The organism is Yoonia sp. R2331 (genome assembly GCF_041103235.1).
Taxonomy (GTDB): domain Bacteria; phylum Pseudomonadota; class Alphaproteobacteria; order Rhodobacterales; family Rhodobacteraceae; genus CANMYO01.
In genome coordinates this window covers 1,726,382-1,837,245 of the sequence record NZ_JBGCUN010000001.1, presented here as the reverse complement: position 1 = coordinate 1,837,245, position 110,864 = coordinate 1,726,382, and the positions used below count along the sequence as shown (strand labels likewise).

The following is a 110,864-nucleotide window of genomic DNA, read 5'->3' as shown; positions in this document are numbered from 1 at the left end:
GAGGTCAGCGCGGTTTCCATCGCCGTAATCCAGTCGCGCGACGTGTCGGTCAGCGCAGGCGCGCCCGCGCGTTGCCCACGTGGGTTCAGCCGCGCCAGCAGGGCAGGCAGACGTTCAGCCACGTCCGCCCGGGTCATGCCACTGGATAGCTCTGGCGCATAGAAGGCGCGGAGCACGAGCATGTCAAAGCCGGTCAGGACGGTGTGAATGTTGTCATCATTGAACACGCTGTCGGGCAGGCGATAGAGATCGTTCAGCGGCCCCAATGCCTGCGCGAGTTCTTCGTGCAGACAGTCGCGGATTTCCTGCGGGGCGGCATCGGATGGCACAAAAATCACCGCGCGTTCGCGGCGCGTCAGCGTTGTCCAATCCACCTGACTGGTGTGGCGAGCCAACAGGAATTCATCCCAGCTGGTGATGCGTGGCACGACAAAACAGGCGGCGCGCGGAACGGCGCGTTGTAGCTGGGCCTGCGGGATCGCCTCGACCGTGATGGCCGCTTGGGGTGCGTTTGTGAGTGTAATGTCGATGCCCGCCTCATTGCGCAAGCGGGTCAGCAAGGCATCGAGATCCGTGGTCATGCTGTCGGACGGGGTGCCAGCCATGCGCACAGTGATCGGCCCCTCGAACCGGGACATCACGGGGATTGTGCGCCCGCTCTCCATCCGAAAGCTCAGGTCAAGGAAATCCTGCGCCATTTCGGCGTTGGAGCGCGTGGCGGGAGTGACTGTTTCGGTCACGAAAGCCTTCATCGGGGGAAGGGAGTTGACCAGCGCCACCGCGCGCGATGGCGGTGCATCCGGGATCGGGGCGCAAGACGTCAAAACGCCAAGCGCAAAGGCAGCCAATCGGTTCATGTGTTTGCCCCCGGGTTGGGGCAGGTCGGGTCTGAAACGGTCCGCACGCCAGCAGTGTCCGCCAGGATGGCGGGGCTGAACTGGCATAGGTCGACCGGCATATTTGCCTTGGTCACTCTGCTCTCCTCAATATCGTCAGCCCCGTCTGCCTTGGAACTGCGGCCCCTTCTTGACGCGATTTGGGCAATGCCAAGATCACGCCTGTGGGCCACCCGATTAACTATGGCAGGCCGGGGTTAAGCGACTGATAATTTGAGAAGAGTCCGGGAAAATCGTCTGGCGTTGCGCGAAAGACTCATTTCCCTTGTGGTGCCAGCAAAATGGCCCACAAAATCTTGCGTGTTTCGCGTGACGTAAGGGGACCTAGCGCGCGCCGCGGGCCATGAAGGCGAGCCGTTCGAACAGATGCACATCCTGTTCGTTCTTCAACAGCGCACCATGTAATCTTGGCAAGGCGTTGGCCCCATCCCGCCGCAGATCCTCCGCCGTAAGGTCCTCTGCCAGCAGCAATTTCAGCCAATCCAACACTTCTGAGGTGGAAGGCTTTTTCTTGAGACCTTGAGTCTCGCGCACTTCGTAGAATTGGGTCAGGGCGGCGGTCAGCAACGCATCCTTGATGCCGGGGTGGTGCACGGCGACGATCTTGCGCAGCGTCTCGACCTCGGGGAAGCGAATGTAGTGGAAAAAGCAGCGGCGCAAAAAGGCGTCGGGCAGCTCTTTTTCGTTGTTCGACGTAATAATGACAATTGGACGCACTTTTGCGGCCACCGTCTCTCCTGTCTCGTAGACGTGAAATTCCATCTTATCGAGCTCTTGCAGCAGATCGTTGGGAAACTCGATATCCGCCTTGTCGATCTCATCAATCAACAGCACGACCTTGCCGTCAGCGGCAAAGGCCTGCCACAGCTTGCCGCGCTTGATGTAATTGGCGACATCGTGGACCTTTTCATCGCCCAATTGGCTGTCGCGCAAACGACTAACGGCGTCATATTCATACAGGCCCTGCTGGGCTTTGGTGGTCGACTTGATATGCCATTCGATCATCGGCAGACCCAGTGCGGCGCTGACCTGTCGGGCCAGTTCGGTTTTGCCGGTGCCGGGTTCGCCCTTGACGAGCAACGGACGTTCGAGTGTCACCGCGGCATTCACCGCCATGGTCAGTTCGTCAGTTGCCACATAGGCGTCTGTGCCTTCAAATTTCATGTCTTTTCCCACCTGTTCGCCGCGCAACTTAGCAGCTTCGTCCAACCCTTCAACACATCGTTTTCAAGACGTTTTGGGGGTGACATGCGGCACGCATGGGGCTAAACGAAGCCAAGTTTTGAGGGGAACCGTTGTATGTCAGGACCAGCAGAAGAAATGACAGGCAACACATTGAGAGGGGAAGCAATGAAAGCCGAGGTTTTCTTGCCTGACGATTACCGTCCCGCTGAGGACGAACCATTTATGAACGACCGCCAAACTGAATATTTCCGCCGCAAGTTGCTGGATTGGAAATCAGAGATTATGGATGATAGCCGCGATACCGTGGCGTCCATGAAAGACCAGACGCGCAACATTCCCGATGTGGCAGACCGCGCATCCGAGGAAACCGACCGCGCGTTGGAATTGCGCACCCGCGACCGTGAGCGCAAGCTTGTTGCCAAGATTGATGCGGCCCTGCGCCGGATTGACGAAGGTGAATATGGCTATTGCAGCATCACCGGCGAGCCGATTTCATTGAAGCGTCTGGATGCGCGTCCGATCGCCACAATGAGCCTTGAGGCGCAAGAGCGTCACGAGCGGGGCGAGAAGGTCCATCGCAAAGACTAAGCCTGTGACCCAGGCCCACACGGTGGCCGGCGGCGGGATCGCCGGTCTGGCCGCTGCGGCCGCGTTGGCCCAGAAAAGGGCGAGCGTTACAGTGCACGAACGCGCGCCGGTCTTACGGACCCAAGGTGCGGGTTTGCAGATTTCCCCCAACGGTGGCCGGGTATTGGAGGCGCTGGGTTTGGGGCAGGCACTGGCCGAAAAATCCATAAAATCTCAGGCAGTTGTGCCGCGTGACGGTTTGACAGGTCGTGTTGTCGCACGGTTCGCATTGCCGCAAAGCGTGCCAGGGTTCCGGATGCTGCACCGGGGTGATTTGCTGGCAATGCTGGCCAAGGCTTGTGTTGATGCAGGTGTTGAGGTTGTGACTGGCAGCACGCTAACTCCTGACACGGCACCGGCCAATGGGCGACTGCTGGCGGCAGATGGGCTGCATTCGGCGTTTCGTCCCGTTTTGAACGGGTTGGGCACGCCATTCTTTACCCGTCAGGTCGCGTGGCGCGCCATTGTCGACGGCGACGCGGCACCAGAGGCAACCATTTGGATGCTGCCGGGGCGGCATGTGGTCAGCTATCCTTTGCCGGGTGGCAAGATCAATATTGTCGCGGTGCAAGAACGCGATGCTTGGGCGGAAGAAGGGTGGTCTCATGCAGATGATCCGGCCCATGTAAGGTCTGCGTTCAGTGATGCAGCTTCGCCGTTGAAAGCGTTGTTATCGCAAATAAAAGAGGTCAATCTGTGGGGACTCTTCAGGCACGAGGTGGCGGAGACCTGGGCCGAAGACGAAATTTATCTGTTAGGTGACGCAGCTCATCCAACATTGCCGTTTCTGGCGCAGGGAGCGAACCTTGCACTTGAGGATGCCTGGGTTCTGGCGCGGTGTTTGACGGAAGGTGGCGACTACCAAAAGCTGCGTCAGGCGCGGGTGAAACGGGCGATTGCGGCGGCCAATGCGAATGCGGTGAATTATCACTTGCGCGGAGTGCGGCGGGCGGCATCGCATGGCGTGTTGCGTGGGATCAGTGCCGTGGCACCAAACGCATTTCTATCAAGGTTATCATGGCTTTACGACCATGACGTCACCCGCTAGGCCAGTTTGACCCCGCCTCAGATGTAGCGCGTTCCAGCACCTCCATCGTTTCGAAATCGACGCGGTAGACGTCCTCTTCTATCCGGAAATAGACCCATCCGTCGCGGGCATCGGGCAGGCCGTACCAACGGGCGTTAAGCAGCATGGAATACTTGCCGCGTTCAAGGATTTCGCCGATCTCAACCGGGGGTGGGCCAAGCTCTTTTGTGGTCTTGGGAACGCTGATGATCTTGGCTGTCGCACAGCCCGCGCCGGTGTTGGCGGTCAGGCACTGAGCTTGCAAAATGGAAGGCAGGAAAGCCAATAATATGAATGTGATACGCAACATTCCTCAAGCCGCCAGATCGACCCAGACAGGCACATGATCAGAGGGTTTTTCGCGGCCTCTGACAGCGCTTTCGATCCAGCAGCTTTGCAGCAGGTCGGCGCATTGTGGGGTCAGCAGAAAATGGTCGATGCGGATGCCGTCGTTACGGTCCCAAGCACCGGCCTGATAGTCCCAGAAGGAGTAATGGCCGTCGCCATGGGTGGTGGCGCGAAAAGCCTCTGTGAATCCAAGGTGTTGGATGCGGCGGAAGGCCTCGCGGCTGGGCAAGCGGTGCAGCGCGTCGTTGACCCAAGCCTCTGGCCGTTTGGCGTCTTCGGGTTGCGGGATGATGTTGTAATCACCGGCCATGAGTGCCGGAACCTCATCTGCCATAAGTGTCTGAGCGCGTTTATAAAGTCGCTCCATCCAGTCCATTTTGTAGGCGTATTTGCCGCCCGCAACAGGGCTGCCATCTTGGTTGATTTCGACCGGATTACCGTTGGGCAGATAAAGCCCGCAGATACGTACCGGGGTGTCGCCCATGACGGTTGCTTCGATCCAGCGGGCCTGTTCGTCGGTGTCATCGCCGGGCAAGCCACGGGTCACATCCTCGAGCGGGATTTTGGATAGGATTGCAACACCGTTGAAGCCTTTTTGTCCATGAGTTTCAACGATATAGCCCATATCCTCGAAGTGTTCGCGAGGGAAATTTTCATCGACCGACTTGATCTCTTGCAAAAGCGCGACGTCGGGTTGGCTTTCGTTCAGCCAGTCGGTCAATGCACTGATGCGCGCCTTGATGCCGTTGATGTTAAATGTCGCGATTTTCATGATTTGCCTCACTGCCTGTGGCAATTTTGAACCATGCAGAACCCATACACAACCCGTACACGACCCATGCACAACCTGTATGCACATCGTCCGGACGCCGATCACCCACTACACATCTAAACAGCAAAAAGGGCCGCACCATGTGGTGCGACCCTTTGATCCGTTAACCGACTGGCGTTAGCTGTCGTCGCTTACATCCAGTGTGATCCAAGCATCCGCTTCCATCGGTGTCGTGATGGGGCCCGCATAGAGCACGGCGGCAATATCGGTTGTGTTCGCTGCCGGATCCAGCGGCACGACCAGATCGTCATTTGCGCCTTCCGACACTTCAACGGTGCCCAGCACCTCGCCAAATTCGCCACCGGCGTAGTCATAGATGACCACAAAACCGTCGGCATCTGACGTCACCAGGTTCAGTTCGATGGTGTTGTTGTCTTCGACCAATGTCTGAAAACCAAAGTTGTTTGCGTAGGCGGCGGTTGTGCCCAGTGCAAGCGTTGCGGCAAGGGCGGTTGTTTTCATAAGGGTGTTCATAAGAGCATCCTTTCTGGTTTGCTATGAGCGACGAAGTATGCCGTCGCTTTCTGCTATGGTGTCACAACAGTGGGGGCGCAAATTCGTTTCATGATGCAGGGAAAAAATTTTCGAAAACTCTACAACACATTGAAAATAAACGGATAAAAGTAGTTTTTCGTCGAAATTGTGCCCCTCTGAGTTGGCAACATTCTGTCAGTCACAATCTGTCATGCGCGGCGTTCTGTCGCCTTGTCGCAGACTTGTTTCGTCACATGGAAAACGAGGTGCCGCAGCCGCATGAAGAAGATGCATTGGGATTGTTAATCACAAACCGCGCGCCGATGAGTTCTTCGGTAAAGTCAATTTCGGCATCGGTCAGGAACGGCAGCGAGACAGAGTCGATCACCACCTTTTCGCCGGCGCCTTCAAGGACCAGATCATCGTCTTTCACCTCATCAAGGTCGATCTCATACTGAAAGCCGGAGCAGCCGCCGCCTTCAACCGCGATGCGGAGCGCCTTGCCTTGGTCAGAGGCGCCGATTTCGGCAAGCCGTTCAAAGGCGCGGGTGGTGACTTTGGGGGGAAGGGTCAGCATGAAGGAACCTATCGGTCTGGTGTTGCTTCAGATATAGAGGCGGCAGGCAAAGACGACAAGGCAGGGCAGGGACATGGCAGCCCCATATGCGACCGATCCGGCGAATGCGCGGGGGCGGCTTTATGCAGAGGAAGAGAGCAACTTTCGCTCTCCGTTTCAGCGCGACCGCGACCGGATCATTCATGCAAGCGCGTTTCGCAGGCTGAAACATAAGACGCAGGTGTTTATTGAACATGAGGGCGATTATTTCCGCACCCGGCTGACCCATTCGATTGAGGTGGCACAGGTGGCACGGACGGTGGCGGCGGCACTTGATCTGAACGTGGAGTTGACGGAGGCCGTGGCACTGGCGCACGATCTGGGCCACACGCCCTTTGGCCATACCGGAGAGGAAGCGCTGGACCGGCTGATGCAGCCCTTTGGCGGGTTTGACCATAATGCGCAGGCCTTGCGGATCGTGACCGATCTGGAGCGGCATTATGCAGAGTGGGACGGGCTGAACCTGACATGGGAGACGCTGGAAGGCATTGCCAAGCATAACGGTCCTGTCATAGGTGACATTCCCTGGGCACTGGCCGCGTACAATACGCGCCATGATCTGGAGCTGCACACCCATGCCAGCGCAGAGGCGCAGGTTGCTGCACTTGCCGATGACATTGCCTATAACAATCACGATTTGCATGATGGGTTGCGGGCAGAGCTGTTCAGCACCGATGAGCTTGCAGAATTGCCAGTGCTCAAGGACTGCTTTGCGCGGGTGGATAAGCTGTATCCGGGATTGAATTATTATCGCCGCAGGCACGAAGCCTTGCGCCGGTTCTTTGGTGTGTTGGTCGAGGATGTGATTGTGGTCAGCCGCCGCAATCTGGCAGAGGCCAACCCGGCATCCGTCGCGGATGTGCGCCATGCGGGGCGGATGATGGTGCAATTCACACCTGCGCTGTGGGAGGACCTCAAGGTGATCCGCCGGTTCCTGTTTGAACGCATGTACCGCGCGCCTGCGGTTGTCGAGATGCGGGTGGCGGTGACCAAGATGATTGACGAGCTGTTCCCGTTCTTTCTGTCGAACCCGTCAGAGCTGCCCAAGCAGTGGCGCAAGGATGTGCAAGAGGTAGCGGATATGGAAGGGTTGGCGCGGATCGTGGCAGATTACATTGCGGGTATGACCGACCGCTTTGCTATTCAGGAACACAAGCGTTTGATTGGTGGCACACCGGTGCCAGCGGGGGTGACAGATGGCGACTGAACAGCTTGCAGATGGGGCCATGGCCCCGGTGGTGGCCTTTGCACTGGTCGGGGCCCTCGGTGTCGGCAGCCAGTGGCTGGCGTGGCGGCTGCGGATGCCTGCGATTGTGCTGATGCTGGCGGCGGGCATTCTGGTGGGGCCGGTGTTTGGTGTCTTTGACCCCGCCCGCGACATTGGGCCGTTGATGGGGCCGATGATCAGTATCGCGGTGGCGATTATTCTGTTTGAGGGCGGGCTGACGCTGAATTTTCACCAGTTGCGGGATGCAGCGGTCGGGGTCAAACGGCTGGTCTTTGTGGGCGCGCCCTTGGGCTGGATCACGAGCGCGCTGGCGCTTCACTACGGGGCCGGGCTGTCGTGGCAGACCTCGGCCGTCTTTGGCGGGATCATGATTGTGACCGGCCCGACGGTGATCGCACCTTTGTTGCGCACGGCCCGCCTTTCACGCAGGCCAGCGGCCTTGTTGCAATGGGAGGCCATTGTGAATGACCCCATTGGCGCGTTGGCGGCGGTGCTGGCGTTCGAGGTGGTTGTGGTGCTGAACACAGCCACAGCGGTGGGCGCTGCGGTCAGTGATCTGGTGATCGGGATCGGTATTGCCACCGTTCTGGGGGCAGCGGGCGGATACGGGCTGTCGGCGGCGTTCAAGCGCGGGTTGGTGCCGGAATACATGAAGGTGCCGGTGCTGTTCGCCCTGCTGTTGGCGGTCTTTGGCGTCTCGGACGCGGTGCTGCATGAAAGTGGATTGCTGGCGGTGACGATCATGGGGATCGTGATCGCCAATGCCGACCTGCCGTCTTACGTGGAACTGCGGCGGTTCAAGGAACATGCCACGGTCTTGCTGGTGTCGGGTGTGTTCATCCTGCTGGCGGCGGGGTTGGATTTTGCGGCGTTGCAAGCGTTGGATTGGCGCGCGGCGGTGTTTGTGGCCGCCGTGGTGTTGGTGGCGCGGCCTTTGACGGTCTTTGTGTCATTGGCCGGGTCGGGGCTGCCGTGGCGGGAACAGGCGCTGGTCGCTTTTACCGGGCCGCGCGGCGTGGTGCTGGTTGCGGTGGCGGGGCTCTTTGGTGAGCGGCTGTTGTCGCTGGGGCTGGAGGACGCGGCGTTGATCGCGCCACTGGCCTTTGTGCTGGTGGCATTCACCGTGGTGCTGCACGGGTTCACGCTGGCACCCTTTGCGCGGGCCTTGGGGCTGACCGGGGCGGATACGCCCGGAGTCATCATTATCGGCGGGTCAGAGTGGTCAACAGCGCTGGCTGAAGCATTGACGCGGGCCGAGGTGCCAGTGCTGATGACGGACCCCAACTTTGGACATCTGAGGGGCGCGCGGGCGGCAGGCATTCCGACCTATAGCGGTGACATTCTGTCAGAAGGGGCGGAGCAGCGGTTGGAGCTGGTCAGCTATGCCACCTTGGTCGCCGCGACCGATAACGATGCCTACAACACACTGGTGGCGACCGATCTGGCGCCAGAGTTCGGGCGCGACAACGTGTTTCAGATCGCACGGGCGACGTCCGACAACGCGCGGCATCAGCTGCCCAGCACGCTGGGTGGCAAGGGGATGGGGCTGGACGCCACCTTTGCCGAGATGGAGAGGATGTTCCGCGCAGGCTGGACCTTTCGGACCACGCGGCTGACGGAGGAATTCACGCTGGAAGACTGGCGCGCGGAACGGCCTGATGCGCGGCTGGTTGCGCGGATTTCGGCCAAGGGAGAGATCAAGCTGATCGCTCGTGATGAGGATGTGAAGCCTGCGCCGGATGTGCGGGTGCTGGCGTTCCGTCCGCCCGAGGGTTCTGGTGATGCCCAGCAGCCGCCAGCGGAGTAAGCGGGGGTAGACGTCCCGTGGCGGGACAGCGATCTTTCGTCGAACGATAGCCGTTGTTCCTTGTGCATTTAGGGCGTGGATATCCGAACTCGATCAACCGGTTGCGTCGGGCAATACTGTCTCGAACCTCATGTCTTTCTGACTCTCAACCGGTGGCCGGGTCCTGGTCGGTGGGTAGGACGGACGGAAAGGGTTGCCGTCCGCACTTTGCCTGCGCGACAACAGGACATATACAAGTGGTATGCAATCGCGCCTCGAAGCATTAGACCCGGAACTTGCCAAACAGCTCGACTTTGTGAGTTTTGATGAAGCAAAGAACAGAGTGATGTTGATACTTTCGGACGGACTGGCATCGTTGCCGAAAAAGGTAGTTCGGTACCTTCCAAAGGATTTTGGAGTTCATTCTTACACAGACTTCCAAGATCACGTTGACGCTCTTGATGATCGTTATCTGTCTGCGGAAGTAGCCGGAAATCACGAGGACGCAAGTGCGTATTTTATGGCGGCTCGATTCATGTCTGCAGTGATCTCGTGGCAAGCAGCCAGCAATCATTTTGATCTTTGCGAAGCGGCCTATTAGGCGCACTTCTCCAAAAGCTGATCTTCAACCCAAGTTGTCGAAAGGGCGCTGAGGCAGGACGCCCCCAACGTCACCTGGCGCGCAACAGAACAGCACAGCGCTCCACCGCCCGGCGCAAGTCCGGGCACTGCCCGACCTCCCCCAGGAGGGCAGTTTTGCAACCTTTCAAGCAGAATGACGTCAGACCTATGGTGATGCCCCGCGCCACGGGACCGTTGCGGATGCCCTCCAGGTCGGGCAGTGCCCGGACTTGGCCTGATGTCTTCGAAATGGCGCAAAGCCGTCCTTTGTCGCTTCACGCAGCGGCAGAGGTGTGCCGCTGGGCAGCAGGGCCGCAAGAGCGGTGCGGATCGCTCGCACCAAACGTTAGGGCAGCAGGCCCGCGGGGTCGACGGATTGCAGGCCGCGGCGGGTTTCGAAGTGCAGGAAGCTGGGATCGCCTGCGCGCACTTTGCCGATGGTCTGGCCACGGCTGACGCTATCGCCCTTGGCGACGGTCAGACCGTCGATGTTAGTGTAGACCGTCAGTAGGTTATCGGCGTGTTGGATCACAACAATCGCCATGCCATTGGTGTTGGTGGTCGTCGCCGCGACATTGCCACTGTCGGCGGCTTTGACCGGGGTTCCGGCGGCTGCGCCGATGTCGATGCCTTCGTTGCGGCCCGGGGCGTATTCACGGATGACCGGGCCCTCGATCGGGCGCAAGAGGCGGGCGTTGGTATTGCTGGCCGCAGGCGCGGGCGTGGTCGCCGCCCCGGTGTCCGGGGTCGGCGGTGCGGGCAGCGCCTCTGCCGCGGCGGCAGGTGTTTCGGCAGGCAGCGGGGCAGAGGCGCTTGGCGGCGTCGGCGTTGGGGTGCCGGCACCGGGGTCGGTGACAGGGGCGGGGGCCGCAACTGGTCGGCGGCTGCCGGCTTGCGGGATCAGCAGGAAGGCACCTTCGCGGACAGTCAGATCAGAGCCGAGGCTGTTCCATTCGGCGATGTTGGACACCGGAACGCCATAGAGCCGCGAGATCGAAAACACGGTTTCGCCACGCTGCACCTTGTGGCGGATCGGTTCCGCACCGTTGGTGGCTGGGGCCGGGGCCGAAACCGGGGTTGGCGCGACGGCAGCAGGCTGGTCGCCCACACGGTCCAGCGCCGTTGTTGCAATGGCCGCCACATCCAGCGGCTGACCGGGGGTGGCAGGTGCCGCACCGGTTGCGGGCGAAGGTTCGGCCACGCGGCTGGGCAGGGCCATCAATTCGCCCGCGCGCAGACCGGTGTCAGGGGCGATGCCGTTAAAGCGCGCCAGCTCTCCTGCGTTCAGGCCCAAACGCTGCGCGACAGAGGCCACGGTATCGCCCGTGCGCGCCACGGCGACCTGATAGTTCGGATAAGAGATCACGCCACGATCATCAGGGGCAGGGCGGTCGGGCAGATTTTCAACCGCCGCAGAGGTGTCAAAGCCATTGCCGATGTCGCGCAGGTCAAAATCGGGCAGGCCGCCTTCGCAAGCCGCCAAAAGGGCAATGGCACCCGTGGTCATCATGAACCGATAGGGGTGACGTGTCATGTCTGCTCTCCTGTGGTGCCGCGCCCCTTGTTGTCCGGGGTCGTCGGCGTTCTAATCCTGTCCCAGCCCTTCGAGCAAGGGCACAAAGCGCACCTGGCGCAGCTCGTCATAGTCAAAACCTGTTTCGTTCCGGGTGACCCGGATCAGCGATTGCACCGCGTCTGACTGACCCACGGGCAAGACCATGATACCGCCCACACGCAGTTGCGCCAAGAGGGGGCTGGGGGGGTCTTCTGCCGCCGCCGTCAGCAGAATGCGGTCAAAGGGCGCCTGATCGGGCAAGCCATGGCTGCCGTCTGCGGCAAAGGCGGTGATATTGGTGATGTCCTGGTTGTCAAAGACGCTTTGCGCCTCGGCCACCAGCCGTTTGTGGCGGTCGACCGTATAGACCCGGCGCGCGAGCTGCGAAAGGATCGCCGCCTGATAGCCCGAGCCTGTCCCCACTTCGAGCACCTTGTGACGCGGTTGCACATCCAGCGCCTGCGTCATGATGCCCACGACTGATGGCTGGCTGATGGTCTGGCCGCAGTTGATCGGCAGCGGCATGTCTTCATAGGCGCGGTCGGCAAAGAGCCCTTTGACAAAGGCAGCACGGTCGACCTTTTCCATTGCGGTCAGCACGCGGGCGTCGGTGACACCCTTGGAGCGGAGCGCGTAGAGGAATTGCATTTTGGTCTGGGCGTCGGTCATGCAAAGAGGTCCTGCATGGCCGCAAGGCTGGCATGGTCGGTGAGGTCCGCGCGCATTGGCGTGACAGAGGTATAGCCGTCGAGGTTGGCATGCACATCGGTGCCGGGGGCGGTTGCAACGTGTTGCGGGCCGCCCTTGATCCACAGGTACGTGCGGCCATTGGGGGCGGTGCTGGGTTCCATCCCGAACGCCGCACCGGGACGCAGGCCCTGGGCCACCATCCGTGCGCCTTTGACGTCTGCGGCAGGGATCGGGGGAAAGTTGACGTTATAGAACATCTGGTAGCTGTCGCCGCCCCATTCCGCACGGTCCAGCAGGGTTTGCACCAGATCAGCGCCATGCTGCGCGGCAGCCTCGAACGGGTCTTCAAGACTGGCATTGTCGGGACCGAAGAATTGCGAAAGGGCAATGGCGGGGACGCCTTGCAGGGCGGCTTCCATCGCGGCACCGATGGTGCCTGAATAAAGCGTGTTGTCAGCGGCGTTGTTGCCACGGTTGACGCCCGAGAGGATCAGGTCAGGGCGCGCGTGGGGCATGACGTGATAGAGGGCGGCCAGCACGCAATCTGCGGGTGAGCCTTCGGCGGCAAAGCGGCGGGGGCCGAGTTCAGAGATCATCATCGGCTTGGTGTAGCTGATGCAGTGGCCGACACCTGATTGTTCAAAGGCGGGGGCCACGGTCCAGACCTCGCCATCGGTCCCGGCGAGTGTGCTGGCGATGGTGTGCAGCGTGGCAAGACCCGGAGCGTTGATGCCGTCGTCATTGGTGATGAGAATGCGCATGTGTGCCCTCGGGGTGTGGTTGTGACCGGTTTAGGCGGCATGGCGGGCGAAGGGAAGCGGCGGCGTGGCGGAAGCCTGGCCCTGTGGCGTTGCTGCGTCAGGACGGGGGTGCCGCTGTTGCCCTGCGGGCAAGGCGCCCCACCCGCCGTCCCGGTTCTTCGGGGACGTGCGTGCGCGGGGGTGGTTCATGTCGGAGCCTCCGGCGGGGATATTTTTGGCCAGAAGAATTGAGACCCGCGCGCAGGATCGACCCGTGCGGGTATGCGGTTTTGCAAATCAAAATTGCTGCAGTCACCCGGTGGCAGTTGAGATGTGGTCGATCAGAGTGCAGCACCCGGATGCAGGATCGCGGGCATGAGGCGGGCTGCCTCGGACGCAGGGCTTGCAAGTGCTGCGCGGTCTTCACCTGGATAGAACCGCGCGCGGGTGGCGGTGGCCGTGGGGTTGGGGGTCAGGATGCTGACCTGCGGGCCGATCTTTGCGGTTTCCGCCTGCCAGCTGCGGGCAAGGGCGATGCCCGCACCTTTGGTGGCGCCGTAAGCGCCGAAAAACTGCGCCCCGGCGCGGGGATCGTCGAGGAAGACCGCATGGCCCGCAACACCCAGAAGCGGGGCGACGTAGGCAATCAGGCGTTGTGTGGCAGTCACGTTGACGGCGAGCGATTTGTCCAGGTCCTTGGGGCCGATGTGATCGGCTGGTGCAAGGGGTGCGGCGTGGATCGCGGCATGGACCCAAAGGTCGAGGCTGCCCCAGCGGTCAAAGATGCCGCGGCAGAGCTGCTGCATGGCCGCATCCACGGTGATGTCCATGGGGGCCAGTGTGGCCGCCCCGCCCGCAGACTGAATCTGGTCGTCCAGTTCCTCGAGCGCGCCGGTGGTCTTGGCCACGGCAATGACATGGTGGGTCGGGGCCAGAGCGGCGGCGATGGCGGCACCCAGGCCACGAGAGGCACCGGTGATGAGGGCTGTTTTGGTCATGTGCCCGCTTTAGGACGTGGTGCGCGAATTGGCAATTGCCTTAGCCCGGGATCTGCAGGGTGTGGGTTGTCCCCCGCGCGTCGGCGAGCACGATCTGGCTGTCATCAAGGGCGGTGACGGTGAGGCCAAAGGCGCTGTCGCCGGTGGTGACACGCTCAATCTCGCCTTGGCCGTTGCGCAAGAGAGCCGCACCGCCGGTACTGTCAGAGATCAGCCCGATTAGGGCCACGCCATCTAGGGGCAAGGCATCGGGGATGGCAGCGGCTGCAGCCACGTTTGCAGGGGTTTGGTCGGCGGAGGCCATGAACGCTCTTTCACTTTTGCGCACCAGCTAACGATGTGATGCGCCGGCGATATGGGCGTTGTGGAAGGGGGCTGCAAGGGGGGCGCGCTGCAATGCGGCATTGCACCACGGACATCGGTCAATTTCAGCCGAATAGCAGTGTGCCATCCTCTTTCAAAAGCAGGCCGGTGGGCTGGTTTTCTAACAGCGGCAGCACCGCCTCCGCGGGGCGGCACAGGACGACACCGCGCGGGGTGCACACGATGGGGCGGTTGACGAGGATCGGATCGGCGATCATCGCATCAAGGATCGTGTCGTCGTCTGAATCTGGCAGCCCGCGTGCCTCTGCATCGGTCTTTTGGGTGCGCAGGGTGGTCTGTGGTGTCAGACCAGCGGCGGCAAAGAGCGCCTGCAATTGTGGGCGGGTCCAGCCTGTTTCGAGGTATGCGATGACAATCGGGTCAGTTCCGGTGGCGCGGATCGCGGCCAACACGTTACGCGAGGTGCCGCAGTTGGGGTTGTGATGAATGACGGTTGTCATGGCGCGACGCTGCCTTCTGACGTGGGTTTGCGCGGAACGTATCGCGAGGTTCGGATTGAGAGCAACCGATCATTAATGGAGTTGGGGTAAGGCTTTGGCATGTCACCACCCATGCGCCAACCCGCCCAGTATCAGCCGCGCCAGCCCATGTCTGGCGTCGGTCCCCAGTTTGAAGATTCGGGCCTTTTTGCCGGACAAATGGTGCGGGTGAACCTGCATCTGACGCCTGATGTGCGGCTGAATACGCGACAGGATGTGGTCGCAACGGGGCTGACCGGCAATGGAATCACGTTTGACGTTCTGTTTGCGGGGCGGCGCAAGGCTGCGGCGCAACCGCTTATGGCGGCTCTGGCAGCAATGCGGAAAACAGCGGCGGGCGGTAGCGGCGCACGACTGGCCATTCAGATTGATGGCGTCTGGCGCACCACCTTTGCCACTGATCCATCAGGCTGGGATCAACGCAGGCGGCAATTGGTGGCGGCGATGTGGGTTGTCACGCTGAACGGACGCAAGCAGCAGTTCGGTGAACGTCCCCGGCGGTAGTATTTTTGCGCGTGGGAAGAGCGGCGCTTGCGTCGATGTCGCCCGTGGGCGGGGGCGCCACCCCTGGTGACAATACCCGTAGCCCTGCGATTTAGATCAGGGTGCCCAACGTTTCGGCAAAACCCCGGCACGAGTAAGGTGGTCAAAAGAATTCGCCCCAAAGGCTTGTCGCCACCTCTGTTGGTCGTGCTAAAGTTGACCATAGGTCAGGTCTGGCCTGCGACCAATCCTCGGGAGGGTAATTTGAGCATCAGGGACTTTGTGAACAAATCTATGCCGGAGCCGATCCGGCATAACGCGGCCGTGGGCGATATCCGGCCCTTGTGGGACAGGCCGCGCAAGTTGCGGCTGAAGAACCAAGGCACTGTCGCCTCTGACGGAACCGCGTTGCAGAACACGCTGCTGTATTACATCGCGGGGCTGACAACCTTTTGCGGGTTGCGCCATGTCCCTGTGATCACGGGCTACATGAGCGGCTGCTATCTGTTTCGGTATCGCCGCAATGGCGATATGCGGGTCGCGCATGTGGGTACGCATGATGCCAATGCCGAATTGAGCACGCGGGCCAAGGATGCTTGGAAAGCCTATGCGGCACAGCCGCATATCACGGAAATCTATGGCTTTGATCCGATCCGCGATGTGTCCGACAACCTGATGCGCACAACGATCGGGCAGGGGCCGGACCCCAAGATTTTTGGTGCATGGGATCCAAATGGCATCGCCTATATCGGGATGTCAGTGGATGACCCGGCGATCCCCGGCAACAGGCTTGTCACTGGGGTTGAACCGGCCCCGATGCGCAGTTGGGCAATGATCGCGCACGACACCAAGATGCAGTAGCGGATGGGTTTGGATCAGTTCGCGGCAGGGTCCGCGACGTCGACTTGGAAGGTCAGGGGACTGGCGGATGTATCCGCCGGTCGCACAATGAGGGTATTGCGGCCCGGTGCCACCGCCACTGATGCGCGGCCCTGACCGACAAAGGACCCAACGATGGTGCCATCGCGCAGCACATCGACCGTTGCGGGCGCATCAAAGATGCGGCGGCGCAGACCCTTGGGATCGGGTTGCAGGAACCATTCCACCACCAAGGGGCCGGGGGTGGCGGTGGTGGTCTGATCTGTCAACAACGGTGCGGACAGATTGGTGTTGTAGTCGGGGTAGGCCAGAAAGTAGGTCTGCCATGTCAGCAGGCCAATCGCGGCAAGGATCAGCGGGGCCAAAATCAGCGTCACCCAGGGACGTTTGTCAAATTGTGGCTGACCGCCCGAGGTTTGTGAGCCGCTGATGATCGCCGGGACTGGTTTGCCGAAGCCAAGGGCGTCGGCCATCGGTTCAAGGCGGCGGTTCAACTCTGCCGCAGGGATCGACGACCGGATTTCAACCGTGACCGGCGCGGGTTTGTGCGAGACGTAGAGCCCGAAGCCCAGCCCGTTCAGGCTGCCGTTTGAGACATAGGCCGGGCCGCGGACCGACATGCCGATATTCAGGATCATGTTGGTGCGGGCGTCAAAGCGGCGCAAGAGGTCCAGAAAATCGGGCAGCGTCGTCGCACCTTGCAGGCGTTCGACATGCGCCACGTCGCGATGCTCGTAAGAGATAAAGCCATCGTCGAGCGACATGATCTCGGGCGGGCCCCAATTGGCGAGCGTGTTTTCGATACCCTTTGCAAGGTTCGCGGTGGACCAATTGCCGGGGCGATAGACGACGCCTGTGCTGCGATACCGCCACGGGTCGCCTGACATCGGCACACAATCCCAAGTCTTGAGAAATGCAGCCTCGACCGTTTGGGAATCATCGCCGTCGCGCAGCGGGACGTCGATATCAAGGATCCCGTCCATGCGCCGAAAGCTCACCTCGGTGTGCACGTTGCCGTCAAAACCAAACAGCCGGATTTCTTTTGAATTGGCCCAATTCTGCCGCAGAAGATCGGCCCAATCGCTGGCCTTTCGGGTGCGAATGGATTCGCGGGCCTCGCCCAAGACCACGATATTCACGTCCCATCCGTCTTTGACGTGGTATTCCTGAGCAGTGCTATGCGCGATGTCGATGAAAGTGTCGACATTGAGCGGTGATTTCGGGACGCAAAGGAATGTAACACTGGATTCAGACATAATGCATGACCGGATTGCTAAATGTCGCAATCATCACCGCATTTCTATGGGTCAATCAAGTCTGGATCGTGCGCGCCGCTATTCCGCGGCCTGTTTCGCCTGAAAGCCCTGTTCGATCATGTCAGAGGGTGACACCGGGTATTCGCCCGAAAAGCAGGCGTCGCAATAGGCGGGGGCGGAGGCGTCGCGACCCTTGGCCTCGCCCACGGCGCGGTAGAGGCCGTCGAGGGTAATGAACCGCAGGCTGTCGACGCCCAGATGGTCGCGCATTTCCTCTTCGGTCATGGTAGCGGCCAGCAGTTTTTCGCGTTCGGGCGTGTCGACGCCATAAAAGCAGGGCCAGGCGGTGGGGGGGCTTGCGATGCGGAAATGCACCTCTGCGGCACCGGCATCAAGGATCATTTCCTTGATTTTGCGGCTGGTGGTGCCGCGCACGACGCTGTCGTCCACAAGGATCACGCGCTTGCCCTTGATCAGGGCGCGATTGACGTTGAGTTTCAGGCGCACACCCATGTTGCGGATCTGTTCGGTGGGCTCAATGAAGGTCCGGCCCATGTAGTTGTTGCGGATGATGCCCATCGCATAAGGGATGCCGCTTTGCAGGCTGTAGCCGATGGCGGCGGGGGTGCCGGAATCGGGCACCGGACAGACCAGGTCAGCCTCGACCGGGGCCTCTTTTGCCAGTTCGCGGCCGATGTTTTCGCGGGTTTCATAGACAGAACGGCCGCCCAGAGAGCTATCGGGACGGCTGAAATAGACGTGTTCAAAGATGCAAAAGCGCGATTTTGCGGGGCGGAAGGGGTGGTGGCTTTCGACACCGCGTTCAGCGGTGATCACGACCATTTCGCCCGGTTCGATTTCACGGACAAATTCGGCCCCGATGATGTCAAGCGCACAGGTTTCAGAGGCCAGCGCCCAGCCATCGGCAACGCGGCCCAGCACCAGAGGGCGCACGCCAAGGGGGTCGCGGCAACCGATCAGCTTGGTCCGGGTCATGGCGACCACGGAGAACGCACCTTCGACCTTGCGCAGTGCTTCTTCCATGCGGTCAGGGATCGTGCGGCCCATGGAGCGAGCCATCAGGTGGATGATGCATTCGCTGTCCGAGGAACTTTGGAAGATCGAACCGCGCTCGATCAACTCGCGCCGCAGGGACATCGCGTTGGTGATGTTGCCGTTGTGGGCAATCGCAGCCCCGCCCATGGAAAATTCGCCAAAGAAGGGTTGGACGTCGCGGATCGCGGTCTGGCCCTTGTTGCCGGCGGTGGAATAGCGGACGTGGCCGATGCCCACGGTGCCGGGCAATTGCGCCATCATCGCAGGTGAGGTGAAGTTGTCACGCACCAGACCCATGCGGCGAGCTTGGTTGAATCCGGTCTCGGGGTCGTGGGTGACGATGCCGCCGGCCTCTTGCCCGCGGTGTTGCAGGGCGTGCAGACCGAGGGCTATGAAATTGGCTGCATCGGTGACGCCGACGACGCCAAAAACGCCGCATTCCTCCCGCAATTTATCGTCATCAAACGGATGGGCGGGGGGCAGGGTGTCGGTCACGGGCGGCAGCCTTCGAATCCGGGAACAGATGGGCACCATGTAGCGGGTTGCGACGGCAGTGTCACGGGGGAGATATGACAGAATTGCGACAGCGCAGGCGGGGTGGTTCCAAAGGGTGACAGGTTGGGCGTTTATGTCTGCAGGCGGCGGCAGAAATAAAAACGGCGCGCCGGGAAAGGCGCGCCGTTTTCGAAATGTGGGTAAGGTGTGCTGTCAGCGACGGCGGCGCAGTGCCAAGAGGCCCAGACCCGTCAGCAGGAGCGCACCGCCAGCAGGCAACGGCACAGGCGGGATATTGATTGCGTTGACCGTAATGCCGCCCACTTTGACACCACGATTGCCCGGCGCATTGGGTTGGACACCAAAGATCGTAAAGCTGGAGACACCACCTGTCGGGATCAGGCTGGAGAAATTCAGCGTTGTGAAGCTGTTGCCGAGGCCGGCGGGCACCGTGAAGAGGGTCGAGACACCGTTGATGATCACGCCGAATTGTTCGGCTTGCGGTCCTGCCTCAAACACCAGTCCGGAAATCTGGTCAACCAGAATGCCCCCAAAGTCGAACGTCAGGCTTTCGCCCAGACCCAACCGTCCGCCTTCGGGGTTGCCGGTTACGCCCAGACCGTTGTTGGTAACGGCCACATTGCCACCGCCACTGGACACGGTCAAATCCACGCCACCAGAGGTGTAGCTGACCGAGCTGCCATTGGGCCCGCCTGCCTGAAAGTTGTAGTTCACCGTTGCAGCCGAGGCACCAGTGGCCATCAGGCCCAGAGCAAAGAGTGTCGAAATCAGACGCTTCATCATCGCAAATCCTTTGGGCACGCAAAATCGCGCGCGTTAAGGGTTTGCTAACCTTGAATTATGACCGAATAGGGGCGAAAGCCGTGCCTTATTGCGGCGCGGAACATGCACCGACCAGCTGTTCATACTGAACCGTTAGCCAACCTAGCGCTGCTTCGGGGTCGCGATCCTCGATCTGCCCCGTCATCCGGGCAAAGACCTTGGCAGAGCGGCTGTCTTCGATCATCGGGATGTCCTGTGCAGAGAGCACCGTTTGATAAACAAAGAATGCCACAGCCACCAGAAGGATGCCGCGCAGCACCCCAAAGAGGAACCCCGCGCCCTGGTCCAGCCCATTCAGGGCAGAGCGTTGCACTAATGAGGAAAAGAGCGGCGTGAAAATCGACACAACCACCAGAGACACAGCAAAAACAGCGGCAAAGGCGGCAATGATCGACAGCTCGCAGCTGTCGCCGATGAAATCACCGATGACCGGGATTTGGCGGACCAACGGTTCGGCTTGATCGGCAAAGATGAAGGCGAGGATCGTGGCGCCGATCCAGCCTGCGATAGACATAGCTTCGCGCACAAATCCACGGCTATAGGCCAAAAGCGCCGAGACGACGATGACTGCGGCGACGACGCCATCAACAATGGTGAAACCTTCCAACGGTCCGCTCCTTCATTCGGGTCCGCGTTCGCCGAACACCGTTGTCACAAAATCGACCAGCGTTTGCGGGGTGCGCAAATCCAGCCCTGCCGCGGGCGGTGCTTTCACCTGTTGCGGCATGATTGCGGAGGTAAAACCAAGTTTCTGCGCTTCTTTCAATCTATTTTCCGTTTGCACGCAGGGTCTGAGCGCGCCCGAGAGCGAGATTTCACCAAAAAGAACTGCGTCTTTGGGCAGACTGGCATCTTCCCGCGCAGAGACGAGGGCGGCGGCCACAGCCAGATCGGCGGCGGGTTCTGTGATGCGCAAACCGCCTGCTACGTTGAGGTAGACGTCCAATCCGGTGAACGGGACACCGGCGCGGGATTCGAGGACCGCAAGGATCATTGCAAGGCGCGATCCGTCCCATCCGACCACTGACCGGCGCGGTTGGCTGTGTGGCGAAGGGGCCACAAGGGCCTGGATCTCGCACAGGACAGGGCGGGAGCCTTCGATACCTGCAAAGACCACGGAACCGGGCGCGGGATCGCCCCGTTCGGACAAAAAGAGGGCCGATGGGTTCTTAACCTCGGCCAGCCCTTTGCCGGTCATCTCGAAGACGCCGATTTCGTCTGCGGGACCGAAACGGTTCTTGACCGAGCGCAGGATACGGAACTGGTGGCCGCGCTCTCCTTCGAAATAAAGCACGGTGTCGACCATGTGTTCGACGACGCGGGGCCCGGCGATGGCGCCTTCCTTGGTGACATGGCCGACCATGACCACGGCCATGCCATTGCGTTTGGCAAATGTTGTCAGCTCGTGTGCGCTGCTGCGGACCTGAGAGACCGAGCCAGGCGCGCTGTCGACGTTGTCGGCCCACATGGTCTGGATCGAATCGATGATTGCAAGGTCGGGTTTTTCGGCGTCCAGCGTGGTGAGGATGTCGCGCAGGTTGGTTTCGGAGGCCAGTTGCACAGGACTTTCGGTCAGGCCAAGACGGCGGGCGCGCATTTGAACCTGGGCGTTTGATTCCTCACCGGAGATATAGATGACCTTGAGGCCATTGCGGGCAAAGCGGGCAGCGGCTTGCAAGAGCAGGGTTGATTTGCCGATGCCGGGGTCACCACCGACCAGCAAGGCAGAGGCTTTGGTCAAACCGCCGCCGAGGACGCGGTCAAGCTCTCCTACGCCCGAGAGGGTGCGGGGTGGTTCGGCCTCTGCGGTGGCAAGGTCCGTGAGCGGGATAGACTTGCCACGCATCCCGCCGAGCGACTTTTTCTTGGGGCCAGAGGCGAGTGCCTTGTCTTCGTGAATGGTGTTCCATTCGCCACATGCTTCGCATTTGCCGGACCACTTGGAGGTGACGGCACCGCAAGCGGAACAGGAGAAGGAAAGGTCTTTGGCCATGTTCACCTTTTGGACTGGTGTGCTGCGGCTGGCAAGGGGCGCGATTATTCGTCGAATAATCGGATGCCTCCGGCGGGCATATTTTTATTCGGAAGAAAGCGGTTTGGTCAGCGCCGAGATGGCGATGGAGGCGAGGATGCAGGCGGTGAACATATACAGCCCCCAGGCGGTTTCGACCTTTCCGATGCCGACGCCTTTCGCCACCACGATGTAGAGCGCGATGAGGAAGATGTCAGCCATCGCCAGTTTGCCCATCCACGACAGGAACGGCAGCAGTTTCGGGCTGAGGAGGTGGAAGTGGGTCAGCGCCAGACCGATTGTTTTCAAATAGGGCGCAAAGAGCGCGAAGGCGGTGACCATCAGCGCCAGAAAGATGTCGCTGCCCCAAAGAGATTGCAGGCCCGAGATCACTGAGATTTCGGACAGGCCAAAGAGCGGTAGCAGCCCCGCGCGCATCAGTGGTGCGAACCACGCGATGGGAAACAGGATCAGCAGGGAGAGGTTGGCCCATTTGAGGGTGGTTTGCATCGTGGCCTCGCAGGTTTTGACCCGGTTTAAGGGACGCAGTTTGCGGTGGCCAGTCTATTCTGCGGCGGGTTTGGCGGGCAGGTTGACGACGTTGTCTTCAGCCGCATCAGGGTGTTCCATGGCGTAGCCCAGCACCGGCAGGGCGGCTTGCAGTTTTTCGTCAAGCTGCGCCAATTGGCTGGCCACGATGGATTCCTCGACATCAACCTGCTGCGCCCAGGTGCGGATCTGGCTGGTGACATGCAGCGCCTCGACAATCCGTTCCTGCTGGCGTTCCGCCTCTTCCTGGCGCTGTTGCAGGAAGGCTTTCGCACGGGTGACTTTTTCGTCCGAGTAGACTTCGGAGAGGTGGCGTGCCTGTTGCGACATTTGTGCGGCCACTTCCAGTACATCGGGTTCGAGCTGTTCCAGATCAGGGTGGTCGCGCAGATAGCCCAGGCGTTCGCGCACCGCATCAAATTCAGAACTGAGGCTGAAGAGACCAGCCCGGTCGGCAGTATGGGCGAGATGATAGGCGCGGGCCACGTCGTCCATCGACATGTGGAACTGGCGGTGGCTGTGTTCGAGTGCCGCGACACGGGCCGAGGTCGGCAGAAAGAAGGCCATGGCGCACAAAAGGCTGGTGCCGCCGATTTGCAGCCATTGGCCTGCTGTGTCGTAGGTGACGGCACCGAATGTGGCGGTCATGGACAGCCAGGGCGCGTAGCCAAAAGTGCTCAATAATGTGTAGATCAATGCGGCTGTCCCAAGGACCGCGACGGCGGCCAGTGCGATCAGGTGAAGCAGACGGGCCGCGCCCAAAACAGACGACTTAATAAACATGCCGCATTTTCCCCCGAAACGCAGTTCTCCAAACACTGGTCGAGGATAAGCGATTAACCATTTGCGTCTACAGGGAAAAATTCACGAAAAGAAACCACGGGTTGCTGTGATGCATTGGTGATCGGACTGTTGCTGAGTTCGAAACAATGCGGGGCGTACATATGGCAGGGGTGGTATGTTGTGGGCGCGGCGGCGCAGGATGTTGCGGTGCTTTGTGCGCTTGGTATTGCTGCGCAATGCGGATGTGTTGCGTCAGACCGGGTGGTTATTGCAGGGCTACGTCGCGCTAAGTGGTTCGAAACACGGGCGAATCGCGGTCAGATCGCGGCGTATTGGCGCGAGTAACGCTGACCCAGAGAGGTCAGGATCTCGTACCCGATGGTGCCGGCAGCCGTCGCCAGAGCATCAACGCCCTGGTGGGGGCCGAGGATAGTCAGAAAGCCGGGGTCGTCGTCGCAATCGGTGACATCCACCGTGATCAGGTCCATCGAGACACGGCCAACGAGCGGGCAGGGTTGGCCGCCATGCCAGAGCGTGGCACGGCCCGACAAGGCACGGATCAGACCATCAGCATAGCCTGCGGCCACGGTGGCGATGCGCGCGGGGCGCGGGGTTTGATAGCTGTTGCCGTAGCCCACAACTTCTTCGGGGGCCAGGTCGCGGATCTGGATCACCGGCAGATCGAGGCGGGCCACAGGGCGGGCATCGGCAAAGGGCGCGCCGCCGTAGAGGCCGACGCCGGGGCGCGTGACGTCAAAGTGGTACTTTGGTCCCATCAGGATCCCGCCGGTGGCTGCAAGGCTGCGCGGGGTACTGATGCCGTCCGTCATCTGGTGAAAGACGTCCAGTTGGTAGGGGTTCATCGGGTGGTCGGGTTCATCGGCGCAGGCCAGATGCGACATAACAAGCGTCGGCCCGGCGCGCATCACGTCAGCAGCGGTCGTGGCCCAATCATCCCATTCCATACCAAGGCGATTCATGCCGGTGTCGAGCTGCACGCCAAAAGCATGGCCGGGCAAGGTCGTGAAATGACGGTGGACTTGCGCTACGGAATTCAGAAGCGGGGTCAGCGCATGATCACGCAGCAATGCGGTGTCGCCATCCATGTGGCCGGAGAAGACCGAGATTGCGGGGCCGGGGCCAAGCGCCTGTCGGACGGCGGCACCCTCTTCGGCGGCGGCCACGAAGAACTGGCGCGCGCCAGCCTGTGCCAGCGCGGTGGCAACACGAGCGGCGCCCAGACCATAGCCATCGGCCTTGACCACGGCGGCGGTCTCGACGGTCGTCATGGCGTCAAGCGCTTGCCAGTTGGCAGTGACGGCGGCGAGGTCGATGGTGAGGTGTCCGGTGCTCATGTCCGCCTTTTGGCATCAGATCGCCTGCGGTGCAATCGGGGAGCGTCGTGCGCCGCTGTTTGGGCAAAGCCCAAAGGCGCCCCGCCCGCCGTCCCGGATGGTTTGGCGGGGGCCAGTCAGGCGTGTCGGTTGGTTTCGTGGGGGCCAGCCCCCACACCCCCGGGATTATTCTGGCCAGAAGAAGATCTGGGTTTGGGCGCGTTCGTTTTGCGGGAGATAGGCCTGCGCCTATTCAATGGGGGTGGTGAGATTGTAGGTTTGTTGCTGGTCGGGGGTGAGCAGGTAAATCTCATCCGGCGGTGTGACCAGCGCGTGTTGCATCAAGAGCGGGTCCACGCCCATGTCCGAGAGGTAGGTCATGACCTCACCCTGACCGCGCTGGATGTCTGAGACCGCGAGGAAGGCTGGCAGGGCGGTGTTTTCGCCAAAGTAGTGTTGGTGCACGCCAATGAGCGCGTCCGCGTGCGCCGTGCGGGTGGGGCCAGCGGCCAGCAGGTAAGGGCAGGCAGAGAGGCAGATGTCACTGGCGGTCATTTCGGTGTTGATCCCCGCCGCGCGCAGGCTGCGGCCGATGGCGAGTGCGTCGACCACTGAGCCACCGGGGCTGTTGAGGAAGGCGGTGACCGGAGGGGTGGTTTGGGTGTCCAGAAAGTCGGCGAAACGCTGGGCATCGCCGGGGGCGATATCCCCGGTGAGGGTGATCACTGGGTCGCCGTTCCAGTCAGCGGCGACAAAGTCGAGCCTGCTGGGCATGTCGGTAGTGGCGGGAATGGGCCGGGTGCCGGGGGCGGGGGCGCGCGGGGCAAGCTCTGCCGGGGCAAAGCGGCGCGTTTGATCACCCGGCCCTATGGGTTGGGTCAGTTGCGGTGCGTCAGAGGGTGACAGAAGCGTGGGCAACACGCGGGTCAGGTCAGCGCCTATCAGGACGGCCGCAAAACCGATCTGGGCCGCAAAGATCCAGCGCAGGGTGCGCCCTGTATTGGGATTAAGTGCTGTCATTCGACCGCGCGGGGTTTGGATGGGGTGTTATCGGTGGCGGCGGCCGGGCGCGCGGGGTGGTCGGGGGACATGGTGCTGTCAATATCCTTGAGGGCGATCATTGCGGCGCGCAGTTCCGACAGGGTCAGGCTGTCTTCGGTGGCTGTGCCGTCGCGTGCGGCACGGATTGCGCCTTGGGTGATGGTGACGATCAGCACCAGCACCGCTGGCAGCAGGTCAATGGCGATGGCCCCGGCCCATGAGGGGACAAAGTTGCGGGCGTAGAGGATCACCGCGTCCGCCGCAGAGATCGGCGTATAGGTGGTGTCTGCGGGTGGGGTCATGTCGATCACGGATTGGGCTGCGGTTTGGAGCACGGCGGCGCGCTGGCCCAGCACGGTAAGGACGGAGTCGATCGTGGCCTGTTGCCCTTGCCGGGTCGAAGCGTCGGAGCCATCAAGTTGTGGTAGCACCACGCTGTCGGACAGATCACGCGCGGCGCGCTGGACCAGCGGAGCCACGGACAATTGCCGCAATTGGGTGATGATATTGGCCAGGCGCACGGCCTCTTCACTGAAAAGGACCGAGCGCTGTTCGACGGGGCCTTGTTCGACCGTCAGCGCGCGCATCCGGGTAAGGATCTGGTTGCCGTCGGCGAAGGCCTGGCTGACGAGGTTTTCCTGCGTGGTGATCTGTGCCTCGAGTGCGGCGAGTTCGTCGGATTTCTGGCGCAGGAGGCGGAAGACGGCGCCTTGACCGGCAAAGCCCGAAAGTTGGCCGGTGGCCTCTTGTTCGGAGAGGTCATCAAAGGACTGGCGCACGCGGGCGACATCGCGGGCCAGGCTTTGGGCGGATTGCGTGATCTCATTGGTGCGTTCCAGCGCCTGTTGGTAGTCTTGCACGGTTTCAGCCAGATGCTGTTCGACAGCGGCGGCCCCGGCAAGTGCTGCAGCGTTCAGCCAGGATGACATGGCGATGATGGCACCCGAGCCCAGGCACATGGCCAGAAACAGGCCCATGCGGGCGGCCCCAGTGCGCACGGCGGGCATCAGGCGCATCATGTATGACCAGAAGACGAAGATGCCGACCGAGACGGCGACCGAATAGGCAAGGGCGGCAAAGACCGACAGCGCGCCGTTGTCATCGAGAAGGGAGGAGACGCCGAGGTAGGTATAGATGCCGGAGGCGACGGCCAGCACCCCAAGGGCGGTGCCGGTGATGTTGTCGAGCCAGCCGAGTTGATTTTCCAGGTCGCGGGCGTTGCGAACGCCGCGGGCCTGCGCACGGCTGAGATTGCTGTCGTCGGTCATGGGGTCCCCCTTGGTCCTTGGGAAGATAGGGAATGCGGGGCGGGATGCAAATTAGGGATCGTGGGGGGCAGGCCGGTGCGCCGCTGTTGCGTGGACGCGCAAGGCACCCCGCCGACCGTCCCGGACGCGTGCGATGGGTCATATCGCACCGGGGGGTTTCGCACCCTCGGACCCCCGCAGGATATTTTGGGCCAGAAGAAGATGATGCAGTAGGATGTGGCCGCAGGGCTGCGGCCTGTGGATTTTCTGGCTGCGGGGTGAAATAGGTCTCTGACTTGTTTTGATGACGTGTATATTTTGCAAAAAACCGCGTGTGGTGAGGGATTGATGGGCATTTTTCGTGAATTGATTTCGGAATTGGAGAAGCCAAGAGCGGCGCGGCCGTTCGGGTCTGGCTGGTTGTCGGGCTCGCTGGCGTTGCTGGCGGGGATTGCGGGGCTTTTGATGGTGCTCTTGCGCTGGTATCCCGAGACGTTTTCATATCCTGAGATTGCGTTTATCCACGAAAGCGGTGTGATGACCGTGGTGCTGCGGGTGGTGCTGCTGTTTGGCTATGCACTGTCGCTGATCAGTTTGATCCTGTCGGACAAGCGGGTTCTTGGCTGGACGGCGCTGGGCCTGACTGTGGTCGTGTCGCTAATGGCAACGACGCAGCCCGATACCAGCGGGGCGGGGCCGCAGGCGCTTTATTTCGGGCTCGATTATTTCATCATCAATGTCTTGGTGGTGGGATTTCTATTTGTCCCGCTTGAGCGGTTCTTTCCTGCGCGCGCGGAACAGACCGTGTTTCGCGGCGAGTGGCGGGAGGATATGTTCTACTACCTCGTGAGCTCAATGTTGGTGCAGATCCTGGGGTTCATCACGCTTGCGCCCACCAATTTCGTCAACGAGACCATCCAGCTGGATGGCATCCGGTCCTATATCGGGTCGCAGCCGTTCTGGTTGCAGGTGGTAGTGATCATGGCGGCCACGGATTTTGTGCAATATTGGACACACCGCGCGTTCCACACCTTTCCGGTGTTGTGGCGGTTCCACGCGATCCATCATTCCACCAAGGCGATGGATTGGCTGGCCGGTGCGCGGATGCATTTCATCGAGATTGCCATTTTGCGCGGGCTGACGGCGGTGCCGATGTTCACGCTTGGCTTTGATCCGGCGGCGATCCAGGCCTATCTGCTGATCGTCTACTTTTCGTCCTCGTTTATCCATTCCAACATTGGCTGGAAGTTCGGGTTTATCGAGCGGTTCTTTGTGACCCCACGCTTTCACCATTGGCATCACGGGTCGGACCGGGAGGCGATTGATATCAATTATTCCTCTCACTTCCCGATCTATGACTGGCTGTTCGGGACGCATCACTTGCCCGAAGACCGCTGGCCAGAGAATTACGGGGTGATCGGGAATACGGTGCCAAAGGGCTATTGGAAGCAGTTCATCTATCCGTTTCAGAAGCCCAAGGTGGAAGATCCCAAAAGTCAAGCGGGTACGCCAGCTGAATAGGGCAGACTGGGGGTTTGGCACCCCCAGACCCCCGCCGCATATTTTCATTCAAAAGAAAGGCTAGCGTTGCTGCGGTGGACCTTCTGGCGGGCGGTTCAGCAGGGTTTCGATCTGGGACATTTTGGCTTGCGTCAGCGGGCCGTGGTCCAGCGCGCCGCAGAGGTCGGTGACCTGTTCGGGTGTCCGGAAGCCGGGGATCGGGATCGCATTGGGGCTGCGTGCCCAGAGCCAGGCAATGGCACCTTGAGCCAGGCTGCGGTTGTCCGAGGTGAGGATGTCGCGGACTGCATCAAGCGCGGTCAGGCGGTCGGGGGCGATGCGGCCATCTGCGAAGTGGCCATTCCAGCTTTGATTGGAAGAGCGCACGTCGTTCTTGGAAAATTCGGCACTGGCGTCGTAGCGCCCGCCGAGGATGCCCATCGCCAGCGGCGAACGGATCAGCGCGGCGATGCCGGCGGCCCGGGTTGCCGGCACCATGTGTTCGGCGGCGAAAAAGACGTTCATCGCGTGTTCGACGGCGGTGAAACCGGGGCGGTCGGCAAAGGCCCGTGTGCGGTCAGGAAAGTCCGTGGACCAGCCATAGCCGCCGATGCGGCCTGCGCTGTAGAGCCCGTCCAGCAGATCGAAGATCGGGGCGGCGCTTTCGATAGGGAGTTCGTTGAGGTGCAGCAACACAAGGTCGATGTGATCCCGGCGCAGGCGTTTGTGAGAGGCGTCAAGGCTGGCGCGGATCGCTTTGGGATCCGTCACTTCGCCAGTGATCGCACGGTTGGCCGGATCAATGCCGATGCCGATTTTGGTGACGATGGCGACATCGGGGCGGTCGTGCAGGGCGCTGCCGAGCACGGTTTCAGAGTGTCCGGTGCCATAGGCCTGAGCTGTGTCAAAGAGGCGAATGCCGTGGTCAACTGCGGCGTGGATGGCGGCGGTTGAGGTTTTATCGTCAACCTCGCCCCAGCCAACGGGGCTGCCGTTTGCGCTGAACGGGCCGCCGATGGCCCAGCAGCCAAGGCCGAGTGTGGGTTCAGTGGGCAATGTGATGGCGGGCATGTCAGTCTTCCTTTGTGCCGGAATAAAGGGCGATCTTGTGGGCGAGGTATTGCGCGCAGGCGTCGAGTTCGGTTTGCCGCCGCGCCAGTGTGTGGGCATGGCGTTGCATGATTTGCAGACGCATTTGGCGGTTGGCGGGGGTGTCTGCATCGGCAGCATGGGCGGATTGCGCAAAGCGCTTGATCTCGGGCAAGGGCATCCCGGTGGCGCGCAGATGTTTGAGCGTCTTGAGCCAGTCGACATCCGAGGGCGAGAAGTCGCGCCAGCCTCGCGCATCGCGGGCAATTGGCGGCAACATGCCGGATTTGGCGTAGAACCGGATGGTATCAGCAGAGAGGCCAGAGGCGGTGGCGGCGTTATTGATCAACATAAGACAAGGGGTAGCGTATTGGAGTGGCTCCAAGTCAAGCCCGCATTACCGGGGACGCGTCGTGGGATCCCCTATGCGTTACAGGAATGGCCTTTTTCGCTTGGTCAGCGTTCCGGCCACGGCGCAGGCTTTTTCGAGATTTGCCATTTGGGTGCCGTTGATCTGGGGGACTCGACCCTTATTGCGGGCAGCGAGGGCAATGTGATTGTGAATTGCTGTGTGCCTAGACGGAATAGTCGTCGATCAGAGGGCTTGGTTTGGCAAAGCGGACTAAATCGTCTTTGTTCTGGATGGTGATATGGTTTCCGTTCACCACAACCCCGTAAGGCTGCAGACCTTTGAAGGCGCGGCTGAGGTTCTCTGGGGTCATACCCAGGAATGACGCGAGCCTGCGCTTTTCAAGCTGCAGTTCGAACCCATCCGCACCATTCATCTTTTGATGTTGCCGCAGGAGATAATTGGCGAGCCTTTCAAGCGAGGTTCGCAGTTTGAGGTCTTTTTGGGACTTCACAACCGACCTGTAACACTGGGCGAGTTCGGTCACGATGGCGCGGGCAAAGTTGTTGTCGACATCAAAGACGTTACGGACGTCTTGGCTGGGAATCAGCGCGATCCGGCTTTTTTCGACCGTTTTGGCGGACATCAGATAGGGCGCATCCTTGATTGTCGCAGCAAGAATGAAGGTGGACACGGGCCGTACCGTGGCCATCGAGGTTTCACGCCCGTTCCACATTGATGTCAATTCAACTGAGCCGGTGAGCACGACGTGCAGGAAATCGCTCGGGTCGCCTTCGATGATTAGATCAATCTGCGGCGGAAAGTTCTGCACATAAGAGCCGCGCATCAGCGCGTCAAAATGCGCATCCGACATTTCGCGAAAAAGGTGAAGCCCACGGATATCCGGGTAATCCGACTCGGGCATGCCGATATGCAAGGGACGCTCCTGTTTGATAACGATCAATCGTATAATTGATAAATATCAAGAGCGCAATTGTCTTATGCCGCCACATCCCTTGATCCACCGTATCGAGCGACATGAGATTTGTGGTTAAGGTATTTATTTCAAACAACAAATTTTCGTTTCTTGATCTGAATCAAGCTATGGCGTTTCGCCATCTGACCACTCTTTGCGCAAGGCGCTCACCCTTCTGGCTGAGCGCAGGAGCCAAAGGGGACAGATGATGGAACTACACAATAAGGCCACCGCCCTGTGGTCGAATTTCTTTAACGTAAAGATGGTGCAGATCAGGACCTTCCACATGACGTGGTTTGCGTTCTTTTCGTGCTTCTTTGCGTGGTTCGGGATCGCGCCGTTGATGAGTGTCGTCCGCGATGAGCTGGGATTGACGCCAAACCAGATTGGCTGGGCGATTATCGGCTCGGTCTCGATGACGATTTTTGCCCGACTGTTCATTGGCTGGCTGTGTGATCGGATCGGGCCGCGGAAATCCTATACCTGGTTGTTGCTGATCGGGTCGTTGCCTGTGATGGGCATCGGTCTGGCGCAGAGCTTTGAGACCTTTCTGCTTTTTCGGGTTTTGATCGGCGGCATCGGTGCTGCCTTTGTGATCACCCAATACCACACATCCGTGATGTTTGCCCCCAACGTGGTGGGGCAGGCCAACGCCACATCCGCTGGCTGGGGCAACCTTGGTGGCGGTGTCACGCAGTTTGTCATGCCGCTTTTGTTCTCTGTCATGGTGCTTGGGTTTGGCTTTTCCGAGGCCGTGGGCTGGCGTTTGTCCATGGTTGTGGTGGGGGTCATCATCTTCCTGACGGGGATTGGCTACTACTTCCTGACGCAGGATGCGCCGGACGGAAATTTTGATGACCTGCGGGCGCAGGGCAAAATGGAAGAGAAGAAGAAGGTCACCGGAAACTACCTGCACGCCCTCAAAGACCCCCGCGTCTGGGTGTTGTTCGTGATCTATGGCGCGTGTTTCGGCATCGAGCTGACGGTGAACAACGTCGCTGCCCTTTACTTTATGGACTACTTTGATCTGAACCTTGTGACCGCTGGTTTTGTGGCCGCGTCATTTGGTCTGATGAACTTGTTCGCCCGTACATTGGGCGGCCTTTTTGGGGACAACTTCGGATCGCTTTGGGGTTTGAAGGGCCGCGCGTTCTGGCTGTTTATCTGCCTGTTCTTTGAAGGTTGCGCCTTGATGGTGTTCAGCCAGATGAACGTGCTGTTTCTGGCCTTGCCTGCGCTGATCGTGTTCTCGCTTTTCACGCAGATGGCCGAGGGTGCCACATATTCTGTCGTGCCTTTCATCAACAAAAAGGCGCTGGGCGCGGTTGCCGGGGTGGTCGGTGCAGGCGGGAACGCCGGTGCGGTTTTGGCGGGCTTCCTGTTCAAGAACGTCATCGACTGGTCCGAGGCATTTTTCATCCTGGGCATCGTCGTGACCTGTGCATCTTTTCTGGCCTTCTTTGTCCGGTTCTCGACCCGGCAGGAAGACGAAGAACGCGCCAACTTTGCCGCCGCCAATATCGAAACTTTGCGGTTGCGCGCACTCAAGGCGAATGCCGCACTTGAGGAAGGGCTGACAGCGATTGCCAAGAAAGAAGGCACACAACCCGCCGAATAAGCACTGAATAAGGCGGGCCAGACGCTGGCCCGTCCCACCCCTCAACTTGGAGAAATCAAGTGGGACAAGATCTGAGAAACTGGAACATTGAGGACGGAAGCTACTGGTCCTCCACCGGCAAGGCGATTGCCACGCGCAACCTATGGATTTCGATCCCCTCGCTTTTGTGTGGCTTTGCGGTCTGGCTTTACTGGGGCATCATCACCGTTCAGATGGTGAACCTTGATTTTGGATTTGCGAAATCCGAGCTCTTTACGCTGGGTGCCATTGCCGGTCTGACCGGTGCGACGCTGCGCATTCCGTCGACCTTCTTCATCCGCCTTGCGGGCGGACGAAACACAATCGTCTTCACCACGGCGCTGCTGATGATCCCGGCCGCCGGCGCAGGCATGGCATTGCAAGACCCTGATACGCCGCTGTGGTACTTCCAGATGCTGGCATTCCTGTCGGGTATCGGTGGCGGAAACTTTTCGTCCTCGATGTCCAACATCAGCTTCTTCTATCCCAAGAAAATTCAGGGCTATGCGCTGGGCATGAACGCAGGTCTGGGCAATTTTGGTGTGACGACCATGCAGATCCTGATCCCGCTGGCGATGACCATGGGCATCTTCGGCGGCGAAAGCCGGACACTGGTGAACACATCCGGCACGCTGATTGGCAAAATCCCTGCCGGGACAGAGACCTACATTCAGAACGCCGGTTTGATCTGGTTGGTCTTTCTGATCCCGCTGGTCGTGATCGGGTGGTTCGGGATGAACAATATCCGCGATGAACATGTCTCGCCCGATATCCCGAACCCAGCCGGCAGCTTTGCGATCATTCTGGGGATGTTGGCGATCGGTTTTGCCACAGCCGCCTTTGGTGCATGGTTGATGCTGCCATCGGTCGAGGGCGGCCTGCCGACATCCGGCATTGGCCTGTCGAAGTGGATCGTGCTGCCCATCGTGATCGCACTGACCGTGCTGGGCCTGAAACTAATCCCCGGAGCTGTCGGCCAGAACCTAAGCCGTCAGTACAAGATATTTGGCAACAAGCACACTTGGGCGATGACGGTGATCTACACCATGACCTTTGGATCGTTCATCGGCTATTCCGCCGCGCTGGCGCTGACCATCAAGGTGGTCTTTGGCTTTAGCCACGTGGAAGTCGACGGTGTAATGACCCACGACATGGTCAACCCCAACGGCCCGTCTGCCTTGATGTTCGCTTGGATGGGCCCATTCATTGGTGCGCTGATCCGTCCCTTGGGCGGGATGTGGGCTGACAAGGCCGGGGGCGCAAAGGTGACGCAGATTATCTCTGTCGTCATGGTCGCATCTGCGCTGGGTGTCGCCTACTTCATTCAGGCGGCCTACAACTCGGCCACGCCGGAGCAGTTTTTCTACCCATTCCTTGGCCTGTTCCTGATCCTGTTTGCAGCCACCGGCATCGGCAATGGATCGACCTTCCGCACCATCGCTGTGGTCTTTGACAAAGAGCAGGCTGGCCCCGCGTTGGGATGGACGGCGGCTGTGGCGGCTTACGGCGCATTCATCATCCCCAAAGTGTTCGGCGAACAGCTGGGCGCGGGACACCCTGAATACGCGCTTTATGGCTTTGCGGTCTTTTACGCCGTCTGCATCGCGATCAACTGGTGGTTCTACCTGCGGCCCAACGCCTACGTGCAGAACCCATAAACCGGACGCCTGCCTGCCCTGGCGGTTGCGCCGGGGCAGGACCACCCTGACAGGAGAAAAGACATGAGCCACCTGCTCGATAAACTCAACTTTCTGGAATCGAACACCCTTGAGACGTTCTCGGACGGTTTCGGAAAGACGACCCGTGAAAGCCGCGATTGGGAGGATACCTACCGCAACCGCTGGCGGCACGACAAAGTCGTGCGCTCGACCCACGGGGTGAATTGCACAGGCTCTTGTAGCTGGAAGATCTACGTCAAGTCAGGGATCGTGACCTGGGAAACCCAGCAGACGGACTATCCGCGGACCCGCGCTGATCTGCCCAATCACGAACCGCGCGGTTGTGCCCGTGGGGCAAGCTATAGCTGGTATCTCTATTCTGCCAACCGCGTCAAAAACCCGCTTGTCCGGGGGCAGTTGATGAAAGTCTGGCGCAAGATGCGCGAGACGATGGAACCGATTGAGGCCTGGACGAAACTGCAGGCTGATCCGATCCTGCGTGCGTCCTACGTCGAAACACGCGGCAAGGGCGGATTCGTGCGCGCCACATGGAATGAGGCGACCGAGATCACCGCTGCGGCCAACGCCTATACCGCCAAGACCTATGGACCTGACCGGGTCTTTGGCTTTTCGCCGATCCCTGCGATGTCGATGGTCTCTTACGCGGCAGGCTCGCGCTATCTGTCACTGATGGGCGGTGTCTGCATGTCGTTCTACGACTGGTATTGCGACTTGCCGCCTGCTTCCCCGATGACATGGGGCGAGCAGACCGACGTGCCAGAAAGTGCGGACTGGTATAATTCCGGCTATCTGCTGCTGTGGGGGTCGAACGTGCCGCAGACGCGGACGCCCGATGCGCATTTCTATACCGAGGCGCGTTATAAGGGCACCAAGTCCGCAGTGATCTGCCCGGACTATTCCGAGGCTGCGAAGTTCGGTGATTTTTGGTTGAACGCCAAGCAGGGCACGGATGCAGCACTGGCCATGGCCTTTGGGCATGTGATCCTGCGGGAGTTCCATCTGGATCGGCAGGCCGAGTATTTCGAGGATTACACCCGCAAGTATTCAGATTTCCCCATGCTGGTAAAGCTGGAGAAACAAAACGGCAAACTGGTGCCGGGCCGTTTCCTGCGGGCCGATGATCTGGACGGGAAACTGGGTGAGGATAACAACCCGGAATGGAAGACGGTCGCCTATGATGAAAAGTCGGACGGCCTTGTCGCGCCGAACGGGTCGGTTGGCTATCGCTGGGGCGAGGACGGTGAATGGAACCTTGAAGAGAAGGCCAACGCCACGAACACACGGCTAAAAATGAGCTTTGTTCTGGAAGAGGATCATGACGATGTCGTCGGTGTCGACTTCCCTTATTTTGGTGGCGAGGCCTATGGCCAATTCAAGACGGATGCGGATCACCCCGACGTTTTGACCCGCAACATTCCCGTTAAGAAGATCAAGACAAAGGACGGCGCAATCCATGTTGCCACCGTCTTTGACCTGTTCTGTGCCAACTACGGGCTGGATCGCGGGTTGGGCGGCGATTGGGTTACGTCCAATTATGCCGATGAGATGCCCGGCACGCCTGCTTGGGCTGAAAAGATCACCGGCGTGCCCGCCGACAAGATCGCGCATGTGGCCCGAGAATTCGCTGACAACGCCGAAAAGACCCAAGGCAAATCGATGATCATCATCGGGGCTGCGATGAACCACTGGTTCCATATGGACATGAACTATCGCGGGGTCATCAACATGTTGGTCATGTGTGGTTGTGTCGGGCAATCCGGCGGTGGTTGGGCGCATTATGTAGGGCAGGAAAAGCTGCGCCCGCAAACCGGCTGGCAACCGCTGGCCTTTGCGCTGGATTGGAACCGGCCGCCACGGCACATGAATTCAACCTCTGCTTGGTACGCGCACACCGATCAGTGGCGGTATGAGACCCTGAAGGCCGACGAAATTCTGTCGCCGACAGCGCCAGAAGGCGATTGGGATATCAGCCTGATAGACTACAACATTCGTGCAGAGCGAATGGGTTGGTTGCCATCGGCACCGCAGCTGAAGACCAACCCGCTGGAGGTCGCCAAGGCGGCAAAGGCCGCTGGCAAGGAGGTCCCGGCATATGTGGCCGAGAACCTGAAATCGGGCGATCTGGAAATGTCCTGTGAAGACCCGGACAACCCGGCCAACTGGCCGCGTAACCTGTTTGTCTGGCGCTCGAATCTGTTGGGATCATCCGGGAAAGGGCATGAATACTTCCTCAAGCACCTGCTGGGCACCGATCACGGTGTGATGGGCAAGGATTTGGGTGAAGACGGCGGCCAATTGCCCAAGGAGGCCAAGTGGCACGATGACGCACCGCGCGGCAAGCTTGACCTGCTTGTGACCATCGACTTTCGGATGTCCACCACAGCGGTCTATTCCGACATCGTTCTGCCAACCGCCAGTTGGTACGAAAAGGACGACATGAACACGTCCGATATGCACCCGTTCATCCACCCGCTGCAGGCGGCTGTGGATCCGGCCTATGAAAGCAAATCGGATTGGGAGATCTTCAAATCCATCGCCAAAAAGTTCCAAGAGATCACACCGGGCTATCTGGAAAAGGAAACCGACATTGTCGCACTGCCAATCCTGCACGACACCCCGGCAGAGATTGCACAGGATCAGGTAAAGGATTGGAAAAAGGGCGAATGTGACCTGATCCCCGGCAAAACGGCGCCTGCCTATGTCGTGGTCGAGCGGGATTATACCGCGATCTATGACCGTTTCACCGCCCTTGGTCCGGCACTCGACAAGCTGGGCAATGGCGGCAAGGGCATTACCTGGAACACGCAGGAAGAGATCGAAAACCTGTCGGCGCTTAACGGTGTGCAACTCGATGGGGCAGCAGCTGGCAGGCCCAAGATCGAAAGTGCGATTGATGCCTGCGAAGTCATCCTGATGCTGGCGCCGGAAACCAACGGCAATGTCGCCGTGAAGGCCTGGGAAGCGCTGAGCAAGGCCACGGGGCGCGAACATGCGCATCTGGCCGAAGGCGAGCACCACCAGAAGATCCGCTTTCACGACATCGCGGCGCAACCGCGCAAGATCATCTCGTCCCCCACATGGTCGGGGATTGAAAGCGAAAAGGTGAGCTATAACGCGGGCTATACCAATGTGCATGAGTTGATCCCCTGGCGCACGCTGACGGGGCGACAACAATTGTATCAGGATCACCTGTGGATGCTGGCCTTTGGAGAGGGCTTTATGTCCTACCGCCCGCCGGTAGACCTTAAGACGATCACCAAGGACGTACAGGACGATGGCGATAACCTCGTGCTGAACTTTATCACGCCCCACCAGAAATGGGGCATCCATTCGACCTATTCCGACAACCTGTTGATGCTGACGCTCAACCGCGGCGGTCCGGTCATCTGGGTGTCAGAGGTTGACGCGGCCAAGGCCGGGATTGTCGATAACGACTGGGTCGAACTTTATAACACCAACGGGGCGCTGACGGCCCGGGCGGTGGTGTCCCAGCGGATCAAGGAAGGCACGACCTTCATGTATCACGCGCAGGAAAAGATCGTGAATACGCCGGGGTCGGAGAAGACCGGCCATCGCGGCGGTATCCACAATTCGGTGACCCGCGCGATCCTGAAACCCACCCATATGATCGGCGGCTACGCTCAGCAATCCTATGGCTTCAACTACTACGGCACCGTGGGATCAAACCGCGATGAATTCGTCGTCGTCCGCAAGATGAAAAAGGTCGATTGGCTCGATCATGAAGCGACCGCAAAGGAGGCCGCACAATGAGAATCCGCGCACAAATCGGCATGGTGCTGAACCTGGATAAATGTATCGGGTGTCACACCTGTTCCGTCACCTGCAAGAACGTCTGGACCAGCCGGGACGGTGTTGAATACGCCTGGTTCAACAACGTGGAAACCAAACCCGGCACCGGATACCCGACGGATTGGGAAAATCAGGCCCGTTGGAAAGGCGGGTGGGAACGAACAAAATCCGGCAAGTTGCAGCCCAAACAGGGCGGCAAGTGGCGGATCCTGTCCAATATCTTTGCCAACCCCAACATGCCCGAAATCGACGATTATTATGAGCCGTTCTATTTTGACTATGACCACCTGAAATCCGCGCCCGAGATGCAGGCGTTTCCGACCGCGCGCCCACGCTCGAAGATCACCGGCGAACGAATTGAAAAGATTGAGAAAGGTCCAAACTGGGATGAAATTCTGGGCGGTGAATTTTCGAAACGATCCGAAGATTACAATTTCGAAGGCATCCAGAAGGAGATCTACGGCGAATACGAAAACACATTCATGATGTATCTGCCGCGGTTGTGCGAGCATTGCCTGAACCCGGCCTGCGCATCGTCCTGCCCATCGGGTGCGATCTATAAGCGCGAAGAGGACGGCATTGTTCTGATTGATCAGGACAAATGTCGCGGCTGGCGGATGTGTGTCTCTGGCTGTCCGTACAAGAAGATCTATTACAATTGGGAAAGCGGTAAATCCGAGAAATGCACCCTGTGCTACCCCCGGATTGAAAGCGGCAACCCAACGGTCTGTTCCGAAACATGCGTCGGGCGCATTCGGTATCTGGGTGTGATACTATATGACGCCGACAAAATCGAAGAGGCGGCTGGCACGGCCGAGGAAACCGATCTTTATGATGCGCAGCTTGGCGTCTTTCTTGACCCCAACGACCCTGCGGTGATCGAGACCGCCCGCGCGGATGGAATCCCCGAGGATTGGATCAAGGCCGCGCAGGAAAGCCCGATCTGGAAGATGGCGATGGAATGGAAGGTCGCCTTTCCGCTGCATCCTGAATACCGGACGCTGCCGATGGTCTGGTACATCCCGCCGCTGTCACCGATCCAGAACGCCGCCGAGGCGGGCGCAATTGGCACCAGCGAAGGCATGCCAGACGTCAAAGACCTGCGCATCCCGGTGAAATACCTCGCCAATATGCTGACTGCGGGTGATGAGGCCCCGGTTGTGACCGCGCTGGAACGAATGTTGGCGATGCGATCCTACATGCGCTCCAAATCCATCGAGGGCGTGATTGATGAAGGGATCGCAGAACGGGTCGGCCTGTCGGGGCGGGTGATCGAAGATATGTACAAGATCATGGCCCTTGCGGATTACGAAGATCGTTTCGTGATCCCCACGACCCACCGCGAGCAGGTTGAGGACGCTTATGACCTGCGCGGCGGTTGCGGCTTTACAGACACCAATGGGTGCGGTGGCGGATCGTCAAAGGGGTCACTCTTTGGTGGCTCCAAGAAACCCCTGAAAATGCCAACGGAGGCAATGTAATATGGACCGTACTCTCAAAGCATTCTCACTTCTTCTGAGTTACCCGACACGCGAGTTGCAGCTCGCGATGCCAGAGATCAGCGCCGTTCTGGCCGCGGACGGGCGATTGACGGCTGCCGCGCGTCGGGCGTTGCGCCCGCTGGTGGAGGAGCTGGCAGGGCGCGACATTTATGACCTGGAAGAGCAGTTTGTGCTGCTCTTCGACCGCTCACGGACGCTGTCGCTGAACCTGTTTGAGCACGTGCATGGTGAAAGCCGTGACCGGGGCGGGGCGATGGTGTCGCTGGTGGAAACCTACCGCGAAGGCGGGTTCGATCCGGTCACGTCGGAACTTCCCGATCACCTGCCGGTCCTGCTGGAATTCCTCGCCACACGTTCCCCAATGGTGGCACAGGAGACTCTGGCGGACGCGGCCCATATCTTTGAGGCTTTGAATGCGCGCTTGGTGCGTCGAGAAAGCCCCTATGGTGCCGTGTTCGCCAGCCTTTTGCAGTTGGCGGCGGTCAAGCCCGACCAGGACGCGGTGGCCGAGATGCTGGCGCAGCCGGACGACGACCCGACCGATCTGGAGGCTCTTGATGAGGTCTGGGAAGAAAGCGAAGTGCTGTTTGGTCCTGACCCCAATGCCGGATGTCCGCAGGCGCGCGAAATGCTCGCTCAGATGGACCTGCCGGTTCACCCCGTACCGCGCCACGCGGCCGAATAGGGAGACATGGATATGTTTGACAACCTAGATATCAACTTCATCATTTTCGGGATCATGCCATATGCGGCACTGACCATCTTGGTGATCGGTTGCATCGCGCGCTATGACCGCGATCAGTACACATGGAAAAGTTCGTCTAGTCAGCTTTTGCGGCGCGAGCAGCTGATGTGGGGGTCGATCCTGTTTCATGTGGGGATCATCACCATCTTCTTCGGGCATCTCGTGGGCCTGTTCACGCCTGTCTGGGTGCTGGATGCGCTTGGGGTGCCTTATGCGCTGAAACAATGGATGGCAGTGATCATCGGCGGCCCTGCGGGGATTGCCGCGCTGATCGGCGGCACCTTGCTGTTGCACCGCCGTCTGACAGAGCCGCGCATCCGTGCCACTTCCAGTTGGATGGACATCACCATCATGGTGCTGATCTGGTTGCAGTTGGCGATTGGTCTGCTGACCATCACCCAGACTTTGCAGCATATGGACGGCTCTGAGATGGTCCGCTTCATGAGCTGGTCACAGAGCATTGTGACCTGGAACATCAACGCCTGGGTGACTGTCGTTGACGTGCATTGGCTGTATAAGCTGCATGTTTTCCTTGGGCTGATCATCACCGCACTTTTCCCGTTCTCACGGCTTGTGCATCTGGTGTCAGGCTTTGCGGCTCCGGTGAAGTACCTGTCACGCCCCGGCTTTCAGGTGGTGCGGTCGCGTCGCCAGAAGGCGCTGCCCAAACGGGATGCCCCCAAATCCACACCGGCGGAGTAAGAGCATGAATTCAGCGCTTTTTCCTGATCTGATCGTCAACGGTGAAACGGTGCCGCACAATGTGGTGGCATCCGAAACCCAGAACCATGATGCCCCGGCTGGAAAGCCGGGCATCGCATGGCGCAAGGCGGCCAACGCCATCGCCATCCGGACCCTGCTGTTGCAAGAGGCGCAGTCGCGTGCCTTGGACCCCGAGCGCAAAGAGCTGGCACCGGGCAAGTTTGAGACCGATGAAGAGGCGCAGATCCGCGGCCTTCTTGATATCGTGGTTGACCCGGCCCGGCCAGACGATGCGGCGATCTATGCGGAATGGCAAAAGGACCCCGGACGTTATCGCGCGCCGTCCTTGTGGGAGGTATCCCACATCCTGTGCGCCTGCGATCCACGCGATCAAAAAGCCAAGCAAGACGCCCGGCAACGGGCAGGGGCCTTGATCGCGCTGGTGGGCAATGACGCCAAGCGCTTTGCTGCTGTCGCATCGCGCGAAAGCGATTGCGGGTCCAAGTCATCGGGCGGGGCATTGGGGCAGCTTGGCCCCGGTGATACCGTGCCCGAATTCGAGGCGATCCTGCGCGCCCTTGGTGAAGGCGAAATCACGCCCGAACCGGTGCTGACCCGTCATGGCTGGCACATTGTGCGCATGGATGCGGTGGCCCTTGGCGCAGTTCTTCCGTTCGAGGTGATCAAACCAAAGATCGCTGAGGCCATGGAAAAGGTATCCTGGGCGCAAAAGGCAAAGGATTATGTGGATGAACTTGTCGCAACCGCAGAGATCACTGGGGCGGACCTGAAACCTATATCGCCCCAGAGAGGATAGCGTCATGGAAAGCCACATCGTCCCTGCCAATGTTGTTACAGGCCTCGACCCAGGCGAGGTGTTCGTGCACCGCAATGTCACTCACACGGCCGATACGAACATGCTGTCCGCGCCGGAATTCGCAGCAGATGCGCTAATGGTCAAAGAGATCATTGTGTGCGGTCATTACGGATGTGGCGGCGCGAAGTCCGTCACCGATGCGATGCCACATTGCAACCCTTTTGACATCAAAGATAAAGCCCTATGAAAATCGCTTACACAATGGCCGCCGGGAAGGGCGATATCGATTTGCTTCTGGACCGCGTGGCAACACGCCTGGCCCAGCAGGGGATGAGGTGTTGCGGCACCGTGCAGATCAACACCGAATGCGCCGCTGGTCCCTGCGATATGGATGTGCGAGTTTTGCCCGATGGGCCGGTCTTGCGGATATCGCAGAACCTTGGTGCGGCGTCGAAAGGCTGCCGGTTGGACCCAAGCGCGCTTGAGACGGCTGTCGGTCTTGTGGGCGCGTCACTGGACGCAGACGCAGACGTTTTGGTGATCAATAAATTCGGTAAGCACGAGGCGGATGGACGTGGATTTCGGGACGCGATCGCAAAGGCGATTGCCCTTGATGTCCCTGTGATCGTTGGGGTCAGCGCACTCAACCTTGACGCTTTTGAAGCTTTTGCCGGTCCGGAAATCGCCAAACTAGATGCCGCGTCTGACGCGATCATTGATTGGGTTGAGGCCGTCGTGCGGCGGGAATGCCCTGTAGAATAGGGGTGTTTGGGCGGCTTGACCGTGTCGACACGTGCGGCAAAGGTCGGATGGCCGCCGATTGTGCAAAAGCAGCCGGCGGTATGCGCTAGAACTCGCGGTCGTCGTCTTGCTGCCAAGGCTTCACCAGGTTGCCGAAGCGGGTGAATTGGCCTTCGAAGGACAGCTCTACCGTGCCGATGGGACCGTGACGCTGTTTGCCGATCACAACCTCGGCCTTGCCGTGCAGGCGTTCCATGCGCTCCTGCCACTCGGCCATCTTTTCCATCTCGTGATCGCCGGGCTTTTCGCGTTCGACGTAATATTCCTCGCGGAACACGAACATGACCACGTCGGCGTCTTGCTCAATCGAACCGGATTCGCGCAAGTCAGACAGCTGCGGGCGCTTGTCTTCGCGGCTTTCGACCTGACGGGAAAGCTGCGAGAGCGCGATAACGGGGATGTTGAGTTCCTTGGCAATCGCCTTGAGGCCCATGGTGATTTCTGAGATTTCGTTCACCCGGTTTTCCGACCGACCTGTGCCGCGCACAAGCTGCAGATAGTCGACCATCAGCACATCAAGCCCGTGGGTCCGTTTCAGGCGGCGGGCGCGCGCGGCCAACTGGCTGATTGGCAGGGCAGGTGTGTCGTCGATGAAGAGCGGGCAGGCCTCGAGCGATTTGGCGGCTTCGACAAAGCGGCGGAATTCGACCTCGGTCATATCGCCGCGCCGGATCTGTTCGCTGGGCACTTCTGATGCCTCTGACAGGATCCGGGCGGCGAGCTGCTCGGCGCTCATCTCGAGTGAATAGAAACCGACGACACCGCCATTTACGGCACCTTCGGTGCCATCAGGCAGCACACCCTTTTTGTAGGCCTTGGCGATGTTGAAGGCGATGTTGGTAGCGAGCGAAGTTTTCCCCATCGACGGACGACCGGCAAGGATCAGCAGGTCAGATTTGTGCAACCCGCCAAGTTTTTTGTCCATGTCCGTCAGGCCGGTTGAGACGCCTGCAAGGCCGCCGTCGCGCTGGTAGGCGGCATTGGCCACGTTAACCGCATCGGTGACGGCGCGCAGGAAGGACTGGAACCCGCTTTCGGTGGTGCCCTGTTCGGCCAGTGCATAAAGTTCCTGTTCCGCCTCGACGATCTGGGCGGCGGGTTCGGACGAAATGTCGACCTTTTTGGCTTTGTCGGCGATGGTTTCGCCCACCTCGATCAGCTTCCTGCGGATGGCCAGATCATAGATCATTTGGGCATAGTCCTTGGCCGCAAAGGCGCTGATCGCAGCACCGGCAAGGCGCACCAGATAGGCGGGGCCGCCGAGTTCTTTCAGGCCCTCGTCATCGTCCAAGAAGGTCTTGAGCGTCACCGGAGAGGCCAGCGCGTTCTTGGCAATGCGGCTGGCGGCCACGTCAAAGATGCGGGCGTGGACGGGGTCATAGAAATGATCTGGCCCGATGATATTGGCAATCCGGTCAAAGATGTCGTTGTTGGTCAGAATGGCACCCAAAAGCTGCTGTTCGGCCTCAATCGAATGCGGCATCAGATCGCCGTCAGCCTCTTCCACGCCGGTGGCGTTAAATGTCGAAATCTCGTTCATTTGCTCAACCCTGTTGCCGGGTCTGAAACCCCGGTTTGCCCCGTCTTGCCGATCCCCCAATCGGTCCGTGGTTCATAGCATCGCCGGGCCGGGAATGGCTATCGGGATAAGTCCGTGGATAAGTGGCAGGACAAATCTGGGGATCATCGGTTGGACGCGGTGTCGGGCCAGATATAGCAGACCGCTGCGATGATGTCACAACATCTGTGCAAGCCCTGCGATTCTGGCGACGGGTTATCCCCAAACCTGTGGGGAAGTTTTTTGCCTTAAAGCGTGTCGCCGGGTTTCCAGATGGTGGGGTTTTCCAGGTAAGCCTCTACCGCGCTTAGGGTTTTCGCGTCATAGGCATTTGTGTCCTTGGCGACGGCCAGCACGTCCCACCATGTGCACAAGTGAATAAGCTGCACACCGTGGTCGGTGAGCGCCTTTTCCACGCCCTCGAAAATCCCGTAATAGAAGATCACGGCGGTGGCCGCGCAGCTGGCGCCTGTGTCGCGGATCGCGTCCACGAACGACAGCTTGGAGCCACCATCGGTGGTCAGATCCTCTACCAGCAAGACGCGCTGGCCTTCGGTCATGGTACCCTCGATACGGGCGTTCTTGCCATAGCCTTTAGGCTTTTTGCGCACGTAAGTCATGGGGAGCGCCATGCGTTCTGCGACAAGGGCAGAGAAGGGGATGCCGGCGGTTTCGCCGCCTGCGATATTGTCGAAGGCTTCGAACCCTGCCTCGCGCATGATGGTAACTGTCAAAAAGTCCATCAGAGTGGAGCGAATGCGCGGATAGCTGATCAACTTCCGACAATCGACATAAGTGGGCGCTTGTTTGCCCGACGCATGGGTAAAGGGTTCATCGGCGTTAAAGCTGATCGCGTCGATTTCCAGCAGCATGGCGGCGGTGAGGCGGGCGATTTCGTCTTTGGTGGGAAAGCTGGAAGGGATCATGGCGCGCATCCTTTTGTTGGCTTTGGCGGGGTTTAGGGAGATTCTGCGCAATTGTTAAGGGGGGGGGCAGGTGTCGCGCGCACGGCGTCGATTTTTCTTTTCTGCGTTCTCTTGAATAGTTCGAGATCGAACCATTAATGTTCCATATCGAACTATTGGAGCATGAAATGAAACGAAGAAACTTTTTGAAGCTTGCCGGGGGCGGTGTTGTTTTGGCGGCTGGGGGATTGGGTGCCTTTGTCACCACGCGGACGCCAACGCAGGCGCTGGCGCCGTGGTCGCGTGTCGGAACCTATGACGATCCGCGAAAGAATGCGCTTTCGTATGCAATTCTTGCCCCGAACCCACATAACCGCCAGCCGTGGATTGTGGACCTTCAGGGTGATGATGAACTGATGCTGTATTTCGACACGGACAAGCAGCTGCCGCATACGGATCCTTTTGATCGGCAACTGACCATCGGGCTTGGGTGCTTTCTTGCACTGTTGAAGATGGCCGCCAACGCAGATGGCTATGATGTCGCCGTCACCTTGTTTCCAGACGGCGAAGATGCGGCAGGACTAGACGACAGGCCGATTGCCCGCATCACATTTGAACAAGCGACTCCGGTTGTTGATCCGCTTTTCACCCATGTGATGCACCGGCGTTCTAACAAGGAACCCTACGATGTCTCGCGTGCTGTTCCGGTCGTGGCGTTGGCCCGGATCACTGCGGTTGGCCAGCAAACGCAACTTGGCGGGTCTGTCAGCCCCGATGACATCGCGTTCTGGCGAGAGCTGACAACACAGGCACTGGTGACCGAGATTGAAACCCCGCACACCTACAAGGAAAGCGTTGATCTGATGAGGATCGGCAAGGCCGAAGTGAACGCGAACCCCGATGGCATTGATTTCAGCGGTGCCGTGTTCGAGGCGCTTGCTTTTGCCGGGGTCATGGAGCGAGAGGCCTTACTTGACACATCCTCCACCGGATTTCGGGAGGGTTTGAAAGTGGTGACTGAAAACACCAAGACGGCAATGGGCCATGTTTGGATGGTGACGCCGGGCAACTCGCGCCGCGATCAGATTGCGGCTGGTGCTGATTGGTTGCGCATCAATTTGGCGTGTACCGCCGAAGGTTTGGGGTTCCAGCCGCTTAGTCAGGCGCTTCAGGAATATCCCGAAATGACCGAACTTTACACCAAAACACATGCGCGGTTGGCGCGGGATGGCGAAACTGTTCAAATGCTGGCGCGGATCGGCTACGGTCCGGACGTTCCGGTCAGCCCGCGCTGGCCGATAGAGGCCAAGATTGGAATGGTGTGAACGACGACAACAATACAGCGACCGAAGTGTTTGGGTTTTTCACCGAAATTGGGATCATCAATCAGCTTGCAACCGCGTTGCTGGCCAAGAGCTTGCCTGATGGTGTTCATCCCTCACACTTTTCGATCCTCAACCATTTGGTACGCATGGGCGACGGAAAACCGCCTGTGCGTATTGCATCTGCGATGCAGGTGACAAAGAACACGATGACGCATTCGCTTCAGGTGCTACAGGATCGCGGCTACATCACGGTAAAGCCCGATCCCGATGACGGGCGTGGGAAGCAGGTGTACCTGACAGATGCAGGCCGCAATTTTCGCGAACAGGCTATTGCGCGTGCGACCGACGCGATCGGTAACATTGTTGGGGCGGATCAATTGGCGATTATGCGCCGGACGCGTGCAGACCTTAAAGAGATGCGAAAACATCTCGATCAACATCGGTGATCCATCAGGTGTTTGGCCGAATACAGGGCCTTGAAGTGCAGCGATCACGCGGCGGCTTTGTCCGCTAAGCATCATCCACAGCGGCGTGCCTCTTTAGAAATCGCTACTGGTCCGCGACCCGCCAATGCAACGGAAAGCCAGGATCAAAGATCGTGACGGGACCGTCAGCGGTGTCGATGTGGTCAGGATAGGTGACAGGGTCGCCCTTGGTTAGGGTGATTGTCGCGTCATTGGCAGGCAGGCGATAGAAGGCGGGTCCGTTGAGGGAGGTGAATGCCTCGAGCTTTTTCAGCGCACCGGCGGCTTCGAACACTTCGGCCAAACAGGACATCGTATTGGGCGCGGTGAAGATACCTGCGCAACCGCAGGGCTGCAGTTTCAGCGGGTCGGTATGGGGGGCGCTGTCGGTGCCCAGGAAGAACCGTTTGTCGCCCGACACAGCGGCCTGCACCAATGCCACGCGATGCTGTTCGCGTTTGGCCACGGGCAGGCAATAGAAATGCGGACGGATGCCACCGGCAAGGATGTTGTTGCGGTTGATGATCAAGTGGTGCGTTGTGATCGTGGCGGCGGTGTTCTTGGGCGTGTCGCGGACGTAGTCAACCGCGTCCTGTGTGGTTACGTGTTCCATCACGATACGCAGATCAGGGTTTTTCTTGCGGATCGGTTTGAGCACCTTGTCGATGAACACCGCCTCGCGGTCAAAGATATCGACGCTGTGGTTCGTCACCTCGCCATGCACGCAAAGCGGCATACCGATCTCGGCCATGCGATCCAGCACCGGGCGCACCTTGTCAAAGTCGCGCACACCCGAGGATGAGTTGGTGGTGGCCCCTGCGGGGTAAAGCTTTACCGCGGTGGCGATGCCCGCGGCATGGGCAGCGGCCACATCGTTGGGGTCCGTCTCTTCGGTCAGGTAGAGCGTCATCAGCGGCGCAAAGTCGGCACCGGCGGGCAGAGCGGCCATGATCCGGTCGCGGTAGGCGTTGGCCTGCGCGCCTGTCACAACGGGCGGCACCAGATTGGGCATGATGATGGCACGTCCAAAGTGGCGGGCCGATTCCGGCAGCACCGCTTGCAGCATGGCACCGTCGCGCAGGTGCAGGTGCCAATCATCTGGGCGGCGGATTGTCAGGGATGTGATCTGTTTGTCGGTCATACCGTGGGGTTACACGGACGCGACCGGCAAGGCCAGAGGCGTTGCTATTCCGCAGCCGAGGCGGCGGTGGCCGGACGCGGCACGACACCTTGCGCTGCATGTTCGGCCAGCTTGCCTTCAAAGAAGGTGTCTGGCCCGTCGCGCAGCATGGCCGCGGCCAGATTAGCAGCCAGTTGCGGATGGCCTGTGTCCATCGCCCGCTTGTGCAGCGTGCGCACATAGGTGCCGTAGCCTTTGATCGGTTGGATCAAGCGGCGGAACGCAGCAGGCGACAACGCGCCGTCCATGGCGGCCTGCAACAAGCCATCCATCACGCCGATCTGATCAAGGCTTTGTTCGATCCGACCGCCTATGCCCGGCACCCGCAGTGGCATCACATTGGGTCGGGTGAACAGGGCTGCGTGGATGGCATCGGCCTTTTGCATCGGGCTGTAGACCAAATAGGCCGCCTCTGCCGCCTCGACCATGTCGGGCGCAAAGCCATAGCGCGAGGTGAAATCATGACGGCGGTGAGCGATATGGCGCGTGTCCCACGCCGCAATCTGCGCCGACAGCGTTGCCTGCGGGCGCAGTGCCAGCACCCGCGCACCCGGCGCGGCCACGCTATAGGCCGCAGCGGCATATCCCGCACCACCTGCGCCGAAAAACAGCACATCGTCAAAGCTGTCAAAGGTACCTTCGTCGGTCAGTTTGTCAAAGAACTGATAGATCGCCGGATGGCGGAACCAGCTTTCGCTGTTGGAAATGATGCTAAGAACCGACCAACCATATTCGCGGGCATAGTCAAAGCTGCGTGGTTCACCGCTGGGGGTCTTACAGATCGTCTCTGCGTCCTCGAACGTCACCAGCAGCCGGGGGCCCGCGGCCAGAAACACCGCCTGATGATCCGGGCCAAGCGGTTCGAAATAGCCGTGTTCCTCGGCCACATCTTCAAGCGTGTCCATCCATTCCGCGCCCGTACGTCCGGCAAGGTCGGCATCCAGGATCAGGCTGTGGTCGGTCATGCTGCTCTCCGTTTGGTCCCTTTGCGGGGCCGTTGAGGAATGTCTAGCGGTGCAATGGGGCGAAATTGCGCAATGTGGTGGCCCAAATCTGGGTCATTTTACCCCGGTTAGAAAAACGCCTGCAACCCGGTCTGTGCGCGGCCCAAAATCAGGGCATGCACATCATGGGTGCCTTCATAGGTATTCACGGTCTCAAGGTTAACCATATGGCGCATCACCTGAAAGTCCTCAGCGATGCCATTGCCGCCGTGCATGTCGCGCGCTTGGCGCGCAATTTCAAGCGCTTTGCCGCAGTTGTTGCGTTTCATCAGGCTGATCATTTCGGGTGCGGCGGCGCCTTGATCCATCAGGCGACCCACTTGCAAAGCCCCTTGCAGACCAAGGGCGATTTCGGTCTGCATATCGGCAAGTTTCTTTTGGAAAAGCTGGGTCTGCGCCAGTGGCCTGCCAAACTGTTTGCGGTCCAGACCATATTGCCGGGCCGCGTGCCAGCAGGCCTCTGCCGCGCCCATGACCCCCCACGCAATCCCGAACCGCGCCCGGTTCAGGCAGCCAAACGGCCCCTTGAGGCCCTGCACATCTGGCAGGATCGCATCTTCGGATACGGCCACATCTTTCATCACAATCTCGCCGGTGATCGAGGCGCGCAAGCTGAGTTTGCCGTCGATCTTAGGGGCAGAGAGGCCCGGCATGCCCTTGTCCAGCACAAAGCCGCGGATCTTGCCGTCATGGGCGTCAGATTTGGCCCAGACCACAAAGACATCTGCAATCGGCGCATTGGAAATCCACATTTTGGACCCGTTGAGCACATAGCCATCAGCGGTTTTCTTGGCGGTGGTTTTCATGCCAGCAGGATCACTGCCCGCGTCAGGCTCTGTCAGGCCAAAACAGCCGATCAAGGTGCCAGCGGCCAAACCGGGCAGATATTTCTGACGCTGCGCGTCGGACCCATAGGCATGAATCGGGTACATCACGAGCGAGGACTGCACCGACATCATCGACCGGTAACCGCTATCCACACGCTCAATTTCGCGCGCGATCAGGCCATAGGTGACGTAATTGGCACCCAGCCCGCCAAAGTCTTCGGGGATGGTGCTGCCCAACAGGCCCGCAGCCCCCATGTCAGCGAATATCTCTGGCGCAGTAACCGCATGGCGGTAGGCGTCCGTCACACCGGGTTGCAGCCGGTCTTGCGCAAAGGTGCGGGCGGCGTCACGCAGCATCCGCTCGTCCTCTGACAATTGATCTTCAAGCCGGAAAGGATCGGCCCAGTCAAAGGGGCCAAGATCTGGGCCAAAACCTGCGGCAGAGATCGAGCTGGAATGGTTCATCGCATTGTCCTTTTGCTTGGCCGCAAGCTACGCCTTTGGCGGGGCCGGGGCAACGGGCGGCTTGACGCGGGCGGTGCGGGATGCAGTTCTGAGCGAGAAAGCGAGGGTTGAATGGCGTTTGACACGATAGACGCAGTGCAAGACGCATTGGCAGGGCAGGACTATGTCTGCGGCCGGGCGCTGGCAGTGGTGATGTTTTTGGGGCTGAAGCTGAACCGGCCAGTGTTTCTGGAAGGTGAGGCCGGGACCGGCAAGACCGAGATCGCCAAGGCCGTGGCCGCAGCCCTTGGGCGCCGCTTGATCCGGCTACAATGCTACGAAGGGCTGGATGCGGCATCTGCCGTGTACGAGTGGAATTACGCAGAGCAGATGATTGCCATTCGCACCGCCGAAGCGGCAGGAGGTGCTGACCGTAACGCCCTGAAATCAGAGCTTTTTGGCGAAGACTTCCTGATCGCGCGTCCCTTGCTGGAGGCGATGCGCCCGCAGCCCGGCGGCGCGCCGGTGCTGCTGATCGATGAGATTGACCGCACCGATGCGCCGTTCGAGGCGTTCTTGCTGGAAGCGCTGAGCGACTATCAGGTCACGATCCCCGAATTGGGCACGATCACCGCCCCTGAACCGCCCATCGTGATCCTGACCAGCAACCGCACGCGCGAGGTGCACGATGCGCTAAAACGTCGGTGTCTATACCATTGGGTCGACTATCCCGACTTTGACCGAGAGCTTGACATTCTGGCGGCCCGCGTGCCCGATGCCAAGATGAAGTTAAGCCGGGAAGTCATTGCATTTGTGCAAAAATTGCGGAGTGAGGACCTGTTCAAGTTACCGGGCGTAGCCGAAACGATCGACTGGGCGAAATGCCTGCTGGCGTTGGATGTGATTGACCTGTCGCCTGCGGTGATCGCCGACACGCTGGGCGCGCTCTTGAAGTATCAGGACGACATTCAAAAGCTGCAAGGCTCTGAAGCGGCGCGTCTTCTTGACGCGGCCCGCGCCGATCTTTCCGGATGATGCTATTTTGGGCCAGAATAACCCAAAGGTGGTTTGGGGGTGTGAAAGCCCTCAGGGTGCCACGGTGTTGAAACTCCCCGATTTGGCTTTGCCGGACGACCCGAAACTGGCGCAAAACATCCTGCACTTTGGACGTGCGTTGCGCCGCGCTGGCCTGCCGGTTGGGCCGGGTCATGTTCTGGCCGCGGTACAGGCGGTGGCGGCAGCAGGGTTTACTGAAAAGCGCGATTTCTATTGGGCGCTGCATGCGTCATTGGTGACAAAACGCGCGCATTCTCAGGTGTTTGCGCAACTTTTCCGGCTTTATTGGCGTGATCCGCAGTTCATGGAGCAGATGATGTCGCACCTCTTGCCAATGGTGCGTGGCGTCAGCGAGGAACGTCAGGCAGAGGCAGCAGAAAAACGTGCTGCACAGGCGTTGTTGGATGGGCTGGCGCCAGAACCGCCAGGCGCGCCACAAGAGGATGATGGCACCGAGATCGAGATTGATGCCCGGCACACGGCGTCCGCTCGGGAACGCCTGAAAACGCTGGACTTTGAGCAGATGTCGGTGGCCGAAATGCAGGCCGCTAAGCGGGTGTTGGCGGGGTTGCGTCTGCCGGTCAAGCCGTTGCAAAGCCGTAGGACAGAGGCGCTGTCGGGGCCATTGGCGGATTGGCGCGGAACGCTGCGTGCGACGATGAGGAACGGCGGGGAAGTCACTGCTTTTGCAACAAAAAGGCGACGCGCGCATTACCCAAATCTAGTCGTTTTGTGCGACATTTCGGGATCAATGTCGCAGTATAGCCGGGCGGTTTTGCACTTTGTGCATGGGGTCGCGAACCGGCAGGGTCAGGGCTGGGCGCAGGTGCATGCGTTTACCTTTGGCACACGGCTGACCAACATTACGCGACATCTGCGCACACGTGATGTGGACGCAGCCCTTGCGGCGGCCGGGGCCGAGGCGCTGGATTGGGAAGGCGGGACCCGGATCGGTGCTTGCCTGCACGATTTCAACCGTGATTGGTCACGCCGGGTGATGGGTCAAGGCGCAGTGGTTTTGCTGATTACCGACGGGCTTGACCGTGACCACAGCGCGGATTTGAGCAGGGAAATGAAGCGGTTAAGCCTGACATCGCGGCAGGTGATCTGGCTGAACCCGCTGTTGCGGTGGGACGGATTTGCGCCCAAAGCCCAAGGGATCGCGGCGATGTTGCCGCATGTCACCAGCTTTCGTGCGGGCCACAACATTGCGTCGCTGGAAGGGCTGGCGGAGGCGCTGACCCGGCCCGAGGATGGCGGCGAAAAGGCGCGCCTGATGGCGTTGATCGGTTAACGCGCCGCGCGGCGCCAAACGCGCATACAGAACCCATGCACATCCGATGCACATGCCATGCGCATCAAAGTCCTAACCGGCGTTCACCTGACAGATGCGCATGATCCGGATTGCCGCAATCGGCCCATCGCTGGCACCACGGGGTCAGCACAAAGGAGAGAGCAGATGCCAAGATTTCAACCCTATGACCAAGCCACCGTGGACAGCCTGCGGCAGGGCGGGCCGGACGCTAACGGTCAACCAGCCGAACGCGCGATCAGCGACGGAGATGGGAAGCCTTGCCGCAGTTGCCTGCGCAATGTTCCCGCCGGACAAGAGATGTTGATCTGTGCTGCGCGGCCATTTCCAGCGCCGCAGCCCTATGCCGAAACCGGGCCGATTTTTCTGTGTGCCGATGATTGCACACCGTTTGACGCGACAGGTTTGCCGCCGATCCTGACGACCTCACCCGATTATCTGGTGAAGGCCTACAGCGCGGATGACCGGATAATCTATGGCACCGGACAGATCACGCCGGTGGCTCAGATCGCGGGCTATGCGCAGACCCTTCTCAGCCGGGCGGATGTGGCTTACGTTGATGTGCGGTCGGCCCGCAACAATTGTTTCCTGACCCGGACCATGACGGATGAGCATCCCTGACGCAGACCTATTGACCCTTGCCCATGATTGGCACGCCGCTGGCCGCCGCGTCGCGGTGGCCACGGTGGTCGAGACCTGGGGGTCAGCGCCGCGCGCGGCGGGGTCGCTTTTGGTGATCGACGCAGATGGCGCGATGGAAGGATCGGTGTCAGGCGGCTGCGTTGAGGGTGCGGTGATGGTCGAGGCGCTGGAGGCGCTGGAGGACGGCGAGGCGCGGCTGCTGGATTACGGGGTCAGCGATGATGATGCCTTTGCCGTGGGGCTTGCTTGTGGCGGGCAGATCAGGGTGCTTGTGGAACCGGTGGGCGGGGCGATGTCAGTGGGTCATCTGACCGCGCTGAGGGACGCAAGGACCGAAAAGCGGCCCGCTGCTTATGTCGTTGATCTGCAAAGCGACGCGCGGCAGGTGGTGGGGCCAGACGCCTATCCTGAAAGGTTTCGTCTGGATCGGTCAGGTGTCGAGGAAGATGGGCGGACGTTTGTTGCCGTGCGCAACCCGCCCTTGCGGATGGTGATCGTGGGGGCGGTGCATATCGCGCAGGCGCTGGTGGGCATGGCGCGGGCCTGCGGCTTTGCGCCGGTGCTGATTGACCCGCGCGGGGCCTTTGGGTCGGCAGAGCGGTTCCCCGGAGAGACAATCATCGAGGATTGGCCGGATGCAGCGATGGCGGCCTTGACGCCTGATGCTCGGACCGCTGTGGTGACGCTGACCCATGATCCGAAGCTGGATGATCCGGCGATCAAGGCGACACTGGCGACGGATGCGTTTTATCTTGGCTGTCTGGGGTCGAAGCGGACCCATGCCAAGCGCGTGGCGCGGCTGGAAGAGGCGGGGTTCAACGCGGATCAGATCGGCCGGATCAGCGCGCCGGTGGGGCTTGATCTGGGCGGGCGGCAACCGGCCGAGATTGCGGTCAGTGTGATGGCCGAGGTGATCCAGACCTTGCGCAAAGCCACATGAAGTTTGGTCCGGTTCCGGTAGCAGAGGCCGAAGGGGCCATTTTGGCCCATGCCATGCGGGCCACCGACCGGCCTTATGAAATGCAGTTGGATTATCTGATTCCAAAGGGGACGGTGTTGACGGCTGCGCATGTGGCGGATTTGGCCGCAGAGGGGCATGAGCGTGTGACCGTCGCCCGGCTTGATCCCGGTGATCTGGCCGAGGATGCGGCGGCCACGCGCCTGGCGCAGGCGATTGTACCAGCACCTGACGCGGCGCATTTGCGGTTGACGCAGGCCAAAGCAGGGCGGGTCAACCTGATCGCCGAGGCGGCGGGCGTGGTGCGGATCACAGCGGATGCGATAGCGGCGTTTAACGCGGTTAGCCCGATGATCACCATCGCCACATTGCCGCCGCTGCGCCGGGTGGCGGCAGGCGATCTGGTGGCGACGATCAAGGTTATCTCCTACGGGGTGGCGGGGGCGGATGTCGCGCGGGCCGAGGCCTTGGCGGTGGGGGCGATTGCAGTGCAGACGCCGGTGCATATAGCCGCCAGCCTGATCGAGACGCGGGTCAGTGAGACCACACCCGGCGACAAGGGGCGGCGGGCGCTGAAGATGCGGCTGGAGCGGTTGGGTGTCTGGCTGACGGGGCCGCGCGTGGTGGTGCCGCACCATGAGGCACCGCTGGCGGCGGCCTTGGCGCAGGCCGAGGGTGAGGTGATCTGCATCCTTACAGGTTCTGCCACGTCCGACATCGCCGATACCGCACCAGAGGCGGTGCGCAAGGCGGGGGGTGTGGTGCATTATTTCGGAATGCCGGTTGATCCCGGCAATTTGCTGTTCGTTGGAGAACTTGGCGGGCGGCCCGTGATTGGCTTGCCGGGCTGTGCGCGGTCGCCCGCGCTCAACGGGGCAGATTGGGTGCTGGAACGGGTGCTTTGCGGGGTGCCGGTTGGCCCCGCCGAAATTGCCGCGATGGGTGTGGGTGGTTTGCTGAAAGAGACCCCGGCGCGGGGCAGGCCGCGCCGGAGCGATGACTAAAGGACGCCTTGGGCCAGGATCATCAACACGCCAGCGGCGATGATATAGGTGGCATCAACCAGCGTCGCCTTGACTGTTTTCTGACTGAACAGATCCATGCCCGCAATCAAGAGGGCTGTGGCGGTGATGGCCGCAAGGGCGGCCCCGATGGCCTGATAAGTCTCGGTCAGGCCGACCACCAGCGCCAGCGCGAAGGTGCCCAGAAGCTGCACCACCATCGCCAGCACCGGCGGGCTGTCGGGCGGCTGGATGTTGTGGCTGCCCGTGGACCAGGCCTTGCCAAAAAGCTTCGGCGAGAACCAGAGCATTCCGAGGATGAAGGCGGCAATCGTGCCCGCGATCACGGCGGGCCAGTTCAGGGGGGTGACGTCGATGGTCATGCGGCCTCCATCAGGGTTTCGCCCAGTGCTTCAAGGATCGCGGTCCAGCCGCCCATGTGGTTGTCGCGGCTTTCCTCGGACACGAAGCGCACGTGGGTCAGGGTGACGGCCGTGCCGTCGCCGTCGGGGGCAAAGTCGAGCGTGACGGTGCTGTCATCGGCGGAAAACGGGCTTTCCCAGGTAAAGACGATCCGGTTGTGCGGGTCGATTTCAAGGTAGGTGCCGGCGTGCGGGATGTCGTCGTCGCCCGCGCGCATGACCAGATCAAAGCGGCCGCCTTGCTTGGGGTCGTTGGTGGCGGACGGCGTGGTCATGCCGGGGCCGGGGCGCATGAACTGGCGCAGCATCTCGGGGTTGAGCCATGCGTCAAAGACGGCCGCCTGCGGGGCGGCGATGGTGCGCGATGTTGTGAGGGTGAGATCAGACATGGGTCAGGTTCCTTCTGTCAGGGCAGCGAGTTTGGAAAGGATGCCGGTCCAGCCCTCTGCGTGGCTGTCGCGGGCGGCTTCATCCGCAAAGCGGATCTGGGTGAGGGTCACATCGGTGCCCTCCGTGGTGGGTGAAAAGTCGATCGTCACCTGGGTGCCGGGGGCGGACCACGGTGCCTCCCACGTGAAGATCAGGCGGGAATGCGGTGTGATTTCAATGTATTCACCGGCATGAGGCAGGTCGCGGTCGGCAACCATCATCACAAAGAAGCGACCGCCAACCTTGGCGTCGGATGTCGCCTCGCGGACGTGCATGTCGGGGCGAGGCGACATGAACTGCGCCATCATGGTGGGGTCGAGCCAGGCGTCGAACACCACTTGCGGCGGGGCCTGGATGTGGCGGGTGCAGGTTAGAGAAAGGTCAGTCATCTTTGGCAGCTCCTTGGGTGATGAGTTTGTCGAGGGCTTCGAGGCGCAGATCCCAGATCGAGCGCAGACTGGCGAACCAGTCGTCGATGACCCGCAGCGGGCCCATCTGCACCTCGATCAGGTGTTCGCGCCATTCGGTGCGGCGGGCGACAAGGCCCGCGCTTTCGAGCACCTTGATGTGTTTGGAGACGGCGTTGAGCGAGATCTCGAACCGCGCATGGATTTCACCGACCCGCAGCGGGCCTTCCTGCGCGAGCAAGGTCAGGATCGCCCGGCGGGTCGGATCAGAGGCGGCCTTGAGCACCTCGGACAATTGGGGATCTGTGGATCGTTCAACCATGTGGTGGAATTAATACCAGTTTAACCCATCAGTCAACCCTTTGGGTGAATGATGTTGCGCTGCGGCGGAGAAGGGAGGTTCTCAAGTCCGAAAGGGCGTGGTTAACTCCAATCCAAACAGACATCTGGGAGGATAGAATGACGCACGTCAGTATGACCGTGAACGGCAAAGCCGTGACCGGAGAAGTGGAAGGCCGCACGTTGCTGGTCGATTTTCTGCGGAGTGATTTGCGCCTGACAGGCACGCATGTGGGCTGTGATACCAGCCAGTGTGGGGCCTGCGTGGTGCATGTGAACGGTCTGGCGGTCAAAGCCTGCACGATGTTTGCCGCAGAAGCGGACGGGGCAGAAGTTGCCACCATCGAGGGGCAGGCCAATGCGGACGGGTCGCTGAACGTGATCCAACAGGCGTTTCAGGATCACCACGGGTTGCAGTGCGGATTTTGCACGCCGGGCATGGTGATGTCGGCGGCGGCCTTGCTGAAGGACAATCCAAAGCCAACCGAGCAAGAGGTGCGCGATTACCTGGAAGGCAATATCTGCCGCTGCACGGGGTATCACAACATCGTCAAGGCGATCATGGCCGCAAGTGGTCAGGATGTCTCTGCGATTGCTGCTGAATAAGGACGTTTGATGCCGGGATCGATTATTCGACGAATAATCGCGGTCCCGCGAGGGAGGAATACATATGCCTAAAGATGGTGGAATTGGTGCCGCAACGACGCGCCGCGAAGACGTCCGGTTTTTGACCGGAAAGGGAACTTATACCGACGACATTCAAAAATTCGGTGAGGCAACGGCGATTTTTGCCCGCAGCCAGGTCGCCAATGGGGTGATCAAGTCGATTGATACTGCGGCGGCTGCCGCCATGCCCGGTGTGCTGGCCATTTTCACCGGCGACGACTTTGTCGAGGTTGGTGGCAACCCCGCTGGCTGGCTGATCAACAGCCGCGACGGGGAGCCGATGAAAGAGCCCAAGCGTCCGGTTCTGGCCCACGGCAAAGTCCGCCATGTTGGCGACGCCTATGCCGCTGTCATCGCAGAGACGGCCCAGCAGGCGCGCGACGCGGTCGAGGCGATTGAGGCCGACATCGAAGAATTACCCGCCGTGATCGACATGGCCGCAGCACTTGCCGGTGACAATTTCGTGCATGACGAGATCGCAACCAATCAGTGCTTTGACTGGGGCTGGATCGAGGACAACCGCGCAGCCGCTGATGAGGCGATCAAGAACGCCCCGCACGTCACGACGCTGGAGTTGGTGAACAACCGGCTGGTGCCGAACGCGATGGAGCCGCGGTCCTCGATGGCCGAATATGACGCGGCGGGGGACAGTTACACCCTGCACACCACAAGCCAGAACCCGCACCTGACACGGCTGTTAATCAGCGCCTTTGTGCTGGGCATTCCCGAGAACAAGTTGACGGTCGTTGCCCCGGATGTGGGCGGCGGTTTCGGTTCGAAGATCTATCATTACGGTGAAGAGGCATTGGTGTTGGCGGCGGCCAAGAAGGTCGGCCGCCCGGTGCGCTGGACAGCGGATCGGACAGAGAGTTTTCTGACCGATGCGCATGGGCGGGATCATGTCACTAAGATTGAGCTGGCCTGCGAGAAAGACGGCACATTCCTTGCCTTCCGCACCGAGACGATGGCGAATGTCGGGGCCTATCTGTCGAATTTCTCGACCGCGACGCCAACGTTCCTGCATGGCACGTTGATGGCGGGCAATTACACGGTGCCGGTGATCTATGCCAACGTCAAAGCGGTGTTCACCAACACCGCCCCCGTTGATGCCTATCGCGGGGCCGGGCGGCCAGAGGCGACCTATTCCATCGAACGTGTCATCGACAAGACGGCGCGCGAGTTGGGGATTGATCCGATGGAGATCCGCCGCAAAAACTTTATCAAGCCAGAGCAGTTTCCCTATGCAGGGGCGGCGGGGCTTGAGTACGACAGCGGCAATTATCACGCGCTGATGGACAAGCTGGAAGAAAAGCTCGACCGCGACGGATTTGCCCAGAGGCGCGCTGCAAGCGAGGCCAAGGGCAAGTGGCGCGGGCTTGGGATCAACACCTATGTCGAGGCTTGCGGCATCGCACCATCGAACCTTGTGGGTGTCTTGGGGTCCCGGGTAGGGCTTTATGATGCGGCCACAGTGCGGGTGAATGCCACGGGCAACTTGTCGGTCATGGTGGGTGCCCACAGCCACGGGCAGGGGCATGAAACCGTGTTCCCGCAGATCGTGGGCGAGATGCTGGGGATTGATCCGGCGACCATTGACATCGTGCACGGTGACACCAGCAAGATCCCGTTCGGGATGGGGACCTATGGGTCAAGATCGCTGGCGGTATGTGGTTCTGCCATGGTGCGGGCCACAGAGAAGATCATCGCCAAGGCCAGCAAGATCGCGGCGCATATGCTTGAGGCCGCGGAAGGCGATATGGAGTTTGCTGACGGGGCGTTCACCGTCAAAGGCACCGACAAGTCGGTCGGCTTTGGCGAGGTGGCGCTGAAGGCCTATATCCCCCATGAGTTCCCGATAGAGGATATTGAACCGGGGCTGGAAGAGACGGCGTTCTACGATCCGGCCAATTTCACCTATCCCGCAGGCGCTTATGGCTGCGAGGTTGAGGTGGACCCCGAGACCGGGCAGGTCAGTATTGAGCGTTTCATCGCCGTGGATGACGTCGGCAATGTGATGAACCCGATCATTGTCGAGGGTCAAATTCAGGGTGGCGTTGGCCAAGGTGTTGGACAGGCCTTGCTGGAAGGGGCGGTCTATGATGCGGACGGGCAGCTGCTGACCGGGTCCTACATGGACTATACCATGCCGCGGGCTGCTGATTTGCCGTTTGTGGAGATCGACAATTCCTGTGTCACGCCGTGTGCACATAACCCGCTTGGGGTGAAGGGCTGCGGCGAGGCCGGGGCCATCGGATCACCGGCGACGGTTGTGAATGCGGTGGTGGATGCGTTGCAATCGGGTGGCAAGGACGTCGATCACGTGGATATGCCACTGACGCCCGCGCGCGTCTGGGCGGCGATGCAATAGGCGGATGGGTCGGGCTGGGGGTTTCACACCCCCAGACCCCCGTGGGATTATTTTGGCCAGAAGAAGCAGGGGACCTGCGCTTTGGCCTCAGCAAAGGACAAGACGATGTATGCATTTGAGATAGAACGGCCCACGACGATTGCCGATGCGGCGGCGGCCCTGGGCGGAGAGGCGCAGGCGTTAGGGGGTGGGCAGACGCTTATCCCGACGCTGAAGCAAAGGTTGGCGAGCCCTGACAAGCTGGTCAGCCTGACCGGCATTGCCGAGATGCAGGGGATTTGCACCGATGATGATGGGCGACTGTGCATTGGTGGGGCGACGACCCATGCCGCTGTCGCGACCGGCGGCGGGGCATATCCTGCGGTAGCGGCGATGGCGGGGCATATTGGCGATCCAGCTGTACGCAATCGCGGCACGATTGGGGGGTCATTGGCCAACAATGATCCGGCGGCCTGTTATCCGGCGGCGGTGCTGGGCAGCGGGGCCACGGTGGTTACCAATGCGCGCGAGATTGCAGCGGACGATTTCTTTGACGGGATGTTCAGCACCGCATTGGACGAAGGCGAGATCATCACCGAGGTGAAGTTTCCGGTGGCGCAGAAGGCGAACTATCAGAAGTTCGTGCAGCCCGCCTCGCGCTTTGCGCTGGTGGGGGCCTTTGTGGCGCAGTTTGCAGATGGCGTGCGCGTGGCCGTGACCGGTGCGTCAGAGGGCGGCGTGTTCCGTTGGACCGAGGCAGAGGCGGCATTGAGTGCGGATTTCAGTGCCAGCGCGCTGGCGGGGTTAAGCGTGCCTGCGGATGGCATGATCGGCGATTTGCATGGCACACCAGAGTACCGCGCGCATCTGGTCAAGGTGATGACGGGGCGGGCGGTGACAGCGGCGGGCTGATGCGAGGTCCAAAAAGAAACAAGCGGGGGGCGGGCCATGTGGCGCCGCCCCTTTTCTATGGCACCTGTCGTGCTGCCTGTGTGGCGAGGGCTGCCGCGAAATCCTCTGGTGTCATACGCGCGGACAGGGCGCGGTGCATCAAAACGGCCTGGGTTTCGGGGGCCAGCCCGCCGATGGGCGGGTCGCGGTCAAGGTTGGTGGGAAAGCTGTAGCCTTCCGCGCAGGCGGCAATGGCCGCAGAATGATCACCGGGTTGATCCAGAAGCACCGGATAAAGGGCGCGGCACATGGCAGCGCGATCCAGCGCCTCCATCACGCGACCAAATGCCGAAGAGACCTGCAAGAGGTTCGCCATGCGATTGATGTTAGCGGTGGTGTTTGCCCCGGCGGCATGCAGCAGGGCCGGGTTGAAAAACAGCGCATCGCCCTTGGCGAGGGGGAGTTGGATGGCGTTGTCTTCAAAGAAAGCGCGGACGTCGGCGCGGCGGAAGGCGGTGTAGCCAGGGCCATAGGTTTGTGAAAACGGCAAAAGCTGTGTTGGGCCGCTTTCGACCGGCATGTCGCAATGGGCGATGGCCCCTTGCAGCGTCAGAGCGGCGGTCAGATCATGCACATGGGCAGGGTAGCGGGCGCAATCCTGAGCCGTTTGAAAACCAAGGTGATAGTCGCGGTGCGCCGATTGTGCGGCCCCGCCGGGATAGACCAAATTGACCTGTGCGGTCATCTGATAGTGTGGGCCAAGCCATGCGGTGCAGGCCGCAGCAATCGCCGGGTTGCCAAAGTAAGCGGCAAAGACCGCAGGGTCGGCAAGGCACAGCTTTTGCGCCGCATTCCAGACCCGGTCATTGGTGCCGGCGGCAAAGTGGTCAGCCTCTGACCCGCCGGCGGCCTTTTCGGCCGCGATGATGTCAGAGTAGATCGTGGTGGCCGCGTCGATGGCGCTGGTATCGGCATAAGCGCCGCGCAGGACAATGGCCCCCGGTCCCGTCAAGAGCACGTTGCCCCAAGCCGACAAAAGCGCTGGATCGGTCAGGTCAAGGTTGGCCACATCGTAGATTGGTACGTTGTGGCGCACCTCTGCCGCGAAGGGCAAGGCGTCAAGCGTGGCGGTGCGGGCGCAGATCGCGGCGAGGTCGGCCAGATCGACGGCGTCGGGGTGATAGAACCCGGTCATGGATCATCCTTTGCAACAATGCGCCTGACGGAGGGTCAACACCGCTTCTGCGCAGGAACACCGTCATTTCAATCGCGATATTGCCGGGTGGTCAATTGGCGCGGCGCACGGACGCTGCCCTAGTACATGCGCTGAAAAGCAAAAGGCAGGCCCGGTGGCCTGCCTTTTGGTGATCAACTTGTGTGCCGCGTTACTTGGCCAGCGGGCCGATCAGCATGACCATCTGGCGGCCTTCCATCTTGGGAAAGTTTTCGACCTTGCCGGTTTCCTTGGTATCTTCTGCCACACGTTCGAGCAGTTGGCGGCCCAGTTCCTGGTGTGCCATTTCTCGACCACGGAAACGCAGGGTGACTTTGACCTTGTCGCCGTTTTCAAGAAACTTGAAGACATTGCGCATCTTCACATCGTAATCGTGGTTGTCCGTGTTGGGGCGGAACTTTACCTCTTTGATTTCAATGATCTTTTGCTTTTTGCGTGCCTCGGCTTCTTTCTTTTGGGTTTCGTATTTGAACTTGCCATAGTCCATGATCTTGCAGACAGGCGGCTTTGCGTTGGGCGAGATTTCCACCAGATCAAGGCCGGCGTCTTCGGCCATCATCAGCGCACGTTCGGGCGTCACAACGCCCACGTTTTCGCCATCCGCCCCGATCAGGCGGATTTCGCTGCCCCGGATGCGGTCGTTTACACGGGGGCCGGTATCACGCACCGGTGGTGCGTTATGAGGTCTGCGTCCTATGGTACTTTTCCTTCAATGGTTTGAATTCTGTGTTGCATAACGTATCCTTGCCGCGCACCGGCTTCAACCCGCAATAAATCGCCGATTAGGGGGAACGCAAGGTGATAAGAGCCCCTTTTCATTGCTAAAAGGCTCTGACATATGGCGGACAAGGCCCGATTGCGGGCCATCACGTTTTCAGACTTGGAGGGAACATCCCATGAGAGCGCTATTGATTATTATCGTCGTCGCCGTTCTTGGCTTTTTTGGCTACCAATATGCCGCCAACGGGCGTGGCCCGGCAGAGGCCGTATCAGTCCTGACAGGTGGTGCCGCTGACATGGCTGACAGTGCCGCGGATGCCGCAGGCGAGGCCGCAGATGCGGTCACCGATGCCGCCGAAGGTGCGGTTGAAGCCACCACCGAGGCCGCAGAAGGCGCAGCAGACGCCGCAGCAGAGATGGCCGATGACGCCGCTGAAGCTGTGGAAGGTGCGGTTGAGGGTGCTGTTGAGGCCGCCGAAGGTGCGGCAGACGCCGCAGCGGACATGGCCGATGACGCCGCCGAAGCTGTGGAAGGCGCTGTTGAGGGTGCCGTTGAGGCCGCCGAAGGTGCGGCAGATGCCGCAGCTGATGCTGCCGAAGGTGCTGTGGAAGCTGTGACCGACACAGCCGAAGGTGCGGTTGAAGCTGCGACTGATGCTGCCAGCGATGCCGCGGATGCCGTGACAGACACCGCTGAGGGCGCTGTTGAAGCGACAGAAGAGGCTGTTGAAGGTGCAACAGAGGCGGTCGAAGGTGCTGCTGAAGCCACCGAAGAGATGGCTGATGACGCGGCTACGGCCACCGAAGAAATGGCGGATGATGCCGCAGCGGCCACTGAAGAGATGGCTGATGATGCAGCAGAGGCCACCGAAGAGATGGCTGACGATGCGGCAGAGGCCACGGAAGAAATGGCTGACGAGGCTGCAGAAGCTGTTGAAGGTGCGACGGACGAAGCAACCGAGGCTGTTGATGACGCCGCAGAGGCCACCGATGATGCAGCGGCTGCAACCGAAGAAGCGGCCGATGCCGCCACCGACGAAGCGATGGCCGAAGGCGAAGCCAGCATGGCAGAGACCCTGCTGACCATGGACGGCTTTGAAGCGGACAAGGTGCTGGAGATGATCGACGGTTCCGATCTGTCGGCTGTTCAGAAGACGGCACTGGGTGCAGCTGTGAACGCGGCCAAGGATAACCCCGATTTGCTGGAAGCAACCCTGACCCGCCTGAAAGAGGCGCTGGGTCAGTAAGCCACCTGCCAGACCAAAGATCAGGGCCGCGTCAGCAATGACGCGGCCCTTTTTCGTGGCCGGTGATGCCCGGCGGCGCACCGAAGTATACCCAGATATACGTTGACTGCGACATCCGGGCGTTTAAATACGACATACCTTCATGATGGAAACGCTGCCAAGCAAGGGGACCAAAATGCCGTACAACCGCACTTTTGAGCTGACGCTGGAAGACATCGACCTGATCGAAGAGGCGCTGCGCGCACGCGGGCGAGAGTTGTGCTCTATGCGGCGGGCGTTGTCGGATGAGAACCCGGCTGATCTGCCATCCATCACCTTGATTGATGCGGACATGCGGACCGGAGAAGAGCTATTGGGGCGGCTGCACAACCAAAAGGTCTTTTACCGCCCCAAGGCAAAGGTTTACGTCGGCGGGTAGGTGGGCCATCAGCCCACCTTGCGCAGGTGATCAGGCGGCTGCGAAGACCGCGTAGCCCATGATCAACACACAGACCCACCCCAGATTGAAGATGATCGAACGTGTCGGGAACAGCGCGACACCCGAGACCATGCCGACGGCGTGGATAATGCGGATCCAGAAGAAGGCAATCGCCGTCCAATAGGTCAGGGCTGTAAAGCCGTCCATCCGGTCCACGATCAGCACCAGCACCGCAAATGGCAGGAATTGTTCCAGCAGGTTCAGATGCGCCCGGTGCGCGCGGTGAATCCATGCAGGCAGTTGGTTCAGATCAGCGGGCCGGGAAAAGCCATCAGCGGGGCCTGTGGTTTCGGGCAGGCGGGCCACGCCTACGACATAGGGAACCCACATGGTTGCGGCAAAAAGGGTCAGGCATGTCAGCACGCCAAGTTCGGTTGGAAAGTCCATCGGGTAAACTCCTTACGCTTTGTTACATCGCGGCTTTCAGGCCGGTTCCGGTTTCAAGATAGGATTTGAGTGATGCCGCCAGACGTGCCCAGCCTTCGGCAAAGCCTTCCTGACCGGGGGCCAGATCATGGTGTTCAATGGTCAGTTTGCATTGCTCGCCCTGCGGCTCGATCAGATAGACCATGTGGCTGGAAGGTGCGTCGGGGCCCATGAACACAGGTTCGAATGTCATCGCGATGCGGGTCTTTGGGTCCATTGCGGTGGTGACCTGACGCAGCATCGCGTCGCCGTTGGGCAGGATGAAGGCCGTCGCCTGATCGACGCCGGGATTGCCCTGAACGGTGTTGCAGGCAAAGTGATATGCGGCCATCTGGTCCGCCTCTGTCAGGGCCGCCCAAAGCGCGTCTTGCGTGCAGCGGATAAAGGTTTGCATCATGAAATCGGGTTTGGCCATCGCGGTGTCCTTTTCGAGCTTGGCTTTCAATTCGGTAAGCGCGCGGGCCTGTCTTTGAAAGAAGGGCGCGGCCCAACGGTCCATAACCTCCTGAAGCGGAAGCGGGTTGAGATAGTGGTATTTGAAACGTCCCACCTTGCGGGTGACGATCAGGCCCGAATCCTCAAGCAGCCGCAGGTGCTTCATGACACCAAAGCGGCTCATCTCCAGGCTCGCCTCAAGATCCGAAAGCGATTGGCCGTCCCGCTGGCGCAAAGCGTCCAGAAGAGCGCGGCGCGTGGGGTCGCTGAGGGCTTTGAAGATCAGGTCCATGTGAGCCTTATAGGTTACTTAATAATCACGTGACAATAGGGTAACTTGTAAGGACTTGCGATCAGGGGCGGCCTGTGATGGGCTATCCTTATGGAAAATAACGCTGAAACCCCGATGTTCGTGACGCCGCAAGGACGTCGGATTGCCTATCATTTGACCGACGGCACGGGTCCGGCGGTCGTTTTTCTGGGCGGATTCAAGTCCGATATGGGCGGCACCAAGGCCGTGCATCTGGAACAATGGGCGCGCGATTCGGGACGTGCCTTTCTGCGGTTTGACTATTCAGGTCACGGCGAAAGTTCTGAAGCGTTTACCGATGGTGCGATTGGAGACTGGTTTGAGGACGCGCAGGCGGCCCTTGGCCTGCTCGCAGGGCAGGTGGTGCTCGTGGGCTCGTCGATGGGTGGCTGGATATCGCTGCTGCTGGCCCGCGCGATGCCGGAACGGGTGGCGGGCCTGGTCACCATTGCAGCCGCCCCCGATTTCACCGAAGACAGCATGTGGGCAGGGTTTGACGCCGCAGAACGCGCGGAATTGGCGACGGTGGGGCAGGTGGCGCTGCCTTCCGACTATGGCGAGCCCTATATCATCACCAAACGCCTGATCGAAGAAGGCCGCACCCGATTGGTGCTGCGTGACCCGTTGCCGCTGCCGTTTCCGACGCGCTTTTTGCAAGGCACGGCGGACGCAGATGTCGAGATGTCTGTGGCGCTGCGGCTGTTGGAGCATGCCGGAGGCCCCGACATGCGCCTGACGCTTGTTGATGGCGCGGATCACCGGTTTTCCGATGAATCCTGTCTGGCGCTGATCACATCAGCGGTGGAAGAGGTATTGGCCGCGCGTGGTTGATCGAACAGGGGGGCAAACCGCCCGGCTTTGATCAGCCGACAAAGGCCTTTTCGATCACGAATTCACCGGGTTCCGAATTGGCCCCTTCGTTCAGCCCTGCGTCTTCAAGGATTTTCTTGATGTCGAGGTTGAAGGCCAAAGACCCACAAACCATGGCACGGTCAGTGGCCGGATCAAGTGGCGGGATGCCAAGGTCTGCAAAGAGCTCGCCGTTTTCGATCAGCGTGGTGATCCGGCCCATCTTTGGGCTCTGCTCGCGCGTGGTTGTGGGATAGTAGCGAATCTTGTCCAGGTTCTCTTCTCCCAGCAGCTCTTGCATCATTTCGTCTTGCTTGAGGTTTTCGATAAGCTCGCGGCCATAGGTCAGTTCGGCCACATCACGGACGGTATGGGTGACGATGACCTCCTCATAATTCTCATAAGTCTCCGGCTCGCGCAGCAATGAGGCGAACGGCGCAAAGCCTGTGCCGGTTGCGAAGAAGTAGATCCGTTTGCCGGGCAGCAGGGCGTCATGCACAAGCGTGCCGACAGGTTTGGGGCGCAAGATAATCTCGTCGCCTTCCTTGATGTGCTGCAGCTTGGAGGTCAGCGGACCGTCTGGCACCTTGATCGAGTAGAACTCCAGCTCTTCGTCCCAGGAGGGGGACGCGATGGAATAGGCGCGCAGCAGGGGTTTCTGTTTGCCGGTTTCCGGGTGCGGGTCGCCCATCAGGCCGATCATCACAAATTCGCCCGAGCGGAACCGCAGGCTGGCTGGCCGTGTCACGCGGAAGCGGAACAGACGGTCGGTATAGTGCTGCACTTCTGTCACCGTTTGGGCATCGGGCAGGGTCGGCACTGGTTTTGCGGCAAGTTCGTTCACGGGGGTCTGCTCTGTCATGTGTTAATTGGCAGCCACATAGGGCCGCCCTCCGGTCTAGTCTTTGATCTGGGTCAGGGAAAGGGGTCAGCCGCGCATCCGCGCCTGATAGTTGTTGTCTTGCCAGTTTGCGCGGGCCAGCCATTGCGGTTCAGGCTGGCGTTGGGCGAGGGCAGTGTCGATCTCGACCTCGTCAAACCCGGCACGGCGGGCCATTGCGTATTGGTCGGCGATCACGTGGCCGCGCGCGCGCAGACGGCCCGTGAACCCGGCACGGCGCAGCATGGCGGCAAGGGTAAAGCCACGGCCGTCTGCGAAGCTGGGAAAATCAATTCGGATCATTGCGGCACCAGTCATACAGGCGAGCTTTGCTGGATCTGCGTCAGAAGCCAGATCAACCCCGATGGGCGTGTCATTGGCCGGGCAATCATCCAGCGCCACAAAACCGCCGGTCCAATCATCACCGGCAAAACCTGCGTCAGTTACAATCACACTCATTGTCTTATCCTTCGGCGCGTTCGCGCGGGGTGTCGGCGGTATTGGCCGGGGTGCGGACCAGTTTGCCGTTTTCAAAGTGGATGCCGCATTCTTCTTTGGCGCTGTCACGCCAGCGGCCTGCACGGGGGTCTTCGTGCAGAGACACGCGGCTGGTGCAGGGTTGGCAGCCGATGGAGGGATAACCTTGGGCCACCAGCGGATGGCGCGGAAGGTTGTGCCGGGTGATATAGGCGTTCAGGTCTTCGGGCGTCCAGCTTGCAAGTGGGTTCACCTTGATCTTGCGTGCCTCTTTTTCAAAGAGCGGCAGGGCGGAACGGGTGCCGGATTGATAGCGTTTGCGCCCGGTGATCCAGCCGCCGAAACCGGCCAGCGCCTTTTCCAGCGGCTCTGTCTTGCGCAGGTGGCAGCAGGCGTCGGGGTCATGCAGATGCAGCAGGTTTTCGTTGTCGCGGGTGAATACCTCTGTCCGGTCGGGGCGGATCACGCGGATATCTGTGAGGCCCAGCGTTTCGGCCACATCGCGTTGATATTGCAGGGTTTCGTCAAAGAGCATTTCGGTGTCCAGAAAGATCACCGGGGTGTCCTTGTTGATCTGAGAGACCATGTGCAAGAGCACAACGCTTTCGGCGCCAAAGCTGGAGACGACGGCAATTTTGCCAATCTCCAGATCATCCAACGCGTGCTTGAGCACGGTCTGTGGGTCGGATTTGCGATGCAGCAGATTGCGGCGGTCGGCGAGCTCTTTAAGCGGCATTTTGGGCCTCTTTGGCGGGGTAAAGAATGGCTTTGAATGGGTCGGCACCGAGACGGCGGAATGTCTGGATGAAAGTTTCTTCTGCGCTGCAGCGTAAGTCAAGGTAGCCCAGAACCAAACGTTCGATTGCGGGCACGATTTCATCATAGGCAAAACCGGGGCCTGCACGTTCACCGATATGGGTGTCCTCTGTGCCGTCGCCGCCGAGCGTAATCTGGTAGTTTTCGACGCCTGCACGGTCGAGGCCGAGGATACCGATGTGACCCACGTGGTGATGCCCGCAGGCATTGATGCAGCCCGAGATCTTGATCTTGAGCGGGCCGACGTCGTGTTCCACCTTGAGTTCATCAATGCGCGTCGCAATCTCTTGCGCGACAGGGATCGAGCGCGCGGTGGCAAGCGCGCAGTAGTCCATGCCGGGGCAGGCGATGATGTCAGAGACAAGCCCGATGTTCGCAGTCGCCAGATCGGCATCGCGCAGGGCCGCGTAGATCGCAGGCAAGTCCGACTTGTGAACATGCGGCAGGATTACGTTTTGCTCATGACTGATGCGCAGCTCATCATGGGCATACGTGCGGGCAATCTGGGCAAGCGCGCGCATCTGATCTGAGGTCGCATCACCAGGTGTTTGCCCGTGCTTTTTGATCGAGACCGAGACGATGGTGTAGGCGTCGTTTTTGTGCGCGGTCAGGTTGGTATCCGTCCATGAACGGAAGGCAGGGTTCGCCAGACGTGCGGCCTCATAGCCGTCGGTGCTGGTGGACTTGAAGGTGGGCAAGGCGAAGGTTTGTTCGATTTGTGCAAGCAGACCTTGATCAAACCCGGTGAAACCGGGTCGGATTTGTTCGAAACGTGCCTCAACCTTATCGCGAATGGTCTCAAGCCCGTTTTCATGCACGGTGATCTTGATCCGCGCCTTGTACTTGTTGTCGCGGCGGCCCAGCAGGTTGTAGACGCTGACGATGGCCTCCACGTAAGCCAGCAGATCCGCGACGGGCAGGAAATCGCGGATCACTTTGCCGACCATCGGGGTGCGGCCAAGGCCACCGCCGACGATAACCTCGAAGCCGGGTTCGCCCGCCTCATTGCGGACCATACGCAACCCGATGTCATGCGCCCGTGTGACGGCGCGGTCGTTGGGAGAGCCTGTCACGGCGATTTTGAATTTGCGCGGCAGGAACTGGAATTCGGGGTGGTCGGTGGACCATTGGCGCAGCAGTTCCGCCACCGGGCGTGGGTCGGCGATTTCGTCGGCAGCGGCCCCGGCAAAGTGGTCAGCGGTCACGTTGCGGATGGTGTTGCCAGAGGTTTGCAGCGCATGCATTTCGACCTGCGCCAGCGCGTCCAGAATGTCCGGCACCTCATTCAGCTTCGGCCAGTTGTACTGGATGTTCTGGCGTGTGGTGAAGTGACCATAGCCCTTGTCGAACTTGTCAGCGATGAAGGCGAGTTGATCCATCTGGGCAGAATTGAGCGTGCCATAGGGGATGGCCACGCGCAGCATATAGGCGTGCAATTGCAGATAGAGGCCGTTCATCAGGCGTAGCGGCTTGAATTCATCTTCGGTCAGAGAGCCGTCGATACGGCGTTCCACTTGGGCGCGGAACTGACGGTTCCGTTCTGCGACGAAGGCGGCGTCAAAGTCATTGTAGTGATACATCGGTTCAGACCTCTGCCTGTTTGCCGTGGGGGTAATTGGAGGGTCCGCGCGTGCGGAAGGTTTCGCGAAAATGCGTCGGCGCGGGGCCAGTGTCTGTTGGTTTGGCGTCGGCCAGATAGGGGCCCGCGATTTCGTCCTGACGCGCAGAGGCTTCGAGCAAGCGGAGTTCGGCGTGGGCCTCATCGGTTAACAGCTCGGCTTGGGACATGTCGCGGGTCCAAGTGTCGTCTTCGGTGAACCAAACGGCGTCACCCTCCAGCAGGGCATTGGCGGTGACAACTTTGGGTGTGAATTGGCGGGGCATCTAGATGGCCTCCTGTTGGTGCAGGTCGATGGCAAGGGCGTCGCGCGGGGCAAGGCCAAGGAAGGTGATTGCGGGGCCGGTCAGATTGGCGTTGGTCATGGTCGGTTCCAGCGCGCCCAAGGTCGTGGCGATGATGCGCTGGTTGGTGCGGCTGACGTTTTCGATGATGGTGACCGGTGTGGCGATGTCCGCGCCATGCATCAGCAGACGGCCCTGAATGAACCGCGCCGCGCGCTTGCCCATGTAGATCGCGGCAACCTGGCCCGGTTCGGCCAGCGTGCGCCAGTCGTGATCAGTATAGCCCTTGGTGTCGTGACCAGTGATCAGGCGGACAGCAGAATTGCGGCCGCGTTTGGTCAGGCTTTGCCCGATGTTGGCGACGGCCGCGGAGGCGGCGGTGATGCCCGGCACGATGGTATAGGCGATGCCTGCGGCGGTGAGCGCGTCAATTTCTTCATCCAGACGGCCAAAGACGGTTGGATCGCCTGCCTTGAGGCGGACAACCTGTGCGCCGTTCTTGGCGTGTTCGACGATCAGCGCATCGATGTCGGCTTGTGGCGTGGATGCGCCAAAGCCTTCTTTGCCTGCGTCAATGATGGTGGCCTCGCGTCGGGCGAGTTCGAGGATCTCGGGTGTGACCAGCCGGTCGTGGATCACCACGTCTGCGGTATCCAGCGCCTTGCGGGCCTTGAGCGTCAAGAGATCCGGGTCACCGGGGCCTGCGCCCACAAGGTGCACGTGCCCGGCGCGGTCGGTGGACATGATGGCGTCGTCCAGCAGGTCGCCCAGTGCGGGGAGGACGTGATCTTCGCCCTTGGCCAAGGCCTCGGCACCTTTGGAAAAGTAGAAGCGCGACCAGAAGTCCCGGCGCTTGGCGCCCATCGGCAGCACATCCACCGCATGGCGGAAAGTTTTGCCGATCCGGGCAAGGGTGCCTAGGGACGCAGGCAGTTGTTCTTCAAGGTTGGCCTTGATCTTGCGCGCGAGCACGGGTGCTGCCCCTTCGGTGCCGATGGCCACGACCACCGGGTCACGATCAACGATGGCCGGGGTGATGAACTGGCTGTCGGCGAGGTTGTCGACGATGTTGACGCGTGCACCATCCGCATGGGCGAGGGCGGCCACGCGGGCGTCTTCAGCATCGTCTTCGTTGGCGGCATAGAACAGCACGGCGCACATCGCGTCACCGGCTTCCATCGCGCGGGGGATCAGGGTGAGTTTGCCTGCATCCGCCCAAGCGTGAATTTCGGGTGCGGCCTGTGCGGCGATGACCGTGATCTTGGCAGAGGTCTTGAGGATCAGGCGCAGTTTGGCCAAAGCGGCATCGCCACCGCCCGAAAGGACAATGCGGCGGCCTGCGACGGCCATGAAGACGGGGAAGTGATCCATATCGGTTCTTTCGTCGCGAATTTCTGGGACCAATATAGAACATTGTTCTGGAAATTGCCCATATCAGCGGGCATATAAGGATGATTGTTCCAATGCTGCGCTGCAAGAGGCCAGCTTTCCTGTGAAAGGCGCGAAAACAGAATGGACGTCCGGATAGATGAGGTGGATCGGAAGATCCTTGCGGCATTGCAAACGGATGCAAGCCGCAGTTTGGATGAAATTGCCAAGGAAGTGGGGTCTTCCAAGACGCCGGTGTGGAATCGCATTCGCAAAATGCGCGAGGCGGGGATCATTGGGCAGCAAACCGTCATGCTGGATGCTGAAGCACTGGGGTTCGAGGCCTGTTTCTTTGTGTTGATCCGCACGTCAGAGCACGAAGCTGCTTGGCAGGAAAAGTTTCTGGGGGCGTTGCGGGCGCGACCGGAGGTGCAAGAGGCGCACCGGCTGGCAGGGGATATTGATTACATCCTGAAGGTCCGGGTGAAAAACGCGCGCGCCTATGATGAATTCTATCAGGCGCTGATCTCGGAAGTGCGGGTGTTCAATGTCACGGCACTTTTGTCGATGGAAGAGATCAAATCGACCGTGGCGCTGCCGCTTTAGGGTGAAACCAAGGCGCGCTACCGCGCATTGCTTTTTCAGACATCTGTACCGCGACGCCTGTGTCGGCGTTGCGTGGGTGGGGATGGAATTGGCCTTTGCAATGAGGTGCTTGAGGGATCATTGCGATCCTCAAGTCACCTGATCAAGGGTGGGGCGATTCCCCAAAGCCTCAAGGCAGACCCGCAAAGCGGGGGCCTTCGGCCGCCTTGACCCTTTGTGGAATCACCGGGTGACGATCAGCGACTGCAGCCCGTGAAAATGGTAGACATCGGCGTAGTCCGGTCGTCCCGCCAGCGCCAGTTGCGGGCAGCGGTCGTGCAGGATTGTCAGGGCGGTTTGCAGTTCCAGTCGCGCCAGTGGCGCGCCGACACAGAAGTGGATGCCGCCGCCAAAGGCGGTATTGGCGGGTCCCTTGCGAGCGGGATCAAATTGGTGCGGGTCGGGATAGGCCGCCGGGTCTCGGTTGGCCGCGCCCAACAGGCAGGCAATCTGGTCGCCGCGTTTGAGGGGCGTACCGCAAAGCTCCAGATCCTCGTAGACCCAGCGGGTGAACATATGGAGCGGTGGGTCAAAACGCAGGATTTCCTCGACCGCGGCAGCGTCCGAGGTGGTCACGCCCTGTTCCAGCTGGGTTTTGACGCCGTTGCCAATGGTGTGCACGGTTGCTTCGTGCCCGGCATTCAACAGCAGGATCGCGGTGGTGATGAGTTCTGCGTCAGAGAGTTTGTCGCCTTCGTCGCGTGCGGCGATAAGGCTGGACAGCAGATCATCAGCAGGTGCTGCGCGTTTGGCCGCGATATGCCGGGTGAGATAGGCGGTGAAGGCCTGGGTTGCCACAACAGCGTCCGCCTCAATCTGGGGCGTGCGGCGGGCCTGATACATGGCCACCATCGCGTTGGACCATTTCAGCAATTGATCCGCGTCACCTTCTGGAACGCCAAGCAGACGGGCGATGATGATTACCGGGATCGGCTGGGCGTAGGCGGTCAGCAAATCAAAGGGACCCGCTGGGAAAGCGTCAATCAGGTCATGACAAAGCTGCGCGATGTCGGGGCCAAGTGAGGCGATCTTGCGCGAGGTAAAGGCGCGCAGCACCAGACCGCGCAGGCGGGTGTGGGTTGGCGGTTCTCTTTCCAGCATGGAATGGGCTTCGACGGCGTAGAAGGGCGCTAGGTGCGGCGGGATGTCCGGGGCGCGGTCGGCAGGCGCCTCGCGTCCCATGCGGCGATCACGCAGGGCGGCGGTGACGGCGCGGTGCGAAACAGCGCAGGGCATGGCGTAGTCGGTCCAGAACACCACATCGCCAATCCCGCGCGCGCGGTCGTAAAACGGGTAGGGGTCTTGGACAAATGCCGGATCAGTGGGGGATTGAGACAGGGGCTGCATGTACCCGGAGTGCCAAAGTGATGCGCGCTTGGCAAGCGCATCTCCGCGCAATGAGTGGTCGCGACGTTCTGCCGCAATGGCACAACGCCAAGGTGTGCTACCGTATACAAGCATCGGGAACAAAAGATCACAGCACCCCAGGGAGGGGGTTGCCGAAGATCGCAGGTGCAGGCCATCGCCAGGCCGACGGGGAGAATAAAAGATGGCGCGTAAGCCCATCGATAACGAACATCTTGACCGCTCAGCTTATGACGCGGCGGACGCGCATTTTCGGCGCGTGCATTCGACGTTGCCATCTGGTGCCGTTGAAACCCTTGCGCGCGAAGTGGTGCGCAGATTGGCCTTCCGCATGCCCCGCACAGCAACCCCGAACGACCAGCCAACAGCGGAAGAGATCGAGATGCTCTGCGCCGATCTGCTGTCGCTTGACGAGACGGCGGCGGATCGGTTCATCTTGAATGTGCGGCGCGACGGTGCATCGCCCGAGATGATCTATCTGGGGTTTGTGGCCGGTGCTGCGCGTCGGTTGGGCGAGATGTGGGAGCAGGACCGGGTATCCTTTCTGGAGGTGACACTGGCCAGTGGGCGGCTTTATCGGATCATCCGGGGGTTGCGCCATGTGATCGACACCGAATGGTATGGGCTGAGGGGCAAGCCGACGCTGTTCGCTCTGGTGCCGGATGAAACGCACACATTGGGCATTGAGATTGCGACGGACCTATTCCGCCGTGAAGGCTGGGATGTGGAACTGTCGGTGGGCGAGGATCACGAAACAATCGTCTCGCGGACAGAGGCGAACCGGTTTCAGGCGATTGTGCTGGTGGCCAATAGTGAAAGCATGGTCACTCAATTGGTGCGGCTGGTGTTGGCACTGCGGATCACGCAGCCGATGGCCAAGGTGGTGGTGGCAGGCAATGTCGTGAACCAGGTCGACGGTGTGGATGCGCTGACCGGAGCGGATGCGGCGATTCCCGACATCGAAACCGCCATCGAAGCCCTGCGGGCGATCATGCGGATGGATGCGCCCAAAAGCTGAAAATCTGGTCAAGTCGCGGCGGATTGCCTAAGACACACGCTATGTTGATTGCGTTTCCAAGGCGGTTGGTGCTGACGCTGGTCTATTTGATCAGTGTGGCCGGCCTGTCCGCCGGGGTCTGGTGGTGGGCGGAAGGACGCGCGCTGGAGCAGCTTGAACTGGCCGGACAGTCGGATCTGATGTTGGCAGGCGATAGCCTGAAGAATGAATTGGACAAGTTCCGCAGTCTGGCGGTGGTTGTGGCCGCCCATCCCGATGTCCGGGCGGTGTTAGAGGCCGGTGACACGGTGGATCAGGCCGATTTTCTGTTGGAGCTGGCCGACAAGGCCGGATCGCTGGATATCGTTGTGGTCGACCGCGCGGGGCAAGAGCTGGCGACCGCATCGGCAGGGCCTGCGCAAAGCCACGCGGGCAGCCCCTATTTTGCCCGTGCGATGCACGGGGCGCTTGGGGTCTATCACCTGCTGAGCGACCGTTATGAGCGTCGCGCGTTCTTGTTTGCGGCCCCTGTCTTTGCGGTGGATGGGCCGGTGCAGGGTGCGGTCATTGTCACCGCGGATGTGGAGGCGGTCGAAGCCGGGTGGCGCGGCAACAGGCCCACGGTCTTTTTCACCGACGAATTGGGCGTGATCTTTGTCAGCAACCGGACAGAGTTGATTTTGCGGTCGCGGACCGGTGATGTCCGTGAGGCTGGGCAAAGTGCGGAATATCCCGCAGGTGTGGTCAGCGCCTTGCCGCAAATCACGACACGTTTGGCGCGGGGTCAACACGAGATCTGGCAGATGGATGGCGGGCGATATCTGCCTGACGCGGGCTTGCATCTGACGCGGCCAATGCCGGTGATCGGCCTGACGGGCGAGGCGCTGTTTGATGTGGCCCCAGTACGGCAGCTGGCCCTGCTGCAAGCCGCGGTCGCAGGAGCGCTGGCACTGGCATTTGGCGCGTTTGTGTTCTGGGCGACAGAGCGACGGCGCACCTTGGCAGAGGCCAACGCGCGGCTGGAAGCGCGGGTTACGTCCCGCACCGCAGAGCTGGAGGCACTGAACGCCAGCCTGCAAAGCGAGGTGGCAGAGCGGCGCGCAGCGCAGGCGGACTTGCAGCAGGCGCAGGCTGATCTGGTCGAGGCGGGCAAGCTCAGCGCGTTGGGGCAGATGTCGGCAGGGATCAGCCACGAGTTAAACCAGCCTCTGATGGCGATCCGGTCGTTTGCCGAAAACGCAGAGGCGTTTCTGGCCAAGGATAAGCCCGACAGGGCTGCGCAAAATCTTGCGCGGATCGGTGACTTGGCGCGGCGCATGGGGCGGATCATCAAAAATTTGCGGGCATTTGCCCGTCAGGAAAGCGATACGTTGCGCGATGTGGACATGGTGGGCGTGGTCGAAGGCGTGGTTGATATGATTGGCCCACGTCTGCAAGAGGCGGGCGTGACGCTGCATTGGCACCGACCAAAGGTTGCGATGATCGTCCGTGGCGGAGATGTACGTTTGCAGCAGGTCGTCCTGAACCTGACCGCCAATGCGATAGATGCGATGGAGGGCGCGGCGGGTGCGGCGCTTTATATTGATCTGCGCGGCGGGCCGGACAAGGTGACGCTTACGGTAAGAGACACCGGGCCGGGGTTGAATGACCCCGAAAAGGTGTTTGAACCGTTCTATTCGACCAAACAGATGCCCACAAAAGAAGGATTGGGGCTGGGTCTGTCGATCTCTTACGGTTTAGTGCAGAGCTTTGGTGGCGAAATTCGCGGGCGCAATCATCCCGAAGGTGGAGCAGTCTTTACCGTTACATTAGATGCCGCACGGGCCGAGGTGGCGGCATGACCCGGCAGGTCTTACTGGTTGATGACGACATGGCCGTGCGCGAGGCCCTTGGCCAGACGCTGGAGCTGGCCGATTGCACCCCCGTTCTGGCGGGGTCCTTTGTCGCCGCCAAGGATCACATCACACCATCCTTTCCCGGTGTGATCGTTAGCGACATGCGGATGCCGGGTCGTGATGGGTTCCATTTGTTGAACTACGCGCTGACGGTTGATCCCGAGCTGCCGGTGATCATCTTGACCGGGCAGGGCGATATCCCGATGGCTGTGCAAGCGATGGAGGCGGGGGCATTTTCGTTTCTCGAAAAGCCCTGTGCCCCAGCCACACTGATTGCAGGTGTCGAACGCGCGCTAGAGCAGCGTGGCATGGTGCTCGACAATCGCCGGATGAAGCTGGAGCTGGATGGCGGCGACGCAGCGGCGCGCATGTTGTTCGGCATCTCTGATCTGTCCAAGGGGCTGCGCGACCGTGTCAGGCAAGTGGCCCGGACCGGGGCCGATGTGCTGGTCACCGGCGAGCCGGGGTCAGGCACGCCCAAGGTGGCCGAGGTGATCCACCTGTTGTCTGCGGCGGCGCGGCATCCGTTCGTGAAACGCAGCAGCGCGGGGCTGAATGCGCAGGCTTTGCAGGATGCTTTGGCGCAGGCCGGTGCCGGGACGCTTTATCTTGATGAGGTCTGGGCGCTGGCTGATGAAGTGCAGTTTGCCTTGCTGGATGCGTTTGAGGCGGGCCCGGCGGCACGGGTGGTCGCGGGCAGCACGCAGGATTTGCGCAAACTGGCGCGCAGCGGGACGTTTTCACGCGATCTGGCGGTGCGGCTTGATCTGCTGACCGTGCGCGTGCCTGCCTTGCGCGAGCGGATGGAAGACGTGCCGGTCCTGTTCCGGCATTACGTGGCGCAGGCCTGCGAGCAGGCCAATTTGCCGGTGCGCGAGATCACGCAAGCCGATGTGGACCGGCAGATGGCCAAGGATTGGCCGGGCAATGCGCGCGCGTTGATGAACGCAGCGATGCGGTTTGCACTTGGGGTGGATGAAGATGCCGACCGGGCCGGGCTTGGGCTGTCGGAACAATTGGCGCGGGTCGAACGCAGCCTGCTGATCGAGGCGCTGCGCGCGACCGGTGGCAACGCAACCGACACCGCAAAATCGCTGAAACTGGCGCGCAAGACCTTTTATGACAAGCTGGCCAAGCACGGGCTGCGCGCCGAGGATTATCGCCTTTCAGACGGTTAACGTAGGGTAGCCGCTGCACCTTGTGCGCTACCCTGTGAACGCTAACACTGTGCGGAAACCCACACAGTGTGGGTTGGGGTGGACTTCTATATCACATTTGCCGTAGCCTCTAACACGATGAAACCATGTAAAATTTTCGTGGTCTCGGCGTACCAGTCAAAATTATCTTGTTCCTCTAATCGCGGTCACGTTTGATCGCTGCATCTGCGGCAATGCCCGCTTTGTCTTTATGGGAGGAGACACCATGAACTTTCTGAAATCCGTTGCCGCAGTTGCGGCCCTTGCCGTTGCTGCAACGGCCACCGTCGCACAGGCCGAAGGCTGTGATGAAGGCGAAATCGTCGTCAAATTCAGCCATGTGACCAACAGCGACCGCCACCCCAAGGGGATCGCGGCAAGCCTGTTGATGGAGCGTATCAATGCCGAAATGGACGGCACCATGTGCATGGAAGTGTTCCCGAACTCGACGCTTTACACCGACGAGCAGGTGATCGAGGCGATGCTGCGCGGTGACGTGCAACTGGCAGCCCCGTCGCTGTCTCTGTTTGAAAGCATCACCAAGTCCTACCGTCTGTTTGACCTGCCATTCATGTTCAAGAACATCGAGGCGGTTGATGCCTTCCAGGCCTCTGAAACAGGTCAGGCAATGAAAGACGCGATGCAGCGCCGTGGTTTGCAGGGCCTGCAATTCTGGCACAACGGCATGAAGAACATCAGCGCAAACGTGCCGCTGCTGGACCCATCGGATGCCAACGGCCTGAAGTTCCGCGTGCAGCCATCTGACGTGCTTGTGGCGCAGATGGAAGCCCTGGGTGCAAGCCCGCAGCCAATGGCCTTTGCCGAGGTTTACGGCGCGCTGCAGACCGGCGTTGTTGATGGTCAGGAAAACACCTGGTCCAACATCTACGGCCAGAAGTTCTTTGAGGTGCAGGACGGCATCACAGAGACCAACCACGGCATCATCGATTATCTGGTCGTGGCCAGTGTCGACTGGCTGGACAGCCTGGACGCAGACACCCGTGACCAGTTCCTGACGATCCTTGATGAAGTGACACAGACCCGGAACGGTGAATCGACCCGCGTGAATGCAGAAGCGCGTCAGGCGATCATCGACGCCGGTGGTGTCGTCCGCGAGCTGACACCTGAACAGCGCGCGGCATGGGTTGAAGCGATGAAGCCGGTGTGGGCCAAGTTCGCTGACGAAGTTGGTCAGGAGAACATCGACGCCGCGCAAGCGATCAACGACAGCTTGTAAAGAAGATCAAGGGGCGGCGCGCCATGTGCCGCCCTTTCAAACAGTCGGGAGGGGGACAGATGAGCAGTAAATACGCACCCAAAGGGCCCGTCGGGCGCGCGGTCCATGGTCTTGAAGAGAATGTGATTGCCATTCTGTTGGGCCTGATGACGATGCTGACCTTCGTGAATGTGATCCTGCGCTATGGTTTCAACACCTCGATCATCTGGAGCCTTGAGGTCGTGCTGGTGCTTTTTGCCTGGCTGGTGCTGTTTGGCATTTCCTATGGGTTCAAGGTCACGGCCCATCTTGGCGTGGACGCGATCACCAACCTGCTTCCGCCAAAGCCGCGCAAGGTCGTGGCCCTGATTGCTGGAGTGATAACGATTTTTTATGCTGTTCTGCTGGTGAAAGGGGCCTGGGACCAATGGGCGCCCTTTGCAGAGCTACCTCCAACCACGGGGACGTGGTTCCCGACAGGGTTTGACACTGATGCGCGCGGGCGCAGTTTCTTTGAAACCGATCAGATCCCGATGCTGGAATGGCTGCGGTTTCTGGAGGACTGGATCAACTACGGCGACCGTTATGATAAGCTGCCGCGGATGATCCCCTATACGATCCTGCCGATTGCATCGGTGCTGATCCTGTTTCGGGTGTGTCAGGCCGTTTTGCGGGTGTGGACGGACGAAAGCGAAAGCCTGATCGTCAGCCACGAGGCCGAAGACGCGGTTGAAGACGCCGCTGCACAACTCAACAAGGAGGGCTGAACCGATGGAAGTTGCCATTCTTTTCCTAATGATCATCGGCCTTTTGTTGATTGGCGTGCCAATCGCTGTGGCCCTTGGGATCAGTTCAATCATTTTTCAGCTGACGTTCTCCGACACGTCATTGGCTGCGGTGGCGCAGTCGCTTTATCTGGCGATGGCCGGGCATTACACGCTGCTGGCAATCCCGTTCTTTGTGCTGGCCTCGTCGTTTATGTCGACCGGAGGTGTGGCCAAGCGGATCATCCGCTTTTCCATCGCCTGTGTCGGGCATTTGCAGGGTGGTTTGGCGATTGCGGGTGTCTTTGCCTGCATGATGTTTGCGGCCCTGTCGGGGTCATCGCCTGCCACGGTGGTTGCTATCGGGACGATCGTGATCGCGGCCATGCGGCAGGTCGGATATACCAAGGAATTCGCCGCTGGTGTGATCTGTAACGCTGGAACGCTGGGCATTCTAATCCCGCCATCCATTGTGATGGTGGTCTACGCCTCGGCCACGGATGTCTCTGTTGGGCGGATGTTTCTGGCCGGGGTCATTCCGGGCATGCTGGCCGGTCTGATGCTGATGATCGCGATCTATGTGATCGCCCGCATCAAGAACATGCCCAAAGGCGAGTGGCAGGGGTGGGGCGAGATCATTGCCAGCTTCCGGGATGCGGTTTGGGGCCTTTTGCTGATCGTGATCATCATGGGCGGCATTTACGGCCATCCGTGGATCCGGTTCGAAGAAGGGCTAAGCTTGTTCTATTGGCAGGGCGGGGCGTTTACGCCAACAGAAGCAGCAGCTGTTGCAGCCTTCTACGCCTTTGTTGTCGCCACCTTCATCTACCGCGACATGGGGCCGCTGGCCGCACGGGACGCAAACGGTGAGATTTTCCACGGCACGGCACAAAGCCTGTCAGCCGCGGCTGTACCGCAAAAGGCGACCCTGTTGCAAAAGCCCTGGGCGCTTGTCACGGCCTTTTTCCACAAGGACACGCGCGAGACGTTGTTCGAAGGCGGCAAGCTGACGATCACATTGATGTTCATCATTGCCAATGCATTGATCCTGAAACATGTGCTGACGGATGAACAAATCCCGCAGCATATTGCAGGTGCCATGCTGGATGCCGGACTGGGGCCCATCACCTTCTTGATCGTGGTCAACGTGATCCTGCTGATTGGCGGGCAATTCATGGAGCCGTCGGGCCTGATCGTGATCGTGGCACCGCTGGTGTTTCCGATTGCCATTCAGCTGGGCATTGATCCGATCCATCTGGGCATCATCATGGTGGTCAACATGGAGATCGGGATGATCACGCCGCCTGTGGGTCTGAACCTGTTCGTGACTTCTGGTGTGGCGGGGATGCCGATGATGTCGGTGGTACGCGCCGCACTGCCGTTCCTGGCCGTGCTTTTCGTGTTCCTGATCATGATCACCTATATTCCGGTCCTGAGCACATGGCTGCCCACGACCTTTATGGGACCGGAGATCATCGTCAATTAGCGGTGAAACAAAGGGGCGCTACCGCGCATTCCCGGTTATTGAAATCTGCAAGGCGACGCTTTTGATCGGGCGTCGCCTTTGGTTTTGGGCGCAGTGTTTGTCTGCTGAGAGGTGCTTGAGGGATCAGTTCGGTCCTCAAGTCACCTGATCAAGGGTTGGGTGAGTCCCCAAAGCCTCAAGGATGAACCCCGCTCTGCGGGGCGGCTGCGCCGTCCTTGACCCTTTGTGGAATCACGCGTTTTCAAGTGCCGTGATGATCGGAGAGAAGTCTGCGGCCTTCAGGCTGGCCCCGCCCACAAGCGCGCCGTCGACGTTTGGCACGGCAAATATTTCGGCCGCATTCGTGGCTTTGACAGAGCCGCCATAGAGCAGCGGGATGTCCTTGTCTGACAGATGCGCGCGGATATGGGCATGTACTTCGGCGATTTGATCGGTTGAGGGGACAAGGCCGGTGCCGATGGCCCAGACGGGCTCATAGGCGATGACGGTGTTTTGTGCGGTTGCAGTGTTGGGGACAGAGCCGTTCAATTGGGCCGTGATGACGTCCAGCGTGGTGCCAGCCTCGCGTTCCGCGAGTGTTTCACCGATGCAGATCACGGCCGTGAGGCCCGCGTTATGGGCTGCTGTGGTTTTGGCTGCGACAACCGCGTCGGTTTCGCCGTGGTCGGTGCGGCGTTCGGAATGTCCGGTCAGGCAATATGTTGCACCGGCATCCGCCAGCATCGCCGCTGAGATATCACCGGTATGTGCGCCGCTTTCCTGTGCGTGGCAGTCCTGTCCACCCAGTGCGATCGCGCCGGCATCAACGATCCGCGCCAAAAGCGTGGCCGGCGGGCAAATCAACACATCCACACTTGGGCTTGGATGGGCAGAGGCGAGAGCGGAGAGCACGGCCAGCTGGTCGGCTGTGCCGTTCATTTTCCAGTTTCCGGCGGCAATTTTGCGCGGCATGGGAGGTCCTTTCACTTGGGTTGCGGCTTTGGTAGCAAGCCGAGCAGAGAACCGAAAGGCAGGAGTGGCCGCAATGATCCCCAGAATTGATGCAATGGCCCTGTTGGCGGGCGATGCAGCGGCGAAGGCCGATGTGGTACGGGGTGCGACCGACATTGGCTTTCTGACGGTCCGCAACACGCCCATTTCTGCCGCACAGGTGCAAAGGGTGATAGAGACCTATGCGGCCTTTTTTCATTTGCCAGCCGCACAGAAGGCGCAGTTTGACATGGCGCGCACCGGGTCGAATCGCGGTTGGGGCGCGCCGGGGTCTGAGCAGGTGAACCCCGATGCCAACCCTGACTACAAACAGGTGTTTGATTGCGGCACGACGCTGGACCCGGATGACCCTGTCGCGGCAATGGGGCTTTTGACCTATGCGCCCAATGTCTGGCCGGATCAGCCTGCCGGTTTTGCCGATGTTCTGCGTGCATACTACGACGCCAGCACCGCATTTGCGCTTGATCTGTTGTGCGCGATTGCGGGTGCTGTGGGCGAGGATGCGGCCTTTTTCCGAGACAAGTTCGCGCGGCCCATGGCGCTGTTGCGCGGGAATTATTATCCCAAACGGCCTGCGGACGCGGGGGGCAAGGATTTCGGGATTGCGACGCATACAGACTATGGCTGCCTGACCTTGCTTGCGACCGATGGCTCGCCAGGGTTAGAGGTGCGCAAACGAGGCGGCGGATGGATCCCAGTGTCTGCCGCCCCGGGCGAATTTGTGGTAAATTTTGGCGAGATGCTGGAAATGTGGACTGCGCGCAAGATCGTCGCCACCCCGCACCGCGTGGTGGGCACGGCGGCTGAACGGATTTCGGTGCCGCTTTTCTTTAACCCGTCGCATGACGTGAACGTCGCGCCAAAGGGGCACGCCCCAGTAACGGCGGTCGCGCATCTCGAACGCCGATATCAGGAGACCTATGTTCATTTGCAGAAGGGATGAGAGGGTCATGTGCGGGTTACTGTGACAGGCGACCCGGGGAGCGTTGCCTGTGCAGTCTTTTTCTGATCGAAATCTCTGCGCGTTCATAAATGCGCCAGGCCATGACACCGCCCAGGATGGCAATCAGCCATGACACTGCCGGGATGTCACCGAACAGGCGCTGACTGACTTCGGCGAACTGAAAATGCGATAGGTAGATGAGCAGTGACGCACCGGCAACCGCTCGGATCGGACCGGACAGGAGCCGTGGAATTGTGACGGCATTGCACCAGATCAGGACAAGGATCGCGATCGGGAAATAGCTGAAAACTGTCATCGTCGTGATCGTGAAGCCGCTGAATTGCCAGTAGCCCAAGGCGAAGAGCACCGTTGCTATCAGGCGGTCACTTGTGTTGTGTGCCGTGCCGATTACAACGCCCAGACACATGATCCAGCCGTAGATATGCGGCAGGCGGCGGAACAGGTGGTTGGTGTCCACAAGGGCATCTGACACGGCAGCAACGGCTATCAATACAGATGTGGCAACCGCTGCGGCCTTAAGCGGCGCACGTCCGAAGGCCTGACGCAGTGGCGGAATCGCCAATGCGAGGGCCGCAAGCAGCAGGACTTGCAAATAGACTTCAATGAACCATGCGCTGCCTTCAGAAGTCGGGGATACCCAGTTCCCAACGAATACAAATGCGGGCCATGCCCCGTATCCGGTGACGGCAAAGTTGAGCGCGGTATAGGCAAAGGTCAGCAAGGCAATGCGCAAACCCAGCGTAGCAATGGGCCTGACGCCGCCGCTTTTGGCAACTTGTGGCAGGGTGAACGCACCAAGGGATATGCCCGCGATCACAAAGAGCGTCTTGGCGCCGCCGCCGCCATAGCTGAATGCGCCGAAATGACCCGCGACGATAAGCATGATGGAAAGGGCCCGGATCAACGTGGGGGCGTCAATTTGGGTAAAACGGTCCGACGACCCTGTGGTGGCTTGCAACTGCGCAATGGTCATCTTTTCCCATCGCGGTGGGAGGCGACCCAGTACGTTCTCAAGATCAAGCGAGACGGCAACATAGCTGAGGCTATCGCCACCGAGTGAAGTGAAGCTTGCCTCCGGTGTAAGCTGATCGCCGTGAAAATGCGCCTCAAAGATGCTGGCCACAGTCTTGTTGCGTCGGGGCAGCAAAGCGCCAAAGAGGCCACGCCCACTGTCCGTGCTGTTTTTGGTGTCGGCCTTTTCTTGTTGGGCAAGGGCCGTGACCAATGTGCCGACGGCCCGCAGGTCGATCTTGCCGGACGGTTGGCGGGGGATGGTGTCGGTCTGGATCACCTCAAAGCTTGTCGCTGGAATGTCCAGCCATTGCGCCAGATTGGCGGCAATCGTATGAGGCACAGGCGCTGACGGGTCGGCGATAACCACGAACATCCTTTCATCCTGCGCAACGCAGGCCGCTTCTATCCCCTTTGCGGTCAAGTGTTTTTCGACCTCGTCCAGACTGATGCGCAGGCCGAAAAGCTTCACAAATCGGCTTAACCGGCCCACGATCTCAAATGCGCCATTGGGGAGGCGGCGCGCGACATCTCCGGTATTCAGGACATCATCGCCCTGCGGTTCGACAAGATCGTCATCACCGGTCGCGTAGCCCATCATCGTGTTGGCGCCCCGATAACAAAGCTCGCCGGTCTCGCCGTCGGGCAGAATGTTGCCCGCGGCGTCCTGCACCCAGATGTCGCCACCGGGGATCGGGATGCCGATGGCCGATGGCGTCTGGGCCGCCATGTCCGGAGGCAGGTAGGAAATGCGCGGCGCGGCTTCGGTCTGGCCGTACATCACAAAGAAATCCCAGCCTTCCTGTTGACCCCGGTTGACCCAAGCCTTCACGCGCGCCTCGCCAAGTCGGCCGCCCGCTTGGGTCATATATCGCAGCGCCGCAAGGTGAACCGTCGGTACCTGCGCCTGTTCCATCAGTTCAAAGCTGTGCGGCACACCTGCAAAGCTGGTGCATTGCGTGGCTTCAAAGGTCTGCCAGAAGGCTTGATCGACGACCGACCCATCGGTCAGCACGACAGAGGCCCCAACAGCCAAATGCGAGTTGAGGACCGACATGCCGTAGGAATATTGAAAGGGCAGCGCCATTGGTGCGCGGTCCTGTTCTGTCAGCGTCAGATAGCTGGCGATGGACCCAGCGTTCGCGCCAAGATTGGCATATGACAGACGTACCCATTTGGCGGCACCAGTTGAACCAGAGGTGGACAACAGAACGGCAAGGTCGGGGTGCCATTGCAACGGGGCATCGCTGATGGTGTCAAGCACATCGGTCTTGGCGTCGTAGGCAAAGCGTAGCGTCAGGCCACAAGAGGCTGGCGTCTGATCCGCGCCCATGAGAAGGACAGGGCAACCGGCATTCAGGGCGGCCAGATAGGCGACGTATTGGTGATAGCCGCCGTCGCACAAAAGTGCGATCGGTCCCGGGTTCTGGCCAAGCCTGGCGGCAAAGGCTGTGACTTCGTCTTGCAGCTGCCGATAGCTGATTTGTTGTCCGCTCGCGGTCACAAATGCAGGTTGCGACGTTGGTTCGAGTTTCCAGAATTCGGAGGTCCGTGGTGAGATCTTCAAGCGCAATTTCCGCCCTGACTTACAAACAACTTTTGCCGCGTGACGGCTGCACCTGAAATTCCTGCGTGCCTTGGGCCTATGTGCAGGATGGCATGACCTGCGGCCACATTGCTAGCAAAGGTTTGCTGGGTTGTTGATACCCCTGGCAGATTTAGCGGCACGAAATTTGGGACCGTTGGGCGCGTAGCGATGGGCCCGACCGTGATCCGTCAGCCGGAGATGGTCAAAGTGGTCAGCGCGGTCCTTGCGAGGACGCAGGCGGCTTGGGGGTCGTCCAGCATGTCCTCAGGCACGGCGTAATAGGGCATGTTGTGGAATTGATCGGTGGTTTGACCGAAGAGTTCAGCGGGTGTTTTGGTCTTGAGGTAAAGCCGCCCGTCAGAGGACATGAGCGCAAAGACCGTACCATCATGGTAGAGGCACATGCCGCCAAACATCTTGCGGCTGGTTAGCCCACCAAGATCGGAAAAGAGGTCAACGGCGAAGGCGATATCACCGTCAGAGACGCTCATGTCGCGGGGATATCTTCGTTGAACTTGATCGACTCGCCGCAGCCGCATGCATCCACCACGTTGGGATTGCGGAATTTGAAACCGGACTCCAGCAGGCTGACTTCATAGTCTATTTCGGTCCCGAACAGGAACATCTGTGCCATTGGGGCAATCATCACCCGCGCGCCATCTTGTTCCACGACCTCATCCAGCGGGTCCACTTCGGTCACGTAGTCCATGGTGTATTCCATGCCCGCGCAGCCGCCTTTCTTGACGCCAATGCGCAGGCCCTGATGACCGTCCTTGGCCATCAGTTTTGCGATTTGCGCGGCGGCCTTGTCAGTGATCGAGACAGCCTGTTTGCCGGGAATGCCGAACATGGGAGTAATCCTTTGTGCTTGGGCCTAACTTAGGGTGTCGCAGGCAGAATTCCAAGCGGGGGCAGGTGCCCGATCAGTGAAACTGTGGCATATGACGCCGCCAGCGCCCATCCAAATGAGGCGAGCGTGCCGATAATCACGTACTCGCCCGCGCGCTGGTTCTGGGATGTGGTGTCAAATCGCAGCACCGATTTGGCGGCGATCAGAAAGCCGATGCCTGCGGGTTGTCCGACAATCACCAGCAGGAAGATCAAGCTGCGTTCCAACGTGCCGATCAATGCGCCGCCGTTTGGAAGACCGGGGGGGAGTTCCTGATCCTGCCATTGGTCCATCAGAAATGCGATGGCAAAGCCACCGGCACGTGTGGCGATCAGGAAGCCTGCGAGCAGGGCAAAAAGGGTCGGCAGCCAGTCGAGATTGGCCCAAAGTCCCTGTTGCCAAAGGTCTGGGGCATAAACGGCGAGGGCGATCAGCGTGGCAAGATGCGCGGCCTGATCGGCCAGAAACGGCCAGATTCCGCGTGGCAGCGCGTAGGTTTTGATGGTGTCGATGATCAGATGTGCGGCGGCCAGCGCGCCCAACTGCCATGCGGTGACTGTGCCAAGGGCGGCCTGGGCCGTGATCAGGACGATGACGCCATGCAGCAGGATGATTTGCGGCTCACGTTTGCGGGTCACCATCCATTTGGTTTGCAACACAAAATCTGCAAGAGTGTGGGCAAAGAGGAGGGCGGCAAAGGTGGCGATCATGTGATGTGGGCTTTCCAGAAATCATGCCGGAGTAGGGCGTCAACGGCTGCTGAGATTGGGGCGGCACCCGCGCCGGCCAGTCGCAATTGTACGGCTTGCCGCGTTATGCCCAGTTTCGTTGCGATGTCTTCTTGTGTCTTGTCGGGATAGGCAAGTGCCAATGCGGCGGCTTCTGCTTGATTGGCGGTCCAGTCAAAGATGATGTGTTCGACCAGACCAAAAATTGCGCTGAGTTCCTGGGTCACGCCTGTGCCTGCAATGGTGATGCGGCGTTTCCCAATTGTATCAAGGGTTTGCCCGGAGATTTCAAACGCCACACCGCTGGCGTCTGCAAGCGATGTGGTGCCGGTCGAGGTGATGCCGCCAATGCCCACCGCCATGCGGGTGTCGATCTTCAGGCCGGTCGCGCGAAGCTTGGCATGCAACCAGACGGCGGTGCCGAGCGCAGCCCCCGCCGTGTCGAGGTGGATTTGCCAACCGTCGCCACGAAACCGGGTGAACTGGAGTGTTCGGTTCGAGCGGGCCTCGGCCTCTGCTGCTGCATCGCGCAGGGTGTCCATCGCCAAATCAACCTGCGTGGCGCTGGCTTGGCGTGAGTGGATCAAGTCACCAGTGATGACAGCTGAGAGGCTTGCTATTGTCATAAGCAAGTAATAGGGCTTGATTTTTTGAAATGCAAGCCAAAATGCTTGCTTGATCGCAGTGCAAGCTTAATAGCTTGCGATTGCGCAAGGGGCATTACATCAAAAACACCCCTTATGGTTTTGATAAAATTACATGAATCCGAGTTCGAGGCGCGCCTCGTCCGACATCATGTCCATGCCCCATTGTGGCTCAAAGGTCATTTCGACATCGACTTGTTTGACACCGGGCAGCGGTTCGATGGCGTCAGCGACCCAGCCGGGCATTTCGCCGGCCACCGGGCAGCCTGGGGCGGTTAGGGTCATGATGACATTGACCGCGTTATCTTCGGCCACAGAGATCGTGTAGATCAGGCCCAGGTCGTAAATATTCACTGGAATTTCAGGATCATAGACGGAACGGCAGGCGTTCACGATATCCTCGTAAAGGGGATGATCGGTAGTGGAGGGGGCGATCAAAGGGGCGCCTTCCATTGGGGTTGCTGCGTCGTTCATCGGATAATCCTGCTATACCTGAGCATTCATATAGGGTTTGGGCGCCGTGGCGTAAAGGGATCGCACGGTGCCGCGTTGGGGGGCGATGCACAAACCATGCACAGACCATACACTTCCCATGCGGGCCGGGGTCTTAACGCGCGTTAACCCTGTGCGGGTGTCAGACGCGGCCAGCCCCAGCCTGCGACCCATGCCAGAAAGAGCCCGGAGGCCGCCATGATCCCCGCGGCCATCATCAAGACGGCAGGCAGCGCGCCTGCATCTGTTAACCAACCCGAAAGGATGATCACCGGCGGCATCCCGATCTTGAAGATCGCCCCGGTCAGCCCGGCAACCCGGCCCATGTGCGCCGCTGCGGTGCTTTCCTGTCGGTAGGACCAGACGCCAATGGCAAAGAAGAGCGCCAGCCAGCCGTCTAGAAAGCTGATCAGGCAATAGGCCCAGATTGGAAGATCCGCGATGATGGTCAGATAAAGCGCTGCAAGTGCCCAGATCGGCCAGAAGAATGCGGCCCGGTACCCCATCGCACGGCGCAGAGGGGCGGCAAAGCGTGACCCGGTGATCGCCCCAAGGCCCCCAAAGGCCAGCACGACACCGATCTGAAAGTCATTACTGGCCACGGCGGTTTTGAGTTTCAGGATCAGCGCGGTATCAAAAGCCCCGGCAGCGGCGTTGGTCAGCACGATCACCACGGTCATCATCAACAGCTCGCGGTTGGCACGCAGCACGTGCCAGCCTTCGGCCAACGCGGGCCAGAAGGGCTGTGGCGGGGGCAAATCCTCTGGCGGGTTCAGGCGGCGCGCGAGGGCGGCGGTTGCCAGCATCAGTACCATGCAGGCGGTAATGACCCCGATATGACCCAGGGCCACCAATGCAAGGCCCGCAACAGCAGGACCAACGGTGGAGATCACGGAAAAGACGGTACTGCTGAGCCCGGTAGCGTCGGACAGGTGGGCATGCGGCACTGTCAGCCGGATCAGTGTCATCTGGGCATTGCTGGTGGCATAGGAAAGGCCGTTGAAGATCACCATGAAAAGCATCAGTCCGGGCAGCGACACAAAGTCAGTCAGCGCCGCAAGACAGAGGAGCGCGGTGACGAGGGCGAGGCCCATTGTGTAAGACCGGAACGCGCGGGCCTTGGTGGTGCGGTCGTTGATCACCCCGATGAAGATCGCAAAGAGGATATTGGGGATGAACCCCGCCCCTTTGATCAGTGCCAGACCGGTGCCGGATGCGGACATCTCAAACGCCAGCAGGGGCAGGGTGAACCCCAGCACGGTTTGCGCCAGTGCGATGGCGGCGATGATCGCAAGGGCGATAGAGAAATCGGGGCCGTAGCGCATGGGGGCAGGCTTACGGGGGATCGCGGCCTGTGGAAAGGGGCGGCCTGAGGGCCGCGCGCGATTGTTTTGCGCAGGGTTCCCCTGCGCGTTTTGTGGGGCGCTGCCCCACACCCCGGGATTATTTTGGCCAGAAGAAGGGGGACGGGGTCGCCCCCGTGGCGGGTGTCTGGCTGCGGGAACAGGTTGTCAGACACGGAGATGGTTGCGGACACGGGGAACGCCGGGGACAAAACGAGGTGCGGCAACGGGCTGTGTCGTTGATCCCGATTGGCGCAGTGGCGGCTATTCTGGGATGGTCAGGACGACCTGACGAAGCCGCCGGCGTGAGATGGTGGCGGCAATCGCCGCTGTAGGAGCGTTGCATCCGGCTGGGGTTTGACCCATATCGCCGCTATGACAAAGCGTTTTTCTTTTGCCCTGAATGCAACGGACGGGGCCGCCCGCACCGGCCTGATCAGCACACCGCGTGGCGATATCCGCACGCCGGCCTTTATGCCGGTGGGCACAGCCGCCACGGTAAAGGCGATGATGCCCGAAAGCGTGGCGGCAACCGGCGCGGATATTTTGCTGGGCAATACCTATCATCTGATGTTGCGACCGACGGCAGAGCGGATTGACCGTTTGGGCGGGCTGCACAGGTTCATGAACTGGGACAAGCCGATCCTCACGGATAGCGGCGGGTTTCAGGTGATGAGCCTCGCAGGGCTACGCAAGCTGACCGAGGAGGGTGTCACCTTCAAGAGCCACATTGACGGGACCAAGCATAGCCTGACGCCCGAGCGGTCGATGGAAATCCAGAAGCTGCTGGGCTCTGACATTGTGATGTGTTTTGACGAGTGCCCCGCCTTGCCCGCGACCGACGCAGAGGTGGCAAAGTCGATGCGGATGTCGATGCGGTGGGCCCAAAGGTCGCGCGACGCCTTTGGCGACCGGCCTGGACATGCGTTGTTTGGCATTCAGCAGGGCGGTGTGACCGAAAGCCTGCGCGCTGAGAGCGCCGAGGCTTTGCAGGCGATTGAGTTCGATGGCTACGCCGTGGGTGGTCTGGCTGTGGGTGAGGGGCAAGAGGCCATGTTTGGTGTCCTCGACTACGCGCCGGGGCAGTTGCCAAAGGACAAGCCGCGTTATCTGATGGGGGTGGGCAAGCCGGATGATATTGTCGGCGCGGTCAAACGCGGGATCGACATGATGGATTGTGTGCTGCCAAGCCGGTCGGGGCGCACAGGCCAGGTCTTTACCCGGCATGGGGTCGTGAACATCAAGAACGCACGGCATCAGGATGATCCGCGACCCTTGGATGAAGACTGCACCTGTCCGGCCTGTCGCAACTATAGCCGCGCCTATTTGCATCATGTGTTCCGCAGTCAGGAGATGATTTCGGGCATGCTTCTGACCTGGCACAATCTACATTACTTTCAAGAGATCATGGCGGGGATGCGCGGGGCGATTGCGGCGGGAACCTTTGCCGCGTGGGAAGCTGAATTCCACGCGACGCGCGCGCAAGGGGATATTCCACCGCTATGAAAGAGGAACCCGCAGAGGTCACACGCGACGGTAGCACGTTGCGCGGCACCTGGACTCTGCCAGAGCAGCCCAAAAGTGTGGTGATTTGCGTGCATGGCTCTGGCCCGATGGACCGGGACCAGAATGGCAAAGGCGGCAAGTTAGAGACGTTTCGCGTGATGGCGGAGGCGCTGTATCAGGCGGGATTTGCCTGTTTGCGATACGACAAACGCGGGGTCGGTGCCTCGGGCGGGGATTATGAGGCGCTTGGGCAGGCTGATTTGGTGGCCGATGTGCAGGCATGGATACCGCAGGCCACCGCGCGCGGTCTGGGACCGGTGTGGCTGCTTGGGCATTCTGAAGGCACTGCACTTGCCCCTGCGGCGGCAGAGGGGCACGCGGTGGCGGGGCTGATCCTTTTGTGCCCGTACATCACACCGGGGCGCGAGATTTTGATGCAGCAGGCCGCGAAGGGTGAGCAACTGGTGGCGGAATTGCGCGGGTTCAAAGGGGTGGTTGCCCGCGCGGCAATGGCGATCTTTGGCAAGCCCACACGGATGCAGGCGCGCGTGATTGCCAAGCTTGAGACAACGGATGCGCCCAAGGTGCGGGTGGGGTTGAAGAAGGTGCCAACCCGCTGGCTGCGGGATTTTGTCACCGCGGATGTGGCGGCGATCCATCAGGCCAATCAGCGTCCCACGTTGGTTGTTGTCGCGGCGCGTGATGCGCAGTGCCCGCCTGAGGATGGTGCAAAAATTGCAGCGCTGAACCCGAACGCGGAATTGGTCGTCCTAGAGGATCTGTCACACCTGCTGCGACACACGACCGTTGATGGGTTTGACGACTATTTGCGGCAGTTGAAGAGCGAAAACGACCCGCGCCCGGCAGAGGTCGTGGTGGAGTGGCTGACGCGGCAAGTGAGCGCCTGATCTTTAGATGGACGATCGCGGCGCAAGGATCACCAGCGGGAGGCGCACCACAAAGCGCAGGATCAGACCGAGCATCGCAAGGATGAAAAGGCCGGCGATCCCAAGTGTCGCGACAACGGCCCGGACATAGATCATCAGATAGGCCGAGAGACCACCGCTTGAAAAATGGGCGTCAATAAGTTCAAAGCTGAAGATGAGAAGAAGGACCGCGCCAATTAGATCAAGGCTGGTTGCAACAGGCGAAAAACGGGGTTGGTTGAGCCCTGGCAGCACCAGACGCCGCAAAATTGCGAAGGTCGCGAATATCAGGACCGCACCGAAAAAGAGTGCGGTGACAATGGCCAGCAGATAAGCGGTTGTCATTGCCAGTGTATCCTAGGCAGCGAATGCGCTTGGTGGTGACAAGTCAGACGGACGGCTGACCGACTGACCGGGACTTGCGGCGCGCGGCCATCAGGCCGAAACCGGCAATGCCAAGCATGGCTGCAGGTAGCGGCAGCGGCACCGCAATGGGCGTGACTGTCCCGAATGTGCCTGAAAAGGCCACGGTGCCGGGGAAGAAATGCGCACCACCTGCACCGGTCCAGGTGATCGAGAACGATGTGTCTGACAGGATCGTGGTAAAGGCCGACAGCCCGGTGGTGTCGACGAAGTTATCCACCGTGAAGGCGGTGCCAAAATCGAGCCCGGTAAAGATCATCTCGACCGTGCTGCCGTTGCACGACAGACCGCAGTAGGTGCCGTTTGATGTGATCGTGAAGCCGTCGCCCGCAGGCCCGGTATTCAGGTCAATGCTAAGCGCACCATAGGGGTTGAGATCGCGGCCCGCGCCGATCGTGCCTGACCATGACGACACCGTTGTGCCGTCATCCACAAAGTCCAATGACACATTATCCCCCGCCAGCAGACTGGCGCCATGCGCTGTCGACGTGCCAATGACCACAGCGGCAGCGGCGGACAAAAGGGTTGTGACAAATTTGTTCATTGCGAACTCCAACAGCAGATTTGCCCGGCAGTTGCAGACGTGGACCGGACATTGACCAAGAAGTTAACGAATGATTAAGGCCAAACTTGGCCCGGCCTGCGCCAATAGGGGGGCCATTGCGGTGCTGACGTGGCGGTAGGTCGCAGGGTATTGCCGACCGGGAATGCAACTGCATTTGTCTGGTATTCGCATGATTGCGCGGTTGCGGCCCCTTGTGCGTTTGGGGCATGTTGGCGCTAAGAGAACAATAACGATGGTTGATTATTCTGGGGTCACCCCCAGATATGAAGGCCAGGAAACGGCCCATGGGTTGCTGCAATTGCGGGACCACGCCGTTTTGCCGAATGAAGGAACAGAGCATGCAAGAACCATTGAGTTCGTCCTATCCCGTCCTGCCGTTGCGCGACATCGTCGTTTTTCCGCATATGATCGTCCCGCTGTTCGTGGGCCGGGAAAGATCTGTGCGCGCCCTTGAAGAGGTGATGCGCGACGACAAACAGATTCTGTTGTCCAGCCAGATCGACGCAGGTCAGGACGACCCCGAAGAAGGCGGTATCTATAAGGCCGGTGTGCTGGCCAATGTGCTGCAACTGCTGAAACTACCCGATGGCACCGTCAAGGTTCTGGTTGAGGGCAAGGCGCGGGTGCGGATCACGGGTTTCGTCGAGAACGAGAATTTCTTTGAAGCCTCGTGCGAGTACCTGACTGAGATGCCGGGCAACACGGACGAGCTTGAAGCGATGCTGCGGTCGGTTGGCGCTGAGTTTGAGCGCTATGCCAAGGTTAAAAAGAACATCCCCGAAGAGGCGATGGCCGCCGTGGGTGATACCACAGAACCGGCCAAGCTGGCCGATTTGGTTGCCGGGCATCTGGGCATTGAAGTCGCCCAGAAACAGGAACTTTTGGAAACGCTGAGCGTGACCGAACGGTTGGAGAAGGTCTTTGGCCTGATGCAGGGCGAAATGTCGGTGCTGCAGGTCGAGAAAAAGATCAAGACCCGCGTCAAATCCCAGATGGAGCGGACCCAGCGCGAGTACTATTTGAATGAGCAGATGAAGGCCATTCAGAAGGAACTTGGCGATGGTGAGGACGGCCAGAACGAATTGGCCGAACTTGAAGGCAAGATCGACGAGACCAAGCTGAGCAAGGAGGCCCGCGAAAAGGCGGATGCCGAGCTGAAGAAGCTGAAGAACATGTCGCCGATGTCGGCCGAGGCCACGGTGGTGCGCAACTATCTGGATTGGATGTTGTCGCTGCCTTGGGGTGTGAAATCACGCACCAAGAAAGACCTTGGACTGGCACAGAAGGTGTTGGATAACGACCACTTTGGCCTGGAAAAGGTCAAGGAACGGATCGTGGAATATCTGGCTGTGCAGCAACGGTCCAAAAAGCTGAAGGGCCCGATCATGTGTCTGGTTGGCCCGCCGGGTGTGGGCAAAACTTCGCTTGGGAAATCGGTGGCCAAGGCCACGGGGCGCGAGTTTATCCGCATCAGTCTTGGGGGTGTGCGCGACGAAAGCGAAATTCGCGGTCATCGCCGGACCTATATCGGGTCGATGCCGGGCAAGATCATTCAGGCGCTGAAAAAGGCCAAGACCACGAACCCGCTGATCCTGCTCGATGAGATCGACAAGATGGGGCAGGATTTCCGGGGTGATCCGGCGTCTGCCATGCTGGAGGTTTTGGACCCCGAGCAGAACAGCACCTTTGTGGACCATTATCTGGAGGTCGAATACGACCTGTCCAACGTGATGTTCCTGACCACGGCGAACAGCTATAACATGCCGGGGCCGCTGTTAGACCGGATGGAGATCATTTCGCTGGCGGGCTACACCGAGGATGAAAAGCGCGAGATTGCGCGGCAGCATCTGTTGCCCAAGGTGATGAAGAACCACGGGCTGAAGGACAAAGAGTTCAGCATTTCTGATGATGCGCTGACCGCGATGGTGCGGGTCTATACCCGCGAGGCGGGCGTGCGGAACATGGAGCGCGAGCTTGCCAAGATTGCCCGTAAGGCGGTCACAAAACTGGTGAAGAAAGACGCCGAAGCCATTGAAGTCACCGCAGAAAACCTGTCGGATTATCTGGGCGTGGAAAAGCACCGCTTTGGTCTGGCCGAGGAAGAGGATCAGGTGGGTGTGGTCACAGGTCTGGCCTGGACCAGCGTTGGTGGTGAGCTTTTGAACATCGAAGCGCTGCGCCTGCCGGGCAAAGGCCGGATGAAGACCACTGGTAAGCTGGGCGATGTGATGAAGGAATCGATTGATGCCGCATCATCCTATGTCCGGTCGATTGCGCCAGAGATTGGGGTGAAGCCACCGAAGTTTGATCATCTCGATATCCACGTGCACGTCCCCGATGGGGCGACACCCAAGGATGGGCCGTCTGCCGGTTTGGCGATGGTGACATCCATCGTGTCGGTGCTGACGCAAATTCCCGTACGCAAGGACATCGCCATGACCGGCGAGGTCAGCTTGCGCGGCAATGCGATGCCGATTGGCGGGTTGAAGGAAAAGCTGCTGGCGGCCCTGCGTGGCGGCATCAAGACGGTGCTGATCCCACAGGACAACGCCAAGGATCTGGCGGATATTCCCGACAACGTCAAAGACGGGTTGGAGATTATTCCCGTCAAGCACGTGTCAGAGGTTTTGGAACGCGCGCTGGTGGACAAGCCCGAAGCGATTGAGTGGGACGAGGCAGCTGAAGAGGCTGCTGCAGCAGCGGCCTTGTCCAAGGGCGGCGATGCGCCAAGCGCTGGCGTCCACTAGCACCCGATGAATTGCACCAGAAGGGGCGCCCTGTGGGGCGCCCCTTTTACGTGCGGCGTCAAGTACGGTGCAGGTTTGACGTGACCTGACCGCCACGCAGGCCAGCCCGCAGGTTGGCGCGAAACGGTGCGTTCTCGGTGACGGTCGAAGGGCGCATGTCTGTCGTGGTTGCTGCGTGCAAGGACAGATCCGCCAGCATCCGTGTCTTGTCGCGGATGACCAGCATCAATCGCGCCCCTTCGCGTTCGTCAAGATCGGCGCAGGCCTTGGCATTTGGGAAATTGCGGAGGGCCTGTGCGATCAGGGCGAGGTCGTTGTAATTCACTGCAAGGTGGCGGTCGGCTTCGGTTTCAACCTCGAGCGAGATAAAGGCGTTGCGGCTGATGTGCTTGAGTTTGCCGTTGCGGTATTCGTGCAGGCACAACTTGCCGCGGTGCATTTCGTTGCGCATCACGTGGCCGACGCTGGTGCGGGGCTGGGCGCGGCCAACATTGAAGGAAAACTGGTGCTGCTGGGTGATCCGGCCGGCCACTTGCTGACGGTCGCAGCGGAAATAGACCGTGGGCAGGCGGTCAGGTTTGCCGGTGTAGCCAATGATATTGCCGAAGTTATAAAGCGAAGAATGATAGGCCATGTCTGAAATCCCTTTGGTTTTGATAGCAGCAGGCACGGGACGGGAACGCCGGGAGTTTCAGGGACAGGAGAGATTTGTGCGGTTCTGATTGCAGGAGGTAGTGCAACGTCAACTTGTCGCCTGCGCTGCGGGCAGGTAGCCTGAAGTCAAGAACAGCAAAAGGGCGGGGCGATGAGCGAGAAGAAACCGGACGGCACGATCAAGTTGAACGTCAAAGCGCCTGATGATGTGGCTGCGCCCAAGGCAGAGGCGGTGAAAAGCACCGCGCCCAAAGTGGTGGCAGCGGCACAGCCGGTTGTCGCGCAGCAGGCGCTGAAAAAGCCCGCGTTTCTGGACAATGCAGTCGCGCGCAGCGGGGTAAAACGGCGCGACGCCAAGCCCGCAATTGAGGCGGCATTGAACGAGCTGCGCGAGGCGCTGTTGCGCGGAGATGAGCTGAACCTGCCGCCCCTTGGCAAGATCAAGGTGATGAAATCCAAGGCGCTGAGCGGGGGGGCGGAGGCGCTGACGTTGAAAATTCGCACCACCAAAACCGAGGTCATTGACTAAGCGGCAATGGGGATGAGGTGGCGTTGAAAACCGGGGTTGAAAGCGGTTCGGCACCGCGCTAAACCCCGTCGCAAGGGTGATTAGCTCAGTGGTAGAGCGCTTCGTTCACATCGAAGATGTCAGGAGTTCAAATCTCTTATCACCCACCAGTTTTCGGGCGCTGGTCCTTAGCGGGGCCGGCGCTTTTCTTTGGTGGCTTCTTTCAAAAATGTGCGCTGGCGCGCGCGTGATGTTTGGCGCAGGGTTCCCCTGCGCGCTTGGGGGCCAGCCCCCAAACACGACCTCTATTGGGGGCCAGCCCCCAAACCCCCGGCATATTTTCATTCAAAAGAAAGAAGGGGGTTGGGTGTCGGCTGTAGCTGCGGTAGGCGCGGGGCATGACACATCCAGAGCTTTATATTTGCCGCCATGGCGAGACTGAATGGAATGCCGCTGACCGAATGCAGGGGTGGTTGAATTCGCCGCTGACACCCAACGGCGAGATGCAGGCCGCCAGGCAGGGCGAGATTTTGCGGAGCCGTGATTTGACCGGGTTTACGTGCCTCAGCAGCCCCTCGGGTCGGGCGTTTCAGACGGCGGGCATTGCGGCGGGACGTCTGGTGGATGAGATTCGCACCGATGACCGGCTGCGCGAGATTTCGGTGGGGGACTGGTCGGGGCTATATCGCCGCGATTTGCCTTTGGTTGAAGGGGATGACCCATACATTGCACAATATGAAAATGCGCCGGGCGGTGAGGGCTTTGATGGGCTGCGGGCGCGAGTGCAGGACTTTTTGGATGATCTGACCGGGCCTGCGCTGCTGTTTACCCATGGGATCACCAGCCGGATGGTCCGGTCTTTGCTGGTAGGCGAGGGTGCGTTGACCGTCGGCACGGCGCAGGGTGGTCAGGGTGTCGTCTGGCATGTGAAAGATGGTGCACAGGAGCTGTTGCAATAGGCGTCATGATCGCCTAAATCCCCCCTCAGCGGGTCGTTAGCTCAGTTGGTAGAGCGCTTCGTTTACACCGAAGATGTCGGGAGTTCGAGCCTCTCACGACCCACCATTTTCCCAACGGGAAAATGGTGGCGTGCCGGTAAGCGGCTTTTCGCAGAAAAGTTGCGGCGGGAGCCGGGTCGGCGGGGTGACGCAGTGCGTTCATTTTGACATCCGCTACAGTGCTGGCTATCGCAGGCTGTCCCAAGCAGGTTGGAAAGATGCCGCGCATTCTACATGTCAGTCAGGTCGCAAAGGCCGGTGTGGGAACTTATCTGGATCTGATCTGGACGGTGCGTGATCCCGGCCACGAACATCATGCGGTGCTGCCACAGTCCCAGCCGGATGGTGTGGCCAGCGAAATGCCGCGTGTGACCTTTGATGATACTGGGCGCGGTGTGGGATGTATTTGGCGGATGATCCGGGCCGTGCGGGCCGAGGTACGTAGGCGCGACCCCGACATTGTTTTCTTGCACAGCAGCTTTGCCATGGCGGTGTTGCCGCTGTTGTCGTTCGGGCGGGCGAAGGTGGTGTTCTGCGCGCATGGGTGGCCCAGCGATCGCTATGGGCGCGGCTGGAAGCAGCGCGTGGTGGCGCTGGCCGAGCGGGTATTGCCGCGTTTTGCGGTCCAGGTGGTGAATATCTCAGGCTACGAGCAGCGGCTGGCGGAGGCGCGAGGCTTGGGCGCGCGGTCGGTGATGATTGAGAATGCGGCCTTGCCGGTTGTGGCAGAGCCGGTGGAAGGGCCGCCGCAGCAGGGGCTGACGCTGTTGTTTGCGGGCCGGTTTGCGCGACAGAAGGGATTGGATTTACTGCTGCAGGCCATTGCAGCGGTTGGGCGGTCTGATCTGGTGTTGAAGATTGTCGGCGGCACACGCGCGGAAGCGGAGGCCGCAGCGGGCGGCAGGTTGCCCCCCGGTGTGCAAGTTCTGGACTGGATGAGCAAGGCAGAGGTCGCAGGTCAGATGGCGGCGGCGGACGCGCTGATTGTGCCGTCGCGGTGGGAGGGGTTCGGTTTGGTCATTGCTGAGAGCTTTGCCCAAGGAACGCCCGCACTGGTCAGTGCCGTGGGGGCGATGCCTGATTTGGTTACGGATCGGAAGACTGGCGCTGTCTTTGCGGCGGATGTCGCAGGGATTGAGGCTTGTCTGGCCGGGTTGGACCGGGACAGGTTGCGCGCGATGCGCCCGGCCTGTTTGGAAGTCTATGCCGCGCGGTTCCAACCGGAGCGATTTGGACTCGAGATCAATGCGCTTTTCGAAGAATTGGCGACTGTAGATCAGGGCAGGTGAAAAACCCACAGAAAAACCGATATGCTTGCTTGACGGGCGGCGGCCCCGGGCCTATCAAGCGCGACATCCGGCAGCATAGCCGGGTTGCAGATGCGCGGTTGTAGCTCAGTTGGTTAGAGTACCGGCCTGTCACGCCGGGGGTCGCGGGTTCGAGCCCCGTCAACCGCGCCACTGCTGCAAAGAGGCCCCCGGTTTCGGGGGCCTTTTTTGTTGGCAGAGTGTTGTTCGATCCATCGTTGAATATGCTGTCTTTGGTGGGATGTGCGCGCTTCTTTTGGTTTGGCTAAGCATGCGGCGCAGGTGGGGGTGACGTCTGGCTGTTTGCCGTTTTGATCTATCACAGGTAAGGCGGTTCAAATCGCGCTTGACGGTCACCGGGGCTTCGCTTAATCCGCAGCTTACGCGCGGTTGTAGCTCAGTTGGTTAGAGTACCGGCCTGTCACGCCGGGGGTCGCGGGTTCGAGCCCCGTCAACCGCGCCATTTTTCCAATGACCTGTCAAATTGAACGCGCCAGAGGCGCGTGCATGATGTTTGGCGCAGGCGGGGCCTGCGCGTTTGGGGGGCCAGCCCCCCGCGGCGCAAGCGCCGCACCCCCCGGGATATTTTTGGCCAGAAGAAGATCAGTCGGTCAGGGCGTGGAGGATGCGCGCCCAGGAGCGGGTGCCTTTGTGAAAACTTGAAAGGTCGTATTTTTCGTTGGGGGAGTGGATGGCGTCGTCATCTTTGCCAAAGCCGATCAGCATCGCATCCATGCCCAGTTCGGTCTTGAAGTGGCCGGCGATGGGGATCGAGCCGCCGCAGCCCACGTAAGCCGCGGCGTTGGGCCATTCGTCGGTCAGCGCGGCGGCGGATTTGGTGAAGGCGGGGTTGTCGGTGGACATTTGACCGGCGGCGGATGCGCCATGGTCGTCCCAGGTGACACTGCAATCGGCAGGGATCATCGCTTCGACCATCGCGCGGAAGTTTTCGCGGATTTTCAGCGGATCTTGCGTGCCCACAAGGCGGAAGCTGATTTTGGCTGATGCCTTGGACGGGAGCACGGTTTTGAAGCCGTCGCCAGTGTAGCCGGATGTCATGCCATTCACTTCGCAGGTCGGGCGAGACCAGATCATTTCCAGCGGGCGGCGACCCTGTTCGCCTGCGGGGATGGACAGGCCCACGTCGCCCAGGAATTGCGCGTGATCGAATTTCAGGTCGTCCCAGGCGGCGGCGAGTTCGTTCGAGAGCTCTGGCACGCCGTCGTAAAAGTCGGGAATCGTGATTCGGCCGGTTTCATCGTGCAAGGAGGCGATGACCCGGGCCAGCACACGCGCGGGGTTCATGGCGAGGCCGCCGTACATGCCCGAATGCAAGTCAAGGGACGGGCCGGTGATCGTCAATTCCTCGCCCAGCAGGCCGCGCAGTTGGGTGATGATGGCGGGTGTGCTGTCGCCGTAAAGGCCGGTGTCGCAGATCATTGCCACATCGGCGGTCAGTTCAGCGGCGTTTTCCTGCATGAAAGGGACTAGAGAGGGCGAGCCGGATTCTTCTTCGCCTTCAAAGAAAAGCGTGATCTTGCAGGGCAGGCTGCCGTGTTCAGCGACCCAGGCGCGGCAGGCTTCGACAAAGGTCATCAGCTGGCCCTTGTCGTCAGAAGAGCCACGTCCCCGGATGACTTTGCCTTTGGCAGTCTCCTCGATTGCGGGGGCGAAGGGATCATTATCCCAAAGGTCAAGTGGATCAACGGGTTGCACGTCGTAGTGGCCGTAAAACAGCAGGTGCGGGCCGGGGCCGTCATAGTGTGCGACGACCATCGGATGGCCCGGTGTGGCGCGTTTGGAGGCGGTAAAACCAATGGTTTCGAGGTCTGCCACCAGCCAATCTGCTGCGCGTTCGCAGTCGGACTTGTAGGCCGGGTCGGTGGAGATCGACGGGATTCGCAGCAGATCAAGCAGACGGTCGGTTGCGGCGTCGAGATCTGTGTCGATTCGGGCGAGGACAGAAGAAAGGGTCATGGGGGCCACCTGTGCGTTTTCTTTGGCGGCAGGGTGGCAGGATCAGTGGCAAGGTCAATGGGGATGACGGTTGCGATGGGGCGGTGCAAAACCCTTTGAAGGGTTTTGACCAAAGCCTTCGAAGGCTTTGGTGACCGGTTGGTGGGATTTTCCGGACTTGCGCCAGATCAAATCCGGGACAGACTGACTGTCGTAGAAAAGGCGTGACAGATTGTAGCGTGTTGCCCAGAGGGGTGCAGCACTATATGGACACCAAGACAGCGGCAGGGCGTCCTGACGCCGGAGTAAGTTGAAGGAATTGCTGGTGGATTATCAGGCCAAGCTCGACAGCGCATTGAACCGTCTTCACGAGGAAGGGCGGTATCGCACCTTTATTGATATCGAACGCACGCGCGGCCAATTTCCACACGCCACTTGGAACAAACCCGATGGCAGCACAGCACCTGTGACGGTTTGGTGCGGCAATGATTATCTTGGCATGGGGCAGCATCCGGTGGTGCTGAGCGCGATGCACGATGCGATTGAAGCCACGGGTGCGGGATCGGGCGGGACACGCAACATCAGCGGAACCACGGTTTATCATAAGCGGCTGGAGGCTGAACTGGCCGATTTGCATGGCAAAGAGTCGGCCTTGTTGTTCACCAGCGCCTATATCGCAAATGACGCCACGTTATCGACGCTGCCAAAGCTGTTTCCGGGGCTGATCATTTATTCCGACGCGCTGAACCACGCCAGCATGATCGAAGGTGTGCGCCGCAATGGCGGTGCCAAGCGAATTTTCCGGCATAATGACGTGGCACATCTGCGCGCGCTGATGGAGGCCGATGACCCGGCTGCGCCGAAGCTGATTGCGTTTGAGTCGATCTATTCCATGGACGGTGATTTTGGCCCGATTGAAGCGATCTGCGATCTGGCAGATGAGTTCGGCGCGCTGACCTATATCGACGAAGTGCACGCGGTGGGCATGTATGGCCCACGCGGCGGTGGCGTGGCCGAACGTGACGGGTTGATGGACCGGTTGGATATCATCAACGGCACGCTGGCCAAGGCCTATGGCGTGATGGGTGGCTATATCGCGGCATCGGCAAAGATGTGTGATGCCATAAGGTCTTATGCGCCGGGCTTCATCTTTACCACGTCGCTTCCGCCCAGCGTAGCAGCGGGGGCTGCGGCCAGCGTGGCCTTTCTGAAAGAAGACCAGGAATTGCGCGCAAAGCATCAGACGCAGGCGAAAATCCTTAAGCTGCGGTTGAAGGGTTTGGGCCTGCCGATTGTGGATCATGGCAGTCATATTGTGCCGCTGATCGTGGGCGACCCCAAACACACCAAACTGATGTCGGATATGCTGTTGCAGGATCACGGGATCTACGTGCAGCCGATCAACTTTCCAACGGTGCCACGAGGCACAGAGCGGCTGCGTTTCACCCCATCGCCGGTACATGGCCCAAGAGAGATGGATGCGCTTGTGTCCAGCCTTGATACACTGTGGAGCCATTGTGCGCTGAATCGTGCCGACATGGTTGGTTAGGCTTTGGGCATGTGCAGACCCCGGAGGTCTGTGTTAATATCTCTTTAAAGGTTTTGCCCGACACGATTCGTCAGGGGGAGCCGCTGGGGACAGAGACAGGCACGGGACGGCGATGATCGTTAAGAGCTTCAGACGCGCGAAGGCTGCTGAGGACGTGGAAACCAAAGGTTTCGACGCCTTCGAGTTGCGTTTGGGCGATTTGATGCGCGGTGAGCGAGCCACAATGGGCAAGAGCCTGTTGGATGTGCAGCGCGAGCTGAAGATCAAGGCGGCTTATATCGCGGCCATTGAAAACGCGGACCCTTCGGCCTTTGACACGCCCGGATTTATTGCAGGTTACGTGCGGTCCTATGCCCGCTATTTGCACATGGATCCCGATTGGGCGTTTGACACATTCTGCCGCGAAAGCGGGTTTGCCACGGCGCATGGCATGTCAGCGGCGGCCAGTTCGGTCAAGCAACCCCGCGAACAATCCAGCCCGTTTCAGGGCAAGGATATTTTTGCGTCATCTGCCACACCATTTGTGCCCGCAGGCGAGGCGATGTTCGCCCGCGTCGAACCGGGTGCTGTTGGGTCGATGGTTGTGCTGCTGGCGCTGATTGGCGGGCTGGGCTACGGCGGTTGGTCGGTCTTGCAGGAATTGCAGCGGGTGCAGTTCGCGCCTGTCGAACAGACACCGGTTGTGCTGTCGGACATTGATCCGCTGGCGGGTGCTGCCGCGCTGACGGAAACCGCCGATCTTTCAAGCGACTTCACAGCACCCTCGCCAGAGGCGTTGGACCGGTTGTACCGGCCACAGGCCTTGGATGTGCCAGTGCTGGTGGCGCGGGATGCGCCGATCTCGACATTGCGGCCTGACGATGTGGGCACGATTGCGCCGATGGATGTGGACCGGGCCTTGGTCGAAGCCGTGGCCGAAGCGGACCTGCCAACAGGGCCAGTGGTGCCGCAGGTCAGTGAGGGCCCTGTGCCAGAAGTGCAAATTCTGGCGGTGCGTCCGGCTTGGGTGCGCGTGCGGGCTGCGGACGGTTCGGTGATTTTCGAGGGCATTCTGGACAAGGGCGACACCTTTGATCTGCCGGCCACCGAAGAGCCCGCAACGCTGCGTGTGGGCGAAAGCGGCGCGCTTTACTTTGCGGTGAACGGCACAGCCTATGGCCCGGCGGGCGCGCGTGGGCAGGTGACATCAAACCTTGCACTGTCAGTGGAAAACCTGACCGAAAGCTTCGCTGTTGCGGATCTGACGCAAGATGATGATCTGGCGGCCATCGTGAACGTCGCCGAAGTGGCTATCACCGAATAATCAGATATGCGTGGTGCGACCGTTGCCCCGGCTGGGTCGGGCGCTTAGGTTGTGGCTGAACGCAACCTGATAGGTCACCGCATATGTCCCTGCATGCCATTCGCCCCTGGCGTCATATCGAACGCCGCAAAAGCCGCCAGATCATGGTCGGCTCTGTCCCTGTGGGGGGGGATGCGCCGATCACCGTGCAGACCATGACCAACACGCTGACCACGGATGTGAAGGCCACGATTGCGCAGGTGCAGGCGGCCACCGATGCAGGTGCCGATATCGTGCGCATTTCGGTCCCGGACGAGGCGAGCAGCCGGGCGCTGAAGGAGATCGTGCCAGAGGTCAGCGTGCCGATCGTAGCGGATATTCATTTTCACTATAAGCGCGGGATCGAAGCGGCAGAGGCAGGGGCGGCCTGTTTGCGGATCAATCCGGGCAATATCGGGGATGAGACCCGCGTGCGCGAGGTGATCAAGGCCGCGGTGGACAACCAGTGTTCGATGCGGATCGGGGTGAACGCGGGTTCGTTGGAAAAGCACCTGCTGGAAAAGTATGGCGAGCCGTGTCCGGATGCGATGGTGGAAAGTGGCCTCGACCATATCAAGCTGTTGCAGGACAACGATTTTCACGACTTCAAAATCAGCTGCAAGGCGTCGGACGTCTTCATGGCGGCAGCGGCCTATCAGATGCTGGCCGAACAGACCGATGCCCCGATTCATTTGGGCATTACAGAGGCTGGCGGGTTGACCAGTGGCACGATCAAATCGGCAATTGGTCTGGGCAACTTGTTGTGGATGGGAATTGGCGACACGATCCGGGTCTCGCTCTCTGCTGATCCTGTGGAAGAGGTCAAGGTCGGCTATGAAATTCTGAAATCGTTGGGGCTGCGGCATCGCGGGGTAAATATCATTTCCTGCCCAAGCTGCGCACGGCAGGGTTTTGACGTGATCAAAACGGTTGAAACGCTGGAAAAGCGGTTGGAGCATATCAAGACCCCGATGAGCCTGAGCATCATTGGCTGTGTTGTGAACGGTCCGGGCGAGGCGCTGATGACGGACGTTGGGTTTACCGGCGGCGGGGCTGGCAACGGCATGGTCTATTTGGCGGGCAAACAGAGCCACAAGATGGACAATGACAAGATGGTCGATCACATCGTGGAACAGGTTGAGGCGAAAGCCGCAGAGATTGAAAAGGCCGCGCAGGCGGCAGAGTGACGGTCGTGCGCCGCTGTTTGCGCATGCGCGCAAAGACGCCCCGCCCACCGTCCCGGACGAAAGACCGATCATGAGGACAATGCCGGCACTGGTATTTCCGGGGTTTCAGACGCTGGACTTTTTCGGCCCCATCGAAATGCTGGGCGGCTTCTTTGACGAGATTGAGGTCGTCACGGTCGCCAAGGGGCCAGAGCCCGTGCCTAGCAGGCATGGTCAGCGCATCGCGGTTGATCGGGTTCTGGCGCAGGGCACGGATTATGATCTGTTGTTCATCCCCGGTGGCGATTCTGCGCTGATCGAGGCGGTGGATGCCGCCACTCAGCAATGGATCAGGGATGTGTCTGAGAGGGCTGAAAAGGTGATGGCGGTCTGCACCGGCACGGTTCTTTTGGGGATGACCGGTGTGCTGGACGGCAGGCGGGCCACCACCAACAAGATGGATTTCACAAGCACAGTCCATCTGGCACCGGGCGTTGACTGGGTCAAACAGGCCCGGTGGGTTGAGGACGGCAAGTTTTTCACTTCATCCGGCGTTTCAGCGGGGATGGATATGGCGCTGGCGGTCGCGGCAAACCTGTTTGGCCGCGACAAGGCCGAAGAAATGGCTGAGGGCTGCGAGTATACTTGGCACAGTGATGCCGAGTGGGACCCGTTTGCCGCCTCGGCCGGGTTGGTCTGAGGGCGCGCTATTGCCGGATCAGTGGTGCGCGGGCGGCCTCATCACGGGACCACATCAGGATGCCGTTGACCAACCCATCCACGATCCGCGCGCGGCCATCGGGTGATGAGAGCGTATCGCGGTCTGCGGCGTTGGACAGAAAGCCGACCTCGACCAGCACGGACGGAAAGTCGGCGGCATTGAGCACCGCCAGCAGTGCCTCGCGCCGGGGGCGCGAATTGAGCCGCGCACCGCTATCGCGCAATGTCTTGACCAGCATATCGGCAAAGCGGATGGCGGCGGGGCCGGTTTCGGCGCGGGCCAGATCCATCAGCACGGTTGCGACGCGATCATCCTGATCGCTGAGGTCCAGACCGGTCAGAAGGTCGCCGCGTTCGTGGCGTTCGGCCATGCGTTGGGCTGCGCGATCCTGTCCGTCAGCATCCAGCGTATAGACCGAGGCACCGGTGGCTTCGTCCTCTTCCAGCGCATCCGCGTGCAAAGAGATAAACAGGTCCGCACCAGCGGTGCGGGCTTGGGTGATGCGCGCGCTGAGCGGCACAAAGACATCCGCATCGCGGGTCAGCAATGCGCGCACCTCTCCGGTGCGGTTGAGGGCATCTGCCGCCTCGATTGCCAGTTGCAGCATCAGGTTCGCCTCGTAAATACCGCCGTGCACGGCGCCGGGGTCGATGCCGCCGTGGCCGGGGTCAAGCATGACTGTCAATAGATCGTCGGTGGCAGGGTCGGGTGCGGGAAGGCTGGGTGTGCGCACCGCGTCGTCCCAGGTGGCCGAAGGTGGTGGGCCAGAACGGGCACCGAATGTGGTGTCGTCCGTTGCCCGCAACCGGACGGTCAGCTGAGCGGTTCCGGTTTCGGCGTCAGTGGCCAGCCCGGCGGTGTCGATAATCAACGGGGCCGAAAGGTCGACCACCATGCGCGACCAGCCGGGTGCCAATGTCCCAAAGCGCAGATCGGGTGCATTGTCTGAATTCAAGAGTGCGGCACGCGTGACGCCTTGCCAGTCAATCTCGCGGAAATCGAGGACAAGGCGGCGCGGGTCATCAAGGGTGAAGGCGCGGTAGGGGATGGTCTGGCTGAGTGCCAGGTCAACCACCAGATCGGTGCCATCGTCATAGACTTGACTGCCGGCCATATCGACCCGCGCCAGCCCGGTGAAATCATGGGCCGCCGCAGGCAGGGCAAGGCAGATCAGGCAGGCAAGCAGGCGGATCATCGGGCGGCCATATAGGTTGCAAGCCGGTCCATGGCGGTTGTCATATCAGCGGTCGTCCCGGCATAGGAAAAGCGCAACCAGTGATGCCCGCGGTCGGGGTCGAAATCAAGGCCGGGGGTGACGGCAATGCCTGCGCGGTCAAGGATGTCGGCGGCCATCGCGCGGCTGTCATCGGTATAGGCCGAGACATCGGCATAGACGTAGAACGCCCCGTCAGGCGGGGCGAGGATGGCAAGGCCCGCAGCCTTGAGCCCGGCAAGCACGATGTCGCGGTTGGCCCTATAGGTCGCAAGGTTTGCCTGACATTCCGCAGGCGCGTTCAACGCATGCAAGGCAAGCCGTTGGGCGGCATGCGGTGCGCAGATGAACATATTCTGGGCCAGCCGCTCGATCCGGCGAACGTGATCCGAAGGCACCACCATCCAGCCCACGCGCCAGCCGGTCATGGCGAAGTATTTGGAAAAGGAATTGACCACATAAACTTCATCGGTGGCTTGCAGTGCGGTGACCTGCGGGCGGTCATAGGTGATGCCGTGATAGATCTCGTCCGAGATCAGGGCGGCATTGCGGTCGGCGCAGGCCGAAGCGAAGGCCGAAAGGCCGGGCAGGTCCAACATGGTCCCGGTGGGATTGGCGGGTGAGGCAACGACAAGTCCTGCAAGGTCGTGGGTCGCCACATCAGAAGGCTGCGGCTGGAACCGGGTGGCGGCATCTGTTGGGATGCCCACGGGCGTCAGCCCCACGGCCCGCAGGATTTGCCGGTATGACGGGTAGCCGGGCAGGCCAAGGCCAACCCGCTCGCCATTGTCGAAAAGCGCTGAGAACGCCAGCAGGAACGCGCCTGACGCGCCAGAGGTCACCACCACGCGGGCCGGATCAAGATCAACATTGTACCAGTCGTTATATACCTGCGCGATGCGCGCGCGCAGATCAGGCAGGCCCAAACCGACCGTGTAACCCAAAGGGTCTGCAAGGTCCTGTTGCAGGGCGGCGCGCGCAGCGGCAGGTGCGCCGGTGCCGGGCTGGCCCACTTCCATATGGATAATGTGGCGGCCCGCGGCCTCTGCCGCGCGAGCCGCTTCCATCACATCCATCACAATGAAGGGATCGACGTCGCCGCGGGTTGAGTTGCGCATGTGGTGCCTCTACTGCTTTGTGCTGTGATGCCCAGCCTGTGGGTGCGCGTCAATGCCGCCTTGGCTCTGACGCCATGATGTGATGAAACAGGCAGGACCAAGAGGAAAGAGACCAGATGATGTTGCGCGCCATTGCCCTTGCGGCCCTGACCCTTGCCACACCGCTTGCTGCGCAAGAGGCGATGAGCGAGGCCGAGCGGGCCGCGTTTCGTGCCGAAGTGCGGGCCTATCTGCTGGAAAATCCCGAAGTGCTGATGGAGGCGATTGGTGTGCTTGAAGCGCGGCAGCAGGCTGAGCAGGCACAGGCCGAAGGGGCCATGCTGGCGGCATCTGCGGATCAATTGCTGAATGATGGGTTCTCTTTTGTGGGTGGCAATCCCGAGGGCGACATTACCGTTGTCGAATTCCTCGATTATCGCTGTGGCTATTGCAAAAAGGCGCATCCGGAGGTCGCAGAACTGGTCAGCCGGGATGGCAATATCCGCTATATCGTCAAGGAATTCCCCATTCTGGGCGAGGAATCGGTGTTGGCATCGCGCTTTGCCGTCGCCACCAAGTTGGTGGCCGGGGATGACGCCTATTACGACGTTCACAACACGCTGATGGCCTATCGCGGTGATTTCTCGCCCACGGCCTTTGGCCGCATGGCCGAGGGCCTGGGGCTGGAGGCGGCACCGATCCTTGCGGCGATGGAGGGTGATGAGGTCGCGGCGATCCTGAATGCCAACCGCGTGTTGGGCCAGCAGTTGCAGATCAATGGCACGCCCACTTTTGTGGTGCAGGACGAAATGCTGCGCGGGTATGTGCCGCTGGATCAGATGCGACAAATCGTGGCCGAGCTTCGCGGATAGCAGTGGAGCCCGGATTGGGCTGCGTTGAATTGTCGCTGTCTTGCGCTAGGTGGTTTGCCATCGCGCATAACGGAGGACATCGACATGGCACAGACACGACGGGTATTTTTGACGCAGGCCGCGGCAGCGGGCACAATCACGTTTCTGCCGTTTCAGGCGCGCGGCGCCAGTCACGCAGCAGACAGTTTTGAAACACCTGCGGGGCCGATTACCGTGCACCCGGTCGATCATGCCTCGATCATCTTTGAGACACCGCTTGGCACCATTGCCGTTGACCCGGTGGGCGAGATGTCGGCCTATGACGGGTTGCCGAAGCCTGATCTGATTTTGGTCACGCACGAGCATGGCGACCACTTCAACGAGGGGATTTTGGATGGGCTGATGACGGATCAGACGCGGCTGATCACCAATCCAGCGGTCTATGACAAGCTGCCCGATGACCTGAAGGCCAAGGCAGAATCGCTTGGCAACGACGACGCGACTGCGTGGAACGCGCTTGGGATTGCCGCGATCCCGGCGCATAACCTGACCGAGGGGCGGATGAACTTTCACCCGCCGGGCCGCGACAATGGCTATGTGCTGACGTTTGAGGGCTTCCGCGTCTACATCTCGGGCGATACCGAGGATATCCCCGAAATGCGCGCGCTGCAGGACATTGATCTGGCCTTTGTCTGCATGAACCTGCCGTTCACGATGGACCTAGAAGCGGCGGCCAGTGCGGTGTCGGACTTTGCGCCACGGTTCGTCTATCCCTACCATTATCGCGGTCGCGATGGCGGGACCCAGGATCCAATGGCCTTTGCCGCATTGATAGGGGATGGAACAGAGGTGAAGTTCGCCCCGTGGTATGGCGATGAGATCATGCCGGCCTAAGGTCAGGACCCTCATCAAAACCTGCTGAAAAAGTGACCAGAAACGCGGCGCAATTCAGCCCATAACCCTGCTTGAGCTTTTGACCATGCCGGTGGCACCGCCTATAAGCGGGTCAGTCACCGGTATCGTGAGGCGAGCCCCTTGTTGCGTTTTGTCATGTCCTTTTTCGGCAGCATCTTTTCGATGCTGACCCTTGGCCTTGTGATGGCCGGGATCACGTTGGGCGGGATTTTCTACATGTATGGCCGGGACCTGCCGTCATACGAGGTACTGGCGACCTATACGCCCAAGACGATCAGCCGGATTTATTCGGGCGAGGGCAATATCATTGACGAATTTGCCGTTGAACGGCGGCTGTTCACCCCGGCCGAGGAAATCCCTGATCTGGTGAAGCAGGCGTTTATCAGCGCTGAGGACAAGAATTTCTATACCCATGCGGGATATGATCCCCGCGGGATGGCCGCGGCCCTGTTTGATGCGGTGCGCAGCCGGGGGGCGGATTTGCGCGGTGCCTCGACCATTACGCAGCAGGTGATGAAGAACTTTCTGCTGGATGGATCACGCAGTGCAGAGCGCAAGATCAAAGAGATCATTCTTGCGACCCGGATTGAGGGCGCGATGCCCAAGGAGAAGATCCTTGAGCTTTACCTGAACGAGATTTTTCTGGGCAAGAACAGCTTTGGTGTGACCGCGGCAGCGCTGACCTATTTCAACAAAAGCCTTTCAGAGCTGACCGTGGAAGAGGCGGCCTATCTTGCGGTGCTGCCTAAGGCGCCATCGCGTTATGACCCGGTGCGGCAAAAGGACCGGTCGATTGCGCGC

Annotated in this window: 110 protein-coding genes and 4 tRNA genes (2 of these 114 running past the window's edge); 55 read left to right on the top strand and 59 right to left on the bottom strand. The window is 60.2% G+C overall.

Going from position 1 to position 110,864, the window contains the following annotated elements; genetic code table 11:
* Both AB3Y40_RS09445 and AB3Y40_RS09440 read right to left on the bottom strand, forming a co-directional pair.
* Positions 1-857 carry the 5' portion of a DUF2927 domain-containing protein gene (locus AB3Y40_RS09445; protein ID WP_369438541.1) on the bottom strand. 490 nt of this gene lie to the left of the window's left edge, so 857 of the gene's 1,347 nt are visible here — the first part of the coding sequence; the start codon lies at positions 855-857; its stop codon lies off the left edge, out of view.
* Between the two features lie 363 nt (positions 858-1,220).
* Positions 1,221-2,060, bottom strand: coding sequence for an AAA family ATPase (locus AB3Y40_RS09440; RefSeq protein ID WP_369438540.1), 840 nt, complete (start codon positions 2,058-2,060; stop codon positions 1,221-1,223).
* A gap of 186 nt (positions 2,061-2,246) precedes the next feature.
* Here AB3Y40_RS09440 and dksA point away from each other — a divergent pair, with 186 nt between their 5' ends.
* A complete protein-coding gene (gene dksA / locus AB3Y40_RS09435) occupies positions 2,247-2,669 on the top strand; it encodes an RNA polymerase-binding protein DksA (RefSeq protein ID WP_369438539.1) in 423 nt (140 codons plus the stop codon).
* Positions 2,670-2,673: 4 nt separating this feature from the next.
* On the top strand, positions 2,674-3,756 hold the full coding sequence (locus AB3Y40_RS09430) for an FAD-dependent monooxygenase (RefSeq protein WP_369438538.1): 1,083 nt from the start codon (positions 2,674-2,676) through the stop codon (positions 3,754-3,756).
* On the opposite strand, the gene AB3Y40_RS09425 is transcribed toward AB3Y40_RS09430, so the two are convergent.
* The 4 genes from AB3Y40_RS09425 to AB3Y40_RS09410 all read right to left on the bottom strand — a co-directional run bounded on the left by AB3Y40_RS09425 (position 3,746) and on the right by AB3Y40_RS09410 (position 6,002).
* The gene (locus AB3Y40_RS09425) at positions 3,746-4,084 is read right to left on the bottom strand and encodes a hypothetical protein (protein ID WP_369438537.1); all 339 of its coding nucleotides are present in this window, start codon (positions 4,082-4,084) and stop codon (positions 3,746-3,748) included. The two genes, AB3Y40_RS09430 and AB3Y40_RS09425, sit on opposite strands and share 11 nt — an antisense overlap.
* Before the next feature lie 3 nt (positions 4,085-4,087).
* Positions 4,088-4,894, bottom strand: coding sequence for an exodeoxyribonuclease III (gene xth, locus AB3Y40_RS09420; protein WP_369438536.1), 807 nt, complete (start codon positions 4,892-4,894; stop codon positions 4,088-4,090).
* A gap of 177 nt (positions 4,895-5,071) precedes the next feature.
* On the bottom strand, positions 5,072-5,428 hold the full coding sequence (locus tag AB3Y40_RS09415; protein WP_369438535.1) for a DUF7282 domain-containing protein: 357 nt from the start codon (positions 5,426-5,428) through the stop codon (positions 5,072-5,074).
* Between the two features lie 250 nt (positions 5,429-5,678).
* On the bottom strand, positions 5,679-6,002 hold the full coding sequence (locus tag AB3Y40_RS09410) for a HesB/IscA family protein (protein ID WP_369439628.1): 324 nt from the start codon (positions 6,000-6,002) through the stop codon (positions 5,679-5,681).
* 76 nt (positions 6,003-6,078) lie between these two features.
* Here AB3Y40_RS09410 and AB3Y40_RS09405 point away from each other — a divergent pair, with 76 nt between their 5' ends.
* The 3 genes from AB3Y40_RS09405 to AB3Y40_RS09395 all read left to right on the top strand — a co-directional run bounded on the left by AB3Y40_RS09405 (position 6,079) and on the right by AB3Y40_RS09395 (position 9,659).
* Positions 6,079-7,251, top strand: coding sequence for a deoxyguanosinetriphosphate triphosphohydrolase (locus tag AB3Y40_RS09405; RefSeq protein ID WP_369438534.1), 1,173 nt, complete (start codon positions 6,079-6,081; stop codon positions 7,249-7,251).
* A complete protein-coding gene (locus AB3Y40_RS09400; protein WP_369438533.1) occupies positions 7,241-9,079 on the top strand; it encodes a cation:proton antiporter in 1,839 nt (612 codons plus the stop codon). The genes AB3Y40_RS09405 and AB3Y40_RS09400 overlap by 11 nt, the downstream gene beginning before the upstream one ends.
* 241 nt (positions 9,080-9,320) lie before the next feature.
* On the top strand, positions 9,321-9,659 hold the full coding sequence (locus AB3Y40_RS09395; RefSeq protein ID WP_369438532.1) for a hypothetical protein: 339 nt from the start codon (positions 9,321-9,323) through the stop codon (positions 9,657-9,659).
* A 366-nt stretch (positions 9,660-10,025) separates the two neighbouring features.
* Here the strand turns inward: AB3Y40_RS09395 and AB3Y40_RS09390 are convergent, their stop codons facing one another.
* The 6 genes from AB3Y40_RS09390 to AB3Y40_RS09365 all read right to left on the bottom strand — a co-directional run bounded on the left by AB3Y40_RS09390 (position 10,026) and on the right by AB3Y40_RS09365 (position 14,486).
* Positions 10,026-11,213 (bottom strand): peptidoglycan DD-metalloendopeptidase family protein, encoded by a 1,188-nt coding sequence (locus tag AB3Y40_RS09390; protein WP_369438531.1) that lies wholly within the window; start codon positions 11,211-11,213, stop codon positions 10,026-10,028.
* Between the two features lie 51 nt (positions 11,214-11,264).
* A complete protein-coding gene (locus AB3Y40_RS09385; RefSeq protein ID WP_369438530.1) occupies positions 11,265-11,903 on the bottom strand; it encodes a protein-L-isoaspartate(D-aspartate) O-methyltransferase in 639 nt (212 codons plus the stop codon).
* Positions 11,900-12,685: a 5'/3'-nucleotidase SurE gene (gene surE / locus AB3Y40_RS09380; protein WP_369438529.1), complete on the bottom strand. Its 786-nt coding sequence runs from the start codon at positions 12,683-12,685 to the stop codon at positions 11,900-11,902. The genes AB3Y40_RS09385 and surE overlap by 4 nt, the downstream gene beginning before the upstream one ends.
* Positions 12,686-13,005: 320 nt before the next feature.
* On the bottom strand, positions 13,006-13,662 hold the full coding sequence (locus tag AB3Y40_RS09375; RefSeq protein ID WP_369438528.1) for an SDR family NAD(P)-dependent oxidoreductase: 657 nt from the start codon (positions 13,660-13,662) through the stop codon (positions 13,006-13,008).
* A 40-nt stretch (positions 13,663-13,702) separates the two neighbouring features.
* Positions 13,703-13,966: a hypothetical protein gene (locus tag AB3Y40_RS09370; RefSeq protein ID WP_369438527.1), complete on the bottom strand. Its 264-nt coding sequence runs from the start codon at positions 13,964-13,966 to the stop codon at positions 13,703-13,705.
* Between the two features lie 124 nt (positions 13,967-14,090).
* Positions 14,091-14,486, bottom strand: a complete 396-nt coding sequence (locus tag AB3Y40_RS09365) for an arsenate reductase family protein (protein ID WP_369438526.1) — start codon at positions 14,484-14,486, stop codon at positions 14,091-14,093.
* 111 nt (positions 14,487-14,597) lie between these two features.
* On the opposite strand from AB3Y40_RS09365, the gene AB3Y40_RS09360 reads away from it, so the two are divergent.
* Both AB3Y40_RS09360 and AB3Y40_RS09355 read left to right on the top strand, forming a co-directional pair.
* Positions 14,598-15,029: a hypothetical protein gene (locus tag AB3Y40_RS09360; RefSeq protein WP_369438525.1), complete on the top strand. Its 432-nt coding sequence runs from the start codon at positions 14,598-14,600 to the stop codon at positions 15,027-15,029.
* Between the two features lie 273 nt (positions 15,030-15,302).
* Entirely contained in the window at positions 15,303-15,869 is a 567-nt protein-coding gene (locus AB3Y40_RS09355) for a hypothetical protein (RefSeq protein ID WP_369438524.1), read from the top strand.
* A gap of 14 nt (positions 15,870-15,883) precedes the next feature.
* Here AB3Y40_RS09355 and AB3Y40_RS09350 read toward each other — a convergent pair whose 3' ends face one another.
* From AB3Y40_RS09350 to AB3Y40_RS09305, 10 genes are all read right to left on the bottom strand, one after another.
* Positions 15,884-17,143: a hypothetical protein gene (locus AB3Y40_RS09350; RefSeq protein ID WP_369438523.1), complete on the bottom strand. Its 1,260-nt coding sequence runs from the start codon at positions 17,141-17,143 to the stop codon at positions 15,884-15,886.
* A gap of 78 nt (positions 17,144-17,221) precedes the next feature.
* Positions 17,222-18,733, bottom strand: a complete 1,512-nt coding sequence (purF, locus tag AB3Y40_RS09345) for an amidophosphoribosyltransferase (RefSeq protein WP_459553976.1) — start codon at positions 18,731-18,733, stop codon at positions 17,222-17,224.
* 174 nt (positions 18,734-18,907) lie between these two features.
* Positions 18,908-19,495 carry a hypothetical protein gene (locus AB3Y40_RS09340; protein WP_369438521.1) on the bottom strand — a complete coding sequence of 196 codons (588 nt, stop codon included), beginning with the start codon at positions 19,493-19,495 and terminating at the stop codon, positions 18,908-18,910.
* An 88-nt stretch (positions 19,496-19,583) separates the two neighbouring features.
* Complete coding sequence (locus tag AB3Y40_RS09335; RefSeq protein ID WP_369438520.1) at positions 19,584-20,144, bottom strand: CvpA family protein; 561 nt, start codon at positions 20,142-20,144, stop codon at positions 19,584-19,586.
* A gap of 12 nt (positions 20,145-20,156) precedes the next feature.
* On the bottom strand, positions 20,157-21,530 hold the full coding sequence (gene radA, locus AB3Y40_RS09330; RefSeq protein WP_369438519.1) for a DNA repair protein RadA: 1,374 nt from the start codon (positions 21,528-21,530) through the stop codon (positions 20,157-20,159).
* Between the two features lie 84 nt (positions 21,531-21,614).
* Positions 21,615-22,058, bottom strand: a complete 444-nt coding sequence (locus tag AB3Y40_RS09325) for a paraquat-inducible protein A (protein ID WP_369438518.1) — start codon at positions 22,056-22,058, stop codon at positions 21,615-21,617.
* Positions 22,059-22,112: 54 nt separating this feature from the next.
* Positions 22,113-22,880 carry a DNA repair protein gene (locus AB3Y40_RS09320; protein WP_369438517.1) on the bottom strand — a complete coding sequence of 256 codons (768 nt, stop codon included), beginning with the start codon at positions 22,878-22,880 and terminating at the stop codon, positions 22,113-22,115.
* A gap of 317 nt (positions 22,881-23,197) precedes the next feature.
* Complete coding sequence (gene alr / locus AB3Y40_RS09315; protein ID WP_369438516.1) at positions 23,198-24,235, bottom strand: alanine racemase; 1,038 nt, start codon at positions 24,233-24,235, stop codon at positions 23,198-23,200.
* 228 nt (positions 24,236-24,463) lie between these two features.
* Positions 24,464-25,234, bottom strand: coding sequence for a COG3904 family protein (locus tag AB3Y40_RS09310; protein WP_369438515.1), 771 nt, complete (start codon positions 25,232-25,234; stop codon positions 24,464-24,466).
* Positions 25,231-26,523: a hypothetical protein gene (locus AB3Y40_RS09305; RefSeq protein ID WP_369438514.1), complete on the bottom strand. Its 1,293-nt coding sequence runs from the start codon at positions 26,521-26,523 to the stop codon at positions 25,231-25,233. The genes AB3Y40_RS09310 and AB3Y40_RS09305 overlap by 4 nt, the downstream gene beginning before the upstream one ends.
* Before the next feature lie 327 nt (positions 26,524-26,850).
* On the opposite strand from AB3Y40_RS09305, the gene AB3Y40_RS09300 reads away from it, so the two are divergent.
* Entirely contained in the window at positions 26,851-28,023 is a 1,173-nt protein-coding gene (locus AB3Y40_RS09300) for a sterol desaturase family protein (protein ID WP_369438513.1), read from the top strand.
* A gap of 60 nt (positions 28,024-28,083) precedes the next feature.
* Here AB3Y40_RS09300 and AB3Y40_RS09295 read toward each other — a convergent pair whose 3' ends face one another.
* The 3 genes from AB3Y40_RS09295 to AB3Y40_RS09285 form a co-directional block, all read right to left on the bottom strand.
* Entirely contained in the window at positions 28,084-29,073 is a 990-nt protein-coding gene (locus tag AB3Y40_RS09295; RefSeq protein WP_369438512.1) for an aldo/keto reductase, read from the bottom strand.
* 1 nt (position 29,074) lies between these two features.
* Positions 29,075-29,443 (bottom strand): MerR family transcriptional regulator, encoded by a 369-nt coding sequence (locus tag AB3Y40_RS09290; RefSeq protein WP_369438511.1) that lies wholly within the window; start codon positions 29,441-29,443, stop codon positions 29,075-29,077.
* A 223-nt stretch (positions 29,444-29,666) separates the two neighbouring features.
* The gene (locus tag AB3Y40_RS09285; protein ID WP_369438510.1) at positions 29,667-30,365 is read right to left on the bottom strand and encodes a helix-turn-helix domain-containing protein; all 699 of its coding nucleotides are present in this window, start codon (positions 30,363-30,365) and stop codon (positions 29,667-29,669) included.
* Positions 30,366-30,624: 259 nt separating this feature from the next.
* On the opposite strand from AB3Y40_RS09285, the gene AB3Y40_RS09280 reads away from it, so the two are divergent.
* From AB3Y40_RS09280 to AB3Y40_RS09240, 9 genes are all read left to right on the top strand, one after another.
* Positions 30,625-32,034 carry an MFS transporter gene (locus AB3Y40_RS09280; protein WP_369438509.1) on the top strand — a complete coding sequence of 470 codons (1,410 nt, stop codon included), beginning with the start codon at positions 30,625-30,627 and terminating at the stop codon, positions 32,032-32,034.
* Positions 32,035-32,093: 59 nt separating this feature from the next.
* Complete coding sequence (locus AB3Y40_RS09275) at positions 32,094-33,710, top strand: MFS transporter (RefSeq protein WP_369438508.1); 1,617 nt, start codon at positions 32,094-32,096, stop codon at positions 33,708-33,710.
* A gap of 63 nt (positions 33,711-33,773) precedes the next feature.
* A complete protein-coding gene (locus AB3Y40_RS09270; RefSeq protein WP_369438507.1) occupies positions 33,774-37,502 on the top strand; it encodes a nitrate reductase subunit alpha in 3,729 nt (1,242 codons plus the stop codon).
* Positions 37,499-39,022, top strand: a complete 1,524-nt coding sequence (gene narH / locus AB3Y40_RS09265) for a nitrate reductase subunit beta (protein WP_369438506.1) — start codon at positions 37,499-37,501, stop codon at positions 39,020-39,022. Before AB3Y40_RS09270 ends, narH begins: the two co-directional genes overlap by 4 nt.
* 1 nt (position 39,023) lies before the next feature.
* On the top strand, positions 39,024-39,728 hold the full coding sequence (narJ, locus tag AB3Y40_RS09260; RefSeq protein ID WP_369438505.1) for a nitrate reductase molybdenum cofactor assembly chaperone: 705 nt from the start codon (positions 39,024-39,026) through the stop codon (positions 39,726-39,728).
* Between the two features lie 12 nt (positions 39,729-39,740).
* Complete coding sequence (narI, locus tag AB3Y40_RS09255) at positions 39,741-40,490, top strand: respiratory nitrate reductase subunit gamma (protein WP_369438504.1); 750 nt, start codon at positions 39,741-39,743, stop codon at positions 40,488-40,490.
* A 4-nt stretch (positions 40,491-40,494) separates the two neighbouring features.
* Positions 40,495-41,307 (top strand): peptidylprolyl isomerase, encoded by an 813-nt coding sequence (locus AB3Y40_RS09250; protein WP_369438503.1) that lies wholly within the window; start codon positions 40,495-40,497, stop codon positions 41,305-41,307.
* Positions 41,308-41,311: 4 nt separating this feature from the next.
* On the top strand, positions 41,312-41,554 hold the full coding sequence (locus AB3Y40_RS09245; protein WP_369438502.1) for a carbonic anhydrase: 243 nt from the start codon (positions 41,312-41,314) through the stop codon (positions 41,552-41,554).
* Positions 41,551-42,069, top strand: a complete 519-nt coding sequence (locus AB3Y40_RS09240) for a DUF2478 domain-containing protein (protein ID WP_369438501.1) — start codon at positions 41,551-41,553, stop codon at positions 42,067-42,069. The genes AB3Y40_RS09245 and AB3Y40_RS09240 overlap by 4 nt, the downstream gene beginning before the upstream one ends.
* Positions 42,070-42,154: 85 nt before the next feature.
* Here AB3Y40_RS09240 and AB3Y40_RS09235 read toward each other — a convergent pair whose 3' ends face one another.
* Positions 42,155-43,648, bottom strand: coding sequence for a replicative DNA helicase (locus tag AB3Y40_RS09235; protein ID WP_369438500.1), 1,494 nt, complete (start codon positions 43,646-43,648; stop codon positions 42,155-42,157).
* Positions 43,649-43,914: 266 nt separating this feature from the next.
* Positions 43,915-44,592, bottom strand: coding sequence for an orotate phosphoribosyltransferase (locus AB3Y40_RS09230; protein ID WP_369438499.1), 678 nt, complete (start codon positions 44,590-44,592; stop codon positions 43,915-43,917).
* 167 nt (positions 44,593-44,759) lie between these two features.
* Here AB3Y40_RS09230 and AB3Y40_RS09225 point away from each other — a divergent pair, with 167 nt between their 5' ends.
* Positions 44,760-45,896, top strand: coding sequence for an Acg family FMN-binding oxidoreductase (locus AB3Y40_RS09225; RefSeq protein ID WP_369438498.1), 1,137 nt, complete (start codon positions 44,760-44,762; stop codon positions 45,894-45,896).
* Complete coding sequence (locus AB3Y40_RS09220) at positions 45,893-46,342, top strand: MarR family winged helix-turn-helix transcriptional regulator (RefSeq protein WP_369438497.1); 450 nt, start codon at positions 45,893-45,895, stop codon at positions 46,340-46,342. Before AB3Y40_RS09225 ends, AB3Y40_RS09220 begins: the two co-directional genes overlap by 4 nt.
* A gap of 103 nt (positions 46,343-46,445) precedes the next feature.
* Here AB3Y40_RS09220 and pyrC read toward each other — a convergent pair whose 3' ends face one another.
* The 3 genes from pyrC to AB3Y40_RS09205 form a co-directional block, all read right to left on the bottom strand.
* A complete protein-coding gene (pyrC, locus tag AB3Y40_RS09215) occupies positions 46,446-47,501 on the bottom strand; it encodes a dihydroorotase (RefSeq protein WP_369438496.1) in 1,056 nt (351 codons plus the stop codon).
* A gap of 44 nt (positions 47,502-47,545) precedes the next feature.
* Positions 47,546-48,505 carry a hypothetical protein gene (locus AB3Y40_RS09210; RefSeq protein WP_369438495.1) on the bottom strand — a complete coding sequence of 320 codons (960 nt, stop codon included), beginning with the start codon at positions 48,503-48,505 and terminating at the stop codon, positions 47,546-47,548.
* 107 nt (positions 48,506-48,612) lie between these two features.
* Entirely contained in the window at positions 48,613-49,836 is a 1,224-nt protein-coding gene (locus AB3Y40_RS09205; RefSeq protein ID WP_369438494.1) for an acyl-CoA dehydrogenase, read from the bottom strand.
* 111 nt (positions 49,837-49,947) lie between these two features.
* Here AB3Y40_RS09205 and AB3Y40_RS09200 point away from each other — a divergent pair, with 111 nt between their 5' ends.
* The 5 genes from AB3Y40_RS09200 to AB3Y40_RS09180 all read left to right on the top strand — a co-directional run bounded on the left by AB3Y40_RS09200 (position 49,948) and on the right by AB3Y40_RS09180 (position 54,787).
* A complete protein-coding gene (locus tag AB3Y40_RS09200) occupies positions 49,948-50,850 on the top strand; it encodes an AAA family ATPase (RefSeq protein ID WP_369438493.1) in 903 nt (300 codons plus the stop codon).
* Between the two features lie 64 nt (positions 50,851-50,914).
* Positions 50,915-52,165 (top strand): vWA domain-containing protein, encoded by a 1,251-nt coding sequence (locus AB3Y40_RS09195; protein ID WP_369438492.1) that lies wholly within the window; start codon positions 50,915-50,917, stop codon positions 52,163-52,165.
* A gap of 165 nt (positions 52,166-52,330) precedes the next feature.
* Positions 52,331-52,804, top strand: coding sequence for a DUF1203 domain-containing protein (locus tag AB3Y40_RS09190; protein WP_369438491.1), 474 nt, complete (start codon positions 52,331-52,333; stop codon positions 52,802-52,804).
* Positions 52,791-53,765, top strand: a complete 975-nt coding sequence (locus AB3Y40_RS09185) for an XdhC family protein (protein ID WP_369438490.1) — start codon at positions 52,791-52,793, stop codon at positions 53,763-53,765. Before AB3Y40_RS09190 ends, AB3Y40_RS09185 begins: the two co-directional genes overlap by 14 nt.
* Complete coding sequence (locus AB3Y40_RS09180) at positions 53,762-54,787, top strand: molybdopterin-binding protein (protein ID WP_369438489.1); 1,026 nt, start codon at positions 53,762-53,764, stop codon at positions 54,785-54,787. The genes AB3Y40_RS09185 and AB3Y40_RS09180 overlap by 4 nt, the downstream gene beginning before the upstream one ends.
* Here the strand turns inward: AB3Y40_RS09180 and AB3Y40_RS09175 are convergent.
* Genes AB3Y40_RS09175 through AB3Y40_RS09160 form a run of 4 tightly spaced genes read right to left on the bottom strand, consistent with a single transcriptional unit; the run spans position 54,784 to position 56,364 of the window.
* On the bottom strand, positions 54,784-55,167 hold the full coding sequence (locus tag AB3Y40_RS09175) for a DUF1761 domain-containing protein (protein ID WP_369438488.1): 384 nt from the start codon (positions 55,165-55,167) through the stop codon (positions 54,784-54,786). The two genes, AB3Y40_RS09180 and AB3Y40_RS09175, sit on opposite strands and share 4 nt — an antisense overlap.
* Positions 55,164-55,595 (bottom strand): SRPBCC family protein, encoded by a 432-nt coding sequence (locus AB3Y40_RS09170; RefSeq protein ID WP_369438487.1) that lies wholly within the window; start codon positions 55,593-55,595, stop codon positions 55,164-55,166. Before AB3Y40_RS09170 ends, AB3Y40_RS09175 begins: the two co-directional genes overlap by 4 nt.
* Positions 55,596-55,598: 3 nt before the next feature.
* A complete protein-coding gene (locus AB3Y40_RS09165) occupies positions 55,599-56,024 on the bottom strand; it encodes an SRPBCC family protein (protein WP_369438486.1) in 426 nt (141 codons plus the stop codon).
* Positions 56,017-56,364: an ArsR/SmtB family transcription factor gene (locus AB3Y40_RS09160; RefSeq protein WP_369438485.1), complete on the bottom strand. Its 348-nt coding sequence runs from the start codon at positions 56,362-56,364 to the stop codon at positions 56,017-56,019. Before AB3Y40_RS09160 ends, AB3Y40_RS09165 begins: the two co-directional genes overlap by 8 nt.
* Positions 56,365-56,501: 137 nt before the next feature.
* On the opposite strand from AB3Y40_RS09160, the gene AB3Y40_RS09155 reads away from it, so the two are divergent.
* The 3 genes from AB3Y40_RS09155 to AB3Y40_RS09145 all read left to right on the top strand — a co-directional run bounded on the left by AB3Y40_RS09155 (position 56,502) and on the right by AB3Y40_RS09145 (position 60,306).
* Positions 56,502-56,987 (top strand): (2Fe-2S)-binding protein, encoded by a 486-nt coding sequence (locus AB3Y40_RS09155; protein WP_369438484.1) that lies wholly within the window; start codon positions 56,502-56,504, stop codon positions 56,985-56,987.
* A gap of 64 nt (positions 56,988-57,051) precedes the next feature.
* A complete protein-coding gene (locus tag AB3Y40_RS09150) occupies positions 57,052-59,415 on the top strand; it encodes a xanthine dehydrogenase family protein molybdopterin-binding subunit (RefSeq protein WP_369438483.1) in 2,364 nt (787 codons plus the stop codon).
* A gap of 105 nt (positions 59,416-59,520) precedes the next feature.
* Positions 59,521-60,306: an FAD binding domain-containing protein gene (locus AB3Y40_RS09145; protein ID WP_369438482.1), complete on the top strand. Its 786-nt coding sequence runs from the start codon at positions 59,521-59,523 to the stop codon at positions 60,304-60,306.
* A 55-nt stretch (positions 60,307-60,361) separates the two neighbouring features.
* Here AB3Y40_RS09145 and AB3Y40_RS09140 read toward each other — a convergent pair whose 3' ends face one another.
* Positions 60,362-61,480 carry a phytanoyl-CoA dioxygenase family protein gene (locus AB3Y40_RS09140; protein WP_369438481.1) on the bottom strand — a complete coding sequence of 373 codons (1,119 nt, stop codon included), beginning with the start codon at positions 61,478-61,480 and terminating at the stop codon, positions 60,362-60,364.
* A gap of 190 nt (positions 61,481-61,670) precedes the next feature.
* Entirely contained in the window at positions 61,671-62,186 is a 516-nt protein-coding gene (infC, locus tag AB3Y40_RS09135; protein WP_369438480.1) for a translation initiation factor IF-3, read from the bottom strand.
* 229 nt (positions 62,187-62,415) lie between these two features.
* Between infC and AB3Y40_RS09130 the strand changes: the two genes are divergently transcribed.
* Both AB3Y40_RS09130 and AB3Y40_RS09125 read left to right on the top strand, forming a co-directional pair.
* Entirely contained in the window at positions 62,416-63,486 is a 1,071-nt protein-coding gene (locus AB3Y40_RS09130; protein ID WP_369438479.1) for a hypothetical protein, read from the top strand.
* A gap of 175 nt (positions 63,487-63,661) precedes the next feature.
* The gene (locus AB3Y40_RS09125) at positions 63,662-63,904 is read left to right on the top strand and encodes a hypothetical protein (protein ID WP_369438478.1); all 243 of its coding nucleotides are present in this window, start codon (positions 63,662-63,664) and stop codon (positions 63,902-63,904) included.
* A gap of 30 nt (positions 63,905-63,934) precedes the next feature.
* Here AB3Y40_RS09125 and AB3Y40_RS09120 read toward each other — a convergent pair whose 3' ends face one another.
* Positions 63,935-64,351, bottom strand: coding sequence for an MAPEG family protein (locus tag AB3Y40_RS09120; RefSeq protein WP_369438477.1), 417 nt, complete (start codon positions 64,349-64,351; stop codon positions 63,935-63,937).
* A 22-nt stretch (positions 64,352-64,373) separates the two neighbouring features.
* Positions 64,374-65,117, bottom strand: a complete 744-nt coding sequence (locus AB3Y40_RS09115) for an ArsR/SmtB family transcription factor (protein WP_369438476.1) — start codon at positions 65,115-65,117, stop codon at positions 64,374-64,376.
* 90 nt (positions 65,118-65,207) lie between these two features.
* On the opposite strand from AB3Y40_RS09115, the gene AB3Y40_RS09110 reads away from it, so the two are divergent.
* Positions 65,208-65,966 (top strand): alpha/beta fold hydrolase, encoded by a 759-nt coding sequence (locus AB3Y40_RS09110; protein ID WP_369438475.1) that lies wholly within the window; start codon positions 65,208-65,210, stop codon positions 65,964-65,966.
* Between the two features lie 31 nt (positions 65,967-65,997).
* Here AB3Y40_RS09110 and AB3Y40_RS09105 read toward each other — a convergent pair whose 3' ends face one another.
* From AB3Y40_RS09105 to cysG, 6 genes are all read right to left on the bottom strand, one after another.
* Positions 65,998-66,846 carry a ferredoxin--NADP reductase gene (locus tag AB3Y40_RS09105; RefSeq protein ID WP_369438474.1) on the bottom strand — a complete coding sequence of 283 codons (849 nt, stop codon included), beginning with the start codon at positions 66,844-66,846 and terminating at the stop codon, positions 65,998-66,000.
* A 66-nt stretch (positions 66,847-66,912) separates the two neighbouring features.
* Complete coding sequence (locus AB3Y40_RS09100; RefSeq protein ID WP_369438473.1) at positions 66,913-67,323, bottom strand: DUF934 domain-containing protein; 411 nt, start codon at positions 67,321-67,323, stop codon at positions 66,913-66,915.
* A 4-nt stretch (positions 67,324-67,327) separates the two neighbouring features.
* A complete protein-coding gene (locus AB3Y40_RS09095) occupies positions 67,328-68,077 on the bottom strand; it encodes a phosphoadenylyl-sulfate reductase (protein ID WP_369438472.1) in 750 nt (249 codons plus the stop codon).
* Positions 68,067-69,737 (bottom strand): nitrite/sulfite reductase, encoded by a 1,671-nt coding sequence (locus AB3Y40_RS09090; RefSeq protein WP_369438471.1) that lies wholly within the window; start codon positions 69,735-69,737, stop codon positions 68,067-68,069. Before AB3Y40_RS09090 ends, AB3Y40_RS09095 begins: the two co-directional genes overlap by 11 nt.
* A gap of 4 nt (positions 69,738-69,741) precedes the next feature.
* The gene (locus AB3Y40_RS09085; protein WP_369438470.1) at positions 69,742-70,041 is read right to left on the bottom strand and encodes a DUF2849 domain-containing protein; all 300 of its coding nucleotides are present in this window, start codon (positions 70,039-70,041) and stop codon (positions 69,742-69,744) included.
* Positions 70,042-71,430 (bottom strand): siroheme synthase CysG, encoded by a 1,389-nt coding sequence (gene cysG, locus AB3Y40_RS09080; RefSeq protein WP_369438469.1) that lies wholly within the window; start codon positions 71,428-71,430, stop codon positions 70,042-70,044.
* 141 nt (positions 71,431-71,571) lie between these two features.
* On the opposite strand from cysG, the gene AB3Y40_RS09075 reads away from it, so the two are divergent.
* Positions 71,572-72,033 carry an Lrp/AsnC family transcriptional regulator gene (locus AB3Y40_RS09075; RefSeq protein ID WP_369438468.1) on the top strand — a complete coding sequence of 154 codons (462 nt, stop codon included), beginning with the start codon at positions 71,572-71,574 and terminating at the stop codon, positions 72,031-72,033.
* A 222-nt stretch (positions 72,034-72,255) separates the two neighbouring features.
* Here AB3Y40_RS09075 and AB3Y40_RS09070 read toward each other — a convergent pair whose 3' ends face one another.
* The gene (locus tag AB3Y40_RS09070) at positions 72,256-73,419 is read right to left on the bottom strand and encodes a cytochrome P450 (protein ID WP_369438467.1); all 1,164 of its coding nucleotides are present in this window, start codon (positions 73,417-73,419) and stop codon (positions 72,256-72,258) included.
* 202 nt (positions 73,420-73,621) lie between these two features.
* Between AB3Y40_RS09070 and AB3Y40_RS09065 the strand changes: the two genes are divergently transcribed.
* The 6 genes from AB3Y40_RS09065 to AB3Y40_RS09040 all read left to right on the top strand — a co-directional run bounded on the left by AB3Y40_RS09065 (position 73,622) and on the right by AB3Y40_RS09040 (position 80,991).
* Positions 73,622-74,455 carry a cobalamin B12-binding domain-containing protein gene (locus tag AB3Y40_RS09065; protein WP_369438466.1) on the top strand — a complete coding sequence of 278 codons (834 nt, stop codon included), beginning with the start codon at positions 73,622-73,624 and terminating at the stop codon, positions 74,453-74,455.
* 41 nt (positions 74,456-74,496) lie between these two features.
* Positions 74,497-76,275, top strand: a complete 1,779-nt coding sequence (locus AB3Y40_RS09060; protein ID WP_369438465.1) for a sensor histidine kinase — start codon at positions 74,497-74,499, stop codon at positions 76,273-76,275.
* Complete coding sequence (locus tag AB3Y40_RS09055; protein WP_369438464.1) at positions 76,272-77,507, top strand: sigma-54-dependent transcriptional regulator; 1,236 nt, start codon at positions 76,272-76,274, stop codon at positions 77,505-77,507. Before AB3Y40_RS09060 ends, AB3Y40_RS09055 begins: the two co-directional genes overlap by 4 nt.
* A gap of 244 nt (positions 77,508-77,751) precedes the next feature.
* Positions 77,752-78,762, top strand: a complete 1,011-nt coding sequence (locus AB3Y40_RS09050; RefSeq protein ID WP_369438463.1) for a DctP family TRAP transporter solute-binding subunit — start codon at positions 77,752-77,754, stop codon at positions 78,760-78,762.
* Positions 78,763-78,821: 59 nt separating this feature from the next.
* On the top strand, positions 78,822-79,508 hold the full coding sequence (locus AB3Y40_RS09045; protein ID WP_369438462.1) for a TRAP transporter small permease: 687 nt from the start codon (positions 78,822-78,824) through the stop codon (positions 79,506-79,508).
* A gap of 4 nt (positions 79,509-79,512) precedes the next feature.
* Entirely contained in the window at positions 79,513-80,991 is a 1,479-nt protein-coding gene (locus AB3Y40_RS09040) for a TRAP transporter large permease (protein ID WP_369438461.1), read from the top strand.
* Between the two features lie 231 nt (positions 80,992-81,222).
* Here the strand turns inward: AB3Y40_RS09040 and tpiA are convergent, their stop codons facing one another.
* On the bottom strand, positions 81,223-81,942 hold the full coding sequence (gene tpiA / locus AB3Y40_RS09035) for a triose-phosphate isomerase (protein WP_369438460.1): 720 nt from the start codon (positions 81,940-81,942) through the stop codon (positions 81,223-81,225).
* Between the two features lie 73 nt (positions 81,943-82,015).
* On the opposite strand from tpiA, the gene AB3Y40_RS09030 reads away from it, so the two are divergent.
* Entirely contained in the window at positions 82,016-82,924 is a 909-nt protein-coding gene (locus AB3Y40_RS09030; protein ID WP_369438459.1) for an isopenicillin N synthase family dioxygenase, read from the top strand.
* Between the two features lie 16 nt (positions 82,925-82,940).
* On the opposite strand, the gene AB3Y40_RS09025 is transcribed toward AB3Y40_RS09030, so the two are convergent.
* From AB3Y40_RS09025 to AB3Y40_RS08995, 7 genes are all read right to left on the bottom strand, one after another.
* Positions 82,941-85,460, bottom strand: a complete 2,520-nt coding sequence (locus tag AB3Y40_RS09025) for an AMP-binding protein (RefSeq protein WP_459553975.1) — start codon at positions 85,458-85,460, stop codon at positions 82,941-82,943.
* A gap of 272 nt (positions 85,461-85,732) precedes the next feature.
* On the bottom strand, positions 85,733-86,035 hold the full coding sequence (locus tag AB3Y40_RS09020; RefSeq protein ID WP_369438457.1) for a TfoX/Sxy family protein: 303 nt from the start codon (positions 86,033-86,035) through the stop codon (positions 85,733-85,735).
* The gene (locus tag AB3Y40_RS09015; protein ID WP_369438456.1) at positions 86,032-86,394 is read right to left on the bottom strand and encodes a HesB/IscA family protein; all 363 of its coding nucleotides are present in this window, start codon (positions 86,392-86,394) and stop codon (positions 86,032-86,034) included. Before AB3Y40_RS09015 ends, AB3Y40_RS09020 begins: the two co-directional genes overlap by 4 nt.
* Positions 86,395-86,423: 29 nt before the next feature.
* Positions 86,424-87,143 carry a DUF3307 domain-containing protein gene (locus AB3Y40_RS09010; protein ID WP_369438455.1) on the bottom strand — a complete coding sequence of 240 codons (720 nt, stop codon included), beginning with the start codon at positions 87,141-87,143 and terminating at the stop codon, positions 86,424-86,426.
* The gene (locus AB3Y40_RS09005; protein ID WP_369438454.1) at positions 87,140-87,787 is read right to left on the bottom strand and encodes a hypothetical protein; all 648 of its coding nucleotides are present in this window, start codon (positions 87,785-87,787) and stop codon (positions 87,140-87,142) included. Before AB3Y40_RS09005 ends, AB3Y40_RS09010 begins: the two co-directional genes overlap by 4 nt.
* A gap of 129 nt (positions 87,788-87,916) precedes the next feature.
* Complete coding sequence (locus AB3Y40_RS09000) at positions 87,917-88,279, bottom strand: SUF system Fe-S cluster assembly protein (RefSeq protein ID WP_369438453.1); 363 nt, start codon at positions 88,277-88,279, stop codon at positions 87,917-87,919.
* Positions 88,280-88,422: 143 nt separating this feature from the next.
* A complete protein-coding gene (locus tag AB3Y40_RS08995; RefSeq protein WP_369438452.1) occupies positions 88,423-89,622 on the bottom strand; it encodes an MFS transporter in 1,200 nt (399 codons plus the stop codon).
* Positions 89,623-90,015: 393 nt separating this feature from the next.
* On the opposite strand from AB3Y40_RS08995, the gene tgt reads away from it, so the two are divergent.
* Positions 90,016-91,146 carry a tRNA guanosine(34) transglycosylase Tgt gene (gene tgt, locus AB3Y40_RS08990; RefSeq protein WP_369438451.1) on the top strand — a complete coding sequence of 377 codons (1,131 nt, stop codon included), beginning with the start codon at positions 90,016-90,018 and terminating at the stop codon, positions 91,144-91,146.
* Positions 91,143-92,054, top strand: coding sequence for an alpha/beta hydrolase (locus tag AB3Y40_RS08985; RefSeq protein WP_369438450.1), 912 nt, complete (start codon positions 91,143-91,145; stop codon positions 92,052-92,054). The genes tgt and AB3Y40_RS08985 overlap by 4 nt, the downstream gene beginning before the upstream one ends.
* 3 nt (positions 92,055-92,057) lie before the next feature.
* On the opposite strand, the gene AB3Y40_RS08980 is transcribed toward AB3Y40_RS08985, so the two are convergent.
* Both AB3Y40_RS08980 and AB3Y40_RS08975 read right to left on the bottom strand, forming a co-directional pair.
* A complete protein-coding gene (locus AB3Y40_RS08980) occupies positions 92,058-92,417 on the bottom strand; it encodes a hypothetical protein (protein ID WP_369438449.1) in 360 nt (119 codons plus the stop codon).
* Between the two features lie 43 nt (positions 92,418-92,460).
* Complete coding sequence (locus tag AB3Y40_RS08975) at positions 92,461-93,039, bottom strand: hypothetical protein (RefSeq protein ID WP_369438448.1); 579 nt, start codon at positions 93,037-93,039, stop codon at positions 92,461-92,463.
* A 359-nt stretch (positions 93,040-93,398) separates the two neighbouring features.
* Here AB3Y40_RS08975 and lon point away from each other — a divergent pair, with 359 nt between their 5' ends.
* The gene (gene lon, locus AB3Y40_RS08970; RefSeq protein ID WP_369438447.1) at positions 93,399-95,807 is read left to right on the top strand and encodes an endopeptidase La; all 2,409 of its coding nucleotides are present in this window, start codon (positions 93,399-93,401) and stop codon (positions 95,805-95,807) included.
* A gap of 58 nt (positions 95,808-95,865) precedes the next feature.
* On the opposite strand, the gene AB3Y40_RS08965 is transcribed toward lon, so the two are convergent.
* Complete coding sequence (locus tag AB3Y40_RS08965; RefSeq protein ID WP_369438446.1) at positions 95,866-96,441, bottom strand: hypothetical protein; 576 nt, start codon at positions 96,439-96,441, stop codon at positions 95,866-95,868.
* A gap of 171 nt (positions 96,442-96,612) precedes the next feature.
* Between AB3Y40_RS08965 and AB3Y40_RS08960 the strand changes: the two genes are divergently transcribed.
* From AB3Y40_RS08960 to AB3Y40_RS08930, 7 genes are all read left to right on the top strand, one after another.
* Positions 96,613-96,990 (top strand): HU family DNA-binding protein, encoded by a 378-nt coding sequence (locus AB3Y40_RS08960; RefSeq protein ID WP_369438445.1) that lies wholly within the window; start codon positions 96,613-96,615, stop codon positions 96,988-96,990.
* A gap of 74 nt (positions 96,991-97,064) precedes the next feature.
* Positions 97,065-97,139, top strand: a tRNA-Val gene (locus AB3Y40_RS08955).
* Between the two features lie 228 nt (positions 97,140-97,367).
* Positions 97,368-97,928: a histidine phosphatase family protein gene (locus tag AB3Y40_RS08950; protein ID WP_369438444.1), complete on the top strand. Its 561-nt coding sequence runs from the start codon at positions 97,368-97,370 to the stop codon at positions 97,926-97,928.
* A 30-nt stretch (positions 97,929-97,958) separates the two neighbouring features.
* Positions 97,959-98,034: transfer RNA gene (locus AB3Y40_RS08945), tRNA-Val, on the top strand.
* A gap of 151 nt (positions 98,035-98,185) precedes the next feature.
* Entirely contained in the window at positions 98,186-99,256 is a 1,071-nt protein-coding gene (locus AB3Y40_RS08940) for a glycosyltransferase family 4 protein (RefSeq protein WP_369438443.1), read from the top strand.
* A gap of 94 nt (positions 99,257-99,350) precedes the next feature.
* Positions 99,351-99,427: transfer RNA gene (locus AB3Y40_RS08935), tRNA-Asp, on the top strand.
* A gap of 233 nt (positions 99,428-99,660) precedes the next feature.
* Positions 99,661-99,737, top strand: a tRNA-Asp gene (locus AB3Y40_RS08930).
* 140 nt (positions 99,738-99,877) lie between these two features.
* Here the strand turns inward: AB3Y40_RS08930 and AB3Y40_RS08925 are convergent.
* On the bottom strand, positions 99,878-101,251 hold the full coding sequence (locus AB3Y40_RS08925) for a M20/M25/M40 family metallo-hydrolase (RefSeq protein ID WP_369438442.1): 1,374 nt from the start codon (positions 101,249-101,251) through the stop codon (positions 99,878-99,880).
* Between the two features lie 304 nt (positions 101,252-101,555).
* On the opposite strand from AB3Y40_RS08925, the gene hemA reads away from it, so the two are divergent.
* The 4 genes from hemA to AB3Y40_RS08905 all read left to right on the top strand — a co-directional run bounded on the left by hemA (position 101,556) and on the right by AB3Y40_RS08905 (position 105,966).
* Positions 101,556-102,779, top strand: a complete 1,224-nt coding sequence (gene hemA / locus AB3Y40_RS08920) for a 5-aminolevulinate synthase (protein ID WP_369438441.1) — start codon at positions 101,556-101,558, stop codon at positions 102,777-102,779.
* 112 nt (positions 102,780-102,891) lie between these two features.
* Positions 102,892-104,082, top strand: coding sequence for a RodZ domain-containing protein (locus AB3Y40_RS08915; RefSeq protein WP_369438440.1), 1,191 nt, complete (start codon positions 102,892-102,894; stop codon positions 104,080-104,082).
* Positions 104,083-104,165: 83 nt separating this feature from the next.
* Entirely contained in the window at positions 104,166-105,287 is a 1,122-nt protein-coding gene (gene ispG / locus AB3Y40_RS08910) for a flavodoxin-dependent (E)-4-hydroxy-3-methylbut-2-enyl-diphosphate synthase (protein WP_369438439.1), read from the top strand.
* Positions 105,288-105,357: 70 nt separating this feature from the next.
* A complete protein-coding gene (locus AB3Y40_RS08905; RefSeq protein ID WP_369438438.1) occupies positions 105,358-105,966 on the top strand; it encodes a DJ-1/PfpI family protein in 609 nt (202 codons plus the stop codon).
* 7 nt (positions 105,967-105,973) lie between these two features.
* Here AB3Y40_RS08905 and AB3Y40_RS08900 read toward each other — a convergent pair whose 3' ends face one another.
* On the bottom strand, positions 105,974-107,182 hold the full coding sequence (locus AB3Y40_RS08900) for an N-acetylmuramoyl-L-alanine amidase (RefSeq protein ID WP_369438437.1): 1,209 nt from the start codon (positions 107,180-107,182) through the stop codon (positions 105,974-105,976).
* On the bottom strand, positions 107,179-108,318 hold the full coding sequence (locus tag AB3Y40_RS08895; RefSeq protein ID WP_369438436.1) for a pyridoxal phosphate-dependent aminotransferase: 1,140 nt from the start codon (positions 108,316-108,318) through the stop codon (positions 107,179-107,181). The genes AB3Y40_RS08900 and AB3Y40_RS08895 overlap by 4 nt, the downstream gene beginning before the upstream one ends.
* Before the next feature lie 116 nt (positions 108,319-108,434).
* On the opposite strand from AB3Y40_RS08895, the gene AB3Y40_RS08890 reads away from it, so the two are divergent.
* The 3 genes from AB3Y40_RS08890 to AB3Y40_RS08880 form a co-directional block, all read left to right on the top strand.
* Positions 108,435-109,169, top strand: a complete 735-nt coding sequence (locus AB3Y40_RS08890) for a DsbA family protein (RefSeq protein WP_369438435.1) — start codon at positions 108,435-108,437, stop codon at positions 109,167-109,169.
* An 84-nt stretch (positions 109,170-109,253) separates the two neighbouring features.
* Positions 109,254-110,042, top strand: coding sequence for an MBL fold metallo-hydrolase (locus AB3Y40_RS08885; protein ID WP_369438434.1), 789 nt, complete (start codon positions 109,254-109,256; stop codon positions 110,040-110,042).
* A gap of 141 nt (positions 110,043-110,183) precedes the next feature.
* Positions 110,184-110,864, top strand: the start of a protein-coding gene (locus AB3Y40_RS08880) for a penicillin-binding protein 1A (RefSeq protein WP_369438433.1). 1,827 nt of this gene lie beyond the right edge of the window; 681 of the gene's 2,508 nt are visible here — the first part of the coding sequence; the start codon lies at positions 110,184-110,186; its stop codon lies beyond the right edge, outside the window.

Excerpts from the sequence above, each read along its gene's own strand:
- lon (WP_369438447.1), top strand. The coding sequence starts at position 93,399 with ATGCAAGAACCATTGAGTTCGTCCTATCCCGTCCTGCCGTTGCGCGAC.
- AB3Y40_RS09165 (WP_369438486.1), bottom strand. The coding sequence starts at position 56,024 with ATGACTGACCTTTCTCTAACCTGCACCCGCCACATCCAGGCCCCGCCG.
- xth (WP_369438536.1), bottom strand. The coding sequence starts at position 4,894 with ATGAAAATCGCGACATTTAACATCAACGGCATCAAGGCGCGCATCAGT.
- AB3Y40_RS09190 (WP_369438491.1), top strand. The coding sequence starts at position 52,331 with ATGCCAAGATTTCAACCCTATGACCAAGCCACCGTGGACAGCCTGCGG.
- AB3Y40_RS08940 (WP_369438443.1), top strand. The coding sequence starts at position 98,186 with ATGCCGCGCATTCTACATGTCAGTCAGGTCGCAAAGGCCGGTGTGGGA.
- ispG (WP_369438439.1), top strand. The coding sequence starts at position 104,166 with ATGTCCCTGCATGCCATTCGCCCCTGGCGTCATATCGAACGCCGCAAA.
- AB3Y40_RS09400 (WP_369438533.1), top strand. The coding sequence starts at position 7,241 with ATGGCGACTGAACAGCTTGCAGATGGGGCCATGGCCCCGGTGGTGGCC.
- AB3Y40_RS09050 (WP_369438463.1), top strand. The coding sequence starts at position 77,752 with ATGAACTTTCTGAAATCCGTTGCCGCAGTTGCGGCCCTTGCCGTTGCT.
- AB3Y40_RS09120 (WP_369438477.1), bottom strand. The coding sequence starts at position 64,351 with ATGGACTTTCCAACCGAACTTGGCGTGCTGACATGCCTGACCCTTTTT.
- AB3Y40_RS08895 (WP_369438436.1), bottom strand. The coding sequence starts at position 108,318 with ATGCGCAACTCAACCCGCGGCGACGTCGATCCCTTCATTGTGATGGAT.
- AB3Y40_RS09105 (WP_369438474.1), bottom strand. The coding sequence starts at position 66,846 with ATGACAGAGCAGACCCCCGTGAACGAACTTGCCGCAAAACCAGTGCCG.
- AB3Y40_RS08890 (WP_369438435.1), top strand. The coding sequence starts at position 108,435 with ATGATGTTGCGCGCCATTGCCCTTGCGGCCCTGACCCTTGCCACACCG.
- AB3Y40_RS09095 (WP_369438472.1), bottom strand. The coding sequence starts at position 68,077 with ATGCCGCTTAAAGAGCTCGCCGACCGCCGCAATCTGCTGCATCGCAAA.
- AB3Y40_RS09270 (WP_369438507.1), top strand. The coding sequence starts at position 33,774 with ATGAGCCACCTGCTCGATAAACTCAACTTTCTGGAATCGAACACCCTT.
- AB3Y40_RS09250 (WP_369438503.1), top strand. The coding sequence starts at position 40,495 with ATGAATTCAGCGCTTTTTCCTGATCTGATCGTCAACGGTGAAACGGTG.
- AB3Y40_RS09065 (WP_369438466.1), top strand. The coding sequence starts at position 73,622 with ATGGCGCGTAAGCCCATCGATAACGAACATCTTGACCGCTCAGCTTAT.
- AB3Y40_RS09170 (WP_369438487.1), bottom strand. The coding sequence starts at position 55,595 with ATGTCTGATCTCACCCTCACAACATCGCGCACCATCGCCGCCCCGCAG.
- AB3Y40_RS09070 (WP_369438467.1), bottom strand. The coding sequence starts at position 73,419 with ATGCAGCCCCTGTCTCAATCCCCCACTGATCCGGCATTTGTCCAAGAC.
- dksA (WP_369438539.1), top strand. The coding sequence starts at position 2,247 with ATGAAAGCCGAGGTTTTCTTGCCTGACGATTACCGTCCCGCTGAGGAC.
- AB3Y40_RS08985 (WP_369438450.1), top strand. The coding sequence starts at position 91,143 with ATGAAAGAGGAACCCGCAGAGGTCACACGCGACGGTAGCACGTTGCGC.
- AB3Y40_RS09300 (WP_369438513.1), top strand. The coding sequence starts at position 26,851 with ATGGGCATTTTTCGTGAATTGATTTCGGAATTGGAGAAGCCAAGAGCG.
- AB3Y40_RS09225 (WP_369438498.1), top strand. The coding sequence starts at position 44,760 with ATGAAACGAAGAAACTTTTTGAAGCTTGCCGGGGGCGGTGTTGTTTTG.
- AB3Y40_RS09405 (WP_369438534.1), top strand. The coding sequence starts at position 6,079 with ATGGCAGCCCCATATGCGACCGATCCGGCGAATGCGCGGGGGCGGCTT.
- AB3Y40_RS09230 (WP_369438499.1), bottom strand. The coding sequence starts at position 44,592 with ATGATCCCTTCCAGCTTTCCCACCAAAGACGAAATCGCCCGCCTCACC.
- AB3Y40_RS09125 (WP_369438478.1), top strand. The coding sequence starts at position 63,662 with ATGCCGTACAACCGCACTTTTGAGCTGACGCTGGAAGACATCGACCTG.
- AB3Y40_RS09055 (WP_369438464.1), top strand. The coding sequence starts at position 76,272 with ATGACCCGGCAGGTCTTACTGGTTGATGACGACATGGCCGTGCGCGAG.
- AB3Y40_RS09375 (WP_369438528.1), bottom strand. The coding sequence starts at position 13,662 with ATGACCAAAACAGCCCTCATCACCGGTGCCTCTCGTGGCCTGGGTGCC.
- AB3Y40_RS09085 (WP_369438470.1), bottom strand. The coding sequence starts at position 70,041 with ATGCCCCGCCAATTCACACCCAAAGTTGTCACCGCCAATGCCCTGCTG.
- AB3Y40_RS09000 (WP_369438453.1), bottom strand. The coding sequence starts at position 88,279 with ATGAACGACGCAGCAACCCCAATGGAAGGCGCCCCTTTGATCGCCCCC.
- AB3Y40_RS08905 (WP_369438438.1), top strand. The coding sequence starts at position 105,358 with ATGAGGACAATGCCGGCACTGGTATTTCCGGGGTTTCAGACGCTGGAC.
- surE (WP_369438529.1), bottom strand. The coding sequence starts at position 12,685 with ATGCGCATTCTCATCACCAATGACGACGGCATCAACGCTCCGGGTCTT.
- AB3Y40_RS09305 (WP_369438514.1), bottom strand. The coding sequence starts at position 26,523 with ATGACCGACGACAGCAATCTCAGCCGTGCGCAGGCCCGCGGCGTTCGC.
- AB3Y40_RS09210 (WP_369438495.1), bottom strand. The coding sequence starts at position 48,505 with ATGACCGACCACAGCCTGATCCTGGATGCCGACCTTGCCGGACGTACG.
- AB3Y40_RS09245 (WP_369438502.1), top strand. The coding sequence starts at position 41,312 with ATGGAAAGCCACATCGTCCCTGCCAATGTTGTTACAGGCCTCGACCCA.
- AB3Y40_RS09045 (WP_369438462.1), top strand. The coding sequence starts at position 78,822 with ATGAGCAGTAAATACGCACCCAAAGGGCCCGTCGGGCGCGCGGTCCAT.
- AB3Y40_RS09385 (WP_369438530.1), bottom strand. The coding sequence starts at position 11,903 with ATGACCGACGCCCAGACCAAAATGCAATTCCTCTACGCGCTCCGCTCC.
- AB3Y40_RS09235 (WP_369438500.1), bottom strand. The coding sequence starts at position 43,648 with ATGAACGAGATTTCGACATTTAACGCCACCGGCGTGGAAGAGGCTGAC.
- AB3Y40_RS09350 (WP_369438523.1), bottom strand. The coding sequence starts at position 17,143 with ATGTCTGAATCCAGTGTTACATTCCTTTGCGTCCCGAAATCACCGCTC.
- AB3Y40_RS09040 (WP_369438461.1), top strand. The coding sequence starts at position 79,513 with ATGGAAGTTGCCATTCTTTTCCTAATGATCATCGGCCTTTTGTTGATT.
- AB3Y40_RS09325 (WP_369438518.1), bottom strand. The coding sequence starts at position 22,058 with ATGCAAACCACCCTCAAATGGGCCAACCTCTCCCTGCTGATCCTGTTT.
- tpiA (WP_369438460.1), bottom strand. The coding sequence starts at position 81,942 with ATGCCGCGCAAAATTGCCGCCGGAAACTGGAAAATGAACGGCACAGCC.
- AB3Y40_RS09390 (WP_369438531.1), bottom strand. The coding sequence starts at position 11,213 with ATGACACGTCACCCCTATCGGTTCATGATGACCACGGGTGCCATTGCC.
- AB3Y40_RS09115 (WP_369438476.1), bottom strand. The coding sequence starts at position 65,117 with ATGGACCTGATCTTCAAAGCCCTCAGCGACCCCACGCGCCGCGCTCTT.
- AB3Y40_RS09015 (WP_369438456.1), bottom strand. The coding sequence starts at position 86,394 with ATGTTCGGCATTCCCGGCAAACAGGCTGTCTCGATCACTGACAAGGCC.
- AB3Y40_RS08950 (WP_369438444.1), top strand. The coding sequence starts at position 97,368 with ATGACACATCCAGAGCTTTATATTTGCCGCCATGGCGAGACTGAATGG.
- AB3Y40_RS09140 (WP_369438481.1), bottom strand. The coding sequence starts at position 61,480 with ATGACCGGGTTCTATCACCCCGACGCCGTCGATCTGGCCGACCTCGCC.
- AB3Y40_RS09355 (WP_369438524.1), top strand. The coding sequence starts at position 15,303 with ATGCCGGAGCCGATCCGGCATAACGCGGCCGTGGGCGATATCCGGCCC.
- AB3Y40_RS09155 (WP_369438484.1), top strand. The coding sequence starts at position 56,502 with ATGACGCACGTCAGTATGACCGTGAACGGCAAAGCCGTGACCGGAGAA.
- narJ (WP_369438505.1), top strand. The coding sequence starts at position 39,024 with ATGGACCGTACTCTCAAAGCATTCTCACTTCTTCTGAGTTACCCGACA.
- AB3Y40_RS08995 (WP_369438452.1), bottom strand. The coding sequence starts at position 89,622 with ATGCGCTACGGCCCCGATTTCTCTATCGCCCTTGCGATCATCGCCGCC.
- AB3Y40_RS08960 (WP_369438445.1), top strand. The coding sequence starts at position 96,613 with ATGAGCGAGAAGAAACCGGACGGCACGATCAAGTTGAACGTCAAAGCG.
- AB3Y40_RS09150 (WP_369438483.1), top strand. The coding sequence starts at position 57,052 with ATGCCTAAAGATGGTGGAATTGGTGCCGCAACGACGCGCCGCGAAGAC.
- AB3Y40_RS09365 (WP_369438526.1), bottom strand. The coding sequence starts at position 14,486 with ATGACAACCGTCATTCATCACAACCCCAACTGCGGCACCTCGCGTAAC.
- AB3Y40_RS09110 (WP_369438475.1), top strand. The coding sequence starts at position 65,208 with ATGGAAAATAACGCTGAAACCCCGATGTTCGTGACGCCGCAAGGACGT.
- AB3Y40_RS09285 (WP_369438510.1), bottom strand. The coding sequence starts at position 30,365 with ATGCCCGAGTCGGATTACCCGGATATCCGTGGGCTTCACCTTTTTCGC.
- AB3Y40_RS09160 (WP_369438485.1), bottom strand. The coding sequence starts at position 56,364 with ATGGTTGAACGATCCACAGATCCCCAATTGTCCGAGGTGCTCAAGGCC.
- AB3Y40_RS09075 (WP_369438468.1), top strand. The coding sequence starts at position 71,572 with ATGGACGTCCGGATAGATGAGGTGGATCGGAAGATCCTTGCGGCATTG.
- AB3Y40_RS09200 (WP_369438493.1), top strand. The coding sequence starts at position 49,948 with ATGGCGTTTGACACGATAGACGCAGTGCAAGACGCATTGGCAGGGCAG.
- AB3Y40_RS09240 (WP_369438501.1), top strand. The coding sequence starts at position 41,551 with ATGAAAATCGCTTACACAATGGCCGCCGGGAAGGGCGATATCGATTTG.
- AB3Y40_RS09280 (WP_369438509.1), top strand. The coding sequence starts at position 30,625 with ATGGAACTACACAATAAGGCCACCGCCCTGTGGTCGAATTTCTTTAAC.
- pyrC (WP_369438496.1), bottom strand. The coding sequence starts at position 47,501 with ATGACCGACAAACAGATCACATCCCTGACAATCCGCCGCCCAGATGAT.
- AB3Y40_RS09370 (WP_369438527.1), bottom strand. The coding sequence starts at position 13,966 with ATGGCCTCCGCCGACCAAACCCCTGCAAACGTGGCTGCAGCCGCTGCC.
- radA (WP_369438519.1), bottom strand. The coding sequence starts at position 21,530 with ATGGCCAAAGACCTTTCCTTCTCCTGTTCCGCTTGCGGTGCCGTCACC.
- AB3Y40_RS09310 (WP_369438515.1), bottom strand. The coding sequence starts at position 25,234 with ATGACAGCACTTAATCCCAATACAGGGCGCACCCTGCGCTGGATCTTT.
- AB3Y40_RS09090 (WP_369438471.1), bottom strand. The coding sequence starts at position 69,737 with ATGTATCACTACAATGACTTTGACGCCGCCTTCGTCGCAGAACGGAAC.
- purF (WP_459553976.1), bottom strand. The coding sequence starts at position 18,733 with ATGGTGCCCATCTGTTCCCGGATTCGAAGGCTGCCGCCCGTGACCGAC.
- AB3Y40_RS08965 (WP_369438446.1), bottom strand. The coding sequence starts at position 96,441 with ATGGCCTATCATTCTTCGCTTTATAACTTCGGCAATATCATTGGCTAC.
- AB3Y40_RS09320 (WP_369438517.1), bottom strand. The coding sequence starts at position 22,880 with ATGTTTATTAAGTCGTCTGTTTTGGGCGCGGCCCGTCTGCTTCACCTG.
- alr (WP_369438516.1), bottom strand. The coding sequence starts at position 24,235 with ATGAGCACCGGACACCTCACCATCGACCTCGCCGCCGTCACTGCCAAC.
- AB3Y40_RS09360 (WP_369438525.1), top strand. The coding sequence starts at position 14,598 with ATGCGCCAACCCGCCCAGTATCAGCCGCGCCAGCCCATGTCTGGCGTC.
- AB3Y40_RS09175 (WP_369438488.1), bottom strand. The coding sequence starts at position 55,167 with ATGACCATCGACGTCACCCCCCTGAACTGGCCCGCCGTGATCGCGGGC.
- AB3Y40_RS09030 (WP_369438459.1), top strand. The coding sequence starts at position 82,016 with ATGATCCCCAGAATTGATGCAATGGCCCTGTTGGCGGGCGATGCAGCG.
- AB3Y40_RS09180 (WP_369438489.1), top strand. The coding sequence starts at position 53,762 with ATGAAGTTTGGTCCGGTTCCGGTAGCAGAGGCCGAAGGGGCCATTTTG.
- AB3Y40_RS09060 (WP_369438465.1), top strand. The coding sequence starts at position 74,497 with ATGTTGATTGCGTTTCCAAGGCGGTTGGTGCTGACGCTGGTCTATTTG.
- AB3Y40_RS09415 (WP_369438535.1), bottom strand. The coding sequence starts at position 5,428 with ATGAACACCCTTATGAAAACAACCGCCCTTGCCGCAACGCTTGCACTG.
- AB3Y40_RS09395 (WP_369438532.1), top strand. The coding sequence starts at position 9,321 with ATGCAATCGCGCCTCGAAGCATTAGACCCGGAACTTGCCAAACAGCTC.
- AB3Y40_RS08915 (WP_369438440.1), top strand. The coding sequence starts at position 102,892 with ATGATCGTTAAGAGCTTCAGACGCGCGAAGGCTGCTGAGGACGTGGAA.
- narH (WP_369438506.1), top strand. The coding sequence starts at position 37,499 with ATGAGAATCCGCGCACAAATCGGCATGGTGCTGAACCTGGATAAATGT.
- AB3Y40_RS08900 (WP_369438437.1), bottom strand. The coding sequence starts at position 107,182 with ATGATCCGCCTGCTTGCCTGCCTGATCTGCCTTGCCCTGCCTGCGGCG.
- AB3Y40_RS09425 (WP_369438537.1), bottom strand. The coding sequence starts at position 4,084 with ATGTTGCGTATCACATTCATATTATTGGCTTTCCTGCCTTCCATTTTG.
- narI (WP_369438504.1), top strand. The coding sequence starts at position 39,741 with ATGTTTGACAACCTAGATATCAACTTCATCATTTTCGGGATCATGCCA.
- AB3Y40_RS09145 (WP_369438482.1), top strand. The coding sequence starts at position 59,521 with ATGTATGCATTTGAGATAGAACGGCCCACGACGATTGCCGATGCGGCG.
- AB3Y40_RS09130 (WP_369438479.1), top strand. The coding sequence starts at position 62,416 with ATGAGAGCGCTATTGATTATTATCGTCGTCGCCGTTCTTGGCTTTTTT.
- AB3Y40_RS09295 (WP_369438512.1), bottom strand. The coding sequence starts at position 29,073 with ATGCCCGCCATCACATTGCCCACTGAACCCACACTCGGCCTTGGCTGC.
- tgt (WP_369438451.1), top strand. The coding sequence starts at position 90,016 with ATGACAAAGCGTTTTTCTTTTGCCCTGAATGCAACGGACGGGGCCGCC.
- AB3Y40_RS09010 (WP_369438455.1), bottom strand. The coding sequence starts at position 87,143 with ATGATCGCCACCTTTGCCGCCCTCCTCTTTGCCCACACTCTTGCAGAT.
- AB3Y40_RS08885 (WP_369438434.1), top strand. The coding sequence starts at position 109,254 with ATGGCACAGACACGACGGGTATTTTTGACGCAGGCCGCGGCAGCGGGC.
- AB3Y40_RS09340 (WP_369438521.1), bottom strand. The coding sequence starts at position 19,495 with ATGAAGCGTCTGATTTCGACACTCTTTGCTCTGGGCCTGATGGCCACT.
- AB3Y40_RS09440 (WP_369438540.1), bottom strand. The coding sequence starts at position 2,060 with ATGAAATTTGAAGGCACAGACGCCTATGTGGCAACTGACGAACTGACC.
- AB3Y40_RS09005 (WP_369438454.1), bottom strand. The coding sequence starts at position 87,787 with ATGACAATAGCAAGCCTCTCAGCTGTCATCACTGGTGACTTGATCCAC.
- AB3Y40_RS09290 (WP_369438511.1), bottom strand. The coding sequence starts at position 29,443 with ATGTTGATCAATAACGCCGCCACCGCCTCTGGCCTCTCTGCTGATACC.
- AB3Y40_RS09205 (WP_369438494.1), bottom strand. The coding sequence starts at position 49,836 with ATGAACCATTCCAGCTCGATCTCTGCCGCAGGTTTTGGCCCAGATCTT.
- AB3Y40_RS09020 (WP_369438457.1), bottom strand. The coding sequence starts at position 86,035 with ATGAGCGTCTCTGACGGTGATATCGCCTTCGCCGTTGACCTCTTTTCC.
- cysG (WP_369438469.1), bottom strand. The coding sequence starts at position 71,430 with ATGGATCACTTCCCCGTCTTCATGGCCGTCGCAGGCCGCCGCATTGTC.
- AB3Y40_RS08980 (WP_369438449.1), bottom strand. The coding sequence starts at position 92,417 with ATGACAACCGCTTATCTGCTGGCCATTGTCACCGCACTCTTTTTCGGT.
- AB3Y40_RS09185 (WP_369438490.1), top strand. The coding sequence starts at position 52,791 with ATGAGCATCCCTGACGCAGACCTATTGACCCTTGCCCATGATTGGCAC.
- AB3Y40_RS08975 (WP_369438448.1), bottom strand. The coding sequence starts at position 93,039 with ATGAACAAATTTGTCACAACCCTTTTGTCCGCCGCTGCCGCTGTGGTC.
- AB3Y40_RS08925 (WP_369438442.1), bottom strand. The coding sequence starts at position 101,251 with ATGACCCTTTCTTCTGTCCTCGCCCGAATCGACACAGATCTCGACGCC.
- AB3Y40_RS09100 (WP_369438473.1), bottom strand. The coding sequence starts at position 67,323 with ATGAGTGTGATTGTAACTGACGCAGGTTTTGCCGGTGATGATTGGACC.